The sequence below is a fragment of the Streptomyces sp. NPDC045470 genome (assembly GCF_040646595.1).
GTDB lineage: Bacteria > Actinomycetota > Actinomycetes > Streptomycetales > Streptomycetaceae > Streptomyces.
On the sequence record NZ_JBEZAN010000001.1, the window covers coordinates 1,286,727 to 1,398,779 of the forward strand.

The 112,053-nt window shown below is 72.4% G+C and carries 106 protein-coding genes, 2 tRNA genes and 2 riboswitches (1 of these 110 cut by a window edge); of the genes, 34 read left to right on the forward strand and 74 right to left on the reverse strand.

Annotated features, from left to right (window positions below; all coding sequences use genetic code 11):
* Together AB0A97_RS05470 and AB0A97_RS05475 are read left to right on the forward strand one after the other, a co-directional pair.
* Positions 1-641, forward strand: the end of a protein-coding gene (locus AB0A97_RS05470) for a cellulose synthase catalytic subunit (RefSeq protein WP_361144689.1). It extends 1,318 nt beyond the left edge of the window; only the last 641 of its 1,959 coding nucleotides appear in the window; its start codon lies off the left edge, out of view; it ends in the stop codon at positions 639-641.
* Positions 638-2,611 carry a kelch motif-containing protein gene (locus AB0A97_RS05475; protein WP_361144691.1) on the forward strand — a complete coding sequence of 658 codons (1,974 nt, stop codon included), beginning with the start codon at positions 638-640 and terminating at the stop codon, positions 2,609-2,611. The genes AB0A97_RS05470 and AB0A97_RS05475 overlap by 4 nt, the downstream gene beginning before the upstream one ends.
* A 66-nt stretch (positions 2,612-2,677) precedes the next feature.
* Here AB0A97_RS05475 and AB0A97_RS05480 read toward each other — a convergent pair whose 3' ends face one another.
* The 10 genes from AB0A97_RS05480 to AB0A97_RS05525 form a co-directional block, all read right to left on the reverse strand.
* Positions 2,678-3,748: a glycoside hydrolase family 6 protein gene (locus tag AB0A97_RS05480; protein ID WP_361144692.1), complete on the reverse strand. Its 1,071-nt coding sequence runs from the start codon at positions 3,746-3,748 to the stop codon at positions 2,678-2,680.
* A gap of 131 nt (positions 3,749-3,879) precedes the next feature.
* Positions 3,880-4,599 carry a class F sortase gene (locus AB0A97_RS05485; protein WP_361144695.1) on the reverse strand — a complete coding sequence of 240 codons (720 nt, stop codon included), beginning with the start codon at positions 4,597-4,599 and terminating at the stop codon, positions 3,880-3,882.
* Entirely contained in the window at positions 4,583-5,302 is a 720-nt protein-coding gene (locus AB0A97_RS05490) for a hypothetical protein (protein WP_361144697.1), read from the reverse strand. The genes AB0A97_RS05485 and AB0A97_RS05490 overlap by 17 nt, the downstream gene beginning before the upstream one ends.
* Before the next feature lie 159 nt (positions 5,303-5,461).
* A complete protein-coding gene (locus AB0A97_RS05495) occupies positions 5,462-6,241 on the reverse strand; it encodes an HAD-IIA family hydrolase (RefSeq protein WP_361144700.1) in 780 nt (259 codons plus the stop codon).
* A 199-nt stretch (positions 6,242-6,440) separates the two neighbouring features.
* Positions 6,441-7,499, reverse strand: a complete 1,059-nt coding sequence (locus tag AB0A97_RS05500) for a 2-aminoethylphosphonate ABC transporter substrate-binding protein (RefSeq protein ID WP_361144702.1) — start codon at positions 7,497-7,499, stop codon at positions 6,441-6,443.
* Positions 7,500-7,595: 96 nt separating this feature from the next.
* Positions 7,596-8,393 carry an ABC transporter permease subunit gene (locus AB0A97_RS05505; protein ID WP_361144704.1) on the reverse strand — a complete coding sequence of 266 codons (798 nt, stop codon included), beginning with the start codon at positions 8,391-8,393 and terminating at the stop codon, positions 7,596-7,598.
* On the reverse strand, positions 8,380-9,342 hold the full coding sequence (locus tag AB0A97_RS05510) for a 2-aminoethylphosphonate ABC transporter permease subunit (protein ID WP_361144707.1): 963 nt from the start codon (positions 9,340-9,342) through the stop codon (positions 8,380-8,382). The genes AB0A97_RS05505 and AB0A97_RS05510 overlap by 14 nt, the downstream gene beginning before the upstream one ends.
* The gene (locus AB0A97_RS05515; protein ID WP_361144710.1) at positions 9,335-10,489 is read right to left on the reverse strand and encodes an ABC transporter ATP-binding protein; all 1,155 of its coding nucleotides are present in this window, start codon (positions 10,487-10,489) and stop codon (positions 9,335-9,337) included. The genes AB0A97_RS05510 and AB0A97_RS05515 overlap by 8 nt, the downstream gene beginning before the upstream one ends.
* Positions 10,486-11,316 (reverse strand): phosphonatase-like hydrolase, encoded by an 831-nt coding sequence (locus AB0A97_RS05520; protein ID WP_361144712.1) that lies wholly within the window; start codon positions 11,314-11,316, stop codon positions 10,486-10,488. The genes AB0A97_RS05515 and AB0A97_RS05520 overlap by 4 nt, the downstream gene beginning before the upstream one ends.
* Positions 11,310-12,431: a TIGR03364 family FAD-dependent oxidoreductase gene (locus tag AB0A97_RS05525; RefSeq protein ID WP_361144715.1), complete on the reverse strand. Its 1,122-nt coding sequence runs from the start codon at positions 12,429-12,431 to the stop codon at positions 11,310-11,312. Before AB0A97_RS05525 ends, AB0A97_RS05520 begins: the two co-directional genes overlap by 7 nt.
* A gap of 514 nt (positions 12,432-12,945) precedes the next feature.
* Between AB0A97_RS05525 and AB0A97_RS05530 the strand changes: the two genes are divergently transcribed.
* Positions 12,946-14,478 (forward strand): DUF2079 domain-containing protein, encoded by a 1,533-nt coding sequence (locus tag AB0A97_RS05530; protein ID WP_361144717.1) that lies wholly within the window; start codon positions 12,946-12,948, stop codon positions 14,476-14,478.
* A 36-nt stretch (positions 14,479-14,514) separates the two neighbouring features.
* On the opposite strand, the gene AB0A97_RS05535 is transcribed toward AB0A97_RS05530, so the two are convergent.
* From AB0A97_RS05535 to AB0A97_RS05545, 3 genes are all read right to left on the reverse strand, one after another.
* A complete protein-coding gene (locus AB0A97_RS05535) occupies positions 14,515-15,273 on the reverse strand; it encodes a GntR family transcriptional regulator (protein ID WP_361144720.1) in 759 nt (252 codons plus the stop codon).
* A gap of 57 nt (positions 15,274-15,330) precedes the next feature.
* Complete coding sequence (locus tag AB0A97_RS05540; protein WP_361144723.1) at positions 15,331-15,744, reverse strand: hypothetical protein; 414 nt, start codon at positions 15,742-15,744, stop codon at positions 15,331-15,333.
* A 148-nt stretch (positions 15,745-15,892) separates the two neighbouring features.
* A complete protein-coding gene (locus AB0A97_RS05545) occupies positions 15,893-17,050 on the reverse strand; it encodes an ROK family transcriptional regulator (RefSeq protein ID WP_361145321.1) in 1,158 nt (385 codons plus the stop codon).
* 143 nt (positions 17,051-17,193) lie between these two features.
* Here AB0A97_RS05545 and AB0A97_RS05550 point away from each other — a divergent pair, with 143 nt between their 5' ends.
* Positions 17,194-18,291: a Gfo/Idh/MocA family oxidoreductase gene (locus tag AB0A97_RS05550; RefSeq protein WP_361144726.1), complete on the forward strand. Its 1,098-nt coding sequence runs from the start codon at positions 17,194-17,196 to the stop codon at positions 18,289-18,291.
* Complete coding sequence (locus tag AB0A97_RS05555) at positions 18,288-18,833, forward strand: heme-degrading domain-containing protein (RefSeq protein ID WP_361144728.1); 546 nt, start codon at positions 18,288-18,290, stop codon at positions 18,831-18,833. Before AB0A97_RS05550 ends, AB0A97_RS05555 begins: the two co-directional genes overlap by 4 nt.
* Before the next feature lie 8 nt (positions 18,834-18,841).
* On the opposite strand, the gene AB0A97_RS05560 is transcribed toward AB0A97_RS05555, so the two are convergent.
* The 5 genes from AB0A97_RS05560 to AB0A97_RS05580 form a co-directional block, all read right to left on the reverse strand.
* Positions 18,842-20,701: a choice-of-anchor A family protein gene (locus AB0A97_RS05560; RefSeq protein ID WP_361144730.1), complete on the reverse strand. Its 1,860-nt coding sequence runs from the start codon at positions 20,699-20,701 to the stop codon at positions 18,842-18,844.
* A 130-nt stretch (positions 20,702-20,831) separates the two neighbouring features.
* Positions 20,832-21,689 carry a fumarylacetoacetate hydrolase family protein gene (locus AB0A97_RS05565; protein WP_361144733.1) on the reverse strand — a complete coding sequence of 286 codons (858 nt, stop codon included), beginning with the start codon at positions 21,687-21,689 and terminating at the stop codon, positions 20,832-20,834.
* Between the two features lie 168 nt (positions 21,690-21,857).
* Positions 21,858-22,658 carry a membrane protein insertase YidC gene (locus AB0A97_RS05570; RefSeq protein WP_361144736.1) on the reverse strand — a complete coding sequence of 267 codons (801 nt, stop codon included), beginning with the start codon at positions 22,656-22,658 and terminating at the stop codon, positions 21,858-21,860.
* 99 nt (positions 22,659-22,757) lie between these two features.
* Positions 22,758-23,063, reverse strand: coding sequence for a DUF6412 domain-containing protein (locus AB0A97_RS05575; RefSeq protein ID WP_361144739.1), 306 nt, complete (start codon positions 23,061-23,063; stop codon positions 22,758-22,760).
* A gap of 179 nt (positions 23,064-23,242) precedes the next feature.
* Positions 23,243-24,301, reverse strand: a complete 1,059-nt coding sequence (locus AB0A97_RS05580) for a helix-turn-helix domain-containing protein (protein WP_361144742.1) — start codon at positions 24,299-24,301, stop codon at positions 23,243-23,245.
* 604 nt (positions 24,302-24,905) lie between these two features.
* Between AB0A97_RS05580 and AB0A97_RS05585 the strand changes: the two genes are divergently transcribed.
* The 3 genes from AB0A97_RS05585 (at position 24,906) to AB0A97_RS05595 (ending at position 28,710) form a co-directional block, all read left to right on the forward strand.
* A complete protein-coding gene (locus AB0A97_RS05585) occupies positions 24,906-25,616 on the forward strand; it encodes a hypothetical protein (RefSeq protein ID WP_361144745.1) in 711 nt (236 codons plus the stop codon).
* Between the two features lie 130 nt (positions 25,617-25,746).
* Positions 25,747-27,498, forward strand: coding sequence for an NADH-ubiquinone oxidoreductase-F iron-sulfur binding region domain-containing protein (locus AB0A97_RS05590; protein ID WP_361144747.1), 1,752 nt, complete (start codon positions 25,747-25,749; stop codon positions 27,496-27,498).
* 162 nt (positions 27,499-27,660) lie between these two features.
* Positions 27,661-28,710, forward strand: a complete 1,050-nt coding sequence (locus AB0A97_RS05595) for an SCO0930 family lipoprotein (RefSeq protein WP_361144750.1) — start codon at positions 27,661-27,663, stop codon at positions 28,708-28,710.
* Here the strand turns inward: AB0A97_RS05595 and AB0A97_RS05600 are convergent.
* The 5 genes from AB0A97_RS05600 to AB0A97_RS05620 all read right to left on the reverse strand — a co-directional run bounded on the left by AB0A97_RS05600 (position 28,688) and on the right by AB0A97_RS05620 (position 33,566).
* Entirely contained in the window at positions 28,688-30,247 is a 1,560-nt protein-coding gene (locus tag AB0A97_RS05600) for a sodium:solute symporter family protein (protein ID WP_361144752.1), read from the reverse strand. The two genes, AB0A97_RS05595 and AB0A97_RS05600, sit on opposite strands and share 23 nt — an antisense overlap.
* A complete protein-coding gene (locus AB0A97_RS05605) occupies positions 30,244-30,489 on the reverse strand; it encodes a DUF3311 domain-containing protein (protein WP_361144755.1) in 246 nt (81 codons plus the stop codon). The genes AB0A97_RS05600 and AB0A97_RS05605 overlap by 4 nt, the downstream gene beginning before the upstream one ends.
* A gap of 11 nt (positions 30,490-30,500) precedes the next feature.
* Positions 30,501-31,316 (reverse strand): class E sortase, encoded by an 816-nt coding sequence (locus tag AB0A97_RS05610; RefSeq protein ID WP_361144758.1) that lies wholly within the window; start codon positions 31,314-31,316, stop codon positions 30,501-30,503.
* A 95-nt stretch (positions 31,317-31,411) separates the two neighbouring features.
* On the reverse strand, positions 31,412-32,092 hold the full coding sequence (locus AB0A97_RS05615; protein WP_361144761.1) for a hypothetical protein: 681 nt from the start codon (positions 32,090-32,092) through the stop codon (positions 31,412-31,414).
* Between the two features lie 70 nt (positions 32,093-32,162).
* Positions 32,163-33,566 carry a DUF445 domain-containing protein gene (locus AB0A97_RS05620; protein ID WP_361145324.1) on the reverse strand — a complete coding sequence of 468 codons (1,404 nt, stop codon included), beginning with the start codon at positions 33,564-33,566 and terminating at the stop codon, positions 32,163-32,165.
* Between the two features lie 249 nt (positions 33,567-33,815).
* Between AB0A97_RS05620 and AB0A97_RS05625 the strand changes: the two genes are divergently transcribed.
* Entirely contained in the window at positions 33,816-35,114 is a 1,299-nt protein-coding gene (locus tag AB0A97_RS05625; protein ID WP_361144764.1) for an SGNH/GDSL hydrolase family protein, read from the forward strand.
* Positions 35,115-35,171: 57 nt separating this feature from the next.
* Here the strand turns inward: AB0A97_RS05625 and AB0A97_RS05630 are convergent, their stop codons facing one another.
* The 4 genes from AB0A97_RS05630 to AB0A97_RS05645 all read right to left on the reverse strand — a co-directional run bounded on the left by AB0A97_RS05630 (position 35,172) and on the right by AB0A97_RS05645 (position 38,677).
* On the reverse strand, positions 35,172-35,885 hold the full coding sequence (locus AB0A97_RS05630) for a DUF1707 domain-containing protein (RefSeq protein WP_361144766.1): 714 nt from the start codon (positions 35,883-35,885) through the stop codon (positions 35,172-35,174).
* 17 nt (positions 35,886-35,902) lie between these two features.
* Entirely contained in the window at positions 35,903-37,039 is a 1,137-nt protein-coding gene (locus AB0A97_RS05635) for an ATP-binding cassette domain-containing protein (RefSeq protein ID WP_361144768.1), read from the reverse strand.
* Between the two features lie 8 nt (positions 37,040-37,047).
* Complete coding sequence (locus tag AB0A97_RS05640) at positions 37,048-37,812, reverse strand: ABC transporter permease (protein ID WP_361145327.1); 765 nt, start codon at positions 37,810-37,812, stop codon at positions 37,048-37,050.
* 67 nt (positions 37,813-37,879) lie between these two features.
* Positions 37,880-38,677 (reverse strand): ABC-2 family transporter protein, encoded by a 798-nt coding sequence (locus tag AB0A97_RS05645; protein WP_361144770.1) that lies wholly within the window; start codon positions 38,675-38,677, stop codon positions 37,880-37,882.
* Between the two features lie 297 nt (positions 38,678-38,974).
* On the opposite strand from AB0A97_RS05645, the gene AB0A97_RS05650 reads away from it, so the two are divergent.
* The gene (locus tag AB0A97_RS05650; RefSeq protein WP_361144773.1) at positions 38,975-41,398 is read left to right on the forward strand and encodes a transglycosylase domain-containing protein; all 2,424 of its coding nucleotides are present in this window, start codon (positions 38,975-38,977) and stop codon (positions 41,396-41,398) included.
* Positions 41,399-41,486: 88 nt separating this feature from the next.
* Here AB0A97_RS05650 and AB0A97_RS05655 read toward each other — a convergent pair whose 3' ends face one another.
* The 3 genes from AB0A97_RS05655 to AB0A97_RS05665 form a co-directional block, all read right to left on the reverse strand.
* Positions 41,487-41,807: a multidrug efflux SMR transporter gene (locus tag AB0A97_RS05655; RefSeq protein WP_073761238.1), complete on the reverse strand. Its 321-nt coding sequence runs from the start codon at positions 41,805-41,807 to the stop codon at positions 41,487-41,489.
* 34 nt (positions 41,808-41,841) lie between these two features.
* Positions 41,842-41,914, reverse strand: a riboswitch (guanidine-III (ykkC-III) riboswitch).
* Positions 41,915-41,979: 65 nt separating this feature from the next.
* Positions 41,980-42,282: a co-chaperone GroES gene (locus AB0A97_RS05660; RefSeq protein WP_174856576.1), complete on the reverse strand. Its 303-nt coding sequence runs from the start codon at positions 42,280-42,282 to the stop codon at positions 41,980-41,982.
* A gap of 89 nt (positions 42,283-42,371) precedes the next feature.
* Positions 42,372-42,692, reverse strand: a complete 321-nt coding sequence (locus AB0A97_RS05665; protein ID WP_125046746.1) for a DUF3618 domain-containing protein — start codon at positions 42,690-42,692, stop codon at positions 42,372-42,374.
* Positions 42,693-42,885: 193 nt separating this feature from the next.
* Here AB0A97_RS05665 and bcp point away from each other — a divergent pair, with 193 nt between their 5' ends.
* Positions 42,886-43,353: a thioredoxin-dependent thiol peroxidase gene (gene bcp / locus AB0A97_RS05670; protein WP_206502561.1), complete on the forward strand. Its 468-nt coding sequence runs from the start codon at positions 42,886-42,888 to the stop codon at positions 43,351-43,353.
* Between the two features lie 124 nt (positions 43,354-43,477).
* On the opposite strand, the gene AB0A97_RS05675 is transcribed toward bcp, so the two are convergent.
* Both AB0A97_RS05675 and AB0A97_RS05680 read right to left on the reverse strand, forming a co-directional pair.
* The gene (locus tag AB0A97_RS05675; protein ID WP_361144778.1) at positions 43,478-44,848 is read right to left on the reverse strand and encodes a HAMP domain-containing sensor histidine kinase; all 1,371 of its coding nucleotides are present in this window, start codon (positions 44,846-44,848) and stop codon (positions 43,478-43,480) included.
* Positions 44,848-45,354, reverse strand: a complete 507-nt coding sequence (locus tag AB0A97_RS05680) for a hypothetical protein (RefSeq protein WP_125046740.1) — start codon at positions 45,352-45,354, stop codon at positions 44,848-44,850. Before AB0A97_RS05680 ends, AB0A97_RS05675 begins: the two co-directional genes overlap by 1 nt.
* A gap of 517 nt (positions 45,355-45,871) precedes the next feature.
* Here AB0A97_RS05680 and AB0A97_RS05685 point away from each other — a divergent pair.
* The 4 genes from AB0A97_RS05685 to AB0A97_RS05700 all read left to right on the forward strand — a co-directional run bounded on the left by AB0A97_RS05685 (position 45,872) and on the right by AB0A97_RS05700 (position 49,169).
* Entirely contained in the window at positions 45,872-47,410 is a 1,539-nt protein-coding gene (locus AB0A97_RS05685) for an MFS transporter (RefSeq protein ID WP_361144781.1), read from the forward strand.
* A 168-nt stretch (positions 47,411-47,578) separates the two neighbouring features.
* Positions 47,579-48,217: an HNH endonuclease gene (locus AB0A97_RS05690; protein ID WP_361144784.1), complete on the forward strand. Its 639-nt coding sequence runs from the start codon at positions 47,579-47,581 to the stop codon at positions 48,215-48,217.
* Complete coding sequence (locus AB0A97_RS05695) at positions 48,214-49,086, forward strand: HNH endonuclease signature motif containing protein (RefSeq protein ID WP_361144787.1); 873 nt, start codon at positions 48,214-48,216, stop codon at positions 49,084-49,086. The genes AB0A97_RS05690 and AB0A97_RS05695 overlap by 4 nt, the downstream gene beginning before the upstream one ends.
* Positions 49,087-49,093: 7 nt before the next feature.
* Positions 49,094-49,169 (forward strand) — tRNA-Leu (locus AB0A97_RS05700).
* A 96-nt stretch (positions 49,170-49,265) separates the two neighbouring features.
* Here the strand turns inward: AB0A97_RS05700 and rdgB are convergent.
* The 5 genes from rdgB to AB0A97_RS05725 form a co-directional block, all read right to left on the reverse strand.
* A complete protein-coding gene (gene rdgB / locus AB0A97_RS05705; protein ID WP_030023741.1) occupies positions 49,266-49,868 on the reverse strand; it encodes an RdgB/HAM1 family non-canonical purine NTP pyrophosphatase in 603 nt (200 codons plus the stop codon).
* Between the two features lie 35 nt (positions 49,869-49,903).
* The gene (locus AB0A97_RS05710; RefSeq protein ID WP_361144791.1) at positions 49,904-50,329 is read right to left on the reverse strand and encodes a hypothetical protein; all 426 of its coding nucleotides are present in this window, start codon (positions 50,327-50,329) and stop codon (positions 49,904-49,906) included.
* Positions 50,330-50,541: 212 nt separating this feature from the next.
* Entirely contained in the window at positions 50,542-50,706 is a 165-nt protein-coding gene (locus AB0A97_RS05715) for an SCO1431 family membrane protein (RefSeq protein WP_361144794.1), read from the reverse strand.
* A 154-nt stretch (positions 50,707-50,860) separates the two neighbouring features.
* The gene (gene rph, locus AB0A97_RS05720) at positions 50,861-51,592 is read right to left on the reverse strand and encodes a ribonuclease PH (RefSeq protein ID WP_030023744.1); all 732 of its coding nucleotides are present in this window, start codon (positions 51,590-51,592) and stop codon (positions 50,861-50,863) included.
* Positions 51,593-51,792: 200 nt separating this feature from the next.
* On the reverse strand, positions 51,793-52,026 hold the full coding sequence (locus AB0A97_RS05725) for a PTS glucose/sucrose transporter subunit IIB (protein ID WP_003986022.1): 234 nt from the start codon (positions 52,024-52,026) through the stop codon (positions 51,793-51,795).
* A gap of 243 nt (positions 52,027-52,269) precedes the next feature.
* Here AB0A97_RS05725 and AB0A97_RS05730 point away from each other — a divergent pair, with 243 nt between their 5' ends.
* Complete coding sequence (locus tag AB0A97_RS05730; protein WP_361144798.1) at positions 52,270-53,580, forward strand: PTS transporter subunit EIIC; 1,311 nt, start codon at positions 52,270-52,272, stop codon at positions 53,578-53,580.
* Between the two features lie 375 nt (positions 53,581-53,955).
* Positions 53,956-55,221 (forward strand): PTS transporter subunit EIIC, encoded by a 1,266-nt coding sequence (locus AB0A97_RS05735; protein ID WP_361144801.1) that lies wholly within the window; start codon positions 53,956-53,958, stop codon positions 55,219-55,221.
* A 96-nt stretch (positions 55,222-55,317) separates the two neighbouring features.
* Here the strand turns inward: AB0A97_RS05735 and AB0A97_RS05740 are convergent, their stop codons facing one another.
* Entirely contained in the window at positions 55,318-56,070 is a 753-nt protein-coding gene (locus tag AB0A97_RS05740) for an MBL fold metallo-hydrolase (protein ID WP_361144804.1), read from the reverse strand.
* 362 nt (positions 56,071-56,432) lie between these two features.
* Between AB0A97_RS05740 and AB0A97_RS05745 the strand changes: the two genes are divergently transcribed.
* Positions 56,433-56,942 (forward strand): type II toxin-antitoxin system PemK/MazF family toxin, encoded by a 510-nt coding sequence (locus AB0A97_RS05745; RefSeq protein WP_361144807.1) that lies wholly within the window; start codon positions 56,433-56,435, stop codon positions 56,940-56,942.
* Between the two features lie 157 nt (positions 56,943-57,099).
* On the opposite strand, the gene AB0A97_RS05750 is transcribed toward AB0A97_RS05745, so the two are convergent.
* From AB0A97_RS05750 to clpS, 11 genes are all read right to left on the reverse strand, one after another.
* Positions 57,100-58,050, reverse strand: a complete 951-nt coding sequence (locus tag AB0A97_RS05750) for a cysteine synthase (protein ID WP_361144810.1) — start codon at positions 58,048-58,050, stop codon at positions 57,100-57,102.
* Entirely contained in the window at positions 58,050-58,355 is a 306-nt protein-coding gene (locus AB0A97_RS05755; protein ID WP_361144812.1) for a MoaD/ThiS family protein, read from the reverse strand. The genes AB0A97_RS05750 and AB0A97_RS05755 overlap by 1 nt, the downstream gene beginning before the upstream one ends.
* A gap of 159 nt (positions 58,356-58,514) precedes the next feature.
* Positions 58,515-58,628 carry a putative leader peptide gene (locus tag AB0A97_RS05760; RefSeq protein ID WP_361144815.1) on the reverse strand — a complete coding sequence of 38 codons (114 nt, stop codon included), beginning with the start codon at positions 58,626-58,628 and terminating at the stop codon, positions 58,515-58,517.
* A 100-nt stretch (positions 58,629-58,728) separates the two neighbouring features.
* Positions 58,729-59,541 (reverse strand): hypothetical protein, encoded by an 813-nt coding sequence (locus AB0A97_RS05765; RefSeq protein WP_361144817.1) that lies wholly within the window; start codon positions 59,539-59,541, stop codon positions 58,729-58,731.
* Positions 59,538-60,407 carry an ABC transporter ATP-binding protein gene (locus AB0A97_RS05770; RefSeq protein WP_361144820.1) on the reverse strand — a complete coding sequence of 290 codons (870 nt, stop codon included), beginning with the start codon at positions 60,405-60,407 and terminating at the stop codon, positions 59,538-59,540. The genes AB0A97_RS05765 and AB0A97_RS05770 overlap by 4 nt, the downstream gene beginning before the upstream one ends.
* Positions 60,404-61,453, reverse strand: coding sequence for an iron ABC transporter permease (locus AB0A97_RS05775; protein WP_361144822.1), 1,050 nt, complete (start codon positions 61,451-61,453; stop codon positions 60,404-60,406). Before AB0A97_RS05775 ends, AB0A97_RS05770 begins: the two co-directional genes overlap by 4 nt.
* Positions 61,450-62,463, reverse strand: coding sequence for an ABC transporter substrate-binding protein (locus AB0A97_RS05780; protein ID WP_361144824.1), 1,014 nt, complete (start codon positions 62,461-62,463; stop codon positions 61,450-61,452). The genes AB0A97_RS05775 and AB0A97_RS05780 overlap by 4 nt, the downstream gene beginning before the upstream one ends.
* A 55-nt stretch (positions 62,464-62,518) precedes the next feature.
* A riboswitch (cobalamin riboswitch) is annotated at positions 62,519-62,590 on the reverse strand.
* A gap of 68 nt (positions 62,591-62,658) precedes the next feature.
* Positions 62,659-63,081 (reverse strand): M67 family metallopeptidase, encoded by a 423-nt coding sequence (locus AB0A97_RS05785; protein ID WP_361144827.1) that lies wholly within the window; start codon positions 63,079-63,081, stop codon positions 62,659-62,661.
* A 92-nt stretch (positions 63,082-63,173) separates the two neighbouring features.
* On the reverse strand, positions 63,174-64,646 hold the full coding sequence (locus tag AB0A97_RS05790; RefSeq protein ID WP_361144830.1) for an amino acid permease: 1,473 nt from the start codon (positions 64,644-64,646) through the stop codon (positions 63,174-63,176).
* Positions 64,647-65,031: 385 nt separating this feature from the next.
* On the reverse strand, positions 65,032-65,661 hold the full coding sequence (locus tag AB0A97_RS05795) for a DUF2017 domain-containing protein (protein ID WP_361144833.1): 630 nt from the start codon (positions 65,659-65,661) through the stop codon (positions 65,032-65,034).
* Positions 65,661-66,020 (reverse strand): ATP-dependent Clp protease adapter ClpS, encoded by a 360-nt coding sequence (gene clpS / locus AB0A97_RS05800; protein ID WP_361144836.1) that lies wholly within the window; start codon positions 66,018-66,020, stop codon positions 65,661-65,663. Before clpS ends, AB0A97_RS05795 begins: the two co-directional genes overlap by 1 nt.
* An 81-nt stretch (positions 66,021-66,101) precedes the next feature.
* On the opposite strand from clpS, the gene AB0A97_RS05805 reads away from it, so the two are divergent.
* Together AB0A97_RS05805 and AB0A97_RS05810 are read left to right on the forward strand one after the other, a co-directional pair.
* Positions 66,102-67,430 (forward strand): nicotinate phosphoribosyltransferase, encoded by a 1,329-nt coding sequence (locus AB0A97_RS05805; RefSeq protein WP_125056078.1) that lies wholly within the window; start codon positions 66,102-66,104, stop codon positions 67,428-67,430.
* Between the two features lie 146 nt (positions 67,431-67,576).
* Entirely contained in the window at positions 67,577-68,173 is a 597-nt protein-coding gene (locus AB0A97_RS05810; protein ID WP_361144839.1) for an isochorismatase family protein, read from the forward strand.
* 393 nt (positions 68,174-68,566) lie between these two features.
* Here AB0A97_RS05810 and AB0A97_RS05815 read toward each other — a convergent pair whose 3' ends face one another.
* Positions 68,567-68,872 carry a hypothetical protein gene (locus AB0A97_RS05815; RefSeq protein WP_361144842.1) on the reverse strand — a complete coding sequence of 102 codons (306 nt, stop codon included), beginning with the start codon at positions 68,870-68,872 and terminating at the stop codon, positions 68,567-68,569.
* Between the two features lie 116 nt (positions 68,873-68,988).
* Positions 68,989-71,388 carry an immune inhibitor A domain-containing protein gene (locus AB0A97_RS05820; RefSeq protein WP_361144845.1) on the reverse strand — a complete coding sequence of 800 codons (2,400 nt, stop codon included), beginning with the start codon at positions 71,386-71,388 and terminating at the stop codon, positions 68,989-68,991.
* 399 nt (positions 71,389-71,787) lie between these two features.
* On the opposite strand from AB0A97_RS05820, the gene AB0A97_RS05825 reads away from it, so the two are divergent.
* Positions 71,788-72,129 carry a hypothetical protein gene (locus AB0A97_RS05825; RefSeq protein ID WP_361144848.1) on the forward strand — a complete coding sequence of 114 codons (342 nt, stop codon included), beginning with the start codon at positions 71,788-71,790 and terminating at the stop codon, positions 72,127-72,129.
* A gap of 132 nt (positions 72,130-72,261) precedes the next feature.
* Here the strand turns inward: AB0A97_RS05825 and AB0A97_RS05830 are convergent, their stop codons facing one another.
* Positions 72,262-73,062, reverse strand: a complete 801-nt coding sequence (locus tag AB0A97_RS05830; RefSeq protein ID WP_361144851.1) for an RDD family protein — start codon at positions 73,060-73,062, stop codon at positions 72,262-72,264.
* Between the two features lie 99 nt (positions 73,063-73,161).
* Positions 73,162-74,766, reverse strand: a complete 1,605-nt coding sequence (locus tag AB0A97_RS05835; protein ID WP_361144854.1) for an RDD family protein — start codon at positions 74,764-74,766, stop codon at positions 73,162-73,164.
* Between the two features lie 249 nt (positions 74,767-75,015).
* On the opposite strand from AB0A97_RS05835, the gene AB0A97_RS05840 reads away from it, so the two are divergent.
* A complete protein-coding gene (locus AB0A97_RS05840) occupies positions 75,016-75,492 on the forward strand; it encodes an SsgA family sporulation/cell division regulator (protein WP_361144856.1) in 477 nt (158 codons plus the stop codon).
* 93 nt (positions 75,493-75,585) lie between these two features.
* Here the strand turns inward: AB0A97_RS05840 and AB0A97_RS05845 are convergent, their stop codons facing one another.
* From AB0A97_RS05845 to hppD, 5 genes are all read right to left on the reverse strand, one after another.
* A complete protein-coding gene (locus tag AB0A97_RS05845; RefSeq protein WP_361144859.1) occupies positions 75,586-75,999 on the reverse strand; it encodes a VOC family protein in 414 nt (137 codons plus the stop codon).
* Positions 76,000-76,181: 182 nt separating this feature from the next.
* Positions 76,182-77,645: an NAD(P)/FAD-dependent oxidoreductase gene (locus AB0A97_RS05850; RefSeq protein WP_361144862.1), complete on the reverse strand. Its 1,464-nt coding sequence runs from the start codon at positions 77,643-77,645 to the stop codon at positions 76,182-76,184.
* Between the two features lie 110 nt (positions 77,646-77,755).
* Positions 77,756-78,049, reverse strand: coding sequence for a ribosomal protein L7/L12 (locus AB0A97_RS05855; RefSeq protein ID WP_361144865.1), 294 nt, complete (start codon positions 78,047-78,049; stop codon positions 77,756-77,758).
* A 99-nt stretch (positions 78,050-78,148) separates the two neighbouring features.
* The gene (locus tag AB0A97_RS05860) at positions 78,149-79,513 is read right to left on the reverse strand and encodes an FAD-linked oxidase C-terminal domain-containing protein (protein ID WP_361144867.1); all 1,365 of its coding nucleotides are present in this window, start codon (positions 79,511-79,513) and stop codon (positions 78,149-78,151) included.
* A gap of 210 nt (positions 79,514-79,723) precedes the next feature.
* Positions 79,724-80,869, reverse strand: a complete 1,146-nt coding sequence (gene hppD, locus AB0A97_RS05865) for a 4-hydroxyphenylpyruvate dioxygenase (protein ID WP_361144870.1) — start codon at positions 80,867-80,869, stop codon at positions 79,724-79,726.
* A gap of 129 nt (positions 80,870-80,998) precedes the next feature.
* On the opposite strand from hppD, the gene AB0A97_RS05870 reads away from it, so the two are divergent.
* From AB0A97_RS05870 to AB0A97_RS05890, 5 genes are read left to right on the forward strand one after another with little or no spacing between them, the layout of a single operon-like run.
* Complete coding sequence (locus AB0A97_RS05870) at positions 80,999-81,466, forward strand: Lrp/AsnC family transcriptional regulator (protein ID WP_073761201.1); 468 nt, start codon at positions 80,999-81,001, stop codon at positions 81,464-81,466.
* A gap of 15 nt (positions 81,467-81,481) precedes the next feature.
* Positions 81,482-82,129 carry an ABC transporter permease gene (locus AB0A97_RS05875; protein WP_361144873.1) on the forward strand — a complete coding sequence of 216 codons (648 nt, stop codon included), beginning with the start codon at positions 81,482-81,484 and terminating at the stop codon, positions 82,127-82,129.
* Entirely contained in the window at positions 82,122-83,375 is a 1,254-nt protein-coding gene (locus AB0A97_RS05880) for a betaine/proline/choline family ABC transporter ATP-binding protein (protein ID WP_361144875.1), read from the forward strand. Before AB0A97_RS05875 ends, AB0A97_RS05880 begins: the two co-directional genes overlap by 8 nt.
* Positions 83,372-84,280: an ABC transporter permease gene (locus AB0A97_RS05885; RefSeq protein WP_361144878.1), complete on the forward strand. Its 909-nt coding sequence runs from the start codon at positions 83,372-83,374 to the stop codon at positions 84,278-84,280. The genes AB0A97_RS05880 and AB0A97_RS05885 overlap by 4 nt, the downstream gene beginning before the upstream one ends.
* On the forward strand, positions 84,277-85,278 hold the full coding sequence (locus AB0A97_RS05890; RefSeq protein ID WP_361144880.1) for a glycine betaine ABC transporter substrate-binding protein: 1,002 nt from the start codon (positions 84,277-84,279) through the stop codon (positions 85,276-85,278). The genes AB0A97_RS05885 and AB0A97_RS05890 overlap by 4 nt, the downstream gene beginning before the upstream one ends.
* 88 nt (positions 85,279-85,366) lie before the next feature.
* Here AB0A97_RS05890 and AB0A97_RS05895 read toward each other — a convergent pair whose 3' ends face one another.
* The 4 genes from AB0A97_RS05895 to AB0A97_RS05910 form a co-directional block, all read right to left on the reverse strand.
* Complete coding sequence (locus tag AB0A97_RS05895; protein WP_361144883.1) at positions 85,367-86,146, reverse strand: S16 family serine protease; 780 nt, start codon at positions 86,144-86,146, stop codon at positions 85,367-85,369.
* Positions 86,147-86,228: 82 nt separating this feature from the next.
* On the reverse strand, positions 86,229-86,870 hold the full coding sequence (locus tag AB0A97_RS05900; protein WP_361144886.1) for a helix-turn-helix domain-containing protein: 642 nt from the start codon (positions 86,868-86,870) through the stop codon (positions 86,229-86,231).
* 359 nt (positions 86,871-87,229) lie between these two features.
* Positions 87,230-89,029, reverse strand: coding sequence for a DEAD/DEAH box helicase (locus tag AB0A97_RS05905; protein ID WP_361144889.1), 1,800 nt, complete (start codon positions 89,027-89,029; stop codon positions 87,230-87,232).
* Between the two features lie 42 nt (positions 89,030-89,071).
* A complete protein-coding gene (locus tag AB0A97_RS05910; RefSeq protein ID WP_361145329.1) occupies positions 89,072-90,550 on the reverse strand; it encodes an MFS transporter in 1,479 nt (492 codons plus the stop codon).
* A gap of 189 nt (positions 90,551-90,739) precedes the next feature.
* On the opposite strand from AB0A97_RS05910, the gene AB0A97_RS05915 reads away from it, so the two are divergent.
* Together AB0A97_RS05915 and AB0A97_RS05920 are read left to right on the forward strand one after the other, a co-directional pair.
* Positions 90,740-91,603 (forward strand): alpha/beta hydrolase, encoded by an 864-nt coding sequence (locus AB0A97_RS05915; RefSeq protein WP_361144892.1) that lies wholly within the window; start codon positions 90,740-90,742, stop codon positions 91,601-91,603.
* 136 nt (positions 91,604-91,739) lie between these two features.
* A tRNA-Cys gene (locus tag AB0A97_RS05920) sits at positions 91,740-91,811 on the forward strand.
* Between the two features lie 10 nt (positions 91,812-91,821).
* On the opposite strand, the gene AB0A97_RS05925 is transcribed toward AB0A97_RS05920, so the two are convergent.
* Entirely contained in the window at positions 91,822-92,406 is a 585-nt protein-coding gene (locus AB0A97_RS05925) for a TetR/AcrR family transcriptional regulator (RefSeq protein WP_361144895.1), read from the reverse strand.
* A 220-nt stretch (positions 92,407-92,626) separates the two neighbouring features.
* Here AB0A97_RS05925 and AB0A97_RS05930 point away from each other — a divergent pair, with 220 nt between their 5' ends.
* On the forward strand, positions 92,627-93,565 hold the full coding sequence (locus AB0A97_RS05930; protein ID WP_361144898.1) for an alpha/beta hydrolase: 939 nt from the start codon (positions 92,627-92,629) through the stop codon (positions 93,563-93,565).
* Between the two features lie 50 nt (positions 93,566-93,615).
* Here the strand turns inward: AB0A97_RS05930 and AB0A97_RS05935 are convergent, their stop codons facing one another.
* From AB0A97_RS05935 to AB0A97_RS05965, 7 genes are all read right to left on the reverse strand, one after another.
* Positions 93,616-95,946: a xanthine dehydrogenase family protein molybdopterin-binding subunit gene (locus AB0A97_RS05935; protein ID WP_361144901.1), complete on the reverse strand. Its 2,331-nt coding sequence runs from the start codon at positions 95,944-95,946 to the stop codon at positions 93,616-93,618.
* Positions 95,943-98,372, reverse strand: coding sequence for a (2Fe-2S)-binding protein (locus AB0A97_RS05940; RefSeq protein ID WP_361144903.1), 2,430 nt, complete (start codon positions 98,370-98,372; stop codon positions 95,943-95,945). The genes AB0A97_RS05935 and AB0A97_RS05940 overlap by 4 nt, the downstream gene beginning before the upstream one ends.
* Positions 98,369-99,265 carry an FAD binding domain-containing protein gene (locus AB0A97_RS05945; protein ID WP_361144905.1) on the reverse strand — a complete coding sequence of 299 codons (897 nt, stop codon included), beginning with the start codon at positions 99,263-99,265 and terminating at the stop codon, positions 98,369-98,371. The genes AB0A97_RS05940 and AB0A97_RS05945 overlap by 4 nt, the downstream gene beginning before the upstream one ends.
* A gap of 457 nt (positions 99,266-99,722) precedes the next feature.
* Positions 99,723-101,411, reverse strand: coding sequence for a beta-N-acetylhexosaminidase (locus AB0A97_RS05950; protein ID WP_361144908.1), 1,689 nt, complete (start codon positions 101,409-101,411; stop codon positions 99,723-99,725).
* Positions 101,412-101,505: 94 nt separating this feature from the next.
* Entirely contained in the window at positions 101,506-102,372 is an 867-nt protein-coding gene (locus AB0A97_RS05955; RefSeq protein ID WP_361144911.1) for a carbohydrate ABC transporter permease, read from the reverse strand.
* On the reverse strand, positions 102,369-103,262 hold the full coding sequence (locus AB0A97_RS05960; protein WP_361145332.1) for a sugar ABC transporter permease: 894 nt from the start codon (positions 103,260-103,262) through the stop codon (positions 102,369-102,371). Before AB0A97_RS05960 ends, AB0A97_RS05955 begins: the two co-directional genes overlap by 4 nt.
* 62 nt (positions 103,263-103,324) lie before the next feature.
* Complete coding sequence (locus AB0A97_RS05965; protein ID WP_361144914.1) at positions 103,325-104,623, reverse strand: extracellular solute-binding protein; 1,299 nt, start codon at positions 104,621-104,623, stop codon at positions 103,325-103,327.
* Positions 104,624-104,921: 298 nt separating this feature from the next.
* Here AB0A97_RS05965 and AB0A97_RS05970 point away from each other — a divergent pair, with 298 nt between their 5' ends.
* Positions 104,922-105,350 (forward strand): SSI family serine proteinase inhibitor, encoded by a 429-nt coding sequence (locus tag AB0A97_RS05970; protein WP_361144917.1) that lies wholly within the window; start codon positions 104,922-104,924, stop codon positions 105,348-105,350.
* A 161-nt stretch (positions 105,351-105,511) separates the two neighbouring features.
* On the opposite strand, the gene AB0A97_RS05975 is transcribed toward AB0A97_RS05970, so the two are convergent.
* Together AB0A97_RS05975 and AB0A97_RS05980 are read right to left on the reverse strand one after the other, a co-directional pair.
* On the reverse strand, positions 105,512-105,805 hold the full coding sequence (locus AB0A97_RS05975; RefSeq protein ID WP_031007434.1) for a DUF3039 domain-containing protein: 294 nt from the start codon (positions 105,803-105,805) through the stop codon (positions 105,512-105,514).
* Positions 105,792-106,973, reverse strand: coding sequence for an MFS transporter (locus AB0A97_RS05980; protein ID WP_361144920.1), 1,182 nt, complete (start codon positions 106,971-106,973; stop codon positions 105,792-105,794). The genes AB0A97_RS05975 and AB0A97_RS05980 overlap by 14 nt, the downstream gene beginning before the upstream one ends.
* Positions 106,974-107,182: 209 nt before the next feature.
* Between AB0A97_RS05980 and AB0A97_RS05985 the strand changes: the two genes are divergently transcribed.
* Complete coding sequence (locus tag AB0A97_RS05985) at positions 107,183-107,548, forward strand: hypothetical protein (RefSeq protein WP_361144923.1); 366 nt, start codon at positions 107,183-107,185, stop codon at positions 107,546-107,548.
* 165 nt (positions 107,549-107,713) lie between these two features.
* The gene (locus tag AB0A97_RS05990; protein ID WP_361144926.1) at positions 107,714-108,619 is read left to right on the forward strand and encodes a LysR family transcriptional regulator; all 906 of its coding nucleotides are present in this window, start codon (positions 107,714-107,716) and stop codon (positions 108,617-108,619) included.
* A 147-nt stretch (positions 108,620-108,766) separates the two neighbouring features.
* Here AB0A97_RS05990 and AB0A97_RS05995 read toward each other — a convergent pair whose 3' ends face one another.
* The gene (locus AB0A97_RS05995; RefSeq protein ID WP_361144929.1) at positions 108,767-109,357 is read right to left on the reverse strand and encodes a YqgE/AlgH family protein; all 591 of its coding nucleotides are present in this window, start codon (positions 109,355-109,357) and stop codon (positions 108,767-108,769) included.
* 298 nt (positions 109,358-109,655) lie between these two features.
* Between AB0A97_RS05995 and murA the strand changes: the two genes are divergently transcribed.
* Positions 109,656-111,002 carry a UDP-N-acetylglucosamine 1-carboxyvinyltransferase gene (gene murA / locus AB0A97_RS06000; protein WP_360136259.1) on the forward strand — a complete coding sequence of 449 codons (1,347 nt, stop codon included), beginning with the start codon at positions 109,656-109,658 and terminating at the stop codon, positions 111,000-111,002.
* A 593-nt stretch (positions 111,003-111,595) separates the two neighbouring features.
* Here the strand turns inward: murA and AB0A97_RS06005 are convergent.
* A complete protein-coding gene (locus tag AB0A97_RS06005; protein WP_004571953.1) occupies positions 111,596-111,877 on the reverse strand; it encodes an HU family DNA-binding protein in 282 nt (93 codons plus the stop codon).
* Positions 111,878-112,053 lie beyond the last annotated feature (176 nt).

Here is a 112,053-nt window from a genome sequence, read left to right on the forward strand (position 1 = left end):
CAGCGCTCAGTTGCGCGCTGTTCCTGGGCCTGGGCGCCTCGGGCGTGCAGATCGACCCGGCGGTGTGGATGATGCTGTACGGCAACGCCTCGGCGCTCCAGATCGGGCTGTACGTGTGGAACCGCCGGCACAACGTCTCGCCGCACGAGCCGGAGGGCTCCGGCGGCGTGGCCGGCATGGTGATGTCCGCGCTCTCCGCGCCGATCTACGCCCGCTCGCTGTTCGACGCGGCGCTGCGCCGCAAGAGCAAGTTCGTGGTGACACCGAAGGGCGACTCCGCCAGCCCGGACACCCTCTTCGGCACATTCCGGGTGCACCTGTTCTTCATCCTGGTCTTCGGGGGCTCGCTGGCCGCCTCGTTCGTCTACGGACACAGCCACCCGGCGATGATCACCTGGGCCACGCTGGCGCTGCTGATCACGGCGGCACCCGTCTTCGCCTGGCGCTGGGGCATGCGGCAAGAGCGGCGCAAGACGTCGCGGGGAGACCCGCCGGCGTCCGGTGGCGGGCCGCAGCAGGCGCCGCATCCGCAGCGCCAGCCCAGTTGGGCGGCGGCGCCCGAGCGCTCAGCTCTCGCTGAGCCGGGTGACCGGACCGCCGGCCGGACCGCGCAGATCGCTCTTGGGGGACGTCACTCATGAAATACCGTCCGAGCCGGCGCACCCGCAGAGTGGCGATCGGCGCGGCCGTGGTGCTCGCGCTGGCGGGGATGAACGGTCCGGCCCTGTTCGGGTTCGTCTCGGAGAAGTACCACGAGTACAAGATCAACCAGCCTGAGTACAAGGCGGCGAACGGCCACTGGGACGTGGTGGACGTACCGCCCGAGTACAGGATCAACACGATTCACGCCGCGCTGCTGCACACCGGCAAGGTGCTGCTGGTCGCCGGGTCGGGGAACAACGCCAAGAACTTCGCGGCCAAGTCGTTCCGTACGGTCCTGTGGGACCCGGTGAAGAACACCTTCAAGAACATTCCCACCCCGAAGGACCTCTTCTGCGCGGGTCACACCCAACTGCCGGACGGCAAGCTGCTGGTGGCCGGCGGAACCCAGCGGTACGAGAAGCTCGGCGGCGACGTGAAGAAGGCCGGCGGGCTCATGATCGTCTACAACGAGAACCCGGACGCGCCGAAGACGTTCCCCGCCGGGACGCTGTTCACCGGCAAGCAGAACGGCAAGACCTTCGCGTCCAAGGACCCGGTCGTGGTCCCGCGCGCCAAGAAGAAGACGGACCCCAGGACCGGCAAGGTCACCGTCACCCACAGCGAGGCCCGCGTCTACGTGGAGGCGCTCAAGGAGGGCCGCCAGTACTCGACCGGCGCCCAGGACAACTACCGCATCCACGGTCTGACCGGCGCCGACGCCCGCAACTTCTACGGCATCGCGCAGAAGCTGTCCTTCGACAAGAAGGACTTCCAGGGGATCAAGGACTCGTTCGAGTTCGACCCGGTGGCCGAGCGCTACGTCCCGGTCGACCCGATGAACGAGGCCCGCTGGTACCCGACCCTGACCAGCCTGGAGGACGGCAAGGTGCTGTCCACCTCCGGGCTGGACGAGATCGGCCAGGTCGTCCCGGGCAAGCAGGAGATCTACGACCCGAAGACGAAGAAGTGGACCTACCTGCCCAAGCAGCGCTTCTTCCCGACCTACCCCGCCCTCTTCCTCACCGACAAGGGGCGGCTGCTCTACACCGGGTCCAACGCCGGATACGGCCCCGACAACATCGGGCGCACCCCCGGCATCTGGGACCTGAAGACCAACAAGTTCCAGGTCATTCCCGGAATGAGCGACCCGGACGTCCTGGAGACCTCGATGTCCGTACTGCTGCCGCCCGCGCAGGACCAGCGGTACATGGTGCTGGGCGGCGGCGGGGTCGGCGAGGACCCCAAGGCCACCGACAGGACCCGGCTGGTGGACCTGCACGCCGACAAGCCGCGCTTCACGGACGGCCCGCCGCTGTACGCGAAGGCGCGCTACCCGAGCAGCGTCATCTTGCCCGACGACACGGTGCTCACCACCAACGGCTCCGGGGACTACCGGGGGCGCGGCGACAGCAACGTCCTCAGCGCCGAGCTGTACGACCCGAAGGCCAACACCTCGCGGGCGGTGGCCGATCCGCTGGTGGGGCGCAACTACCACTCCGGGGCGCTGCTGCTGCCGGACGGCCGGGTGATGACGTTCGGCTCCGACTCGCTCTTCGCCGACAAGGACAACACCAAGCCGGGCGTCTTCCAGCAGCAGATCGACATCTGGACGCCGCCGTACCTCTACCGGGACTCGCGGCCGGAGCTGACCGACACCGCGCCGAAGACGGTGGAGCTGGGCGGCCGGGCCACGTACGGAACCGAGCACGCGTCCTCGATCAAGAAGATGCGGCTGGTCCGGCCGGGTTCGTTCACGCACGTCACCAACGTCGAACAGCGGTCGATCGCACTGGACTTCAAAACGTCCAAGAACGGTGTCACGGTGACCCTGCCGAAGGACCCGACGCTGGTACCGCCCGGCTGGTACATGCTCAACGCCGTGGACGACCAGGGCACTCCGTCCAAGGCGGTCTGGGTGAAGGTGCCGACGGCGTCGGAGGCCGAGCTGAAGGGGCTGGGCCTGAACTGAGCCGGTGACGGCGGTGCGGGGTGCCGCGGTTCGCCCGGGGCGCCCCGCGCCGTCGTCCCCTCGCGGCTACTTCGTATTGCGGGCCAGCTCCAGGGCGTAGTCCGGCCACCACTCGCCGGCCTTGGGCCCGCCCTTGCACGTGCCGTCGGACTCGCCGGGCCGCTTGATCCACAGGTAGGCGTCCACGAGCGGGTCGCCCGTCCGGGTCGTCGGTGCCGCGCCGAGGGCGCGGCCGGGCGGGTTGCACCAGTTCTCCGGGTCGTCACCGCCGGGCGCGGGGCCGTTGCCGTTGCGGCTGGTGTCGATGACGAAGTGCTTGCCGCCCACCATCGAGGAGAGCTGCTTGCCGTACTTCTTGTTCTCCTCGGTGGTCTGGAAGTTGGAGATGTTGAGCGCGAAGCCGTCGGCCTGGTCGATGCCGGCCCGCTCGAGGGGCTCCACCATGCGGCCCGGGTCCTTGATCCAGTGCGGGTTGCCCGCGTCCAGGTAGACCTTGGTGTGCGGCAGCGCCTTGAGCTTGCCGACGGCCTCCGTCAGCAGGGCGTAGCGCTCCTCGTGGAACTGCTCGGGTGTGCACCGGTCCGCGATGTGCGGCAGGGCGTCCGGCTCCAGGACGACCGTGGTGGGGCGGTCCCCGATGCCCTTGAGCACGCCGTCCAGCCACGCGCGGTAGGCGTTGCCGTCCGCCGCGCCGCCCTTGGAATAGCTGCCGCAGTCGCGGTGCGGGATGTTGTAGAGGACCAGCAGCGCCTCACGGCCGGCCTTGGCCGCGGCCTCGGTGAAGCCGCGGGCCTCGCCCTGCGGGTCCTCGACGCCTATCCACTCGGCCACGGGCCGGGTGGCTATCTTGTCGATCAGCCGGGCGTCGTCGGGCTTGTCGCTTCTGGCGTACGTGGCGGCCTGCTGTGCCGCCTTGCCTTCCGGGTTGACCCAGTACGGCACCGTGGCCTTGGGCTGCTGACCGGGTCTGGCCCCGGCCTTCCCCTCCGCCTCGCCGTCTCCGTCGCCGGACGAGAAGCACCCCGAGACCAGCAGCAGCGCCCCTAACGCCGATACCGTGCCGGACACCCCGCGCCGGCGCGCGGCGCGGCGCTCACCCGGGGGCCCGCCCCCGGATCCCCGAAGATTGCCGTACATCCACTCCCCCCTCGGAGCACGGAACAAGAGCGGTCGAATCCATCCTGGCACACGCCCCTCAACCGCAGGCCGGGCTGTGGACAACCTGTTACGCCGGCCCCACGGCGCCGGAATCGGCCGGACGGGACGGCTCAACCCGCCGGTGCGGGCGTGACCTTCGTGAGATAGGCGTGCACGACGACGTTGGCGCTGTAGGCGTCCCGCTCGCTGTCGAAGGTGCCGGCGCAGGTGATCAGGCGCAGTTCCGCGCGGCCCGGCAGGTGCGCGCCGTAGACCTTGCGCGGTACGAAGTTCCGGCGGTCGTAGATCTTGACGTCCTCGACGGTGAACCGCGCGGTGCTGCCGTCCGCCCTGCGCACGTCCACCGGCTGCCCCGGCTTGAGGCTGCCGAGGCGGTGGAAGACCGCGCGGCTGCTGGTCGTGTCGACGTGCCCGGCCAGCACCGCGGCGCCCGCCGTGCCCGGCTGCGGCCCCTTCGCGTACCAGCCGACGCGTCCGGGCGTGCGGTACGGCGGTGTGCCGACGGCGCCGGTGGCGTCCAGGCCGGTCTCCGTCACACCGGCCCGTACGCCCAGTGCGCCGACCGCGACCTCGGTGGGGCGGCCGCCCGGGGAGGTGGCCAGGGGCGCGTGGGCGGCGGGCAGTTCCTGTTCGAGCGGGCGGCCGACGGCCGCGACGTCGCCGGTGGTCGGCGCCTTCGCCAGGTCTCCGCCGTCCGTCAGGTCCCGGCCCCACTGCCACAGTCCCAGCAGCAGTACCGCCCATGCCACACCGACGGTCATCCGGCCGCGGCCGGGAGTGTGCGGGGGGCGGCGGGCCGCCACCGGGTGGTCGTCAGCCCGCATCGCCATCGCCCGACCCCTTGCGCCGGCGCCGCATCCGCAGCACCTGTCCGGTGAGCGCGAGGACCGCGCCGCCTGCCAGTACCAGGCCCACCGCGTAGACACCGTCGCCCTCGTGGCGCGCGGCGGTCCGGACGGTGGCGGTGCGAACGGCGGTGGTCCGGGCGAGTGCGGAGCGCGCGGCGGCGGGGCGGGGGTACGGGTGTGGGTACGGCTGCGGGTGGGTCGCCGTCCAGCCGCCTCCTGCCCGTACCGGGGCGGAGGGGGAAGCCGGTGGTTCGGCCGTGTCTGTGTCCGCTTCCGTAGCCGTGTCCGTACCCGTATCCGGTTCCGCCCCGTCACCGTTGTCCGCGGATGCCGGGACGACCTCGAAGGAGCCCGCGGCGCGCGCGTCCTCGCCGTCGCAGTGGACGGAGACGGCGTACGTGCCGGGGTCGGCCGTCGAGCGCACCCGCGCGTCGCCCACCAGCCCGGCGGCGACCCCCGCCAGCGGCACGGCGTCGACGAAGGCGGCCGAGGTGGCCCGGCCCGACCGGCTCGCGCAGCCGGTGACCTGGAGGGCCGCCTCGGTGCCCGGCGCGAGGGCGGACGGTGTGACCGCGACGGTGCCCGCCGTGGCGCCCGGTGCCCGGGGCGCGGACGCGAGCGCGGGCCCCGGCGTCAGCACCGTCACCGCCAAGGCGGCACAGAGAGTGAATCCCGGTGTGCGCATGGTGAACCTCCGAACACTTCCGAAGGTCCGCCCGGCGGCCCGGTTCCGCATCCCGGGCGGGCCCGCGGCTGCGCCGTCCGGGTGAGCGGCCGGGCTCTGACACCGAAGGCCGGGAACGGGCGCGCCGCGGCCGGGCTCAGACGCCGGGCCGCGTCCCGGTCACACCAGGTCGACGAGGTCGGCGATGGAGTCGACGACCCGCGACGGCCGGAACGGGTGGCGCTCGATGTCGCCCTTGCCGGTCAGCCCGGTCAGTACCAGGAACGTCTCCATGCCCGCCTCCAGACCGGCCAGCACATCGGTGTCCATCCGGTCGCCGATCATCGCGGAGGTCTCGCTGTGCGCGCCGATGACGTTCAGGCCGTGCCGCATCATCAGCGGATTGGGCTTGCCGACGAAGTACGGCTCGACGCCCGTCGCCTTGGTGATCAGCGCGGCCACCGAGCCGGTCGCGGGCAGCGCGCCCTGCGCCGAGGGGCCGGTCTCGTCGGGGTTGGTGGCGATGAACCGGGCACCGTCGTTGATGAGCCGGATGGCCTTGGTGAGCGCCTCGAAGCTGTACGTGCGGGTCTCGCCGAGCACCACGTAGTCGGGCTCGTGGTCGGTGAGGACGTAGCCGATGTCGTGCAGCGCGGTGGTCAGGCCCGCCTCGCCGATGACGTACGCGGTGCCGGACGGCCGCTGCTCGTCCAGGAACTGGGCGGTGGCCAGCGCGGAGGTCCAGATGGACTCCCAGGGCACGTCCAGGCCGATCCGGTTCAGCCGGGCGTGCAGGTCGCGCGGGGTGTAGATGGAGTTGTTGGTCAGGACGAGGAAGGGCTTGCCCGATTCGCGCAGCCGCTTGATGAAGGCGTCGGCACCGGGCACCGGGATGCCCTCGTGCATCAGGACCCCGTCCATGTCGGTCAGCCATGACTCGATCGGCTTGCGCTCTGCCACTGCCGGTCTCCCGCCGTGCGTGTCTGCCAGGGGTGCCGGCCGTACCCGCGCCGTCGCGGGGCCCGTACGCGCCGCGCACCCCACCGGGTGACCTGCGTCTCGTACGTATGGCCGACGCCCCCAGCCTAAGTCAGCCGCCGCGATCTTGACCCCGCCGAGCGGCCCGCGGGCCGGACCGCCCCCGGAGCCGCGGCGGCGGTCAGCTTCCCGTGGCCGTCTTCCAGGCGGCGAGGTAGGTGGACAGGTTCTTGTCGATGTCGTTCCAGTCCGGGCGGAAGATGTCGACGCCGTCCATGATGGTGGCGAGTTCGGTGGCGTTGCGGTCGGTGGGCCGGATGTCCGTACGGGCGGCGAACCCGCCGCCGACCGCGGAGACCTGTTTCTGCACCTCGGGTGAGAGCAGGTGGTCCAGGAACTTCTTCGCCTGCGCCGCGTGCGGGGCGTTCCTGACCAGTCCGGCCGCGTACGGGAGCGCGAAGGTGGACGGCTTCGCGCCGGGGCGGGCGGCCGGGAAGAAGATGCCCTGATTCGGCATGGACTTCATGTTGGCGTAGTTCATCTGCACGTCGCCGTTGGCGACGAGGAGTTCGCCCTTGTCGGTCTTGGGGGCGAGCTGTCCGGTGGAGGAGGACGGGCCGACGTTGTTGGCCTGGAGTTTCTTGAGGAACTCCATGGCGGGGCCCTGGCCGCCGAAATCGTGCAGGGCCTGGACGAGGACAGCCGTACCGTCCCCGGCGACGCCCGGTGTGGAGTACTGGAGCTTGTTCTTGAAGCGGGCGGCCGTCAGGTCCTGCCAGGTACGGGGCGGCTGCTGGAGCTGCTGCTTGTTGTAGATGAAGCAGAAGTAGTTGTTGACGACGGCGGTCCACCTGCCGTCCGGGTCCTTGTCCGCGGCGGCGACCTGCTCGGAGCCCTTGGGGCGGTACGGCTCCAGCAGCCCCTTGCCACCCGCCTGCTGGATGAACGGCGGCAGCGTCACGACGATGTCCGCCTTGGTGTTGGCCTTCTCCCGGACCAGCCGCTGCACGGCGGCGCCGGAGCCGCTCTCGACCAGGTTGACCTTGATGCCGGTCTTCTTCTCGTAGTCCTTGAAGACCCGGTCGTAGAAACCGTCGCCCCGCTCACCGCGCAGGCCGTCGGCGCTGTAGACGGTGATCTCCCGGGCGTCGGCGCGGGACACGCCGCCGCACCCGGTCAGGGCGGCGCCGAGGACCAGGGTGCCGCAGACGGCGGCGGTCGGCTTGAGGGGGCTGCGCATGACGTGTCGTGGCTCCTTGAGGTGGCAGGTGGCAAATGGCCGGGCCGGGGTCCGAGGGGAGTCGTGCCGGGGCCCGGAGTGATCGGTCCGGGCCCGTCAGCGGTACGAGGCCTTGGTACGCACACGGGAGACGGCCGACAGGACGAGCAGCGTGGCGGCCATCAGCGCCACCGCGAGCGCGGCACCGGCGAACAGGGCGCCCCGGTCGGTGGTGGCGAAGATCCGCACCGGCAGCGGCGTCCAGTCCGGCGGGTAGATCATCATCGTGGCGCTCAGCTCGCCCATGGACAGGGCGAAGCACAGCCCGGCGGCGGCGGTCAGGGACGGCAGCAGCAGCGGCAGCTTGACGCGCCACAGGACGTAGGCCGGGCGCGCGCCGAGGCTGGCGGCGCTCTGCTCGTACGCCGGGTCCAGGCGGGCCAGCGCGGCCGTCACGGACTGGTACGCGAAGGCGGTGACCAGCACCGTGTGCGCGACGACCACGATCTGCGGGGTGCCGTTCAGGAGCAGCGGCGGCTGCGAGAAGGCGACCAGCAGCGACAGGCCCACGACGACGGACGGCACCGCGACCGGCAGGACGAACAGGCCGTCGAGGACACGGCGGGCGCGCGGCCGCAGACGCTGGGCGGCCAGCGCGGCCCAGGTGCCGGCCGTGAGCGCCAGCAGGCTCGCGGCGACGGCCGTGACCAGACTGGTGACCAGCGCCTCCAGCGAGTCGCCGCGCGCGATGTCCTGGTAGTGCGCCGTCGTCGGACCGGACGGCAGCGCCCCGCTCCAACTGCTCGCGAAGGACGCCGCGACGACCACCAGCAGCGGCAGGGCGAAGACCGGCAGGAAGAGGACGAAGAACACGGTCCAGACGGCCCGTCGGGCCCCTTTGCTATGCACGAGCACGGTGGCCGGCACCTCCCGCTGTCGGTGTACGCGCCCCGCCCGCCCGTGCGGCCACGGTCCGGTACAGGGCGTAAAGGGCGAAGGACAGCACGATGTTGACGACGGCGACGACGCACGCCCCCGTGTAGTCGCCGTCGAGAATGGCCTTGGTGTAGACGAGGACGGGCAGGGTCACCACGTCCTTGGCGCCGGTGAACAGCACGATCCCGAACTCGTTGAGCGTCAGCACGAGGACGAGCGCGCCGCCCGCCGCCAGCGAGGGCAGCGCCTCGGGCCAGATCACCTTCCGTACGACCCGGGCCGGCCGGGCGCCGAGCGACGCGGCGGCCTCCAACTGCCCGGTCTCCACCTGGGAGAAGGCCGCGAGGAGCGGGCGCATCACGAAGGGCGTGAAGTACGTGATCTCGGCGAGGAGCACGCCCCACGGGGTGTGCAGAAAGGCGAAGGGCCCGGCCGCGGCGCCGGTGGCGTCCGTCCACAGTCCGTTGGCCAGCCCGGCCGTGCCGTACACGAAGAGCAGGGCGAGGGTGATCAGGAAGGACGGGAAGGCGAGGAAGACGTCGACGAAGCGGCTCAGCGCGCGACTGCCCGGAAACGGTACGAACGCGATCACCAGCGCGAGGACGAAGCCGAGCAGCAGGCAGCCGACGGTCGCGCCGACGGCGATCAGCACGGTGTTCCCGAGCGCGTCCCGGAAAGACACCTCGGCGAAGACCTGCGCGTACGGGGCGGTGGACGGCGGGCCGCCCTCCTCGCCCACGAAGGACTGCCGTACGACCAGGGCCAGCGGGTGGAGGAAGACGAGGGCGAGGGCGGCGAGCGGAGGCAGGGCCCAGAGGACCGGTGCGGTACGCGCGGCCCAACTGCCCCGGTCCCGGCTTCCCGCGTCCGTTCCCGTACCCCGGCTTCCCGCGTCCCGCGGCAGCGAAAGGGTCTCCGTGCTACTCATCGGCGGTGCTCCCCGCCCCGGCCGGCAGCAGCACCGCGTCCTCGGCGGTGAAGTGCAGGACGACCTCGGAGCCGGGCTGCGGAGTCGCGCGCAGCTCCCGTACGTCCGCCATGACACGGTGCCCGGCCACGTCCGCGTACACCCGGTGGGTCGCGCCACGCCACTGCACCTCGGTGACCCGGCCGTGCAGCGCGTTGGGTCCCTCGCCGAGTCCGACGAGGTGCGGGCGCACACAGAGCGTGGCGGACGCGCCGGGGGCCGCGCCGTCGGCGGGGGTGACGGCCAGCCGCGTACCGGCGAAGTCCGCCGTGCCGTGCGGGCCGGCCGTCACCGGCAGCAAGTTGGCGTTGCCGACGAAGGAGGCGGTGAACTCGGTGCGCGGGCGCCGGTAGAGGTCCTGCGGGGTGCCGCAGTCGCGCAGCCGCGCCCGGTCCATGACGGCGATGCGGTCCGCCAGCGTCAGCGCCTCCACCTGGTCGTGGGTGACGTACAGGATCGACACGTCCGGCAGTTCCCGGTGCAGCCGCGCCAGTTCGGTGAGCATTCCGGAGCGCAGCCGGGCGTCGAGGGCGGACAGCGGCTCGTCCAGGAGCAGCACCCCGGGCCTGATGGCCAGCGCCCGCGCGATGGCGACGCGCTGCTGCTGCCCGCCGGACAGCTCGCGCGGATAGCGCCGCGCGTACGCGGTCATGCCGGTCATCTCCAGCGCCTCGGTCACGCGCGCGGCGGTCTCGGCACGCGAACCGGTGCGCCCGCGCCGCGCCTTGAGGCCGAAGGCGACGTTGTCCTCGACGCGCAGGTGCGGGAAGAGCGCGTACTGCTGGACGACCATGCCGATGCCGCGCCGGTGGGGCGGCAGCCCGGTCACGTCCCGGCCGCCGATCAGCACCCGCCCCGTACACGGCCGGACGAATCCGGCGACCGCCCGCAGCGCGGTGGTCTTGCCGGAGCCGGACGGGCCGAGCAGGGCCAGCACCTCGCCCGGCTCGACGCTCAGGTCGAAGTCGTCCAGGACGACGTTCCCGCCGTACGCGACGGAGACGTGGTCGAAGCGGATGCCGGAGGGGGCGGGGGCGGGCGTCGCTGCGGGGGCGGGGGCGGTGTGGCCCGCGGGGGCGGCGTCACGGGTACCGGCGGCGGCACTCATACAGAACGCTCCGGCCGCCGGCCACCGCTCCGCCGCTCCGGGCCGTCGCTCTCATCGCTCGGCTGCTCCCGGCCGTCACTCCGCCGCTCCCCGCCCCCGCTCCGCCGTTCCTGCCCGCCGTCGAGCAGGGCGGGCAGTTCGGCCACCGAGCCGAGGACGTGCGTGGCGCCCGCGCCGCTCAGCGCCTCTTCGTCATGGGCGCCGGTCAGGACCCCCGCCACGACCGACGCGCCCGCCCGGCGGCCGGAGCGCATGTCGTACGAGGTGTCACCGGCGACCGCGATCTGCTGTACGGAGTCGGCGGCGCCGGTCCGCAGCAGCGCGGCCAGCACCAGGTCCGGGTACGGCCGTCCGCGGCCGCCCGCGTCGGCGGGGCACAGGGTCAGCGTCACCAGGTCCCGCCAGCCCAGCGCGTCCAGGATGGCGTCCTGCGTGACCCGTGCGAAGCCGGTGGTCAGTACGACCGTGCGGCCCGTGTCCTGAAGGGCCTCGACGGCTTCCCGGGCGCCGGGCACGGGCGCGATCCGCCCGCCGTCGACCAGTTCCCCGTACGCCTCCTCGAAGGCGCTGTTGGCGCGCCGCGCCCGCTCCTCGTCGCCGAACAGGTGCCGGAAGACGGAGATCTTCGACTCGCCCATGGTGGCGCGGACGTATGCCAGGTGCTTCTCGTGCTCGGCGCTGCCCGGTACGACGCCGAGCCGTCCGGCCGCCGCGCTGAACGCCTGCTCGACCAGTCCGCCGTCGGCCACCGTCGTCCCCGCCATGTCGAGCACGACCAGCGAGATCCGTTCCCGCTCCGTATTGCCGACCGTCATCATCCTCACCATCCGATGTCCTTCGCGGTGTCCTCGGCCAGCGCCGGGGAACACGTCATCCCACGCCCTCCGGGCCCGGTGACCAGCCAGACGCCGTCACGCACCTGTTGCCGGTGCACGACGCGCGAGGTGTCCGTGCACTGCGCGTACACCCCGGCCCAGCGGCGGCGCACGGCGGGCAGCGGGCGCCCGAGCAGGCCCTCGACGACTCCGGTCAGGTGCTCGTACGGGTCCTCGACGACGTCGAAGCCGAACGGCGCGTCGTACTCGTGTGTGTCGCCGATGGTCAGTCCACCGTCCGCGCGCTGCACCATCAGCAGTTGCATCCGGTGCTCGGCCGCTACGGGCGCCTGCGGCCGCGCCGCCGCCCACGCGTCCAAATCGGGCCCGTCGTACGCCGGGTAGTAGCGGAAGCTGTCCGCGTCCGCGACCGAGGGGGTCAGGGTTTCGCCGAGTGGCGCGGTCTGCATCATCTGAAGCCGGACGCGGCGCACCGGCAGGTCGGGCACCAGCTCCCGCACCAGACCGCCGAGCCAGGCGCCGGTGCAGAGCACGACGGAATCCCCCTCGTGCAGGTCGCCGTGGTCATCACGTACGGCCCGTTCACCGACGACGTCGCGTACTTCGCGGCCCCCCAGATAGGTGTAACGCCCGGAAGCCATCAGCGCCTCGCGCAGCGCGCGCTGAGCGGTACGCGGTTCCACGGCGGCATCCCGCTCACACCACAACGCCCCGGCGAACTCGCCCCGCAGGACGGGGTTCACCTCCCGCACCTCGTCGGCGCCGAGCAGCTCGTACCCCCGGGAGGCGGCGTCCGCACGACGCATGGCGGCCTCCGCGACGGCGCGCTCCGCCTCGTCCCGTACGACGGTCAGCGAACCGTTCGCCCGGAACCCGAGGCCGGGAACCCGCTCCCCGATGCCCTCCCACAACTCCCGCGCCCGCAGCGCCGTCTCCAGCTCCGCCCCACCGGCCCGCCCACCGACCCAGACCAGCCCGAAATTCCGCACCGAGGCCCCACGCGCCTCGGCCTCCCGCTCGATGTGCACGACCTCATGACCGCGCCCGACCGCTTCCCAGGCGTGCATGGTCCCCAGCACCCCGGCTCCGACAACTATGACTCGCATGCCGGGAACGCTCGTGGGACCGGGTGACCCGGGGCGGGCCGGGAGACGACGCCGGGGTGAACGGGGACTCAACCTTGGCCTAGACCCGTTATCGATTCGTGACTTATCGGTGCCGGCGCCCCTCCCCCGCCGGCTTCGCTCGCACACAGCCGCACGCGCCCGGTTACGCCTGACCCGTGGCGTGTTTCTTTCCGTGAGCGAGCGCAGGAAAGGAGAATCGCGGTAGACATTACTTCCGTGGTGGCTGTTTGCTAGGTCTTGCTGATACACCCGTGCGCTGTCTGCGGCCACTACGGGCATCGGGCGCAAGCGATCGGCTTCCTTCTGCCGATCGAGGGACAAGAGCGTGCCGACGACTCATCACACAACAGCATCAGAAAGTGGCCACCGCGCCGGACTCACAGCTCCTCCGCCACCTCCGCGCTCACCTTTCGTCAGGTGGACCGAGAGAGTCCCGGAATTCCTGTCGGCCCACCACACCCTCCTATGGGCCGCACTCTGCTTCCTCATCTCCTTGACTCTGGGCCTGCAGCAGTGGAGTGCGGGGAAACTGGGCGGATTCGATCTGGGGATCTTCGATCAAGCCATCCGGAAATACTCCGGTTTCCGATTACCCGGATCGGAGCTGAAGAGCACCCACCACGGTTTCCCGCCGGACTTCTCCATACTGGGAGACCACTTCTCCCCCGTACTGGCACTCCTCGCTCCCCTCTACTGGATCTGGGACGACCCGCGCGTACTCCTTGTCGCCGAAGCGGCGCTCTTCGCCGCCGGAGTGCCCGTGGTCCGACGTATCGCGGAGAGCTGTTTCCAGAGCGCACCAGCACCCGTCGTCTCCCGAGCCGCGCATCTGGCCGGTGCGGCGTACGCGCTGGGATGGCCGCTGATGACAGCCTCCCGCCGCGGTTTCCACGAGGTCGCTTTCGCCGTTCCCTTGCTGCTGCTTCTGCTGGAGCGGGGAATGCGCCGGCGCTACGGAGCCGTCCTGGTGTACGCCGGGTTGCTGTGCTGCACCAAAGAAGACCTGGGCCTGGTGGTCGGTGTCCACGGCGCGGTACTGGCATACCGCGGCCGACGCGACAGCGTAAAAGGCCGGGCAGGTGTCGCAACGGGGGCGGCCCTGTTCGTTCTCGGCCCCGCGGCCACCATCGTGACCATCAAGTGGCTGCTTCCGATGATGGGAGGAAAGCCCGGGTTCTACTGGAGCTACCACCGACTGGGCCCCGATTTCGGCGCCGCCCTGCTGAAAACCGTGACGGAACCCTGGGTCCTGTTCGGAGTGGCCACCGCTCCGCCGGTGAAAATCGCGCTGGTCTTGTGGCTGTTCGGCACCTTGCTGTTCCTGCCGCTGGGCTCGGCGACGGCGTGGTGCGCGCTGCCTCTGGTGGCCGAGCGCGTCCTGTCCGAGACGTCGAAACACTGGACGGTGCTGTACCACTACGACGCCTTCCTCTGGCCGGTCCTGCTCACGGCCGGTGTGGAAGTGTCGGGCAGGCTCTACCGCCGGAGCCGCACGAGCAGTGTCAGAAACCGCAAGAGCAGCAGAAGCCGCAGCACGAGCCGGGCCCTACGGTGGTGGGGGCCGGGCGCCGGCCTTCTGACCCTGGTCATCGCTGTCCCCTTCGGCCTGTTCGTGATTCCCCACCCCGGTTACTGGACACCCGACCCCCACACTCGCGCCCTGCGCGAAGCTGCCGGAATGATTCCCGACGGGGCTTCCGCGGAGGTGGACAACATCATCGCTCCGCACTTGACCGCCCGTGGCCCCGTGGTCCTGGCAGACAGCGTGCCACGAGGCGCGGATTACGTGCTGCTCCAGTTCGGCGTCGTTTCGTTTCCCTTCACTTCTGTTTCCCAAGAGCAGCAGTACTCCGGCTTCCTGCTGGAGCACGGATACCGCCGGGTCTGGGAGCACGACAAAGTGCTGCTGCTGCGCCGCGAAACCGAGTTCCCGATCACCCCGGAAGTCCCTACCGCCGGGCCGGAAAGCAACCCGGCTCCGGAAGGGACAGCACCGGGGACGGGAATGAGCATCTTCCGCGGCTGAGGCGGACGAGACGGCCGGTCAGGAATCCGGTTGCGGTCAGTCGCCCAAGTGGGTCGTGAACGAGAACCGGTCGCCCCGGTAGAGGGACCGCACCCGTTCGAGCGGTACGCCCCGGGTGTCGCGGGAGAGGCGGTGGATCAGGAGCATCGGGAGGGCGCCCGGGGTGCCGATCAGCAGGGCCTCGCGTGGGGTGGCCAGTACGGTCTCCAGGCGCTCGTCCGCGGTGCCGAAGCCGATGCCCAAACGCTCGTGGAGGTAGGCGTAGAAGGAGGAGTCGGGCTCGAAGTCCGTGTCCAGGTGCGGTACGCGTGCCACGGCCACGTACGTGCTCTCCAGCCCCACCCGCTCCTCGTCCGCGAGCAGCACCCGCTCCAAGTGCCACACCTCGTCGCCCACTTGGAGGCCCAGTTCCCCGGCCAGCCTCGTCTGCGCGGGGAAGCGGTCCAGGCCGACCAGATGACGGCCCGGCCGCCGGCCCTGCTTCCGTACGCCCTCGGTGTAACTCGCCAGGGACAGCGGCTGCTCCAGCTTGGGGCCCGCCACGACCGTGCCACGGCCGAGGCGCCGCAACCGTCCCTCCAGGTGGAGTTCGCGCAGCGCCAGACGCAGGGTTTCGCGGGACACCTCGAAGCGCAGCGCCAGGTCGCGTTCGGTGGGCAGCGCCTCGCCCTCGCCCAGCTCGGCGAGGAGCGCTTCGATCCGGACCTTCGCCGCGTAGTACTTGGGGATGCGTCCGTGCTCGGGAATGCCGGAGCGGATCGGTGCGCCAGGTTCCTGGCCGTTCGGGTAGTCCACCGGCCGATCCTCGCACCCTTCTCCCAGGGGAGGGCGGCGGGTTCGGCGTCGGTGGCGTCAGCGTCGGCGGAGTCGGCGGGCCGCCGCCACGAGGAGCGCGCCGGCTGACAGGAGTACCAGGGCGGCGGCTCCGATGCGGGTCACTCCCGGTGAACCGGTGTCGGCGAGGTGGGGTGGAGGGCCGGGCTCGGGGACGGGGGCGAGGACGGGGGCAGGGGCGCGGGGTGAGTGGTCGGTCCGCGTCGCGGGTTCGGGGGCGGCCGCGTAGGCGGCGACTGCGGGGACGACAGCCGTGGGGGCGGGGACGGGGACGGGGACAGGCGTGCGGAAGACAGCCGTGGGGGCGTGGACCGGTGGCGTGGCGTGGGCCGGCGCGCCGGCGGCCGGGAGGGACGCGGACAGGAGGGTCGCGGACAGCACGGCCGTCGGGAGGGTGGCGCGCAGCAGTGCGCGGGGCGGACGCACGGGCATGACGGACGCTCCTGCTCGATCAGCTCAGGCGACGGGGACCACACCAGGCCGCTCGTATGACCGGTCGGTTCCGGACCTTGCCACGCGGGCCCGTCGCCGGGGCACCGACGCCCCGGTGCGGCGCGCCGATCGCCCGAATGCCGCGCGTTCAGCGCAGTCCGGCGCCCGCTGCGGCGCCGAACGGTGTCCCCGGCGCGCCGAAGAGCGGGGCCAGGACGAGGTGCGCAGCGCCGTCCGCGACCGCCCGCGCGCCGCCCCCGGCCACCGCCACGGGGACCGCGGCCGTACGGCCCTCGCCGCGCACGCGGGCCTGTTCGGCGAGGGCTTCGGCCACGCCGCGTACGTACGTGCCGGGACGCGCCAGCACCGTACGGCCGCCGAGCAGGACCCGGTCGATGTCGAGGAGTTCCACGAGGTTGGCCGCGGCGGTGCCCAGGATGCGCGCCGCCTCGGCGGGCTCGCCGCGCGCCGCCCTGTCGAGGCACAGTGCCTCGACGCAGCCGCGCTTGCCGCAGCCGCAGCGCGGCCCGTCCAGTTGCAGCACCTGGTGGCCGAACTCCCCCGCGCCGGTCCTGGCCCCCCGGTACAGCGCGCCACCGAGCACCAGGCCGGCGCCCAGGCCCGTACCGAGGTGGAGGTAGCCGAACGAGCCCCGGCCGTCCGGTTCGCGCTGGGCGAGGCCGAGCGCCGCGGCGTTGGTGTCCTTGTCGAGGACGACGGGGAGGCCGAGCCGTTCGGCGAGCGCGTCGCGCAGCGGGAAGCCGTCCCAGTCCGGGAAGCCGGTGACCCGGCGCAGCACTCCGGCCGTGTGGTCCAGCGGCCCCGGGCAGGCGGCGCCGACGCCCAGTACGCGGGGCGAGCGGGCCTCGTCCGGCAGCGCCGCGAGCTGCCTGGCGACCGTGTCGAGCACGGCGGGCGCGCCCGCGCCGAAATCGAGCGGGGCGGTGCGCTCCGCGACGGTGCGGCCCGCGAGGTCGGTGAGGACGGCGGTCAGCTCGTCGCGGTCCAGGTGCAGGCCGATCGCGTACCGGGCCTCGGGCACCAGGCACAGCACCGTACGCGGCTTGCCGCCGGTGGAGGCCCGCCGGCCCGCCTCGGCGGCCAGACCCTCGGCCCGCAGCCGGGCGGTGATCTTGCTGACGGCCTGCGGGGTCAGGCCGGTGTGCGCGGCGAGCTCCAGCCGGCTGACGCCCGCCGGTCCCGCCGACCTCAGCAGACCCAGCACCAGGGCGGTGTTGTGGCCGCGCAGGGCGGGCAGGCCGGCTCCGCCGCCGGGCGGCACGGAGGACGGGGTGGACGGCGGCACGGCAGGCGGAGTGGCGGACGGGGCGGCGACACCCGGTGGCGCGGGGGCCGGCGCGGCGCCACGTTCGGCGGGGTCGTTGCTGGTCACCCGTCCATTGTCCGCATTGCTTGCACTTTGGCAACAGCGTTGCTTAAGTGGACGGCATGAACGACTCCCCCGGCACACCCCTCCGCGTCGGCCTCATCGGCTACGGCCTGGCCGGCTCGGTCTTCCACGCCCCGCTGATCGCCGCCACCGACGGCCTGGTGCTGGACACCGTCTCCACCGGCAGCCCGGACCGACAGGCTCAGGCCCGCGCCGAACACCCGCAGGTCCGCACGGTCGCCACCCCCGACGAGGTGCTGGCCCGCGCCACCGAACTGGACCTCGTCGTCATCGCGTCCCCCAACAAGACGCACGTCGCGCTCACCGAGGCCGCGCTGCGCGCCGGCCTGCCGGTCGTCGTCGACAAGCCGCTCGCCGGGACCGCCGCCGAGGCCGACGGGCTGGCCGGCCTCGCGGACGAGCTCGGCCTGCTGCTCTCCGTCTTCCAGAACCGCCGCTGGGACAACGACTTCCGTACGGTGCGCAAGCTGCTCACCGAGGGCGCGCTCGGCGACGTGCAGCGCTTCGAGTCGCGCTTCGAACGCTGGCGGCCCGAGCCGAAGGGCGGCTGGCGCGAGTCCGGTGATCCCGCGGAGATCGGCGGGCTGCTGTACGACCTGGGCAGCCACGTCGTCGACCAGGCGCTCGCCCTGTTCGGGCCGGTCACCCTGGTCTACGCCGAGTCCGACGTACGCCGCCCGGGCGCGGAGGCCGACGACGACACGTTCCTCGCCCTCACCCACGCGAACGGCGTCCGCTCGCACCTGTGGGTCAGCGCGACCACCGCCCAGCTCGGCCCGCGCTTCCGGGTGCTGGGCAGCCGCGCGGGCTACGTGAAGTACGGCCTGGACCCGCAGGAAGCCGCCCTGCGCGAGGGGCGGCGGCCGGGCGGCGACCCGGACGGCTGGGGTACGGAACCGGAGTCGGCGTGGGGCCGCCTCGGCGCCGGGGAGTCCCCGCTGACCGGCGGCGGCGACCCCGTACCGACCCTGTCCGGTGACTATCCCGCGTACTACGCCGCCGTCGCGGAAGCACTGCGCACCGGGGGCGAGCCGCCGGTGAGCGCCAGGGAAGCGGCGGCCGCCCTGCGCGTCCTGGAAGCGGCGAAGACATCGGCGGCCGAGGGCCGCGCGGTCCGGATCGAGGAGTCGGCATGAGCGGCACGACGCAGGTGAACGGCACAGGCGGCAGCGGGGTGCTGAACGGCCTGGACGAGCGCGAGGCGGCCCGCCACCAGGTCCGCGAACTGGAGGAACAGGAGCGCCGCCTGGTCCTGGACCGCTTCGGCAACGAGGACGCCTGGCAGCTCGGCTGCCTGCTGGCGGACCTGGCGCGCGAGCGCGGCGCGGCCGTGACGGTGGACATCCGGCGCGGCGCGCAGCAGTTGTTCCACTGCGCGCTGCCGGGCACGTCGGCCGACAACGACGCGTGGATCGAGCGCAAGCGCCGCGTCGTCGAGCGGTACGCGGAGTCCTCGTACCTCGTCGGCGCCCGCTTCCGCGCCAAGGGCCGGACGTTCGAAGAATCGTCCCGTCTCGACCCGGACCGCTACGCCGCGCACGGCGGCGCCTTCCCCGTACGGCTACGCGGCACCGGAGTCGTCGGCACGGTCGCGGTCTCCGGCCTCCCCCAGGGCGACGACCACGCGCTGGTGGTCGACGCCCTGGGGCGCTACATCGAGCAGCAGCCGGCGGGCTGACCCGGAGGTCAGCCGCCGGAGCGGCGGCGGCGCGTGCGGATGATCAGTACGAGCACCGCACCGCTGACGACGGCGGCGGCTGCCGCCCCGATGAACAGCGGGTCCTGGAAGGTGCTGCTGCCGCTGTGCGCCAACTGGTCCCCGTCATCCGTCGGCCCCGGGCTGGGCACCGGACCTCCGGAGGAGGAGCCCGTGGGGGCCGGGGTGGGGCTCGGGGTGGGGGCGGTCGGTGACGGTGATGTGGTCGGCTCGGTGGTGGTCGGGGACGGTTCCGGGGTGGGGTCGGTGGGCTCCGGAGTCGGCTCGGTGGGCTCCGGGGTGGGTTCGGTCGGTGACGGTGGTGCGGTCGGCCCGGTCGGTTCCGGGGTCGGTTGCGGGGTCTGCTCCGTGGGTGACGGCGACGGCGGCCGGGTCGGCTCCGTGGGCGACGGCGTCGGCTCGGGCGGTGTCGGCCTCGGCTCGGTGGGCGACGGGGTCGGTTCGGTCGGAGTGGGCGTCGGGGACGGGCTCGGGTCCGTGGGTGCGGGGGACGGAGTCGGCTCCGTCGGCGACGGGCTCGGCTCCGTCGGCGTGGGGGAAGGCTCGTCGGTCGGTGACGGTGACGGCTCGTCCGTGGGCGACGGGCTCGGCTCCGTCGGGCTCGGTGACGGCTCGTCGGTCGGTGACGGCTCGTCCGTGGGTGACGGCGACGGCTCCGTGGGCGACGGGCTCGGCTCGGTCGGCGACGGACTCGGATCCGTCGGACTCGGCGACGGCTCCGTCGGTGTCGGAGAAGGGGTCGGCGTCGGACTCGGCGTCGGACTCGGGCTCGGGCTCGATGCGCGGCAGTCCGGCAGATCCCCGTTGAACGGGTAGTTGTGCAGCTCCGCGCCGGATGTCGAAGTGTGCACCAGCGAACCGACCGTGAAGAACCGGCCGTTCATGCCCGGTACCGAGACCGTCGTCGTGCTGCCCTGCTTGCCGACCAGCACGCTTCCCTGGAACTGCGCGCCACCCTTGAACTCCACCGTGTTCGCGTCCGGGAAGTTCCACAGCAGCCGCTCGCGGATGCCGGGCGGCTGGAGGTCGTGGCCGATGTAGGTGTTGACGGTGCGGGCGTCGCCGACCATGTTGACCAGTACGGTCGCGCCGGCCGGGATGTTCTGGAAGGTGATGCCCTGGGCGCCGCCGTTGCGGCCCGCCAGGTCGAAGTCGACGTTGAAGACCTGGAGGGCGGAGGTCCCGTCGCCGGTGAACACCGTCGAGTAGCCCTGGTTGACGGCGGTGCCGGTCGCGGGCCGCTGCCCGTCGCCGGTCCGGGCGTAGCACTGGCTGCTCGCCGTGAGGTCGGGCACCAGTCCGCGGTACGGGTCGGCGGCGCCCGGCCGCTGGTCCGACTGGGGGATCACGGTGCCGGTCAGCCTGCCTTCGTACGCGACGACGCCGTGGGTGCTGCCTTCCTCGGCGAGCAGCCGCTGGCCGGGGGCGATGGTGACGTCACCGCCCACGGTCAGGAAGTCGGAGCCGTTGGGCGGGGGCACCCGGGAGCCGACGCCGACGACCCCGACGTTGTAGACGCTGGAGCCACCGGTCTTGTTCATCCGGAAGCCGCCGAGGGTGACGATCTTGCCTTCGGCCTCGGCGGCCGAGCCGCCGACGCGGAAGTCCCCGCCGACGAAGATGTTGAGGTTCTCGTCCCGTCCGGCCACCGGTCCGTTGTTCGGATCGGAGTACGAGGGCGGGCACTGGCTCCCCAGACACGGGCCGAGGCCGCCGGGCAGCGGCGCCGCGAAGCCGAACGCCGCGAACAGGCCGAGGAGCACCGCGGCCACGGCTCCCAGCGCGGCGGCCCCCACCACATGGGTCCGTTTTGTCTTTTTTGCAGGCATAAGTGCACTATGTGCGTGAAGTGACCGGGCAGCGGGACCGCTCGCGCCCCCGTACGGCGAGTCCCCCTGTCCAGCCGACAGCCGGCCACCGGCCACCCGCCCCGGGCGGACCCGTGCGCCTGAGGCCCCGTCAGGCTCCCTTCAGCTCCTGCCGCTGCCGCCCCAGGCCGTCGATCTCCAGCTCCACCACGTCACCGGCGCGCAGGTACGGCTTGGGCTCCGGGCAGCCCATCGCCACGCCCGCCGGGGTGCCGGTGTTGATGACGTCGCCCGGGTACAGGGTCATGAACCGGCTGACGTAACGGACCACTTCGGCCACCGGGAAGATCTGCTCGGCGGTCGTGCCGTCCTGCCGCAGCGTTCCGTTGACCCACAGCCGTACGCCCAGCGCCTGCGGGTCGGGCACCTCGTCCGCCGTCACCAGCCACGGGCCCAGCGGGTTGAACGTCTCGCAGTTCTTGCCCTTGTCCCACTGGCCGCCGCGCTCGATCTGGAACTCCCGTTCGGAGACGTCGTGCGCGATCGTGTATCCGGCGACGGCGGCACGGGCCTCGTCGTCGGTCTCCAGGTAGCGCGCGGTACGGCCGATGACGACGGCCAGTTCGGCCTCCCAGTCCGTCTTCCCGCTGCCGCGCGGCACCAGCACCGTGTCGTCGGGCCCGACGACCGTGTCCGGCGCCTTCATGAAGACGATCGGCTCGGCCGGTACGGCGGCGCCGGTCTCGCGCGCGTGGTCGTGGTAGTTCAGCCCGATGCACACGATCTTGCCGATCCGGGCGACCGGCGGCCCGGTGCGCAGACCGGCCGGGTCCAGGCGCGGCAGCACACCGGCGGCGGCCGCCGTCCGTATCCGGGCGAGCGCCGGGCGGTCCCCGAGCAGCGCCCCGTCGATGTCCGTGACCAGCGACGACAGATCGCGCAGCACACCTTCCTCGTCGAGCAGCGCCGGGCGTTCCGCCCCCACCGGACCGACACGCAACAGCTTCATCGGTACAACTCCCGTGGTCGAAGGGTCGGTCCGGGAGGGCTCTCCCGGACCGGCCGATGGGGACGGCCATCGAGCGATTCGGACGATCGTCCAAGAACGGCGTCCGCTCCGCAAGACCCGGTTCACGTACTGGACCGTTACCCGGCGGTACGGTCCGGGGACGTACCGTTACCCGGCCGTACCGGCCCGGGCCGCGGCCTCCTCCCCCGCCGTACGGTCAGCGTGGCCGTCCCGGTCGCGGTCCCGGTGGAGCAGCGCCCGCTCGCACGCCGTCCACGCCGTGGTCGTCACGAGGTAGAGCGCGGCCGCCAGCGGCAGCACCGCGATGCTCACCAGCGTCCCGAAGGACAGCAGCGGCATCATCTTCGTCATGGCGGCGAGGCCGGGCACCGTACCGCTGCCGGCCGTACCCGCCCGGCCGGGGGCCGAGCCCGTCGCCGCGTTCCGCGCCATCGTCGTACGGGCCCGCCGGTAGTTCCAGGTGGCGACGGCGGCGGCCGGCGCGAACAGCGCCAGATAGACCAGCCCGTGCGGTCCGGTCGGGCCGCCGTCCGCGAGGGCCTGGGTCCAGTGCCCGCCGAGCGGCGCGCCCAGCAGCGTGTGCGTGAGCAGGCCGCTGCCGTCGCTGGTGAACAGGTGGTACATGACGAAGAAGACGGGCAGTTGCAGGAGCGCCGGCAGGCAGCCGGCCAGCGGCGAGGAGCCGGTCTCGGCGTAGAGCGCGGCGGTCTCCTCCTGCAGACGCCGCGGGTCCTTCGCGTACTTGCGGCGCAGTTCGGCCAGGCGCGGGGCGTGTGCGGAACGGGTCTTCTCGCCGCGGGCGGCGGCGCGGGCGAGCGGATGCAGTGCGGCGCGTACGCACAGGGTGAAGAGGATGATCGCGGCGGCGGTCGCCGAGGCGCCGAAGAGCGGTTCGATGAGGTCGGCGGCCTGGGACAGCCCGCTGCCCAGGGTGGCGAAGACGGACATGGGTGAGCCCTCCACGGGGTCTCGTCGTGCCGGAAGAGGAATTCGGCGTGACGAGCCGCGCGGGGCCGGTGCCTCCGCGGAGTGCGAGGGGAGAGGCGCCTACGCGGCCGTCGGGAGGGGACGGCCGGGCGCCCTGGGCCGCGGGCGGCCCGCGGCGTCGGGATCGCGTTGCGGCAGGAACGCCGTACGGCGTTCCCGGTCGCGGATGGCGGTACGGACCCGGCCCGGGGGCTCGGGCCGGGCGAGCGCGGCGGCCAGGAAGGCGCGGCACAGCAGCAGTACGGCGGCGGTGGTCGCGGCGGCGGCGAGCGTCGAGGTCAGCCCGCTCTGGGCGAGCGCGAACCCGGAGAGCAGGAAGAAGAGCGCGCCCATGTACAGCCGCCAGGCGTCGGCGAAGCGCCGCATGTGCTCCCCCTCCCCGGTCCGTACGGCTTACGCATACGCGCACGCATCGCACACGAATACGGCTTACGGCAGGCCACGGTCCGTCCGGCCTGCTTCCGCCCCAGCGTAGCGGCAGGACCGCCGGGCAGGGCGGCGGCCCCGGAGGGGAGCCCGGGGCCGCCGCGGTCACCGTGCGCCGGTCACAGCCCGTTGACCCGGGCTTCCCTGGCCATGCCCAGCGGTCGGATGGTGGAGGCGACAGCCCGTGCCCGGCGGCCGGCCCGCGAGCGGTAGCGCCGCACGTGGGCCATCAGGCGGCGGCTGCGCAGCGCCATCTCCAGTTCGAAACGGGTCCGCGGGTCGCGCAGCGCGGGGCCGAAGAGCTTCTCGATCTGCCGCAGGCGGTAGCGCACGGTCTGCGGGTGCACCTGGAGCACCCGGGCCGCTTCGGGTGCGCCGCCGCCCTCCAGCCAGGCGAGCAGGGTGACCTCCAGGCGTTCGCTCTGGCGTGGCGTCAGGTCGTCGAGGGGACTCAGCCAGCGTGCGGAGAGCGCTCTGGCCAGCGACTCGTCCTGGAGGAGGAGCAGTGCGGACAGGTGGTCGTCGACGAAGGCCGGGCGTGTGTCGGGGCCGCCGCGGCCGGGCGACAGGGCGAGCAGGGCGCGGGCCCAGCGCAGCGAGGAAGCGGCGTCACCCGCCGGTACGGCATGGCCGACCGCCGCCGCCCGGCCCTTGAGGGCGGCCTCCAGACGGGCGCGGGTCTGCGTCCCGGGGTCGGGGACGAGCAGGCAGGTGTCACCGTCGACGGTGCCGATGAGGGCGTCGCCGAGGGCGGCGGCCAGTTGAGGGGCTTCGGCGGGCGAGGCGAGCGCGACGGCCTGGACGAGGGCCGGTACGGGCCAGCCGGCGCAGCGGGCCACTTCGGAGAGGGCGACGTCGGAGACGTCCTTGGTCCCGGTGAGGGCGGCGAATATCTCGCGGCGGGCCGGCGCCATGGGGAGCGGGGTGACGACGAGATCCTTGGGCCGGTGGACGCGCTCCGCGTTTTCCTGGTAGCCGAGCGCCACCAGCATGGCCTGTTCCACGGCCCGGCGGGCCTCTTCTTCGGCACCCGTTTCCGCGAGCAGTGCGGCAAAGGCGGGAAATCCGCTCCGCAGCTCCTCGGTCATCTTCTCGGCGAGCGCCGGGAGTTCCTTTCTCAGCACGCGGGTCCATTCGCCACGGGGGCGTGACCAGATGCGGTTCAGGAGATCACACATCGCTACCTCGATCCTGGCGTGATGCGGAGGGGGGTACGGCCCTGCTGCCCGGAAGCACCGTGGGCGTCGAGCGCGTCGTGCGGCGGTGCCGCGTGCGGCGGAGCGGTGTCCGGTGGTGCTTCGAGCGGTGGTCGTGCTTGAGGGGGCACCATCCGGAGTTACCACGCGTAACTTCGATGCCGGTGCAGGAATTTGTCACAGCGCGATAAACCGGCGGACGCTCCGGCGGCGTTCCGTGATGCTGCTGCTCACCCCGGACCACCGCCTTTGGCGCACACCTTTCCGCGTCCCGGCGGGACACCGCGCATAAACAGGTGCGAATATCCCCGGCGGCCCGAACCGGGCCACCCCGCGCGCCGATACCGGCGACCGTCACCGGAACCGGCCGTGACCGATACCGGCCGTCACCCGGACCGGCAGCCGTCACCGACACCGGCGGCCGTCACCGACACCGGCAGCGGTCACCGATACCGGCGGCCGTCGTCGAAACCGGCGTGCGGCGTACGCATTTCGCCGCACGGCCACCGCTCCGAAGCGCTGCCCACACCCCTGCCCGCACCCCGCGCTTCTCCCCCGTACCCCAACTCCGCCCCAAGGAGGCCCGATGCCCGCGTCCCGACTGCGGACCGCCCTGCGCCCGGCACTGCCCGCCGTCGTGCTGCTCTTCCTCGCCGTGGCCACCCAGGCCGGCGCCCCTCGGCGGGTGCTCGACTTCCTGGACTTCGGCGCGGGCGTCCTCGCGCTGGTCTCGCTCACCGGCACCGTGCTGTGGGGCCTGGCCGCCACCGACCGGCTGCTGCTGCATTCCGGCCACCGGCTGATCGCGCAGGCCGTGCACCGCGGCACCGGCGTCGCGGGGCTGGGCTTCCTCGCCCTGCACATCGGGGTGAAGATCGCCCGCGGCCGGGTGGGCGGCACGGCCGCCGTGGTGCCGTTCGCCGACGGCGGGCGGCCGCTGCTCATCGGGCTCGGCGCCCTGGCCGGCTATCTCTTCCTCGCGGCGGCGGTGACGGGCGCGGTGCGCGGCGCGTTCACCTCGCGCCGCGGGTCGCGGTGGTGGCGGGTGCTGCACATGGGCGCGTACGTGGCCTGGTGCGCGGCGCTGGTGCACGGGCTGAAGTCGGGGCGCGCGGCCTCCGGTTGGGTGACCACCGGATACCTGCTGTGCGTCGCCGGGGTCGCGGTGGTGCTCGTACTGCGGCTGCGGGCGCCGCGGCGGGTCAGGATTCCGTACAACCCGACGCCGGGCGCTGATTCCGGCGGGGCCCGGGCCCCGGACCGGGCGGCGCGGCACTCCCGTGGTGGCCGTCCATGACGTACGGCTGCGGGCGAAGAATGCGCCGGTATGGCCGGTATGGCGGCGGGGTGCGGCCGGTGCGCCTACGGGGGCGGCTCTTGTGGTCCCCCGGATACCTCAACGTGTCGCAGGACGATAGGAGTTCCCCATGACGCTCTTGGTGTCGGCAGCCGCTGTTCCGCTGCCTGGCTCCGGTGGCGGCCCCGGCGGTGGGCATGTGCCCGCCGTCGACCCCGTCTCCACCGGCCCAGCCCCCGTCGGCCCCGTCCCCGCCGCGCCCGGTCCGGTCGTTCCCGGCCTGGCCGTGTTCGAGGCGCCTCGACTGCTGGCCGGGCTGGTCGAGCTGGACGGGTTGGGCGTGGTGGAAGGGCTGGACGGGGTGGACGGGCTGGCCGGAGCGGGCAGGGTGGCCGGAGCGGGCAGGGTGGAGCGCCTGGGGCGGGTGGCGCACCTTGCCCGGCACGGCAGCCCGCCCGATCTGTCCGCGAGCGAGCTGGTGGCGCTGGCCGAGGACACCGGTCTGCGCGGCCGTGGCGGCGCGGGCTTCCCCTTCGCGCGCAAGCTGCGCGCCGTCCTGGCAGGCGGCCGCCGTACGGGAGGGCGGGTCGCGGTGGTCGTCAACGGCAGTGAGGGCGAGCCCGGTTGCCTCAAGGACACGGCTCTTCTGCTGTTCGCGCCGCACCTGGTGCTGGACGGCGCGCTGCTGGCCGCGCGGGCGCTCGGCGCCGAGGAGGTCGCGGTCGGGGTGACCCGCGCGGACGTGGCCCGGTCGGTACGCCGGGCGATCGCCGAACGGGGCCCGCTGTCCACACCGGTACGTGCCGAACTGCTGCCGGAGCGTTTCGTGACGGGCGAGGGCACCGCACTCACCGACGGCCTCGGCCGGGGCCCCGGCCTGCCCTCGGGCCGCAGGGTCCGCTCCAGCGAACGCGGCCTGCACGGCCTGCCCACCCTGCTCTCCAACACCGAGACGTACGCCCAGCTCGCCGTCGCCGCGCGGCTGGGCGCCCTGGGCTACCGCGCCACGGGCGACCCGGCCGAACCCGGCACCGTCCTGCTGACCGTGGCCGGCCACCGGGTCGTGGAAGCGCCCACGGGGGTGCCGCTCGCCCGCGTCCTGGCCCGGTGCGGCCTCGGCCCCGGCCAGGGCGTCCTGATCGGCGGCTACCACGGCACCTGGCTGTCACCGTCCGCCGCCGGTACGGCCCTCCTCAGCCGCGACGACCTGGCCGCGCACGGCTCGGTGCTCGGCGCGGGGGCGGTGCTGCCGCTGCCGGAAGGGACCTGCCCGGCAGGAGAGACCGTGCGGGTCGCGCGCTGGATGGCCGCCGAATCCGCTGGACAGTGCGGGCCCTGTGTACTGGGCCTGCCCGCACTCGCCGACTCGCTCGGCCGAGCAGTCGGCGGTGGCGGACAGCGCGCGCTGGACGCCGTACGGGACCGGATGCGGGCCGTGGAACGACGCGGCGCGTGCAGTCATCCTGACGGCACCGCCCGTTTCATCGCCTCGGCGCTGGCCGCCTTCCCCGACGAGTTCGCCAGGCATGCCGACGGAGCCGGGTGCGGCCGCCCGGTGCTCGGCGCGCTGCCGGTCCCCGGCCCGGCGGCGCACGGCATCGGCAGCGCCCCGGAGACCGGTGACGGACCGCACTCCGGCGCCCAAGCCGACACGGTCACCGCCGCCCGGCCCCCCGCGCCCGAGCAGCGGCTGCTCGTCGACTGGACGCTGTGCCAGGGCCACGGCCTGTGCGCCGACCTCGTGCCCGGCATGGTCCGGCTGGGGCCCGACGGCTACCCGGAGCGGGCCACGATGCCGCTGCCCGCCCGGATGCGCCGCCGCGCGCAGCTCGCGGTACGGCGCTGCCCGGCGCTCGCCCTGCGCGTCCAAGGCGGCGAATGACCCGTACGGCCACCGAAGGGCCATCGAACGTCCCCTGTACGGAGGCCACTTGCGCCCGTTTTTCGTCCGCCGATGACAACTTCCGCCCCGCCTGAACACCCGCTTCCCCTCCCGCGTACCCCCGCAGACAACCCTCCCCGGCACCCCTCCAAGGAGACGACGATGAGCCCGCAGCCCCACCCGCACACCGGCCACCCCCGCCCCGCTGCCCACCCGCGCCCCGACACCCAGCGCCGCCACACCGCCCTGGCGGTGACGGCCGCCGCCGTCATGGCGCTCACCACCGCCTGCGGCTCCGGTGACCGCACCGACGCCGCCCCCGTGGCCAACGGCAAAGCGCAGGCGGGCAGCGGCAGTTCCACCGACTACGGCTCGGGCGGCAGCGGTTACGGTGCCGACAGCGGCGCGGGCAAGGGCCAGGCCGGCGGCGACGGCTACGGCTCGACGGGCGACAGCAACCGTCCCGCGGCCCAGGGCGAGCCCGCCCGGACCCTCGCGCTGCGCCAGTCCCCCCAGCTCGGCCCGGTCGTCACCGACAGCAAGGGCAAGGCGCTCTACCGCTTCGACAAGGACACCGCCAAGCCGCCGAACTCCGCCTGCTCCGGCGCCTGCGCGACCACCTGGCCCCCGGTGCCCGCCGACGACGTCACCGCCGCCTCCGGCATGGCAGCGAGCGCCCTCGGCTCGGTCACCCGCGCCGACGGCACCCAGCAGCTCACCATCGACGGCTGGCCCGCCTACCGCTACGCCAAGGACACCGCCCCCGGCGACACCAAGGGCCACGGCGTCGGCGGCACCTGGAACGCGTTCGCCCCCGACGGCAAGAAGGCCACCGCCGGACCGGCCGCCGACGTCTCCGTCTTCGACCAGCCCAAGCTCGGCAAGCTGCTCGTCGACAAAGAGGGCCGTACGGTCTACCGCTTCGACAAGGACAGCGCCTGGCCGATGAAGTTCGGCTGCAACGGCGCCTGCCTGGACACCTGGAAACCCGTCGGACCGGCCGACAAGAGCAAGCTCGAAGGCATCCCCGAGAAGCTGATCAGCACCGTCACGCGGCCCGACGGCACCCAGCAGCTCGCGGTCGACTGCTGGCCGGTCTACACCTTCAGCGGCGACAAGCAGCCCGGGGACGTGAACGGGCAGGGCAAGATGGGCACCTGGTTCGCCGTCTCCCCCGAGGGCAAGAAGATCACCTCGCCGGCGACGGGCTGACGCCGGCGGCGCCGCCTCCCGACGCGCCGTCCCCCGGCGCGACGGCCGCGCCCGGACCGTCCTCGGGGTCCAGGTCCGACGCCAGCACCTCGGCGTCCGGCCGGTCGTCCACGGGCCGCGGGCCCAGCCAGGTCACCGCGAGCGCCACCACCAGGTTCACCGCGAGCGCCACGATCCCCGCGTTCATGCCCCACACCGGGTCGTGTTCGGTGAAGACCAGCCCGCAGACCACCACGAGGCCCACGAGCAGACCGCTGACGGCTCCGTACAGCGTCAGCCGCCGCCACACCAGCCCCAGCAGGATCATCGGTACCAGTTGCGCCATCCCCTCGTACGAGATGAGCGAGAGGCGTACGAGGGTGTTCGGCGCGGTGTACGTCAGCAGCAGCGCCAGCGCGCCCGCCGCCACGACGACCACCTGGGACCACAGCTTCTGGCGGTTCGCCAGGCGGGGCACCGCACCCAGCACGCTCCTCCCCCACATCGTGCCGATGACCAGCATGAACACGGCCATCGGCACGATGGAGGAGAGCGCCGCGGCGACGCCGGTGACGCCCACCAGCCAGGCCGGCAGCGAGTCCACCACCAGCTTGAACAGCGCCAGGTTGGAGTCCGCGCCGGTCAGCCCCGGCACCACGAACAGCGCCGCCATCCCCAGCAGCATCGGCACGAACAGCAGCACGTTGTAGAACGGCAGCAGCACCGCGTTGCGCCGCAGCGCGTCGGCGTTGCGCGCGCCCAGATAGCCCGCGACGGTCGTCGGGAAGATGACGACGGTCAGCGAGTTCAGGAGGGAGGTGGTGATGAACCAGCCCTGGCCCAGGCCGCCCGACGCGTGTCCCGGGAAGGTCAGCCACTGCGGCTTCTCGGCGACGATCCGGTCCAGGAAGGGCCCGTACCCGTCGAAGTAGTGCAGCGGTACGTACACGGCGAGGAACGCCAGCGTCGCGATCACCAGGATGTCCTTGAGGACCGACACCCAGGCGCTGCCGCGCAACCCGCTGACCACGACGAAGAGGGTGGTCACCGCGAAGCCGATGAAGTAGGCCCGGTTCAGGCTGATCGCACCGTAGGAGATGGTCGTCACGACCACACCCATGCCGGTGATCTGGAGCTGGATGTACGGCAGCAGGCAGACGGTGGCGAGGATCGCCACGGCCGTACCGAGCCAGCGCCGCCCGTAGCGGTGCGCGACCAGGTCGGTGATGCCGACCAGGCCGTGCCGGCGGGCGTACGACCAGAGCATCGGGCCGACGACGAAGCCGAGCGCGTAGCCGCAGGACATGTAGGCGAGGACGTAGAGGACCGGGGCGCCGAAGTTGTAGCCCCAGCCCGCCGCGCCCAGGTAGCTGAAGCTGGTGTAGCTCTCGCCCGCCATCAGCACCCAGATGAAGACCGTGCCGAGGCTGCGGCCGCCCACCGACCATTCGGCGAGCCCGCCCTCGCGGCGCCCGCCGCCGCGGACCGCCAGCAGGCCCAGGGCCAGCGTCAGCACCATGAACGCCGCGAAGATGGAGGTGGCGATGGTCGCGTTCATGCCGCGCTCCCCTCTCCGGCCGGCGCGCCCGCTCGCCCGGCGGCCCGCCGCGCGGCCCGTTTCCGGTCGCCGCGCCAGGCCAGCCACACCGACAGCGGCGTCAGCAGGGTCGCGAGCAGCATCCAGAAGACGAGGAAGGGCAGTCCGAACACGGTCGGCGTCACACGGTTCACCAGCGGCAGCACACCGAGGTAGAGCACGTGAGGGACCAGGAGCCACAGCAGCGTGGGACGTTTCAGCACAGCGGAAGAGCCTATCGGGGCACCGCGCCCGTCAGTCGGCCCCACACCACCAGCCGGTACGCCGAGGAGTACTCGGGGGTGCAGGTCGTCAGCGTCAGGTAGGAGCCGGGCTCGGTGTAGCGCAGGGACGGGTGGGCGGTGCTGTACGGGACGGGGGCGACGACGGTGCCGTCGGAGGGCGTGGTGCGTGGCACGGTCCGGTCGACCGCGTACGTGTAGCGGGCGGCCGCGGTGACCACCTCCACCGTGTCGCCGGGCCGCAGCCGGTTCAGGAAGCGGAACGGTTCGCCGTGCGTGTTGCGGTGCCCGGCGAGCGCGAAGTTGCCCGTCTCACCGGGCTGCGCGGTGTGCGCGTAGTGACCGGCGTAGCCCTTGTTCAGGACGGCGGACCTGCCGGTCCCCTCGGCGACGGGGACGGTCAGGCCGAGACGCGGGATGCGCAGGACCGCGTACGCGGCGTCCCGGCGCGGGCGCGGCGGCGGGACCTGCTCCAGGGTGCCGCGGGACTCCTGCCGCATACGGTCCCCGTGCCGCTCGGGCGCGGTGGAGGCGGCCGGGCCGGGCGACGGTCCGGCGGGCGGCGTTCCGGTGGCGGGTGTTCCGGCGGACGGCGGGAACTGCGCGTCCCACTGCCGTTCCAGCCGCGCCACCTGGTCGCGCGCGCTCGCCTGCGCCTGCCGGTTCGTCCAGTACAACTGGTGCACGACCAGCAGCAGGACGAGCACGCCGAACGTCACCGCCAGCTCCGCGCCCGCCCACACCACCCGTACGGCGCGCGGCCGTCGCCGCCGCTGCCCCTGCACCACCACCGGTACCCGCTCGCGCACGCGCTGCACGGTAGGGCCTGCGGCGGGAGACTTCCATAGGCGGCGCTGCCCGAGGCGGGGCCAGGACCGGCTTCGGGGCCGGTCCCTCGGCGTCGTCAGGAGCGCTGGTCGAGGTGATCGGCCCCGTTGTCCACCCGTGCGGCAGGAGCCACCCGAACGGCCTCGATCAGGTCGCTGCCGACGAGGCGTTCGGCGAGCGCTTCCGAGCACGCCACATACGTGGAGCACAGGTCCCAGTCGCACGCGACCACCCAGCCGCGGTCCTCGGGCCACCAGTGCTCCGGCCCCGCGTACTCCTCCCCCGTGCGGGCCCGCACGGCTTCCAGGCCGGAGAGCGACGACGTCCAGACGAGGGTGTCCTCGCCGCGGAGCTCTCTGGCCAGCTCATAGCTGTAGAAGACCCGCTGGTCCGCCGCCGTGGCTGCCGAGAGGATTTCCACGAGTCCCTGACGCGTGGCCGGGTCGGGTTCCCCGTCGAAAACCTCCCACTGCTCCCCGACCGGCGGGCTGAGCACCTCCCGCCGCACGGCTCCGCCCATCAGCTCACCGTGGAAGTGCGCGCCGGAAGCCGCCGCCATCTCCCGCCACGTCCTGCGCAGTCCGGGTATTTCCTCCAGCGTCCAGGTGTGGAAGACGCGTACGTACGCCGGGTAGCCCTCGGGGACGAGTTCGGTGACGACATGCCGCCCTGCGTCGGTGCCAGGGGTCAGCCGCTCGTGCAGCCACCGCAGTGCCCGCTCCGGGTCCGGTACAGCCAGGATGTCGTCGTCCGTCACCTCCTCATTTTCCCCGTACGCCCAGGTTCCTCGCGTACGGGGTGGCTCCAGAGCCCTGTACCGAGCCGCCCTACCCCCCGAGCAACCGCGACACCGCGTAGATGCACAGGCCGGCGAGGGCGCCGACGACCGTGCCGTTGATCCGGATGAACTGGAGGTCGCGCCCGATGTGCGCCTCGATCTTCTTCGAGGTGTGGTCGGCGTCCCAGCTCGCGACGGTGTCGGTGATCAGCGACGTGATCTCGGCGCGGTACGTCGTCACGACGTAGACCGCGGCGCCCTCCAGCCAGCCGTCGACCTTGTTCTGGAGCCGCCCGTCACGGGCCAGCCGTTGGCCCAGCGACAGCAGCGCCGACCGGGTGCGCTGCCGCAGCTCGCTGTTCTCGTCCTCGGCGGCCGCCACGATCATGGTGCGTACGGAGCCCCACGCGGAGGCGATCAGATCCTGCACCTCGCCGCGCCCCAGCACCTCCGACTTCAGGCGCTCCACCCGCTCCCGGGTGTCGGTGTCGGACTGGAGGTCGCCCGCGAAGTCCTTGAGAAAACGGTCCACCGCGCCGCGCGCCGGGTGCTCGGGCATGTCCCGCATCTCGGTGACGAACCGCAGCAGCTCCTTGTAGACCCGCTCGCCGACCTTGCGGTCCACGAAGCGCGGCGTCCAGCCGGGGGCGCCGCCGGAGACCGCCGTCATCACCGAGTCGCCGTGCGAGGTCAGCCAGTCGTGCGCCCGTACGCAGACCAGGTCCACGACCCGGCGGTGCCCGCCGTCCGCGACCACCTTCTCCAGCATCTTGCCGAGGCCCGGCGCGACCTCCTGCGCGTCGGCGCGGCGGGTGATCGCCTCGCCGACCACCGCCTGCACGTCGGAGTCGCGCAGCACGGTCAGCGCGCCGCGCAGCGCGGTGGACAGCTCCGCCGTCACCCGGTCGGCGTTCTTCGGTTCGGCGAGCCAGGCGCCCAGCCGCCGGCCGATGCCGACCTTGCGCAGCCGCTGCCGTACGACGTCGCCGGACAGGAAGTTCTCGCCGACGAACTCGCCGAGGCTCACCCCGAGCTGGTCCTTCTTCGTCGGGATGATCGCGGTGTGCGGGATGGGCAGCCCCAGCGGCCGCTTGAACAGGGCGGTGACCGCGAACCAGTCGGCCAGCGCGCCGACCATGCCCGCCTCGGCCGCCGCCGCCACATACCCCGCCCAGCCGCCCGCGCCGGCCGCCTTCGCCCAGGTGGCCAGGGCGTACACCAGGGCCACCCCGAGCAGCAGACCGGTCGCGAGGGTCTTCATGCGCCGTACGCCGCGCCGCTTCTCCGCGTCCGCGGGGCTGTCCCCGGGGCTGTGCGGGAAGCCGCCGGGCGGTACCGGGCCGCGGAACCGGCCCGTGCCCGCGCGCCCGCCGTCCGGCGGTGTCCCGCCCGCTCCCGCGGCCGTATCCGCCCCGGGGACCACGTCCGTCTTCGTCCGTTCCATCCGCTCCACCCGCTCGAACCCGTCAGCACCGTACGTACAGGCATCTGCCCTGTTTCCTGCCGGCCGTGCGTTCAACTGTGTCCTACTCCTGAGGCGAACCACGAGTTCCCCCGCGCGCCGCCAGGGCGCCACCCGGGCCGCCCGGACCGCGTGGCAGCATGAATGACCCGACCGGACCACGACGCCGCCGCTGATCACACGCTGCCCTGTGCCCGCCCGGAGCACGCCGCTCCGCCTGCCGTAGGAGACGGTGCCCGCATGTCGACTCCAGTGGGCCGCCCCTTGCCCTTGCTCGCCGGTCTGGCGGCACTGCTGGCGCTCGCCGCCGCCGCGGTGCTCCTCGGCTCCGGCGGTGGCGGTACCCAGGACCCCGCGGGAGACGACCGCCCGCCCGCGGCGGAACGGTGGACCGGTACGTGGTCGGCGGCCGCCGCGGCCGCCGAACCCGGCACGTCCGACGGCTACGCGAACACCTCGCTGCGCAACGTGGTGCACACCAGCATCGGCGGCACCAGCGCCCGTATCCAGCTCTCCAACCTCTACGGCACCCGCCCGCTGTCCGTCGGGCACGCCACCCTCGCCCGCGCCCTCGCACCCGGCGGCCCGGCGGCCACGCCCGGCACCATGCGCCGGCTGACCTTCTCCGGACGGCCCGCGGTGACCGTACCGGCGGGCGGCGCCGTCACCAGCGACCCGGTCCGGCTGACCGTGCCGCCCGCCGCCGACCTGCTGGTCACCACCTACTCCCCGGCCCCCTCCGGGCCCGTCACCTACCACCCGCACGCCCGCCAGACGTCCTACCTGACACGCGGCGACCACGCCGCGGACACCGCCGGCGGCGCCTACACCGAGAAGGTCACCGCCTGGCGCTACCTGACCGGTGTGGACGTCCGCGGCCCGCACACCGACGGCGCCGTCGTGGCCGTCGGCGACTCGATCACCGACGGCAACACCTCCACCCCGGACGCCAACCACCGCTGGCCGGACTTCCTCGCCGCCCGGCTGCGCACCGAGCCCGGCGCGCCCCGCTACGGCGTCCTCAACCAGGGCATCAGCGGCAACCGCCTGCTGACCGACAGCAACCGCTGGTCGGTCAGCGGCGGGCCGAGCGTGCTGTCCCGGCTGGAGCGCGACGTGCTGTCGCGTGCGGGGGTGCGGGCCGTCGTCGTCGAGATCGGCCTCAACGACCTGTTCAAGTCACCGCGCCGCCTCGACGCGGAGGAACTGGCGGACGGGATGCGGGAGATCGTGCGCCGGGCAGCGGCCCAGGACATCCGGGTCGTCGGCAGCACGCTCACCCCGTTCGGCGGCCACCGCGGCCACCGGCCGGAGCTCGACGCCGTACGCCGGGCCCTCAACGCGAAGATCCGCGCCGGGGAGATCTACGAGCAGTACGCCGACTTCGACCAGGCGCTGCGCGACCCGCACCACCCGCTGCGGATGCGGCCCGCCTACGACTCGGGCGACCATCTGCACCCGAGCGACGCCGGCTACCGGGCCATGGCCGACGCGGTCGGCCTGCGGCAGCTCGAGGGAGCGGTGCGGGCGGCACGGTGAGGAGGCCCGGGGGCGCGGAGACCGCTGAGACAGCGGCACCGGCGCCCGCGCACGCCGTCAGCCCAGCTCCTTGCGCCGGCGCTCCGACACCTCGTTCCCGCGCGCGTCCCCCGGAAGCGCCGACTCCGCGCGCCGCTCGCGCTCCAGCCTGATCCGCTGCTTCTCCAGCTTGGAGAGCCTGCGCCGGACACCGACACCGCCCATCATCGCGAACCCGGTGATCTTCACCCGCGGCGCGCCCGGCTCCCCCGGCTCGCCGTCACCGTTGTCGAAGCCGCCCATGAAACCCCAGCCGGTCACCTGCACCTCGACGCCCGGCGGCACCACGACATCGATGCCGCCCATGAGCGCGAAGCAGCGCACCGTGACCTCGCCGGCTTCGAAGTGCGCGTCGCGCAGGTCGATCTCGCCGCCCGCCTGGAACACCCCGGCGGTGAACGTGCGCGGCGCCGTCCAGCGCCCCTTGCGCGAGAAGCCGCTCCAGAAGGCGAAGGCCCCGCGGGAGGACGGCTCGCCGCCGATCCGCTCCCGCCAGGCGGCCGCCCCGGACCCGGCGGCCCGGGTGTCCGGCACCCCGCCGTCGAACGTCTGCGGCAGGTCGGCGACCAGCGGCCGCAGCGCACCGACCGTACGCGCCTCGTACGTCGCGGTCAGCCGCTCCTCGAACTCCTCCATCGCCAGCCGCCCTTCGGCGAGGGCGTCGCGCAGGATCCCGGCGATCCGGTCACGGTCGGCGTCCGAGGCGCGCAGATCGGGGAGTTCGTCAGTCATACGGACAGATTAATGCCTCATGGCGTCGCGTTGTCCGCGTACATCCGGGAGATGACGTCCTCGATGTCCGGTTCCCGCACCGACAGGTCGACCAGCGGATACCGCTCCACCACCGCCGAGACGACCGGCGCCGCGCTCTGCGCCGCCGGGAACGCCAGCCACTGCCGCGGGCCTTCGACCTTGACCGTACGGGCGCCGGGCACCCCCTCGATCGGCGGAAGCTCCCGTTCCAGGTCCACCACCAGCGTCCGTTCGCTGCGTCCCACGGCGTGCAGCCCGTCCAGGCCGCCGTCGTACACCAGCCGCCCGTGGTCGATGACCATCACCCGGCGGCACAACTGCTCGATGTCGGTGAGGTCGTGCGTGGTCAGCAGGACGGTGGTGCCCCGTTCCGCGTTCACCTCGCGCAGGAAGCCGCGGACCTTCGCCTTGCTGATGACGTCCAGGCCGATGGTCGGCTCGTCGAGGTAGAGCACCTCCGGGTCGTGCAGCAGCGCCGCCGCGATGTCGCCACGCATCCGCTGGCCCAGCGAGAGCTGCCGCACCGGGACCGGCAACAGTGCCGCCAGGTCGAGCAGTTCGACACAGCGCTCCAGGTTCCGGCGGTAGGCACTCTCCGGAATCCGGTACATCCGCCGCACCAGCTCGTAGGAGTCCCGCAGCGGCAGGTCCCACCACAGCGTCGTCCGCTGCCCGAAGACCACCCCGACCCGGCGCGCGAGCCGGGTCCGCTCCCGCGCCGGGTCGATGCCCGCCACCCGCAGCCGCCCGCCGCTGGGCACCAGGATGCCGGTGAGCATCTTGACGGTGGTGGACTTGCCCGCGCCGTTCGGGCCGATGTAGCCGACCATCGCGCCGCGCGGCACCCGGAAGCTGATGCCGTCGACGGCCCGCACCTCCTCGCGCACCCGCCGCAGCCGCCCCGCCTTGCGCCGTACGTGGAAGACCTTCTCGACGCCGTCCAGTTCGATGAAACCGGGCTCCCCGCCGGACGGCCCGGGGTCGTGCGCCGGCCCGGCCCGCCGCTGCTGCCGCGCCGCGACGTCCCCGTCCTTCTCCGGACTGCGCGCCGCGGCCCCGGCCTCTGCCGGGCCGCGCTCCGCAGCGCCGGACTCCTCCGGGCCGCGCACCGTATCCCCCGTACCGCTCCGCATACCGTCCCTCAACTCCCCGTGCTGCGATAGTTGCGCAGGCCCGCCCGCCAGGCCAGCCAGGCCGGCCCGCACATCGCCGCCGCGACCGCGGGCCCCAGGAAGTCCACCCAGCCCGGCAGGCCCAGCGGATCGTCGCGGCCCAGCAGGCGCAGCGCGGGCAGCCAGTTGACGAAGGCGAGCGGGACGACGAAGGTGACGCCGCGCACCAGGTCCTCGGCGAAGACGGTGGGCGGGTACTGGAGCATCGTCGTGCCGCCGTACGTGAACGAGTTCTGCACCTCGGCGGCGTCCTGCGCGACGAACTGGAACGCAGCCCCGATGGTGAAGACCGCCCCGAAGATCACCGCGCCGCACAGCAGCATCACCGGTACCAGCAACACCTTGCCCGGCGTCCAGTCCACCTCCAGCCGGGTCAGCGACCAGCCCAGCACCAGCGCCGACTGCACGATCCGGCCGAGCCGGCGCAACGCGAAACGGTCCGCGGCGACCTGCGCGAACACCGGTACGGGCCGCACCAGCAGGACGTCCATCGTGCCGTCCCTGACCCGCACGCCGAGCCGGTCCATGCTGCCCAGCACCAGGTCCGCCAGGCCGAGCGCCGCGCCGGACGTGCCGTACAGGAACGCCACCTCGGGCAGCGAAAAGCCGCCGAGGGCCGTGACGTGGGAAAACATCAGCAGGATCGCGAGAAAGTCCAGCCCGGTGGCGGCGAAGTTGCCGAGCGCCGTCAGCAGGAAGGACATCCGGTAGGCGAGCGTGGAACGTATCCACATCGCCGCGATCAGGCCGTACGCCCGCAGGCCCTCGGACAGCCGCGAGCGGTGGGTCCACGTACCTTCCTCAGCCACCCTGCACCACGACCTTCCGCGTCGCCACGGACTGCACCAGCCGCCCCGCCGCCAGCAGCACCACCGCCCACCCGGCCTGGAAGGCCAGCGCCCGCGCCACCCCCGCGCCGCCGTGCACCCCGAGCAGCACGTCGGCCGGCACCTGGAGCATCGAGGACCACGGCAGCAGCCGGACGGCCTCGCCGAACCCGCCGGGGAAGACGTTCAGCGGCAGCACCATCCCGGAGAAGAACAGACACATCAGCCCGGCGACCATCGCCACGCCCGCGCCGTCCAGCAGCCAGAACGACGTCAGCGCCACCAGATAGCGCAGCGCGAAGCCGACCACCACACCCAGCGCCACCGACACCAGGAACAGCAGCCAGGTCACCGGCGAGGCGGGCAGCGCCGACGGAAAGACCAGCGTGCCCACCGCCATCGGCACCAGGCCCCGGCCGAGCAGTTGGAAGGCGGCCCGCCCGAGGTCCGCGGCCAGCCACCAGAGCTGGAGGTCGGCGGGCCGGTACAGGTCGACGGCGATGTCCCCGCTGCGGATGCGCTCCTGCAGCTCGTCCATGCCGCCGCCGATGAGCAGCCCGGTGGCCGCCAGCAGCGTCTGCCCGGTCCACACGAAGGTCAGGGCCTGCGGCAGGTCGTAGCCGCCCAGGTGGGGGCGCTCGGTCCACAGGGCGATGTAGGTGTAGGCGAGGATGAACCCGAAGACGGTGTTGGTGAAGACGCCGGAGGCGGTGGCGATACGGTAGGTGGCATAGCGCCGGAAGCTGCCCGCCGCGACGGCTGCGTACAACACGTCCGGCGCCTCCCGTTCCTGACGGCACGCCACCTTCGGGCGCGAAGCACCGGAGCCTAGTGCGGCGCGCGGGGGCCCGGCCACGCATTTATTCACCCGTTCCGGTGAGTCTTTCGACCCGTTCGGCCGGTCACGGAGCGGTCACAGGTGCGCGCCGCCCCTCGTGGGTGAAGGGCTTGATGCGAGAGTTTCGTATCGGGCGACAGTTCCTTTTCCGGCTTAGAACGCGAATCGCCCGACACGTCACCGATCCGCCGCGGTACAACCCTCGGCGGCGGCCGAGGAGTCCATACAGACATGAGCGACGATCCGCAGCAGGACGGCAAGGCCGGCCCCCGCGTACCGAAGTGGGCCGCACGCTCCGAGTTGCCCGCGGCCGCCGACGGGGACGGCCCCCAGGAGGGACCGGCCGCCGGCCGGAAGGCCGAGACCGGCAAGGGCCGCCCCCGGCGCACCGGCTGGCGGCGCGCCCTGCCCACCTGGCGGATGGTGCTGGGCGGCTTCCTGCTCGTCCTGCTGCTGGTCGCGGGCGGCCTCGTCGCCGGGTACATGCTCGTCCCCATCCCCGCCGCCAACCGGGCCGCCCAGGCGCAGAGCAACGTCTACCTGTACGCCGACGGCAGCCAGATCGCCCGCGACGGCAAGGTCAACCGCGAGAACGTCCCGCTGAGCCAGGTCCCGAAGACCACCCAGGAAGCCGTCCTGGCCGCCGAGGACCGCGACTTCTACTCCGAGTCCGCCGTCGACCCCGTCGCCATGCTGCGCGCCGCGTGGAACACCGTCACCGGCAAGGGCAAGCAGTCCGGCTCCACCATCACCCAGCAGTACGTGAAGAACTACTACCTCGGCCAGGAACAGACCATCACCCGCAAGGCCAAGGAGTTCTTCATCGCCATCAAGCTGGACCGCGAGCGCAGCAAGTCCGAGATCCTGGAGGGCTACCTCAACACCAGCTACTACGGCCGCAACGCGTACGGCATCCAGGCCGCGGCCCAGGCGTACTACAGCAAGAACTCCGACCAGCTCACCACCGCCGAGGGCGCCTACCTGGCCACCCTGCTCAACGCGCCCAGCGCGTACGACGTCGCCACCCACCCGCAGAACCGGCAGCGCGCTCTGGACCGCTGGAACTACGTCCTGGACGGCATGGTCAAGAAGAAGTGGATCAGCGCGTCCGAACGGGCCGGGCTGACCTTTCCCACGCCCGGGAAGGCCAAGCCGCCCACCGGCCTGTCCGGACAGCGCGGCTACCTGGTCGAAGCGATCAAGGACTACCTGACCAACAACAAGATCATCGATGATCAGACGCTCGCGGCGGGCGGCTACCGCATCACCACCACCCTCGACAAGAAACGCCAGGACGCCCTGGTCGAGGCCGTCGACAAGAAGCTGATGCGGCAGCTCGGCACGTCCACGGCCGACCGTTACGTACGAGCCGGCGGCGCCTCCATCGACCCCGCCACCGGCAACGTCGTCGCCATGTACGGCGGCATCGACTACGCCAAGCAGTACGTCAACAGCGCCACCCGCCGCGACTACCAGGTCGGCTCCATCTTCAAGCCGATCGTCTTCACCTCCGCCGTCGCCAACGGCGCCGTCACCCAGGACGGCAACAAGATCACCCCGAACACGGTCTACGACGGCACCAACAAGCGCGAGGCGGTCAGCAACGGCCGGCGCGTCGGCTTCGCCCCCGAGAACGAGGACGGCCGCTCCTACGGGCCGATCACCGTCTCCACCGCCACCGACAAGTCCGTCAACGCCGTGTACGCCCAGATGGGTGTCGACGTCGGCCCGGAGAAGGTCAAGGAGACCGCCATCGACCTCGGCATCCCCAAGGACACGCCGAGCCTCGGCTCCTCCCAGGGCGCCATCTCGCTCGGCACCGCCACCCCCAGCGTGCTGGACATGACGCAGGTGTACGCCACCCTCGCCAACCACGGCAAGCAGCGCGCGTACAGCCTCGTCGGCAAGGCCACCAAGGGCGGCGAGACCGTCGAACTGCCGGACCGCGGCGAGAAGACCGCGGTGCCCCGCAACGCCGCCGACACCACCACCTCGATCCTCCGCAGCGTCATCGAGAGCCCCGGCGGCACCGGCTCGGCGGCCCGCGCCGTCGGACGGCCCGCGGCCGGCAAGACCGGCACGGCGGAGCAGGACAAGGCCGCCTGGTTCGCGGGCTACACCCCCGACCTGGCCACCGTCGTCGGCGTCCTGGGCCAGGACCCGGACACCGGCGCCCAGAAGCCGCTGTACGGGGCGGCGGGACAGGCCCGGATCAACGGCGGCGGCTTCCCCGCCGAGATCTGGGCCGCGTACACCGAAGCCGCCCTGGACGGCACACCGGCCAAGGACTTCGACCTGGACCTGGAGGCGGGCGCGAGCCAGGCCCCCAGCCGGGCACCGAGCACGCCCGGCGAGCAGCCGAGCACCAGCGAGGCACCGCCGAGCGACACGCCGCCGCCCAGCGGCCCGACCGGCACCCCGCCGACCAGCGGCCCCGGGCCCACCACGGCCCCCGGGCCCAGCTTCCCCACCTTCCCGACCGAGGAGCCGACCACCGCCCCCACCGACGACTGGCCCACCGTGGAGCCCCCCGCCGGGGGCGTCGAGGGCGGCATCAACGGCGGCCGGGGCGGCAGCGGCGGCGGCATGGGAGGCGGATACGACGGGGGGTACGGCGGGGCGTACGGCGGGTGGGAGAACTTCCCGGGGGCGTGACGGAGACCCGCCCGGGGGCGGGCGGACGCGGGCCGTACGCGGCAGGCGCGGACCGTGCGTACGGCCCGCGCCCGCCTGGCCTCCGGCGTCAGTGGCCGGACGTCATCTTCAGCCCCACCACCGCCACCAGCAGCAAGCAGATGAAGAAGATCCGCGCGGCGGTGGCGGGCTCACCGAGCACCAGCATGCCGACGACCGCGGCGCCGGCCGCGCCGATGCCGACCCAGACGCCGTAGGCGGTGCCGATCGGCAGGGTCCGGGCGGCGTACGAGAGCAGCATCATGCTGGCGACGATGCCCGCGCCGGTGAAGACGCTGGGCCACAGCCGGGTGAACCCGTCCGTGAACTTCATGCCGATCGACCAGCCGACTTCGAGCAGACCGGCGACGGCGAGCAGAATCCATGCCATGACGGCACCTCCGTGGAAAGCGAGCTTCTACAGGGGTGCGTCGTCTTGTCGTGACCCGGTACGGCGCGTCTCGTCGGGATGTCCCCGAGCCTAGCAAAAGGCGCACAAAACGGGCGGTGACGCCGGTCACCGCCCGTCCTCGCCCCGGTGCGGCCGCACGGCCGCAGATCCGCTACAGGTACAGCCCCGTCGCGTCCTCGGCGCCCTCCAGGCGCTCCGCCGCCACCGCGTGCAGGTCGCGCTCGCGCATCAGGACGTACGCGACGCCGCGCACCTCGACCTCGGCCCGGTCCTCCGGGTCGTACAGCACCCGGTCACCGGGCTCCACGGTCCGCACGTTCTGTCCCACCGCGACCACCTCGGCCCAGGCCAGCCGGCGGCCGACCGCCGCGGTGGCGGGAATGACGATGCCGCCGGTGGAACGGCGCTCGCCCTCGGCGATGTCGGTACGGACCAGCACCCGGTCGTGCAGCATCCGGATGGGCAGCTTGTCGTGGGTGTCCTTGGCGTTATTCGGGCTCACGGCACGACCGTACCTGTCCGCGCGCCCGCACAACGCCCGCCTCAGGAACGGCGCCGCTTGGAGCCCACCACGAGCAGCCCGACCACGGCCACACCGATCATCGCCAGCGGCACCACCCGCTCCAGACGGGGCGCGCCGTCCTCCGCCACCAACTGGGCGCGGATGTCCGAGACCGCGCGGTTGGCGGCCACGTACGCCCGCCCCGCCGTACGGTCCACGGCCGCCGCCGTCTTCGCCTTCGCGTCCCCCATGATCGTCTTCGGGTGCAGCCGCACACCGATCTCGTCCAGCGTCACGGCAAGCTCCTGCCGCCTGCGGACGATGTCCTTCTCGATCTGCGCAGGGGTCCTGGCTTCCGACACCGCGCTGCCTCCGGTCGTCTCGATCCGTATCCGTGCGGACAGTCTGTCAGCACCACGGCCCCGCCGCCCCACAGCACCCCCTTTTCGAGCGGCTCAGTAACCTCGGGGCGTAGCACGAACAGGGGCGCGACCCGCTCGCGCACCCGCCTTCCCCGTACCCGCACCCCGCGTGCCGCCCACCCCAAGGAGAGCCATGAGCGAGCGACTGCAGCCCGGCGACACCGCCCCCGCCTTCACCCTCCCCGACGCGGACGGCAAGCAGGTCTCGCTCGCCGACCACAAGGGCCGCAAGGTCATCGTGTACTTCTACCCGGCCGCGCTGACCCCCGGCTGCACCAAGCAGGCGTGCGACTTCACCGACAACCTCGACTTCCTGGCCGGGCACGGCTACGACGTCATCGGCATCTCCCCCGACAAGCCGGAGAAGCTCGCGAAGTTCCGCGAGAAGGAGGAACTGTCGGTCACCCTGCTGGGCGACCCCGACAAGCAGGTCCTGGAAGCCTACGGCGCGTACGGCGAGAAGAAGCTGTACGGCAAGGTCGTGACCGGCGTCATCCGCTCCACGGTGATCGTGGACGAGGAGGGCAAGGTCGAGCGTGCCCTGTACAACGTGAAGGCCACCGGCCACGTCGCCAAGATCATCAAGGATCTGGGGCTGTAGGCGGCGGCCGACGGCGGCAGGCAGCGGCGGCGGCCGAGGGCTGACGGCAGGCAGTGAGGGACGGCCGGGACGGTACGTACGGCCGCCCTCGTCGTCTCTTCCGTCTCTCCCCTGACAGGGCGGCCTACGGGGCCGCCACCGCTCCCCGCTCCGCCGCCGGCACCCGCTCCGCCTCCCCCGGCCCGGCCGGCTCCGGCAGCTCCAGCACCGCCTCGGCGCCACCGCCCTCCGCCGTACCGAACACCAGCCGGCCGCCCAGCACCTCCGCCTGACCGGCCGCGATCGTCAGCCCCAGACCGTGCCCCGTACCGCGCTCCGGAGCCGCCGTACGGAACCGGCGCGGACCCTCCTCGCACAGCTCCGGCGGATACCCCGGCCCGTGGTCGCGCACGACGATCCGCACGCCCTCGACCCGTACCTCCACCGGCGGCGCGCCGTGCTTGGCCGCGTTCGCCAGCAGGTTGACCAGCACCCGCTCCACCCGGCGCCGGTCGGTCTCCACCACCCGCGCCGGACCCGCCACGACGATCTCGACACCCGTGAGGCCACGCACCCGCTCCGCCCGGCCCACGATCCCGCGCACCAGCGACGGCAGATCCACCGCGTCCAACTGCGCGGACTCCACGCCCGCGTCCAGCCGGGACACCTCCAGCAGGTCCTCGACCAGGTTGCGCATCGTCTGCGCCCGGTCCCGCACCAGCTCGACCGCCCGCTCGTGCGGCAGCAGCTCGGCCGCCGCGACCAGCCCCGCCACCGGCGTCCGCAGCTCGTGCGCCACGTCGGCGGTGAACTTGCGCTCCGCCTCCACCCGCGCCGCCAGCGACGTCGCCATGTGGTGCACCGAACGGCCCAGCTCCGCCACCTCGTCCCGGCCGGCCGCCGCCAGCGCGTCCGCGTCCGGCGGCTCACCCGCCGCGATCCGGCGCGCCGCGGCCGCGCTGTGCCGCAGCCGCCGCGACAGCCGCTGCGAGACGAACCACGACACACCGGCCATCAGCACCACCGTGCCGACACCCGCGATCACCAGGGCCCGGTCCAGCGCCTCCTGGGCCGGGTCGTTGTCCGGGAACGCCGCCGACACCGACAGCGTCCGCGGCTGCCCGCCGGAACCATCGTCACGGGAGTCACCGTCACGGGAGCCTCCGTCACCGGGCCCACTGTCCCCGGAACCACCGGCCCCGGAACCTCCGCCGACACCCGTCGCCGCCCACACCCGCGGATCCTCGCCCTGGCTCACATACGTACCGGACTTCCCCTCGAAGACCGCCGCCCGCAACGGGCTCGGCAACGTCGCGTCGTCCAGCTGCGCGCCCAGCGCCAGCGTGCCGTCCCGCTCGTAGATCTGCAGCGCCGAACTGAGCCGGTCGTCCTGGTACGAGCGCGCCGAACGCTCCCGCTCCGCGTCCGCGATGTGGTGCACCGCGAACCCCAGCACCACCACCGCCAGCGCCGTCACACACGAAATGGCCAGGGCGATCCGGCCTCGGATCCCCATCACGCGAGGTTGTACATCTCCGTCGAGTCACCGAGCGGCGTCGAGCCCTCGTACGTCACCTCCAGACCCGTGAAGGCCCGCGCGCCGTCCACCGTCTTCGCCGCGTACAGCCGGAACGTCGCCGGGAAACCGGCGTCCGTACCCGCCCCCGCGGCGGCCTTCTCCACCTGCACCACGCCCTTGCCCTCGGCCTCCGCCGTGCCGTACCGGTGCCAGGTGATACCGGTCGCCACCATCCCCGCGTCCGCACACGTCAACGTGATGACCTGCGGCTTGATCTCCGGCTCGCCGAACCCGCAGTCCCGTACGCCGGGCAGCCCGCCGGTCGCCTTCCCGGCCGACTTCACGTCCTGCACCGCCGATGTCTTCGGCGCCGCGTCCACCGCCGACGCGCGGTCGGCCGCCTGGCTGAACCACACACCGCCGGCCGCCAGCGCGGTGACCGCGGCGAAGGTCGCCAGGGCGGTACGCCCGCTGAACCGGCGGGCACCTTCGCGGTCGGTCATGAACTTCTCCTTCCGGGGCGGCGGCCCCGTGCCGGCACAGTACGGGCCACCCCGTCCGAACGCCGCACGCGCGCCGGCGAGTGCGCCCCCGCGCACGACGACCACGACGACCAGGCACACGTGCACGAGGTGTCCGCGGGGCGAACGGTTCGGAGCATAAGGGTGGTTTCGATACCCACACTCTCCCCTCCCCGCCACACGGGCTGATTGCCCGGACGCTTCGGTGACCACGCGGCTGTGTACCAGTTCTGTAACAGCGGTGGTCACAGGCCTGGCGAAAAGCAGCACGAAACCGGGAGGAACCGCTGCGCCGGACGGCGCAGACCACGTGACGTACATCGCGTTGTGGGGTCAGAGTGGTTTGAGTCGCGCTCCAGTGCGCAGGCGCACCTGTCGTACGACCACCTTTGTGATCACCGGCGACCGCCGACGGCCCACCCGGCCAGCAGGACGCCCCCGACCGCTGCGAAACCCTGCCGCGCATCGAGCGCGCTGACCGACCGAGAGGACTCGACTCGTGCCGACCGGCAGCACCGAAGCCGAACCCACGACCGACCGGGACCCTGCGGCGTTCAAACGCCACAGAAACCTGTTCCGCGCCGTCGCCCGCCGCCGGAACCCACGGTTGCGCCGCACCGACATCACGGTGACCGACGAGCGCGTCGTCAAACGCGCCGTGAAGGCCGCCGCGCTCGGCAACGCCATGGAATGGTTCGACTTCGGCATCTACAGCTACCTCGCGGTCACCATCGGAAAGGTGTTCTTCCCCGGCGGCAGCGACACGGTCAGCCTGCTGTCCTCCTTCGCCACCTTCGCCGTCGCCTTTCTCGTGAGGCCCATCGGCGGCGCGTTCTTCGGGCCGCTCGGCGACCGTGTCGGCCGCAAGAAGGTCCTCGCCCTCACCATGATCATGATGGCCGCGGGCACCCTGTGCATCGGCCTGATCCCCTCGTACGCCAGCATCGGTCTGTGGTCGCCCGTCCTGCTCATCCTCTTCCGCATGATCCAGGGCTTCTCCACCGGTGGTGAGTACGGCGGCGCCTCCACCTTCATCGCCGAGTACGCCCCCGACAAGAAGCGCGGCTTCTTCGGCAGCTTCCTGGAGATGGGCACCCTCGCCGGCTACACCGGCGCCGCCGGCCTGGTCCTGATCCTCAACACCACGCTCGGCTCCGAGACCATGCACGACTGGGGCTGGCGCATCCCCTTCCTCGTCGCCGGACCGCTCGGCCTCGTCGGCCTCTACCTGCGGATGAAGCTCGACGAGACCCCCGCCTTCCAGAAGCTGGAAGCCGCCCAGACCCACCACGGCGACGCCTCCGTCACCGAGACCGAGGCCGACTTCTCCCACCTCTCGGAGAACGCCCCCAAGAAGAAGCTCGGCGAGATCTTCTCGCAGCAGTGGCCGATGCTGATCCTGTGCATCGCGCTGGTCGGCGCGTACAACATCTGCCACTACATGCTGCTCTCCTACATGCCGACCTACCTGACCGACACCCTCCACTACGACGAGGCGCACGGTCTGCTGATCGTCATCGGCACCATGGTCGTCCTGATGTGCATCGTCAGCAGCGTCGGCAAACTCAACGACCGCTTCGGCCGCAAGCCCCTCCTGATGACCGGCATGCTCGGTTTCTTCCTCCTCTCCATCCCCGCCTTCCTGCTGGTCAAGCAGGGCAGCATGGCCGCGATCATCCCCGGCATGCTGATCCTCGGCCTCTCCCTGGTCTGCCTCCTCGGCACCATGTCCGCCGCGCTCCCCGCCCTCTTCCCCACCAGCGTCCGCTACGGCTCCCTCTCCATCGGCTACAACCTCGCCGTCTCCCTCTTCGGCGGCACGACCCCCCTGGTCATCACCGCCCTCATGGACGGCTTCGGCGGCAACGACATGATCCCCGCCTACTACGCCATGGGCGCCGCCCTGGTCGGCGCCATCGCCGTCGCCTGCATGAAGGAAACCGCCCGACAGCCCCTGGAGGGCTCCCCGCCCGCGGTCGCCACCAAGGAGGAGGCCGTGGAAATGGTCACGTCCCAGTCCCCGGACCCGCGCTTCTGACCCCTCCGCGGACACCGCCTCGCGGCCCTCGCCCTGACCGGGCGGGGGCCGCGGTCATCTCTTCGGGGTTTTGGGCTGTTCGGCGTAACCGGGTGGGGGGTGGGGGCGTTGGGCAGTTCGAGGGCGCTACACACGACCGATATGCGCCACCGGGGGAAAGCGGGGCCCATGGGCACGAAGTACACGCGCGATCTGCTCATCGAGGCCGCGCTCGCATCGACGTCGTACGAGGAAGCCGCTCGCCACTGCGGAAGCACGCCGACTCGGAGCGTCCGGTGTTACCTCAGCCGCAAGATGGCCGAAGAGCGCATCGACACCTCCCACTTCACCTCCAAGACCGTCCGCCACACCGCAGCAGCACTCCGCGAAGCGGTGTCCCTGTCCCACAGCACCGCCGAGGTCGTACGCCGTCTCGGCATCCCCCCGGTGGGCGGCAACCAGGCCCATATCGCCCGTCGCATCGCCGAACTGCATCTGGACACGTCCCACTTCACGGCCACGCACCCCAGGCGGCCGCCACGCCCGTTCACCGACCGGCTGGTCCTCGGGGCGCCGTCCGAGGGACGGCTGCCCGGCGACCGGCTGCGCAGAGCCTTGCTGCTGCGGGGCGTAAGGGAGCGGTGCGCGATGTGCGGCACGGGCCCGGAATGGAACGGCAAACCCTTGCGCCTGGAGGTCGATCACCGCAACGGCGACTGGTGGGACAACCGCCCGGCCAACCTGCGTCTGCTCTGCCCCAACTGCCACGCCGTCACGGACACCTACCGCGGCCGCAAACGGCGCGAGCCGAGCCGGCAGCGGCCGTGACAGCCCGTCGGCGGTACACCCGCGATCTGCTCGCCCGTACGGCCGCGGCGTCCACCGGCCCGGTGGACATGCTCCACCGCCTGGGCACGCCGCCGGGCAGCGCCACCCGTCGCTACCTGTGCCGTCGCCTGGCGCACTACGGCATCGACACCACGCACTTCGTCCGGGAGGAGCTGCCCCGGCGGCCTTCACAGACGTATGGCAGGGAACGCCTGGAGGAAGCTGCCGCACAGGCGCGAAGCATCCGCGACATCCTGGAGTACCTGGGCGTCGAGCCGTACGACAGCGCCTACAGCCACATCCGCAAGAAGCTGACCCGTTTCGGTGTCAGCACGGCACACTTCACCGGACGCGGCGCTCACGGGGAACTGCTGCCGCGCGACGACCTCATCGCTGCCGTGGCCGGTTCGAAGAGCCGGGCGGCGACGCTCCGGATGCTCGGCCGCCCCGTGAACAGCGCCTCCAGGCGACTCCTGGACCGGAGCATCACGGCCTACGGCCTGTCGACCGCGCACTTCACCGGACAGGGCCACGGACGCGGCCACCCCTCCCCGGCTCGCAGACCTGCCGACGACATCCTCCGGCGCCGTCCGGCGGGCTCCCGCCGGACGAAGACGTCCTTGCTGCGCCGTGCTCTGGACGACAAGGCAGTTCCGCGGCACTGCGGCGTCTGCGGTCTCGGCGACACCTGGCAGGGCAGACGGCTGGTCCTGGAGATCGACCACATCAACGGGGACCGGCTCGACGACCGCCTCGGCAATCTGCGGTATTTGTGCCCTTCGTGCCACAGCCAGACCTGCACGTTCGGACGGCGGACCGCCCGAACCGAAGATCGCCTGACGGCCGCGCGACCGGGCACAGTACAGTAGGCGCCGCGGGCCCGTACCCCAGCTGGCCAAGAGGGCGCCGGTTTAGGTCCGGTGTGTCGTGGGTTCGAGTCCCACCGGGCCCACAGCTATGCGGCAGCCGCCTCCTTCCCCGGAAAGAGGCGGCTGCCGCATGTGTGCGGTCGCAGGCGGGCTGCTGGACGTCGTGCCGCGGGCTGCCCTCAGCCCACCAACTCCCGAACCACCGGCACCAGCCCCCGGAACGCCTTGCCGCGATGGCTGATGGCGTTCTTCTCGTCGGCGGTCAGTTCGGCGCAGGTGCGGGTGTCGCCGAGGGGCTGAAGGATCGGGTCGTAGCCGAAGCCGCCGGTGCCGGCGGGGGTGTGGCGGAGGGTGCCTTCGAGGCGGCCCTCGACGACGCGTTCGGTGCCGTCGGGGAGGGCGAGGGCCGCGGCGCAGGCGAAGTGGGCGGCGCGGTGGCCGTCGGCGATGTCGGAGAGCTGGGCGAGGAGCAGGTCGAGGTTGGCCTGGTCGTCGCCGTGCCGGCCTGCCCAGCGGGCGGAGAAGATGCCGGGCGCGCCGCCGAGGACGTCGACGCAGAGGCCGGAGTCGTCGGCGACGGCCGGGTGGCCGGTGGCGCGGGCGAGGGCGTGGGCCTTGAGGAGGGCGTTCTCGGCGAAGGTGACGCCGGTTTCCTTGACGTCGGGGACGTCCGGGTAGGCGTCGGCGCCGACCAGTTCGACGTCGAGGTCGGCGGCGGCCAGGATGGCGCGGAGTTCGGTGACTTTGCCGGCGTTGCGGGTGGCGAGGATCAGGCGCTTCATGAGGCCCGATTATCCAGGTGCGGCGGCGGCTTCTCTCATCCCGTGGCGCAGCTCTTGGTGAGGGCGCCGGCCGCGTCGCCGAGTGCGGACAGGTCGGGGGTCCGGCCGTCGCGTACGGCGTCGTCGGCCTTGTCGAGGGCGTCGGTCAGGCTGCTGAGCGCCTTCTGGACGTCGGGGTCGTCCGTGGCTTTCTGGATCTTGCCGAGGTCCGCGTTGAGCCGGTCGATGGCGCGTTCGGCGTCCTGGGGGCTGTCGGCGGCGTTGCTCAGGTCCTGGTGGAGGGAGGCCAGGTCGTCGGCGAACGTCGTGGCGGTCTTGGCACAGCCGACGGCCTTCTCGACCGCTCCGCAGGCGGTGAGGAGCGGGACGGTCAGGGCGGCCGCCGCCAGCAGGACGGCGGTGGTGGCCGCCGGGCGGCGGTCCGCGGTGCGGCGGAGTGCGGTACGGCGGTGTAGAGCCATGGAACGGTCCTCCCCTGGGCGTGCCGTGCACAAGGGGCACGGGCGGTGCACCGGTCCTGATGCCGGTTCCGGTACCAGGGAGAACGCCGGTTGGCCGGCTTTGGTTGCCGGGGCCCGGGCGGATCCGGGGGCTCGGAGCGGGCCAAGGGGGCTCGGAGCGGACCAGGGGGCTCGGGGTGGGCCGGGGCGGTGCGGGGCGTGCGCCCCGCGTGTCACATGAGGCCGGTCTGGGTGAAGAGCATGGCCAGGACGATGACGAGGGTCCAGCCGACGAGGTGTTCCAGCAGGTCGGGGCCGTCCTTGGGCCCGCCGGTGCGGGTCCGGGAGGCGGTGGCGGGGGCGTCGGCTGCGGCGGCGGTGGCAGCGGAAGTGGACATGTGTTCCACGGTGCGCGGCGGGCCGCCGTTTTCCTAGAGACGCAGATCCCACGAGGGAAAGGTCACAGGGCGGGCCCGACGGAGCGGTGAGCGGCGCGCCGGCCCGCCGTCGCGGGGCCGGCGCGTCAAGAGGCTCGTACGGCGGCGGAGGCCGTCAGAGCGTGCGGGCGAGGGCCTCGCGCTGGGCGGCGTCCAGCGTCGAGCAGCCGGCGACGGCCAGGTCGAGGAGGGAGTTGAGTTCCTCGCGGGCGAAGGGTTCGGCTTCGGCGGTGCCCTGGACCTCGACGAAGCGGCCGTCGCCGGTGCAGACGACGTTCATGTCGGTCTCGGCGCGCACGTCCTCCTCGTAGCAGAGGTCGAGCAGGGGGACGCCGCCGACGATGCCGACGCTGACGGCGGAGACGGTGCCGACGAGCGGCTGGCGGCCGGCCTTGATGCTCTTCTTGGCCTGGGCCCAGGAGATCGCGTCGGCGAGGGCGACGTAGGCGCCGGTGATGGCGGCGGTGCGGGTGCCGCCGTCGGCCTGGAGGACGTCGCAGTCCAGGACGACGGTGTTCTCGCCGAGGGCCTTGAAGTCGATGACGGCGCGCAGCGAGCGGCCGATGAGGCGGGAGATCTCGTGCGTACGGCCGCCGATCTTGCCGCGGACGGATTCGCGGTCGCCGCGGGTGTTGGTGGAGCGCGGCAGCATCGAGTACTCGGCGGTGACCCAGCCTTCGCCGCTGCCCTTGCGCCAGCGCGGGACGCCTTCGGTGAGGGAGGCGGTGCAGAAGACCTTGGTGTCGCCGAAGGAGATCAGTACGGAGCCTTCGGCGTGCTTGCTCCAGCCGCGTTCCATGGTGACGGGGCGGAGCTGGTCGGGGGTGCGGCCGTCGATTCGAGACATGGCCACGACCCTATCGGCTCGGTAGAGGGGCGCGTTCCGGATCGGGTGAGGTCGGGTCCCGGCGGTGGGAGGCGGCGGGACGTACGCGTACGGGCCCGTGCGGACACGTGCCGGAACCCGCGCGCGTACACGTGCCGAAGCCCCGGTCCGTCGCCCGGTGGGGCGGGCGGCCGGGGCCCGGCGGGTGAGCGGTCAGCCGCTCACATCATGTCTTCGATCTCGGCGGCGATGGGGTCCGCGTCGGTGCCGATGACGACCTGGATGGCGGTGCCCATCTTGACGACGCCGTGCGCGCCGGCGGCCTTCAGCGCGGCCTCGTCGACGAGCGAGGGGTCGGCGACCTCGGTGCGCAGGCGGGTGATGCAGCCCTCGACCTCTTCGATGTTGTCGAGGCCGCCGAGCCCGGCGACGATCTTCTCAGCCTTGCTGGCCATGTCCACTCCTGCTTGTCTCGGCCACCGGCGGTCGGTGCCGCGCGGTGATCACACGGTAACGCACGTTCAGCCCAGTTACCCGGGCGTGTGCCCGTGCTCTGGCGAATGATGGCGACCACCCGGCAGCGCTTTTCCGGGGGCCCGAAACGCACCACTCCGAAACGCACCACAAGTGGTCTACACCATCAGTATGCGGCACGTACCGAGCCGGCCCGCTACGGACCGGCGGCCGGGAGGACGCGGATGAGCTCGAACGCGGCAGCGGCGGGAACGAAGAAACGGTCGACGGGCCTGTTCCAGGGCTTGCAGAAGATGGGGCGCAGCCTGCAGTTGCCCATCGCCGTGCTGCCGGCCGCGGGCATCCTGAACCGGCTGGGCCAGCCGGACGTCTTCGGTGCGGACGGTCTGGGCTGGGAGAACGTGGCGAAGGTGTTCGCGGGCGCGGGCGGCGCGCTGCTGGACTCCTCGCTGGGGCTGCCGCTGCTGTTCTGCGTCGGTGTGGCGATCGGGATGGCGAAGAAGGCGGACGGTTCGACGGCGCTCGCCGCGGTGGTCGGCTTTCTCGTCTATTACTCGGTGCTGCACCAGTTCCCGCAGGACTGTGCGGCGGGGGCGGCGTATGCGACGGCCGGGCAGTGGGGCGGGGTGTGTGTCGACGGGAGCGGCAAGGCCACTCCGGCGGAGTTCCAGAATCCGGGGGTCTTCGGCGGCATCGTGACGGGTTTCTTCGCCGCGTGGATCTGGCAGCGGTATCACCGAGTGAAGCTGGTGGACTGGCTGGGCTTCTTCAACGGGCGGCGGCTGGTGCCGATCGTGATGGCGTTCGTGGGGCTGCTCTTCGCCGCGCTGTGTCTGTGGGTGTGGCCGCCGATCGGTGACGCGCTGACAAGTTTCAGCAGGTGGCTGACGGATCTGGGCGCGACCGGTTCGGGCATCTTCGGTGTCGCCAACCGGGCGCTGCTGGTGATCGGGATGCATCAGTTCCTGAATACGTTCATGTGGTTCCAGTTCGGTGATTTCACCAAGCCGGACGGTACGTCGGTGCACGGTGACATCAACCGGTTCCTGGCGGGGGACCCGACGGCGGGGCAGTTCACCACGGGTTTCTTCCCGATCATGATGTTCGCGCTGCCGGCCGCGGCGCTGGCGATCACGCACTGCGCCAAGCCGCACCGCCGCAAGGAGATCGGCGGTCTGATGCTGTCGGTGGGGCTGACCTCGTTCGTCACGGGGGTGACCGAGCCGATCGAGTACTCGTTCCTGTTCGTCGCGCCGGTGCTGTACGGGATCCACGCCGTGCTGACGGGGGTGTCGATGGCGGTGAGCTGGGCGCTGGGCGTCAAGGACGGGTTCAGTTTCTCGGCCGGTCTGATCGACTACGTGATCAACTGGGGGCTGGCCACCAAACCGTGGTTGATCATTCCGATCGGTCTGTGTTTCGCGGCCGTCTATTACGCGCTGTTCCGCTTCGTGATCACCAAGTTCGACCTGCACACTCCGGGGCGTGAGCCGGAGGAGGTGGAGGAGGAGCTGACGAAGGAGAACACGAAGTAGGCGGGGTACGGCGGGGGCGCGGATGCGCGGTGCGGGCGCGCGGCCCGGGTGGTGTGCAGCGGGGCGGTGCGGGGCGAGGACCGTACGGGGGTCGCGGGGTGACGGGCAGTACCGGCGGTGCGGGCAGTACGGGCGGTATCGGGTGGTACGGGCACCGGGTCGAGGGGGCACGGTACGGAGTACGGCCCGGGCCGACCGGCCCCCGGAGCCACGGCACTTGTAGGCCGCTCGGCTTGTGATCTAAACGTTGGGGAACAACGGATTCCTTTATGTGTGGGCGACATGCTAAGAATGGTCTAAACCACTGAGTGGTGTAGACCAAGCCGGCGGGCCGTCCCCCTTTCTCCGAGTGCCCGCCCCACCAGGAGGAATCCGATGAGTTCGGCCCCCGCCAAGGCGGCTCCCGAGAAAAAGCGTGGCGCCGGCGCCATGGCCGTCGCGCAGCGCATCGGCCGCAGCCTCATGCTGCCCATCGCGACGCTGCCCGCCGCGGCGCTCATGGTCCGGCTCGGCCAGCCGGACATGCTCGGCCGGGACTCGTTCCCCGCGTTCCTGAACAAGATCGCGGAGTTCATGGCCGCCGGCGGCGGCGCGCTCCTGGACAACATGCCGCTGCTGTTCGCCGTCGGTATCGCCATCGGCTTCGCCAAGAAGGCGGACGGCTCGACCGGCCTGGCCGCCGTCGTCGGCTACCTGGTCTTCAGCAAGGTGCTGGCGACGTTCGGCGACGACAGCCTCCCGAAGATCGCCAAGGTGGTGGACGGGAAGATAGTCGAGACGGCCGCGCCCGCCGACGCCAAGGTGCTCGGCGGCGTGGTCATGGGCATCGTGGTGGCCCTGCTCTACCAGCGCTACAGCCGCAAGAAGCTGCCGGACTGGCTCGGGTTCTTCAGCGGCCGCCGTCTGGTCCCGATCCTGTCGTCCTTCGCGGGCCTGGTCATCGGCATCGTCTTCGGCTACATCTGGCCGGTCCTGGGTGCCGGTCTGCACAACTTCGGTGAGTGGCTGGTCGGCTCCGGCGCGGTCGGCGCGGGCATCTTCGGTGTCGCCAACCGCGGTCTGATCGCGGTCGGCATGCACCACCTGCTGAACTCCTTCCCCTGGTTCCAGGCCGGTGACTTCGAGGGCAAGCACGGCGACATCGCCCGCTTCCTGCAGGGCGACCCGACCGCCGGCCAGTTCATGACCGGCTTCTTCCCGATCATGATGTTCGCGCTGCCCGCCGCCTGCCTGGCGATCGTGCACTGCGCCCGCCCCGAGCGCCGCAAGGTCGTCGGCGGCATGATGTTCTCGCTCGCGCTCACCGCCTTCGTCACCGGCGTGACCGAGCCGATCGAGTTCACGTTCATGTTCATCGCGCCGGTGCTGTACGCGGTGCACGCCGTCCTGACCGGTGTGTCGATGGCGCTGACCTGGGCGCTGGGCATGAAGGACGGCTTCGGCTTCTCGGCCGGCGCGATCGACTACCTGCTGAACCTGGGCATCGCGACCAAGCCGCTGATGCTCGCGGTGGTCGGCCTGTGCTTCGCCGCCCTGTACTACGTGATCTTCCGGTTCGCGATCACCAAGTTCAATCTCAAGACGCCGGGCCGTGAGTCCGACGAGGAGATCGCCGAGATGCAGAAGCTCGAAGGCAAGTAGGCCCCCGGCCGCGCCTGCGACAGCGGAAGGCCCCCGTGACCACCTGGTCGCGGGGGCCTTCCGCGTACGGCTCGGACGGGGCCTTCCGTGTACGCCTCAGATCTCGTACACCGCGCCCGCCTTGGCGACCTCGACCGGTCCTTCGAAGACCTCCTGCGCGTCGCGCAGGTTGATGCCCGGGTCGGTCCACGGCGGGATGTGGGTCAGGACCAGCCGTCCCGCGCGGGCGCGCGCGGCGTGCGCGCCGGCTTCGCGCCCGTTGAGGTGGAGGTCGGGGATGTCCTCCTTGCCGTGCGTGAAGGACGCCTCGCACAGGAAGAAGTCGGTGTCCTCGGCGAGGCCGTCCAGGGCGTCGCAGACTCCGGTGTCCCCGGAGTACGTCAGCGTCTTGCCCTCGTGTTCGATGCGGAAGCCGAACGCTTCGACGGGGTGGCTGACCAGGTCCGTACGGATGGTGAAGGGTCCGACGGCGAACGTGCCGGGGGTCAGCGTCCGGAAGTCGAAGACCTCGCTCATGGCCTGGTCGGTCGGCAGGTCCGCGTGCGCGGCGGTCAGCCGGCGTTCGGTGCCGGCCGGGCCGTACACGGGCATCGGCGCGCACCGGCCGCCGTCGGGCCGGTAGTAGCGGACGACGAAGTATCCGCACAGGTCGATGCAGTGGTCGGCGTGCAGGTGGGACAGGAGTACGGCGTCGAGGTCGTAGAGACCGCAGTGGCGCTGCAGCTCGCCAAGGGCACCGTTGCCCATGTCGATGAGCAGCCTGAAGCCGTCGGCCTCCAAGAGGTAGCTCGAACAGGCCGATTCCGTGGAAGGGAACGACCCCGAGCAACCGACGACAGTGAGCTTCATGCGGGCGTGAACCTCCGTGGCTGGGGGCGGAGCGGCGGGTCCATGCGGGGCTTCGGCGGGGGCGTGCACAAGTCCCCGCCGGTCCTCGTCCGGCGGGCGTCGTGCCGGGTCCTGAGCGGTCATTGCGGTGCCCACGAGCGTAAGGCGCGAAAGGGCCGGTGGCTCCTCCGGCGGGGCGAGCTGTGGGCGGAATCACCAGTCCGGGTGGGTGTGTACAGGAGGGCGTTCCCTACCTGTCGTTCCCCGGTGCCGTACGCCTACACGACGCCCGTACGGCGGCTCCCTACTCCAGAGTACGGCCGTGCCGCCCGGCTGCCGGGCCGATACGGTCGGGCGGGGCCTGGAGCTTGGAGGGAACGGGTTTGGACGTCTCGGGGTGGTGGCCCGCGCTGGCCGTGGTGGCCGCGCTGGCGCTGGTGGCGGCGCTCGTCGACGGGCGGGCCCGCGCGCGGGGCGCGCGGAGGCGGCAGAGCGCTCGGTTCCGGCCAAGAGCGCGGGCCCGTGACCGTACGCGCCCCGGCGGCCGCCCCTCGCGGGTCACCGGGCCGGGCGGCGCCGGGACGCCGCGGGCGCGGGAGATCTGGTGGGCCCTGGTGCCGTACGAGGACGGGCCGGGCGCGAAGGACCGCCCGTGCCTGGTGCTGTCGGTGCGCGGCGGTACGGCGCACGTCGTGAAGATCACCAGTCGGCATCATCCGGACCGGCCGGGGATTCTCCCGCTGCCGCCCGGCGCGGTCGGGGACGGGCGGCGCCGGGCGAGCTTCCTGGAGACGGACGAACTGCGCGACGTGCCGCTACGGGACTTCCGCCGCCGGGCGGGGACGGTCGACGACGCCCTGTGGAAGCGGGTACGCCGCCTGACCGGGCGGTGAGGCGGCGGGGACGCGGCCCGTCCCGCCGTTCCCCGGGGACCTCGCCACGGGCCGCGCGGCCTTCCGGCCCCAGGGTCGCACAGCCCCTCGGAGCCGCACGGGGCCCTCAGGACTGCACGGTCCTCGGACCAGCACGGGCCCTCAGAGCCTCAAGCCCTCACGCCCAGAGCTGTCCGTGCAGCGTCTCGATCGCGGCCTCGGTGGATGCGGCCGTGTAGACGCCGGTGGAGAGGTACTTCCAGCCGCCGTCGGCGACGACGAAGGCGATGTCGGCGGTCTGCCCGGCCTTGACGGCCTTGCGGGCCACGCCGATCGCCGCGTGCAGGGCGGCCCCTGTCGAGACGCCCGCGAAGATGCCTTCCTCGGCGAGGAGTTCGCGGGTGCGGCGGACGGCGTCCTCGGAGCCGACGGAGAAGCGGGTGGTGAGCACCGACTCGTCGTACAGCTCGGGCACGAAGCCCTCGTCGAGGTTGCGCAGCCCGTAGACCACGTCGTCGTAACGCGGTTCGGCGGCGACGATCTGTACGCCGGGGACGTGCTCGCGCAGGTAGCGGCCGACGCCCATGAGGGTGCCGGTGGTGCCCAGGCCGGCCACGAAGTGGGTGATGGACGGCAGGTCGGCGAGGATCTCCGGGCCGGTGGTGGCGTAGTGCGCGCCGGCGTTGTCGGGGTTGCCGTACTGGTAGAGCATCACCCAGTCGGGGTGCTCGGCGGCCAGCTCCTTGGCGACCCGTACGGCCGTGTTGGAGCCGCCGGCGGCGGGTGAGGAGACGATCTCCGCGCCCCACATGGCGAGCAGTTCACGCCGTTCGGAGGAGGTGTTCTCCGGCATGACGCAGACGATCCGGTAGCCCTTGAGCCTGGCCGCCATCGCCAGCGAGATGCCGGTGTTGCCCGAGGTGGGCTCCAGGATGGTGCAGCCGGGGGTGAGCCGGCCGTCCTTCTCCGCCTGCTCGATCATGTGGAGCGCGGGGCGGTCCTTGACCGAGCCGGTCGGGTTGCGGTCCTCCAGCTTGGCCCAGATGCGGACGTCGGCGGAGGGCGACAGCCGCGGCAGGCGGACCAGCGGGGTGTTGCCGACCGCCGCCAGCGGGGAGTCGTACCGCATCAGCGCTGTTCCCGGGGGTCGTCGGACATGCCCGAGCCGCCGGCCACGGCCGGGAGGATGGTGACGCTGTCGCCGTCGCTCAGCTCGGTGGAGATGCCGTTCAGGAAGCGCACGTCCTCGTCGTTGAGGTAGACGTTCACGAAGCGGCGCAGTTGCTCGCCGTCGACGAGGCGCTCCCGGATGCCGTTGTGGCGGCTCTCCAGGTCGGCGAAGAGGTCGGCGAGGGTCGCTCCGCTGCCTTCGACGGCCTTCTGGCCGTCGGTGTAGGTGCGGAGGATGGTCGGGATACGGACCTCGATGGCCATGGGAGCTCCTGTGGGAGGGCGTTGACGTGCGGGCGGGCGGGTGGGCGGCGCAGGCTCGGGGCGTGCGGCGCGGAGGCGCTGGGCGTGCGGAGGCGCGCTGCCGGGGCGCGCGGCATGGTGCGCGCGGGGGCCGCCGCGCGGCCGGTGGTTCCGGCGGCGTCAGGCGGCAGCGCGGATCGGACAGATGGCGCTGGCAAGGCGGCACAGGTCGACGTGCAGCCGCGCCACAAGCAAAATGCCCGGCGTCTTCTCGCTCACGTCGTCAAAAACCATGCGGTCATCGTATCGATTCCCGGTCCGGGGACTGGAACCTCGTCTTGCGATGCGGACGCTCGGTGCACACCAGGTGGGACGCGGGCGGCGGCGGTACGGCTCAGGAGCGCGCCGCGTATGCCGCGATCCGCTCGTCCCTGCTGGTCAGGCAGCAACTGACGCAGCGTACGGCTTCGGCGCTCGTGTGGAAGAGGCAGCAGGTGCGGCGGAGGTAGACCAGGCGCGGGGAGCCGTCGCGACGTGTGACGGTGACCACATCGCCGAGGGCGGCGAGGCCGCCGGGTGCCCCGTCCAGGAAGGCGGCCCAGCGGCGGGCCAGCAGCGCCGGATCGGCGTGGGAGGCCCCGAGTGCGGTCGCGCAGCCGTGGGCCACTCCCCCGCGCAACTGCCGCAGTCCGGCCCGGGTGCGCTCCCGCAACGCGTCCGCCAGGGGCAGCAGGTGGCGTGTGAGGACGACGTGCTGAATCGTTTCGGCGCCCTCGCGCTGGGCCCGTTGGAGCGTCCCGGCGCCCGTCCCCGGCCCGTCCAGGATGCGGAACGTCCGCAGCCCGACCCCGGCGATGCCGTGCCCGGGGTCGGGCCGCAGCACGACGTTCTCCGGCCGTACGTCCAGGACGCGGCCGGTCAGCGCCCAGTGCAGGACGGCCGCCGCGGTGACCCGGCCCGCGTAGACCGCGATCAGGGTGAGGGCGGCGGCGTGGGCGGTGCGGTGGCCGCTGCCCTGGTGCTCGGTGTCCAGGAGGTGGGACAGTTCCGGGCCGTACGGGTCGAGCAGCCGGTCGGCCGCGAGCCAGCCGGGCTCGCCGTCGGGCGGGGTGCCGAGCCCGAGGCGGTAGCGGGGGCCGTGGGCGGCGAGGGCGGCGAGCGGCCCGCCCTGACCGCCGGTGGCGGCCCCCGTCTCGTACGCGCTCACCGCCGCCCCACCGCCCCCGGAGCCGCCGCCGTCCGCCCGTCCTCGGTCCCCGGCGGCAGGTACACCACCGTCGGCGCCCCGGTCACCGGATGCGTGCTGATCTCGGCGGCGACCCCGTACACGTCGGCCAGCAGGCCGGGGGTGAGGATCTCGTGCGGCGTCCCGTGGGCGACGACGCGGCCCTCGCGCAGCACGTACAGGCGGTCGCAGTAGTACGCGGCGAGGTTGAGGTCGTGCAGGGCGAGCAGGGTGCTGGTGCCGAGGGAGGTGACCAGGGAGAGGACGTCGAGCTGGTAGCGGATGTCGAGGTGGTTGGTCGGTTCGTCGAGGACGAGCAGGGACGGCTGCTGCACGAGCGCCCGCGCGACCAGGACGCGCTGTCGCTCACCGCCCGACAGCGCGGCGAAGGAACGGTGGTGCAGCGCCGCGACCCCCACCCGCTCCAGCGCCTCGTCGGTGCGCGCGGCGTCGTCCGCCGTGTCGGTCTCCCAGAAGCGCTTGTGCGGCGAACGGCCCATGGCGACGATCTCGCGCACGGTCAGTTCGAAGGTTCCGCTGCCGTCCTGCGGGACGGTGGCCACGCGCCGGGCCCGTTCCTTGGCGGAGAACCCGGCCAGGTCGCGGCCGTCCAGGGTGATCCGGCCGTGGGTGGGGGCCAGGGTGCCGTACACGCAGCGCAGCAGGGTGGTCTTGCCGCTGCCGTTGGGGCCGACCAGGCCCACCGTCTCACCGGGCCCGACGTACAGGTCGGCGCCGTCGACGAGGTGGCGGCCGTCGATGCCGTACGACAGCCCTTCGGTCCGCAGTTCGGCGGGGACGGCATCTGCGGGGGCCGGGCCGGTCGTGGTCCGGGGCCGCGCGCTCATCCGGTGACTCCTTCCGTACGGGTGGTGCGGCGCAGCAGCCACAGGAAGAACGGTCCGCCGGCCAGCGCGGTGATCACTCCGACCGGGATCTCCTGGGAGCCGGCGACGGTGCGGGCCAGCAGGTCGGCGAGGACGACGAAGACCGCGCCCGCCAGGGCGACCACCGGCAGCAGGGCGCGGTGCGAGGCGCCGACGAGCATGCGGGCGGCGTGCGGCACCATCAGGCCGACGAAGCCGATGGAGCCGCTGGCCGCGACGAGTACGCCGGTGACCAGCGACGCCAGGACGAAGACGGCGGCGCGGAAGCGGCCGGTGTCCAGGCCCAGGACGGTGGCGCCCTCCTCGCCCACGAGCAGCAGGTCCAGCGGCCGGGCGAGGGTGAGCAGCAGGGCGAGGCCGGCCAGCAGGACGAGGGCGGGCAGCCACAGGGTGTTCCAGCGGGCCTGGCCGAGGCCGCCGAGCGTCCAGAACATGATGGACCGCAGGTGTTCGGCCTGGGCCGAGGTGACCAGGACGAGGCTGGTGAGCGCGGAGAGGATGTACTGGACCGCGACGCCCGCCAGCACCAGCCGCCCGGTGGTCATGGTGCCGCCGCGCCGTGCCAGGGCGTAGACGGCGACCAGTGCGCCCAGTGATCCGGCGAAGGCGGCCAGCGGCATCGAGACGGTGGTGGCCAGGCCGCCGCCGACACCGAGGACGACGACCATGACGGCGCCGGTCGAGGCGCCCGAGGAGATGCCGAGCAGGAACGGGTCGGCGAGCGGGTTGCGGACCAGCGCCTGCAGGACGGTGCCGATGACAGCGAGCCCCGCGCCGACGACGGCGCCGAGCAGCACGCGCGGCAGCCGTACGTCGAGGACGATGGTCGGGAACGGGCCGGCCGGCGCGTCCCCGGACAGGATGCGCAGCACGTCGCCGGGCGGGATGCGGACGGAGCCGAGGACGAGTCCGGCCAGGCCGGCCGCGAGCAGGGCGGCGGCGAGGACGGCCAGGACGAGGGTGCAGCGCAGCCGGCGCGGCGGTGCGGCCGCGGTCTTGCAGCTCACCGGGGCTGCTTGAAGGCGTCCGGGTGCAGCTGCCCGGCCAGCGACCGGACGGCGTCCGGTACGCGTACGCCGAGCACCGCGCTGGACAGCGGCAGCACCGCGAACCGCTTGTTCCTGACGGCCGGTACGTCCTTGAGGGCCGGGTCTTCGAGCAGTTGCTTCTTCTTCGCCGCGACGGGGGTGCCGCCGTAGTCGTAGATCACGATGATCTCGGGCTTGCGCTCGACGATCTGTTCCCAGGACACGTCGGTGAAGGTCTTGGCCCGGTCCGCAAAGATGTTGCGGCCGCCGGCGAGGGTGATGATCTCGTTGCCGATGCCCTTGCCGCCCGCGGTGTGCACCGAGCTGTCGCCGCTGTCGAAGACGAAGACGGAGGCCGGGTCGGTGCCCTTGAGCTTGTCCTCGGTGGCGTCGATCGTGGCCTCGGCCTTCTCGACCAGGGCCTCGGCGCGGTCGCGTACGCCGAAGGTGGCGCCGACCTCGCGGATCTCCTGGGCGAGCTGCTGGACGCCGGTCCTGCCCTGCGCGCAGTACTCGATGTTCAGGCGGGTCTTGATGCCGGACTTCTCCAGGGCGGCCCGTTCGCGGCCCTCGGCCTTGTCGAAGGCGCTGGAGTAGCCGCCGTACACGAAGTCGGGGTTGGCGCCGAGGAGCGTCTCGTAGGAGGGGTACTCCTTGGCGAGCACCTTGACGCTCTGGTAGTCCTTCTCGTACTGCGGCAGCACCTTGTCGTCGAGATAGGCGGTGCCGGCCAGCCGGTCCTTGAGGCCGAGGGCGAGCATGATCTCGGTGGTGTGCTGGTTCATGGTCACCACGCGCTCGGGCGGGGCCGTGAAAGTGGTGCGTACGCCGCAGTTGTCGACGGTGTACGGAAAGCCGGCCGCCTTGGAGGCGGACTCGCCGGACGCCTTCGCGGCACCGTCGCCGCCGGTGCCGCAGGCGGCGAGCGGCAGCAGGAGCGCCGCCGGGATGAGCGCGCGCAGTGCGCCGCGGGACCTGCGTCTGGACATGGCCGTGCCTCCTCCGGGGGATCCGCGTCCCCTGGTCGGTGTGCAGGCGGCAGGTCAGTTCCTGGCTTCCGGGCCGTGCGGCCCGGTCACAGTGGCGGGACCGTCCCGGATTCGCACCGGGTTCCTGGGTCCTGCCGCCCGAGGTGATGCGGCACAGTGTGTCAGGCGCGCGGACGGCGTCCGCCGCCGCGGTGGTCAGTGGGCGTCGACGACTTCGACGTCTTCCTCCGTGACCTGGCCGTCCAGGATCCGGAACGAGCGGAACTGGAACGGTCCGGCGTCGTCGGTGTCGGCCGTGGAGACCAGGACGTAGTGCGCGCCGGGCTCGTTGGCGTACGAGATGTCCGTACGGGACGGGTACGCCTCGGTCGCGGTGTGCGAGTGGTAGATGATCACGGGTTCCTCGTCCCGGTCGTCCAGCTCGCGGTAGAGCTTGAGCAGGTCCTGGGAGTCGAACTCGTAGAAGGTGGGCGAGCGGGCGGCGTTGAGCATCGGGATGAACCGCTCGGGGCGGCCGCTGCCGGCCGGTCCCGCGACCATGCCGCATGCCTCGTCGGGGTGGTCCTTGCGGGCGTGTTCCACGATCTGGTCGTACAGGGCCTGGGTAAGGGTCAGCATGGGCCCCAGAATAAGCAGGCGGGCCGGCCCGTACCGAAGGTTGGTACGAACCGGCCCGCATGCCGGACAGCCCGCCCTGGAGCGGGCCGCCCTCAGTGCTTCCCGCCGCCCTGCGGGGCGGACGAAGCGGCCACCGGAGCGGCGGCCTTGCCGAACATGTCGGGGTTGCGGGACTTGAGCACCAGGTAGCTGACGCCCAGGACCAGCGCCCAGACCGGTGCCGCGTACAGCGAGACCCGGGCGTCCGGGTCCACGCCCATCATCACGATGACCATGCCGATGAAGGCCAGCGCGAAGATCGAGGTGTACGGGGCGCCGGGCGCCTTGAACTCGGACTGCGGCAGCTCGCCGCGGTCCGCCTTGGCCCGGAAGCGGAGCTGGGAGAGCAGGATCATGATCCAGGCCCACATGCCGGAGATCGTCGCGAAGGACACCACCAGGTCGAAGGCCTTGCCCGGCCACTGGTAGTTGATCCAGACGCCGAACAGCATCATCGCGACGGAGACGCCGGTGCCCCAGGTCGGCAGGCCGTTCTTGCTGAGGCGGGTGAACAGCTTGGGGCCCTGGCCGTTGAGCGCCAGGTCACGCAGCATCCGGCCGGTGGAGTACATGCCGGAGTTGGCCGAGGACAGTGCCGCGGTCAGCACCACGAAGTTGACGATGGCCGCGCCGGCCGGCAGGCCGATCTGCTGGAAGGCCGCGACGAACGGGCTCACACCCGGCTTGAAGACGGTCCAGCTGACGACGGACAGGATGATGATGAGCGCGCCGATGTAGAAGAGGCCGATCCGCCACGGCACGGTGTTGATGGCCTTGGGCAGGACCTTCTTGGGGTTGGTGGCCTCGCCCGCGGTGACACCGACGAGTTCGACCGCCAGGAAGGCGAACATCACGATCTGCAGGGTCATCAGCGTGCCGCCGATGCCCTTCGGGAAGAAGCCGCCGTCCGACCACAGAAGGCTGAAGGAAGCGGTGTCACCGGCGTCGGAAAAACCGATGGTGATCACGCCGAGACCGATGAGGATCATGCCGATGATCGCGGTGACCTTGACCATCGAGAACCAGAACTCCAGCTCACCGAAGAGCTTCACGGAGATCAGGTTGATACCGAACAGGGCGACCGTGAAGACCAGGGCGGACGCCCACTGGGGTATTCCCTTGTTCCAGTACTGCACATAGGTGGCGGCTGCAGTTACCTCGGTGATGCCGGTGACCACCCAGAACAGCCAGTATGTCCAGCCGGTCACGAATCCCATGAACGGGCCGAGGAATTCGCGGGCGTACTCCGAGAAGGATCCCGACACCGGGCGGTACATGAGCAGCTCGCCCAAGGCGCGCATGATGAAGAAGATGACCAGGCCCACGATGGCGTAGGCCAGGATGATGCTGGGTCCCGCTTTGGAGATCGCCTTGCCCGCTCCGAGGAACAGACCGGTTCCGATGGCGCCACCGATGGCGATCATCTGGATCTGCCGGTTTCCCAGCCCCCGCTGGTAACCCTCTTCCGAGGCAGACCCCGCGGCGTCGCTGCCGCCGGCGTTCTTTTCGACCTGCACAGAGGTCATGTGTGGTGCGCCCTTCTCCATTCCGACCCGGTCTGTCCGGATCGGGTTCCGATCCCCCCGGATGGAGTTCCTGCACGCCGACGGTCGGCCGGCCAAGCGCTCCCGGAGTGACAGGGGTGGCGTCACTCACGGCAGGTTCGTGAACATGTATCACGGCCCCTTGGACATCTACCAGTGATGTCTTGGAGCCGAGCACAAGAAAAGTAGGATAAATGCTGGAATGGGATGCTGGGTAGTCAGGGTCGGTGACGCGATCGTTATCCGGATTTGAGCGTCCGCTGAGCGGGCCCCGCGATCGGGACATCCGGGACAGACGGCGCGGGGGCGTGCGGACGGGCGCCGGGCGGCCGGAGGCCGTGCCCGGCGAGGGTCCGGAGCCCGGGGCTCAGGCCGTCAGCGTCTCGATCAGGCTCTCCTGGAGCCCGCCCAGCCACAGGTACGCCATCACCATCGGCTTGCGCGGGTCGCTGTCCGGGAGCCGCAGCAGCTCGCCGCTCTCGTCCTCGTCGGTGACCTCCAGACGGGTGCCGATGGCCAGCCGGAGGTCGTTCAGGGCGCCCAGCCACTGCCGCGACTCGTCCGGCTTCAGACGCAGCACGGCACCTTCGGAGGCGGTGGCGCCGGCCGGGTCGTCCGTGTCGCGCGCCCCGCCGACCGGCCCGAGCGCGTCCAGGGCCCGTACGACCGCGAGGGCGTCCTCGCGCTTACGGGTGCGCAGATCGTTCTCCGTGTAGCGGCGGAACTCGGCCGCGGCGGCGTGCGTGGCGTCGTCCGGCACCTCGTCCGGGCCGCCGTACGCGTCCGGGAAGAGGCGGGCCAGCGCCGGGTCGGACGGGGGCTCGCTGGGGCCCTCCGTGAACAGCGCGGCGAGCGGGTCGTCACCCTCGGCGGGCTCCTCGCCCGGACCGATCAGCTCCATGAGCTGGACGGCGAGGCTGCGCAGGATGGAGATCTCGACCTCGTCGAGGGGGGCGGCCGCGCCGCCGCCGGGCAGGGGCTCGAAGTGGCCGGCCATCAGCGGTCCTGCGTGAGGGTCGCCCACAGGCCGTACCCGTGCATCGCTTGCACGTCGCGCTCCATTTCCTCGCGGCTGCCGCTGGAGACGACCGCCCGTCCCTTGTGGTGAACATCGAGCATGAGCTGCCGGGCCTTGCCCTTCGAGTAGCCGAAGTACGTCTCGAAGACGTACGCGACATAGCTCATGAGATTGACGGGGTCGTTGTGCACCAGCGTGACCCAGGGCACGTCCGGGTCGGGCACCTCGGACGGTGCCTCGCTGGACTCGGGTCGTTCGATCTCCACGGGGGCGCCGAGCGCGCAGCGCGTCGATCGAAGGGCGATGGTGGCAGACGGGTCGGCGCTCACGGTCTCCATGCTGCCACCCGCGGTGGGGCATCGCACAAACAGCCCGGGGAAATCGTCAGAGTGACGAGTATGAGAGGTAGCATCCTTACCATGAACACAGCAGACCTGGGGCTGCCGGTGGACGTGCCGTCGACTGCGCTCTTCACCGACCAGTACGAACTCACCATGCTGCAGGCCGCACTGCGGTCCGGGACCGCCGAGCGCCGCTCGGTCTTCGAGGTCTTCACCCGGCGCCTGCCGGAAGGACGCCGCTACGGCGTCGTCGCCGGTACGGGCCGGGTCCTGGACGCGGTGGAGAACTTCCGGTTCGACGAAACGATTCTCGGCTTTCTCCGCGAGCGCGGCATCCTCGACGAACGCACGCTGGACTGGCTGGCGGACTATCGCTTCCGCGGTGACATCTGGGGCTACCCCGAGGGCGAGGTCTACTTCCCCGGCTCGCCGATCATGCGGGTGGAAGGCACCTTCGCCGAGGCGGTCCTCCTGGAGACGGTGATCCTCTCCATCCTCAACCACGACTCCGCGGTGGCCGCCGCCGCGTCCCGCATGGCCGTCGCCGCCGGCGACCGTCCGCTCATCGAGATGGGCGCCCGCCGCACCCACGAGCTGGCCGCCGTCGCCGCGTCCCGCTCGGCGTACGTGGGCGGCTTCCACTCCACGTCCGACCTCGCGGCCGGCTTCCGCTACAACATCCCGACCGTCGGCACCAGCGCCCACTCCTTCACCCTGCTGCACGACAGCGAGCGCGACGCGTTCCGGGCGCAGGTCGACGCGCTGGGCAGCGGTACGACGCTGCTCGTGGACACCTTCGACGTCACCGAGGCGGTCCGTACGGCCGTCGAGGTGGCCGGGCCCGGCCTCGGCGCCGTCCGCATCGACTCCGGCGACCTGCTGCTGCTCGCCCACCGCGTACGGCAGCAACTGGACGAGCTGGGCGCCCGCGACACGCGCATCGTCGTGACGAGCGACCTGGACGAGTACGCGATCGCCTCGCTCGCGGCGGCGCCGGTGGACGCGTACGGCGTGGGCACCCAACTGGTCACCGGCAGCGGGCACCCGACCTGCTCCATGGTCTACAAGCTGGTCGCCCGCGCCGACAGCGACGCGGCGGACGCGCCGCTGCGGCCGGTGGCCAAGAAGTCCATGGGCGGCAAGGCGTCGCTCGGCGGCCGCAAGTGGTCGGCGCGGCGGCTGGACGAGCACGGCGTCGCGGAGGCGGAGGTCGTCGGTACCGGGCCGGTACCGGCGGAGTTCGCCGAGCGGCAGCTCGCGGTGCCGCTGGTGCGCGGCGGTGAGGTGGTCGCCCGCGAGCCGCTGGACGCGGCGCGGGAGCGGCACATCGCGGCGCGGGCCGGGTTGCCGATGTCCGCGATGCAGCTCTCCCGTGGGGAGGCGGTGCTGCCCACGGAGCAGGCTTGACGGGGTGCGCCTGCGGCCCCCGGCGCCCGCTCCCCGGCCCCCGGGTGCGCACTCCCCCTCGGCTCAGCTAGTGGCTACCCTCGGTCACACCACTTCGCGCCCACTCCGCGCCCACTTCACCGCTCCCCAGCCGGAAGGCTCGCACCATGCACCGGGCATTGATCGTCGTTGACGTGCAGAACGATTTCTGCGAGGGCGGCAGCCTTGCCGTGGCGGGAGGTGCGGATGTGGCTGCCGCCATCACCGATCTGGTGGGTGAGGCCGCGGGCAGCGGCTACCGGCACATCGTGGCGACCCGCGATCACCACATCGACCCCGGTGATCACTTCTCCGTGCGGCCGAACTACGAGACCACCTGGCCTCCGCACTGTGTCGCCGGTACGGAGGGCAGCGGCTTCCACCCGAACTTCGCGCCGGCGCTCGCGTCCGGGGCGGTCGACGCGGTCTTCTCCAAGGGCGCGCACGCTGCCGCTTACAGCGGCTTCGAGGGCGTGGACGAGAACGGGCACCCGCTGGCGGAATGGCTGCGGGCGCACGGGGTGACCGAGGTGGACGTGGTCGGCCTGGCCACGGACCACTGCGTGCGGGCCACGGCGGTGGACGCGGTGGGCGAGGGCTTCCGGGTGCGGGTGCTGCTGGATCTCACGGCGGGGGTGGCACCGGGGACGACGGAACGGGCGCTGGACCAGATGCGGTCCGCCGGGGTCGAACTCACCGGCAAACCGGTGATCATCGCAGCCTGACGACGATGCACGCTGCGCGTGCGCCTGCGGCTGGTGGGGGTGCGCGACGGGTCCGGTGGGTGGGGGCCACTCCGGGGCCGCTCTCCCCGGCCTTCGGCCCGGGAGCACCTCCACGACATCCTTCAGCCCCGGCCGTCGGGCGGCTGTCCCGGGCGATCATGCTGGGCTCTTCGCGAGCCAAGCGCGCCGGGTCCGGTGCTCGCGTTGTGCGCGATGGGCCCGGTGGTGGGGGGCTCGGGGCCAATCCGGGGTCACTCTCCCCCGGCCGAAGGCTGGGGGAGAGTTGGCCCCCTGCGCGCCCCGGCCCCACCACCCAAGCAATCCGAGCCCGCGATCAGCAAAAACCCTCGCGCGCGGCGCAGAGGGCGAACCGGAACCCCGCCGCAACAGCGGCTACCGCAACAACGCCCTGATCGGATGCCAAGACTCCGTATCGTCCTCCGGCGTCTCCCGCCAGACCAGCCCGTCGGGGTGGTGCAGGACAGCGGTGACCTCATCCGGAGTGGGCGGCTCCGTGTTGCCGCGAAGGTACACCGCACGCAGGCCCAGGTTGCGCAGCCTGGTCAGGGCGCGCTGGCGGTTCACGGCGTGGACCAGGACACGGACGCGGTGTCCGTTGTCGCCCGGTCTGGGCAGGGCGAGGGCGACCACCACGCTTCCGCCGGGAAGCCTGATGAACCCTCCTCCGGATGTGGGCACGGTTTCCCCCGTGAGACTCGGCGTCAACAAGGACTCGCAAGGTGCATCTAAACGCGATCGGCCGCCGCCCGCTAGGGGGCGGCGGCCGATCGGCTTGTGACCTGCGGTTTTGTCGACTACTTGGTGGAGGGACCCACCTGGAGGGTCACCGTGGAGCCGTTCCAGGACTCGTGGAGGATCTTGATGCGGGTGTTGGTGTCAGCAACGATCACGCCGCCGGTCGGGTTCGACTCGTCGTAGTAGTCGCCCTTGCGGTCGTCGAAGACGGTCACGCCGGGCTTCGACTTGATCTTGGTGATCTTGCCGTCCTTGTGCAGCGTGAGCGCATCCGTACGGTGCCGGGTGAAGGTCGAGTCGTAGCTCTGGAAGCGGTTGCGCATCAGCTTGCCGTCCGACCACTTCTCGGCCTTCGGGTGGGCGTCGACCGGCAGGATCTGGCCGTAGCCGGGGTGCTGGCCGACGTTGTTGTCCGGCTGCGAGGTGTCCCACAGCCAGATCAGGACGCCGTTCTGGTACGGGAAGTGCTCGACCCACTGGGGACGGCTGGACGCCCAGCCGAAGTTGTACGGGCCGGTCTTCAGGGTCTTGTCGTACGAGACGTACTGGCGGTTCTCCGCGATGTAGTAGCGCGGGTAGTCCTTGGTGAAGGAGGCGCCGATGCGCGAGAAGCCCTTCGCGGCCCAGCCGTTGTCACCGGCCTCGGCGCCATCCGTGAACAGTGCCTTGCCGTCGGCGGTCACCGAGATCGCGTCCGCGGCGAAGCCCTTCTGGGCGGCGCCGCCGTCCGTCTGGTAGCGGAAGCGGAGGTCGATCTTCTTGCCGGCGTACGCGTCGAGCGGGAAGACGAGGTCCTTGTACGCGCCGGAGGTGCCGGTCAGAGCGGGCTTGTCGCCGCCGTCGCGGGTGATCGGCCTGCCGTCGGCGGTGCCTTCCAGCGGCGTGTAGTCGGCGCCGCCGTCCGTGGAGACCTCGGCGTAGGCGAAGTCGTAGTTCTGCTCGATGTCCCACCAGCCCTTGAGGGTCAGGGCGGCCTTCTTCTTGCCGGTGAGGTCCACGGAGCGGGACAGGGTGTTCTTCAGGTCGTTGCCCATGCCGCTCCACCACTGCCGGGTGCCTTCGGCGGGCTCGACGACGTCGGTGCGGACCGTCTTGGAGGGGAGTTCGACGACCAGGGCCTGCTTGTCCTTGGTGTTGTACTCGGCGACGCCCAGCTTGTGGGTGGACCTGGTGGCCGCCTTGGCCTTGGCGTAGTTGAGCCAGCCGAGCTGGAGCTTGTCCCAGGCGCTCATGTCGCCGGGGAGGTCGCCTATGGAGTCCTTGCCGCGGCCGAGCCAGGAGCCGCCGGACATCAACGACCAGGAGTCGACGGAGGATTCACCGGTGCCGGTGGTGTCGTACTCGTCGGGCAGGCCGAGGTCGTGGCCGTACTCGTGGGCGAAGACGCCGAGGCCACCGTTCTCGGGCTGCATGGTGTAGTCGCCGACCCAGATGCCGGTGCTGCCGATCTGGGTGCCGCCGGCCTTGTTGCCGGCCGGGCCGGTGCGGCCGGACTCGCTGCCGTACGCGTACCAGCGGTGCGCCCAGATGGCGTCGGTGCCCTGGGCGCCGCCGCCCGCGGACTCGTCCTCGCCGGCGTGCACGATCTGGAAGTGGTCGATGTAGCCGTCGGGCTCGTTGAAGTTGCCGTCGCCGTCGTGGTCGTAGCGGTCCCACTGGTCGTACTTGGCGAGGTCGGCCTTGATCTGGGCGTCGGTGCGGCCCTTGGCCTTCTGGTCCTCGGCCCAGCGGTTGACGCCGTCGCGTATCAGGTCCCAGGCGCTGGCGCAGTTGGTGGAGCCGCAGAAGTTCGACCCGTAACGGGCCTCGTTCCAGTCGACCTTGACCCAGTCGGAGACCTCGCCGTCGACCGAGTAGCGGCCCGAGGACTGCTTCTCGTAGTACTTGGCCAGGGACTCCTTCTTCTTGTCGTGCGAGAAGTAGAGGTCCTGGAAGTGCTGGCGGTTGTAGTCCTTCTGCCAGGCGGTGGAGTTGTCGTTGCGGCGGTCGGGCCGCGCGATGGTGTTGTGCGCGGGGCCGGGCTTGCCGCCGTACTTCTTCACCGGGGGCTTGGGGCCGTCGCCGTCCGGGTCGTACATCGTGGTGTCGTCGACCTTGTCGCCGAACTCGACCAGGATGGTGAAGATCTTGTCGGTCTTCTCGCGGGCGAGTTCGACGTATTTGCCCCGGCCGAGCTTGACGACCTGGGAGGCGCCGTGCCGGGCGGGCGTGGCGTCGCCGGAGATGACCTGCTGGAGCGCTTCCTTGCGCTGCGCCGCCTGCTGGTCGCTGAACGGGCCCTTGAGGTCGTGGTCGACGGCCTGCTTGGCGGGCGCGCCCGGGTCCTGCCGCTGGACGGCGAGCGGCGGACGGCCGTCGTCGGCCTGCGCCGGCGCGCCGGAAGACAGGGCGGCCGCCCCGATCGCGGCGGCGGCCGTGGCCAGGGCGGCCGGTTTGAACGCCCGTCTCTTGGCTCTCACTTGGCGCATTCCTCCCCTTGAAAACGGTCACTGGATGCCAGCATTTGACCGGAAGGGGGAGGAAAAAGACAGACCTTGACTTGAGCACGACAGAGAAGTACGGTTTTCGATCCTCAGGTTGCGGGTAGCGGACACTTTTGGGTACGTACGGGGGCGTGGTGCGTGTACGTACCCACACCACCCCGGCGGCTCCCCCGCGTCGTACTCCGCGCACGCCAACGGACGCACCGATCAGGCCCGTTCAAACCCGGGATGAATCCGTGCGCCCCCTATGCCTCGGAACCGTGGGTTAGGTCACGCTTACCGCCAGTTCCGCTCGGGCAGTAAGGACCGTAGAGTCGTTTGACGGCGCGCCCCTGTCGACCACACCCCTGCCGACCTCCCGAGGACGGATCCGCCATGCCTCGTCCGACTGCCGCACAGCTCGCCTACGGATCGGCCACCGTCGTCTTCTCGACCCTCGCGTTGTTACTGCTCTCGCAGACGCGGACCGGGGTCGGAATCGCGGTCATCGCCGTCGCAGCCCTCGCCCTCGGCCTGCTGGTCGCCCTCACGGCGCCACTGCCGGGGGTTTCTCATGTGAGGCGCCGCCGTACGGCCCGGCGCTCCGGCGCGCACGCCGTTCACGGCGCACGCACGCACCTGCCGTCCGCCACCCGCGCGACGGCTCTGCGGGTACCGCGCCAGCACACGCACGCCGGAGTCTCTTCGGAAGGGCGCGTCAGCGAGCACTCCCGTTAGTCACCTGTCCGTGGCTGGTGGACGCGCGTAGGCGGCCGGGCACCGCTCGGAAGAGGGGTGCGCCGACCGCCGGTTGACGCGCCGGAGCCGCCAGGGAGGCCCTGCGGGGGCAGCCGCCCCCGGTGTCCGGTCTCAGGCCGTGGAGACCACCACCGTCTTGGCCGTCTTGTCGTGCAGGCACTGCTGGTACGGCTTGTCCCAGGTGCACCACAGGACGTTGACGAGCCAGAAGATGAAGCCGCAGCACGGCACGATCTCCGGCAGGGTGTAGACCGCCGCCCGTACCCAGCCCGCCTGCCCGGCCGGTACCGCGCCGTTCTCCAGCATCCCCACCCGGATCTTCATCGCCATCTTGCCGACGGTCTGGCCCCGGCTGGTGAGCATCAGGCCCTCGTAGACGAGGTAGACCAGCATCGTCACGAGGGAGACGGAGGCCTGGCGTCCGGTCTGGGTGCCGTCGGTCGTCCAGTAGTCGAAGCCGCCGACGATCCCGCTCATGATCAGGCCGACCGGTACGCAGACGATGAACCAGTCGATGATGCGGGCGACCAGGCGGCGGCCGCGGCCGGCCAGCGGCGGCATTCCGGCCAGCGGGTCGGCGGCGCCGTACTGGCCGCCGTACGGGTTGCCCCCGTACGGGTCACCGCCGTAGGGCGGCGGCGGCATCCCCCCGGGCGGCGGCCCGCTCCCGGGAGGCGGGGCATCGCCGCCGTACGGGTCACCGCCGGGCGGCTGTTCGCCGTGCGGGGTGGCGTTGGCGGGACGGTCGTACGGGGAACCGCCGGCGGCCGGCCGGCTGCCGTACGGAGAGCCACCGGCCGGCTCGGCACCGTACGGAGAGCCGCCCGACGGCGGTTCCTGCGGCTTCTTCAGATACGGGTCGTGCTCCGGCGGTTCGCCCGCGGAGCCGGGCCCGGGCTGGTCGGTGCTCATGGCCCGAGTCGAACCCGGGCCGCGCGCCGCCGCATCCGGCGAGGTCCGGCCGGGTGACGCGGCCGGGCGGGCGGTCTGCTTCCCGGCCCGCTTCCCGGCCTACTTCTCGGCGACGAACGTCCGGGCGATCTTGTCGTGCCAGCACTGCCGCCACGGCCGGTCGAACAGGCACCACACGGCGTTGACGACACCGACCGCCAGCACACCGAGCACGCCGTACACCAGCCACCGCTTGATCACCGAGGCCAGGGGCGGGGTGTCGTGGCTCTCGATGTCCAGCACCTTGACGCCGCACACCTTCTTGCCGAGCGTGTGGCCCCACTTGGCGGTGGGCAGCACCTCGTACAGGCCGCCGCCGATGAGCAGCACGGCGAGCACGACGGCCAGGTAGGGGCCGGTGGTGCCGTCCAGCAGGTAGACGGTGACCTCCCGTCCGGACTGCTTGGCGGCCTCCACCTTGGCGTCGATGTGGTCGGTGGCCGGGCCCCACAGCGGTACGGCGGCGGCGCCGGTGATGACGGCCAGGACCAGGGTGTCGATCAGGCGGGCGGCGAACCGGCGGCCCAGGGGGGCGGGGCGGCCCTGTTCCTGCGCGGCGGCGAGGAACGGGTCGGTGGTCGGCGGCTTCCAGGGGACGACGCCTTCGGCCGCGCCGTCCTGCTGCGGCGGGAAGCCGGCGAAGGGAGCGGGCTGGGCCTGCGGACCGGGCTGCGGCGCGGGGGCCGGTCCGGGGGTGGGGCCGGGGGCCGGTCCGGAGGCCGGGCCGGGGGCCGGACGGGAGGGGGGCTGGTGCGGCGGAGCCTGCGCCGCCGGTGACTGTTGTGGCGACTGGGGGTGCTGAGGCTGCTGCGTCGGGAACGGCTGGTGCTGCACGGGAGGCACGGCGGGCCCAGGGCCGGGCTGCGGCTGCGGCGGGGACTGCGGCTGTACGGGCCCCTGCGGCGCCTGCTGGGCCGGTGCGTGGGCGGCGGGCGTCCGCACCCCGGGGCCGGGCTGCGCGGCCGCCTGCTGCGGGCCGGGGCCCGTCGGCGGCTGCGGCGCGCCGGTGGACGGCAGCGGCTGCGGGGCCGCGGCGCCGGGCAGCGGCGACGCCGGGGCGCCGCCGGACTGCGGCGCCATCCGGATCGACATCGTGTCGCTCTTGCCGCCCTGGGGCCCGTCGGGGCGTACGGCGCGGATCGTGGTCGTGCCGCGGTCGCGGCCGGGGGCGCCGCCCTCGTCCCGTACGGCGCGGATGGTGACCGTGCCGTCGGTCCGCGGCGGCTCCTCGCCGGACGCCGGCGCAGCGGCCGCGGCCTCGTCGCGCTGCTGCGGCAGACCGGCCTGCCGCTCCTCGGGCGAACCCCAGGCGATACGGCGGTCCTGCTCGCCGCCGAAGCCGCTCTGCCGGGCGGTGTCGGCCTGCCAGGCGGAGGCGGGTGCGCCGCTGCCCGCCCCGGTCAGCCGGTCGTGTTCCTCCTCCTCGTCGAGGAAGACCGGGCCGGTCTCCTCCACGGCGGGGGTGGGGGCCGGTGCGGGCGCGGGGGCCGGGGCGCTGCCGGGCGGCGGCGCGGGGAGCGCCTCGCCCTCGGCGGGCGCGGGCCGGCTGGTGCCCGGCACCCATGCGGCACCGTTCCAGTACCGGATGTAGCCGGGGATGGACGGGTCCGGGTAGAAGCCTGGCGTGGGGCTGCCGCCGGCGGATCCTGAGGAAGGGGCGCTCATGTCCGAAGTCCCGTATCTGTTCTCGGCCTGGTGTGGTGGGTGGGGCATGTGCAGTCTGCCGCAACGCAGCGTCCACATCTATCAGACGGAGGGTCGGGGCGGGTGTCCCGGCCGGGCCGGACCACCTGGAAGAGGCCCGCGAAAAAAGTTGTGCGAAGTCGCGTAATGGTCCGGGCTCCGGAGCCTCTAACCAGGTGCGGGCCCCGTCACAGGGGGGTTCGCAGGAGGTACCGAAGAGAGGCGGACCGTATGCACACCGTGGTGGAACGAGAGCTGGAGCTGGGACTGGTCCTGTCGCCGGAGCGCAGCGTCCCCGTCCCGGCCCGGCTGACCTACCGCACGGACGACCCCTACGCCGTCCACGTCACCTTCCACATCGGCTCCGACGCCCCCGTCAACTGGACGTTCGCGCGGGAACTGCTCGTCGAGGGGGTGTTCCGGCCGTGCGGTCACGGTGATGTGCGGGTGTGGCCCACGAAGGTGGACGGGCGCAGTCTGGTCTGCATGGCGCTCAGTTCCCCGGACGGCGACGCGCTGCTGGAGGCGTCGGCCGCGGCGGTCTCGGCGTGGCTGGAGCGCACGCTGCGGGTCGTGCCGCCGGGGTCGGAGCAGGACCATCTGGGGCTGGACAAAGGGCTGAGCGCGCTGCTCGCCATGACGCCGCGGGACGACCTGTGGCTGTCCGACCCGTGGCCGTCGGACGAGTCGCCGGAGGCGGGGGCGTAGGCCGTGTCTTCCGGCGGGGGACGGCGTACGGCCCGGGCCCGGCCGGGCGGTCCGGCCCCGGGTGTACGGGGCCGGGAAGCGCGATTACCAGGGTCAGGAAGCGTCGGTACCGAGGCTTGCGCCGGTCCGGGTGCGCGGGGTGATGAATTCGATGGCGTGGCCGTCCGGGTCGTCGACATAGACCCCGCGGGCACCGTCGAGGTGTCCGATCTGCTGCGGCTTCCGGTGGTGCGGGTCCGCCCAGTACGGCAGCCCGCGCTCCTGGATGCGGCCGAAGATCTCGTCGAACTCCTCGTCCGTGACCCGGAACGCGAGGTGCTGCAGCACGATCGCTTCCGGTTCGACGACCGTGTCGGCGTAGTCGACGGTCAGGTCGTTGGCGAACGTGACGGCGGCGAAGGGGCCGGTTTCGACCGGTTCGCCGACGCCGGTCAGCTCCGCGAGGAAGCGCGCGGAGGCGAGCTTGTCGGTGGCGTGCATGATCGTGTGGTCGAGTTGGACGGGCACGGCGGCCTCCTGTGAACGTCGGATTTTCAGGGGCGTTGCAGACGTGCACTCCTGACCGTACGGCGGCCTCGCGCGTCTGAGTATCGGATTTTTGACCTACGTCGCCGGTCCGGCCGTGCCCGGACCGACGTCCTGGTCCGGGGCAGGCCCCGCCGCCCCGGCCGGGTATCGGTACCGACGCCTCAGCCTCGGTACGTCTCCAGCAGCCGCAGCCACACCTCGCTGATGGTCGGGTAGGCGGGCACCGCGTGCCACAGACGGTCCAGGGGGACCTCGCCGGCCACCGCGACGGTGGCGGAGTGCAGGAGTTCGCCGACGGCCGGGCCGACGAAGGTGACGCCGAGGAGGGTTTCGCGGTCCAGGTCGACGATCATGCGGGCGCGGCCGCGGTAGCCGTCGGCGTACAGGCCGGCGCCCGCCACCGATCCGAGGTCGAAGTCGACGACGCGGGTGCGGTGCCCGGCGCGTTCGGCCTCGGCGGCGGTCAGGCCGACGGAGGCGGCTTCGGGGTCGGTGAAGACGACCTGCGGTACGGCGGCGGTGTCGGCGGTCGCGGCGTGCGCGCCCCAGCGGCCGGTGTCCAGGGCGGTGGTGCCCCGGGCCTGTGCGGCGATGGCGGCGCCGACGATGCGGGCCTGGTACTTGCCCTGGTGGGTCAGCAGCGCGCGGTGGTTGACGTCGCCGACGGCGTACAGCCAGCCGTCCGCCACGCCCTTCACCCGGCAGGTGTCGTCGGTCTCCAGCCAGGAGCCGGGCTCCAGGCCGACCGTCTCCAGGCCGATGTCGTCGGTGCGCGGCGCGCGGCCGGTGGCGAACAGGACCTCGTCGGCGACGAGCTCTTCGCCGCCGTCCAGCACGACGGTGGCGGGTCCGTTGGGCATCTCGCGCCGTACCGCGCTCACCGAGACGCCGGTGCGTACGGTGGCGCCCGCCCCGGCCAGGGACTCGGCGACCAGTTCGCCCGCGAACGGCTCCATCTTGGGCAGCAGTCCGCCACCGCGCACCAGGAGCGTCACCCGGGAGCCCAGGGCCTGCCAGGCGGTGGCCATTTCGACACCGACGACCCCGCCGCCGACCACCACCAGGCGCGGCGGTACGGACTGCGCGCTGGTCGCCTCGCGGCTGGTCCAGGGGCGGGCGGCCGCCAGTCCGGCGAGGTCGGGGAGGACGGCGCGGCTGCCGGTGCAGACGGCGACGGCGTGCCGGGCGGTGAGGACGCGTTCTCCCCCGCCGTCGGTGGCGACCACGACGCGCCGGGGGCCGTCGAGGCGGGCCCGGCCGCGTACGAAGTCGATGCCGGCCGAGTCCAGCCACCGGACCTGGCCGTCGTCCTTCCAGTGCGAGGCGAACGCGTCGCGGTGGGCGAGCACCGCCTTGGTGTCCAGCGGCGCGGCCCCGGCCTGGAGCAGGCCGGGGACGCGGCGCGCGTCGGCGCGGGCGGTGACCGGGCGCAGCAGTGCCTTGCTGGGCATGCAGGCCCAGTACGAGCACTCGCCGCCGACCAGTTCGCTCTCCACGATCACCGCGCTCAGGCCGAGGGCGTGCGCCCGGTCGGCCACGTTCTCACCGGTCGGCCCGGCGCCCAGCACGACGACGTCGTAGGTGTCCCGGCCGGTGGCCCCTTCGGCCCCTGTGGTCGCTGGCATCGCTCATCGCTCCCTGCGTCGGCGTCGCGGCGGTCGGCTCCATCCTCGTCCCGGGTGCCCGGCCCGGCCACATGTACCGGGGCATTCGCCGGGCGGCGGAACACCGGCCCTCAGCCTTCCCGGCGCTCCACGGCCTCCTTGGCCTCGACCAGGCCGGCGCCGGTCAGTTCGCGGTAACGCTTGATCGCCTCGATCTTCTTGCCCTTGTGCAGCAGGGCGTCGACCTCGGCGATGCCCTCGGGGCCGGTCTCCTCGACGCCGAGGTGTTCCATGATCAGGTCGAGCTTGCGGTCCATGCGCCGGAGGCGGCGTTCGAGCGTCTTGTGGCGGGTGTCCATGGTGGAGGCGAGGACGACGATGACGACGGCCGCGGCGCCGATGACGGTCCAGAGGTCGGAGTTCATGGACCGAACCCTAGAAGGTGCGGCTCACCACGGCCGAACCGCGCCCGGATCACGGCCGGGCCACGAACGGACCGCGGCCGAACCGCGGGCGGGTTCCGTTCAGAAGACCTTGCCGGGGTTGAGCAGCCCGAGCGGGTCGAAGACGGCCTTGATGCCACGGTGCAGCTCCAGGCCGACCGGGCCCAGCTCGCGGGCCAGCCACTCCTTCTTCAGGACGCCGACGCCGTGCTCGCCGGTGATCGTGCCGCCCAGTTCCAGGCCGAGCGCCATGATCTCGTCGAAGGACTCGCGGGCGCGCCGGGACTCGTCGGGGTCGTGCGCGTCGAAGCAGACGGTGGGGTGGGTGTTGCCGTCGCCCGCGTGCGCGCAGACGCCGATGGTCAGGTCGTACTTCTCGGCGATGGCGGCGGTGCCGTCGAGCATCGCGGCGAGCTGCGAGCGCGGTACGCACACGTCGTCGATCATCGTGGCGGACTTGACGCGTTCCAGGGCGGTCAGGGTCAGCCGCCGCGCCTGGAGGAGGAGGTCGGACTCGGCCGGGGTGTCGGCCGGTACGACCTCGGAGGCTCCGGCGGCCTCGCACAGCGCGCCGACGGCGGCGAGGTCGGCGGCCGGTTCCGGGGTGTCGAAGGCGGCCAGGAGCAGTGCCTCGGTGCTGTCCGGCAGGCCCATCTGCGCCATCGCGTTGACGGCGCGGATGCTCGTACGGTCCATGAGTTCGAGCAGCGAGGGAGCGTGGCCGCGTGCCATGATCTCGCAGACCGCGTCGCACGCGGCGGCGGCCGAGGGGAACTCGGCGGCCAGCGCGAGCTGCTGGGGCGGTTCGGGCTTGAGGGCCAGGACGGCGCGTACGACGATGCCGAGGCTGCCCTCGGAGCCGACGATCAGGCGGGTGAGGTCGTAGCCCGCGACGCCCTTGGCGGTACGGCGGCCGGTCGTCAGCAGCCGCCCGTCGGCGAGGACGACGTCCAGGCCGAGGACGTATTCGGCGGTGACGCCGTACTTGACGCAGCACAGGCCGCCGGAGGCGGTGCCGATGTTGCCGCCGATGGAGCACTCCTCCCAGCTCGAGGGGTCGGGCGGGTAGTAGAGGCCGTGCTCGTTGACGGCGCGGGAGAGCACCGCGTTGACGACGCCGGGCTCGACGACCGCGATCCGGTCGACGGGGTTGATCTCGATGATCCGGTCCATCTTGACCAGGGAGAGCACGATGCAGCCGTCGGAGGCGTTGGCGGCGCCCGACAGGCCCGTGCGGGCGCCCTGGGGGACGACCGGGACGCGCAGTGCGGTGGCGGTGCGCATCACGTGCTGGACCTGCTCGACCGTGCGTGGCAGGACGACGACGGCGGGCGTGCCGGCCGCGCAGAAGCTCGCCATGTCGTGGGCGTAGGCGCCGGTGACGTCGGGGTCGGTGAGGATGGCTTCCGCGGGCAGGGCGTCGCGCAGGCGTGCGAGGAGGTCCATGCCGTCAGCCTCCCATCCGTGGGCCGTACACGGAAGATCGTCTCCCGCATCCGGGGAGCCCTCGGAGGCCCTCTCCCGCGCCCGGGTGGCGGTCCCGGGCGCGGGAGTGCCGCTCCCCGCGGGAAGGGCCACGGCCCCGCCGGGTCAGGTTCCCGGCGTGACTGTGGGGTGGGGGGTGGCGTCCGGAGGACACCCGGGGCGGGCCGGGTGTCAGAGGTTGCCGCGCCGTTCCTGCTCCCGCTCGATGGCCTCGAAGAGGGCCTTGAAGTTGCCCTTGCCGAAGCCCAGCGAGCCGTGCCGTTCGATCAGTTCGAAGAAGACGGTGGGGCGGTCCTGGACCGGCTTGGTGAAGATCTGCAGCAGGTAGCCGTCCTCGTCGCGGTCGACGAGGATCTTCAGCTCACGCAGCGTCTCGACCGGGACGCGGGTCTCGCCCGCCCACTCGCCGAGGGTGTCGTAGTAGGAGTCCGGGGTGTCGAGGAACTCGACGCCCGCCGCGCGCATGGCCCGTACGCTCTCGACGATGTCGTTGGTGGCCAGGGCGATGTGCTGGCAGCCGGGGCCGCCGTAGAACTCCAGGTACTCGTCGATCTGCGACTTCTTCTTGGCGATGGCCGGCTCGTTGAGCGGGAACTTCACCTTGCGAGTGCCGTCCGCGACCACCTTGGACATCAGCGCGCTGTACTCGGTGGCGATGTCCGAGCCGACGAACTCCTTCATGTTCGTGAAGCCCATGACGTTGTTGTAGAAGGCGACCCACTCGTCCATCTTGCCGAGCTCGACGTTGCCGACGCAGTGGTCGATGGCCTGGAAGCGGCGCTTGCCGGGCTCGACGATGGGGTCGGCGGCGACGTAGCCGGGCAGGTACGGGCCGTCGTAGCCGGTGCGCTCGACCAGCGTGTGCCGGGTCTTGCCGTACGTGGCGATGGAGGCTCGGACGACGATGCCGTGCTCGTCCTTGGTCTCGTACGGCTCCTCTATGCCGGTGGCGCCGTGCTCCAGGGCGTAGGCGTAGGCGGCGCGCGCGTCCGGCACCTCGATGGCGAGGTCGATGACGCCGTCGCCGTGGGCGGTGACGTGGTCGGCCAGGAAGCGGCCCCAGTCGGTCGTCGGCTTGATGACGGAGGTGAACACGAAACGGGCGCCGCCGGATTCGAGCACGTAACTGGCGGTCTCGCGGCTGCCGTTCTCCGGTCCGGAGTAGGCGACACGCTTCATGCCGAAGGCGGTGGCGTAGTAGTGCGCCGCCTGCTTGGCGTTGCCGACGGCGAAGACGACCGCGTCCATCCCCTTGACCGGGAAGGGATCGGCCTGCCGAGCACTGGTGGGGGTGGTGTGGTCCGTGGTCTGTGTCATGCCCGCAGACTCCCTCCGGGCCACAAGGTGCGCAATAGTTTGCGCGTTCACTGGGCAAGCTGTACAGCGAATCACGCGATTCACCGGACGTTTCGTACATGATGACCATCAAAATCGGAGGCAACGGCCTTGGCGATCGATCATTTGGACGGCAGACTTCTGGAACTGCTCGCCGAAGAACCGCGCATCGGCGTACTGGAGGCGTCGCGCCGGCTCGGGGTGGCGCGCGGTACGGCGCAGGCACGCCTGGACCGGCTTCAGTCGAACGGAGTGATCCGGGGATTCGGGCCCGACGTCGACCCGGCGGCGCTGGGATACCCGGTCACCGCATTCGCGACACTGGAGATCAAACAGGGTCAAGGGGCCGACGTCCGGGCGCACTTGGCGTCCGTACCGGAAGTGCTGGAGCTGCATACAACGACGGGACATGGGGACATGCTGTGCAGACTCGTTGCCCGTTCCAACGCCGACCTGCAACGGGTGATCGACCGAGTTGTGGGTTTCGATGGCATCATGCGGGCTTCCACCGCGATCGTCATGGAGAATCCGGTTCCGTTGCGCATCATCCCCCTGGTCAAACAAGCTTCGGGGGACTGACCGAGGAGAGCGCGTGTGAGCTTCTGGGAGTACGTCGGCAACCGGCACACCCAGCTGCTGACGGATACGTTTCAGCACGCCAGCGCCGTCTTCCAGTGCATGGTGCTCGCCACCGTGCTCGGCGTGCTGCTGGGCGTCGCCACCTACCGCACCGAATGGGCCGGGAACCTGGCCACCGCCACCACCGCGACGATCCTGACGGTGCCCTCGCTGGCCCTGATCGGCCTGCTGGTGCCGATCGTCGGCCTGGGCGTGGCGCCGACCGTCATCGCCCTGACGCTGTACGGGCTGCTGCCAGTGGTGCGTAACGCCGTCGTCGGGCTGCGCGGCGTCGATCCCGCGCTGATCGACGCCGCCAAGGGCATAGGGATGTCCCGTACGGCACGGCTGCTGCGGGTGGAGCTGCCGCTGGCCTGGCCGCCGATCCTGACCGGCATCCGGGTCTCCACGCAGATGCTGATGGGCATCGCGGCCATCGCCGCCTACGCCTCCGGGCCCGGCCTGGGCAACGAGATCTTCCGTGGCATCGCCTCCCTGGGCAGCGCCAACGCGCTCAACCAGGTGCTGTCCGGAACGCTCGGCATCGTCGTCCTGGCCCTGCTCTTCGACGCCGCGTACGTCCTGATCGGACGTCTGACCATTCCCAGGGGGATCCGTGCCTGAGACCACCGCATCCGGCGCCGGCATCGCGCTGGAGCACCTCACCAAGCGGTACCCGGGCAACCCCACGCCCGCGGTCGACGACGTCAGCATGGACATCAAGCCCGGCGAGACGGTGATCCTCGTCGGACCCTCGGGGTGCGGCAAGTCCACCACCCTGAAGATGATCAACCGGCTGATCGAGCCCACCTCCGGGCGGATCATGATCGGCGACGAGGACGTCACCGGCATCGACCCGGTCAAGCTGCGCCGCAAGGTCGGTTACGCCATCCAGTCGTCCGGCCTCTTCCCCCACATGACCGTCGCCCAGAACATCGCGCTCGTCCCCAGGATGACCGGCTGGCCGAAGGCGAGAGTGAGCAGCCGCGTCGAGGAGATGCTCGACCTGGTCGGCCTGGACCCGCGCGAGTTCCACGGCCGCTACCCGCGGCAGCTCTCCGGCGGGCAGCAGCAGCGCGTCGGGGTGGCGCGGGCGCTGGCCGCCGACCCGCCCGTCCTGCTCATGGACGAGCCGTTCGGCGCGGTCGACCCGATCACCCGCGACCACCTCCAGGACGAGCTGATCCGGCTCCAGCACGAACTGCGCAAGACCATCGTCTTCGTCACCCACGACTTCGACGAGGCGATCAAGCTGGGCGACCGCATCGCGGTCCTGCGCGAGCGCTCGCACATCGCCCAGTTCGACACGCCCGAGGCCATCCTCACCAACCCCGCCGACGACTTCGTCTCCGGCTTCGTGGGGGCCGGCGCGGCCCTCAAACGCCTCAACCTCACCCGCGTACGGGACGTCGGCGTCGTCGACTTCCCCACCGCGTCGATGGACGACCCGCTCCAGTCCATCTTCGACCTGCTGCGCTCCGGCGCCACCAACGAGATCCTGCTGCTGGACCGGCACCGGCGCCCCTACAAGTGGCTGCGCCGCGGCGACCTGATGCGCGCCAAGGGCTCGCTGGCCCGCGCGGGCACCCTCGTGCACGACACGGTCACCCGCGACGCGACCCTGCGCGACGCGCTGGAGGCGGTCCTCACCGACAACGCGGGCCGGGTCGCGGTGACCGGACGGCGCGGCCAGTACATCGGCGTCGTCGACATGGAGACGCTGATGAACAACGTCCACCAACTGCTGGAAGAGGACCGGCTGGACGCCGTCGAGCACCGGCACGAGCTGGAGGAGCAGCGCGCGCGGCAGACCCGGCTGGCCCAGGAGGGCGTGGATCCGGCGGGTGGCGCGCACGGGGTCAAGGCGTGAGCCCCCGGGACAGGCGCCGGCCGCCGAAGGGCGAACGGCCGCCGGGCGAGCACGAGGTACGCGGCGTGACCTTCCGCGACGAGGCGGCGGCCGGGGAGCGCGGGCCGGTGCTGGCGGCCGAACCGGCACCCGCCGCACCCGCCGCGTCCGCCACCCGGCCGCCACGCCGGATCACCTGGAAGAAGGCGGCCGCGCTGCCCGCCGTACTGGCGGCGGTGCTGCTCGCCACCTGGCTGTGGTTCCGCGGCGTCCGGCTGGACTCGATCGCGCACCAGGCGGTGGACGACGGCAAGGTGTGGCTGGCGCTGCGCCAGCACCTCCAGCTGACCGCCGTGTCGACCTTCTTCGTCCTGATCATCGCCATCCCCCTGGGCATCGCGCTGACCCGCGCCAGGCTGCGCCGGGCCGCGCCGTTCGCGGTGGCGGCGGCCAACCTCGGGCAGGCGGTGCCCGCCCTGGGCCTGCTGGTGCTGCTGGTCATCCGGCTCGGCATCGGCCCGGAAGCGGCCGTCATCGGCATGGTCGTCTACGCCGTACTGCCGGTACTGGCCAACACCGTCGCGGGCCTGAAGGCCATCGACCCGACGCTGACCGAGGCCGCCCGCGGTATCGGCATGTCGGCGGCCGGGGTGCTGGGGAAGGTCGAACTGCCGCTGGCCGTACCGCTGATCCTGGCGGGCGTACGCAACGCGCTCGTCCTGAACGTCGGCACCGCCACCCTGGCCACCTTCGGCGGTGGCGGCGGGCTCGGCGACCTGATCTCGGCGGGCATCATCACCCAGCGGATGCCGGTGCTGGTGCTCGGTTCCGTCCTGACGGTGGTGCTGGCGCTGCTGGTCGACTGGCTGGCGTCGCTCGTGGAACTGCTGCTGCGCCCGCGCGGGCTGGAGGTGGGGGAATCATGACCGCAGGACCGCGCCGGCTGCGCAGGACCGCACCGGCCGCCGCTGCCTGCCTGCTGCTGGGCGCGGCCGCACTGAGCGGCTGCGGGCTGGTCAGCGGCAGCCCGATGAGCGACGCCGTGCGGCCCGGCACGATCGGCCGGGGGCAGCCGCTCAAGGGCGCCGAACTGACCGTGACGTCCAAGGAGTTCACCGAGAACATCATCCTGGGCCAGCTCATGGGCCTGGCCTTCAAGGCGGCCGGCGCCACGGTCGTCGACAAGACCAACATCCAGGGCTCGATCGGCGCCCGGGAGGCGGTCAAGTCCGGTACGGCGGACGGGATGTACGAGTACACCGGCACCGGCTGGATCACCTACCTCGGCCACGAACGTCCCATAGTGGACCCGCGGAAGCAGTGGGAGGCGGTACGCGACGGCGACCGCGCCAACGGTCTGGAGTGGCTGCCGCAGTCGAAGCTCAACAACACCTACGCGCTGGCGCTCAACGCCGAGCAGTACAAGCGGCTGGGCGTCGAGACCCTGTCGGACGTCGCCGAGCTGTCCCGCAAGGACCCGAGCGCGGTCACCCTGTGCGCGGAGGCCGAGTTCTCGGCCCGTAACGACGGCCTGCCGGGCATGGCCAAGGCGTACGGCATGCGGATCCCGCCCGGCAACATCAAGAAGATGACCAGCGGCGTCGTCTACACGCAGGTGGCGGAGGGCCGCGCCTGCACCTTCGGCGAGGTCTACACGACCGACGGCCGGATCAAGGCGATGGGCCTGAAGACCGTCAAGGACGACCGGCACTTCTTCCCGAACTACAACGCGGCGCCCGAGATGAACGCGGCGACGATGAAGAAGTACCCGCAGATCGCCGACCTCCTCGCACCGGTCACCGCCGCGCTGGACAACGCCGTCGCGCAGAGCCTGAACGCGAAGGTGGACGTGGACGGGCAGGACCCGCACGAGGTCGCCAAGGAGTGGATGATCGAGAAGGGGTTCATCAAGGACGGCGGCTGAGGCGCGCGGGGAGCGGGGCGCGGCCGCTGCCGACACCCTCAGCCGCCGCCGACGCCCTCAGACGCTGCCGCCCGCTCTCAGCAGCCGGTCAGCAGCTGGGGACCTTGCCGCCGGACTTCAGCGCCTTGAGCGCGTCCACGGTCCCGGACAGCGTGCTGACCGGGACCAGCCGCAGTCCCTCCGGCAGCTCGGCCTGCGCGTCCCGGCACTCCGACTTCGGTACGAGGAAGACCGTGGCGCCGTCCCGGCCCGCGGCCTGCGTCTTCAGCGCGACCCCGCCGACCGCTCCGACCTCGCCGTCCGCGGTGATCGTGCCGGTGCCCGCGATCTTCTGCCCGCCGGTCAGGTCGCCGCCCGCGCCGTCCCCGGCCAGCTTGTCGATGATGCCCAGCGAGAACAGCAGACCGGCGCTGGGCCCGCCGATCGTGCCCAGGTCCAGCTTGACCTGGACGTCCTTGTCGCTCTTGTGCAGGTAGTTCAGGGCGGCGCGGGTGGCGACGTCCTGGGAGGAGCGCATGTCCTTCAGATTGTGCTCCACGGCCTTCTCCGCCGTGTCGCCGACCGGGTAGACCGACTCGACCGGCATCACGGCCTGATCCGTACGGAACCAGCCCCTGACGATGTCCGGCAGCCGGACCGGCGCGTCCGGGCCGGTCGCCACGATCGCCGCCATCCGCAGCTGACCGGTGGTCTCGCGGGTCGGCGCCCCGCTGATCGTGATCACCTGTTTGCCCTTGTGCTTGCCGAGCACGTCCGCCGTGTCGCCGGGGAAGGCGACCGAGAACGGCAGGGGCGCGAAGGCCACCGTGGCGAGGAGCGCGATGACCAGGGCGGCGCAGATCCCGAGGGCGCGAGTGCGAGAAGACACCCCGCCACCCTAGATGACCTGGCCGCCCGGCCTCTCACCACGGGGCGGGACGGGGTACCCGCGCCCCTCGGCCCCCGGACCCTCACCGCAGCGCTTCGGACACCTCACGGGCCGCCTCCACCACCCGGGGCCCGACCCGCTCGGGCACCGTGTCGGCGAGCATCACGACGCCGACGCTGCCCTCGATGCCGCTCACCCCGAGCAGCGGGGCCGCGGCGCCGCTCGCGCCCGCCTCCAACTCGCCGTGTGTCAGGGCCAGCCCGGCGTCCTCGATGCGGCCCTGCCGGGCCTTGAGGATGGCCCGCCCGGCCGCGCCCCGGTCCAGCGGGTGCCGGAAACCGGCGCGGTAGGCGACGTGGTAGTCGGTCCAGGACGGCTCGACGACGGCCACGGCCAGCGCTTCCGTACCGTCCACTAGCGTCAGGTGGGCGGTGGCACCGATGTCCTCGGCCAGGGCGCGCAGGGCGGGCAGCGCCGCTTCGCGCACCAGCGGGTGCACCTGGCGGCCCAGGCGCAGCACGCCGAGGCCGACCCGGGCCCGGCCGCCGAGGTCACGGCGTACCAGGGCGTGCTGCTCCAGGGTGGCGAGCAGGCGGTAGACCACGGTCCGGTTGACCCCCAGCTTGGTGGACAGCTCGGTGACGGTCAGGCCGTGGTCGGTGTCGGCGAGCAATTTGAGGACGCGTAGTCCCCGGTCGAGCGTCTGGGAGGTCTCCGCGGTCACGACGCCCCCTCCTCGGGTGAGTGGCGGTCCGTCCGCGGGGTGCGCTGCCGGTCCCGGGGCAGCGCGCGCGAAGAGGCCGCCGGCCGCATGGCACCGGCTGCGCTCCGCGGCGGCGCTGCCACGGGGCGTGTGCGTGACCGGGACAGTAGCGAGCTGGTCCGGTCAGCGGAAGAGTCCGTCCAGAATCCGGTCTTCCGTGACCGCTTTATCCCTGAACATCCGCAGGTTGTGACCAGTTGGCGGCGCACCCCGGCCTTTCGGCCTGGGGTACAACACGAGCACGTCCGGACACGTACGGGTACGGCCCGCGCCCCGGAACACGTCCGGGCCGCGGGCCGCCGCCTCACGTCACACAGGGGTCACTTCATGCGCGTGGCCCACTCCCGTACCTTCTTGATCCGCTCGTTGAGCTGCCCGGCCGTGGCCTCCGCGCTCGGCGGGCCGCCGCACACCCGGCGCAGCTCGGTGTGGATCACGCCGTGCGGCTTGCCGCTCTGGTGGACGTACGCGCCGACCAGGGTGTTCAGCTGCTTGCGCAGCTCCAGCAGCTCCTTGTGCGTGACCACCGGGCGCCGCTCGGCGGGCATCTCCAGCAGGTCGGCCTCGGAGTCCGGCTTCTTCTTGCTGTGCGCTATCTGCCGGGCCTGCCGCTTCTGGAGCAGCATCTGCACCTGGTCCGGCTCCAGCAGCCCCGGGATGCCGAGGTAGTCCTGCTCCTCCTCGCTGCCCGCGTGCGCCTGCATGCCGAACTCGGCGCCGTCGTAGAGCACCCGGTCGAAGACCGCCTCGGACTCCAGCGCCTCGAAGGAGAACTGTTCGCCCGTGGCCCCGTCTTCTTCGTCCTGCTGCTGGTTGGCCTCGTCCATCTCCTTCTCGGACTCGGCGTACGGGTCCTCGTCGCCGTCCTTCTTCGGCTTGTCCAGGACGTGGTCGCGCTCGACCTCCATCTCGTTGGCGAAGCCGAGCAGCGAGGGCACCGTGGGCAGGAAGACGGACGCGGTCTCGCCGCGCTTGCGGGACCGTACGAAGCGGCCCACCGCCTGCGCGAAGAACAGCGGAGTGGAGATCGTCGTCGCGTACACGCCGACCGCGAGCCGCGGCACGTCGACGCCCTCGGACACCATCCGGACCGCGACCATCCACCGGTCCTCGGAGTGCGCGAAGTCGTCGATGCGCTGCGAGGCGCCGCTGTCGTCGGACAGCACCAGGGTGGCGCCCTCGCCGGTGATCTCACGGATCAGCTTGGCGTACGCGCGGGCCTGCTCCTGGTCGGAGGCGATCACCAGCGCGCCGGCGTCCGGTATCGCCTTGCGGACCTCGGTCAGCCGCTGATCGGCGGCCTTGAGGACCTTGGGCATCCAGTCGCCGCGCGGGTCCAGCGCGGTGCGCCAGGCCTGGGAGACGGCGTCCTTGGTCATCGGCTCGCCGAGCTTCGCCGCGATCTCGTCGCCCGCCTTGGTGCGCCAGCGCATGCTGCCGCTGTACGACAGGAAGATCACCGGGCGGACGACGCCGTCGCCGAGCGCGTTGCCGTAGCCGTACGTGTAGTCGGCGGAGCTGCGCCGGATGCCGTCGTCGCCCTCCTCGTACGTCACGAAGGGGATCGGGTTGGTGTCGGAGCGGAACGGCGTACCGGTCAGCGCGAGCCGCCGGGTGGCCGGCTCGAACGCCTCCAGGCACGCCTCGCCCCACGACTTGGAGTCGCCGGCGTGGTGGATCTCGTCGAGGATGACCAGCGTCTTGCGCTGCTCGATCCGGTTGCGGTGCAGCATCGGGCGTACGCCGACACCCGCGTACGTGATCGCGATGCCGTGGTACTCCTTGCCGAGCGGACCCGCACTGTACTCCGGGTCCAGCTTGATGCCTATCCGGGCGGCGGCCTCCGCCCACTGCTTCTTCAGGTGCTCGGTGGGGGCGACCACGGTCACCTGCTGCACGACGTGGTGGTGCAGCAGCCAGGAGGCGAGGGTGAGCGCGAAGGTGGTCTTGCCCGCGCCGGGGGTCGCGACCGCGAGGAAGTCGCGCGGCTGCGTCTGGATGTACCGGTCCATCGCGGACTGCTGCCAGGCGCGCAGCTTGTTCGCGGTACCCCAGGGGGCCCGTCCGGGGAAGGCCGGGGACAGGTGGTGGTTGTTGGTGGCGCTGGTGGTGGTAGTCACGGTCTCCGTCGGGCTGGCTCGGCGATCGGCAACCGCGTCAGCCTAACGCTCCGCGGGAGCGGACGGCGTTCCCGGGTGAGCCGCCGACACCGTCTTCGCGCCACCGGGCGGGACCGTCGCCAGGCCGCTTCCCGCGGGCTTCAGCCGTGTGGCCACCCACGATCCGGTCAGGGCGACCGCCGCCATGGCGACGAAGACCGCGGCGAAGGCGGCGGGCTGCCCGGATGCGGCGTCGGTCACGTCCGGTGTGCCGCCCGTGTCGACCGAGGCGCCGCCGAAGGCGCTGAACAGCAGGCCGCTCAGGCCGACGAACGTGATGTTGCCGAGGGCGTCGGAGACCTGGAGCGAGGCGGAATTGCTCCCCGCGTCCTCCGGCGGGGACAGCTTCAGCAGCAGCACGCTCCCGCTGGAGATGTTCAGCCCCATGCCGTACCCGGCCACCACCCACGCGACCGCCACGATCCAGACCGGCACGCCGCCGAACAGCACCAGCGGCACGATCAGGATCGCCGCCGTGATCAGCAGCAGCCCGATCCCCATGATCCGCTCCCGGTACGGCTCCAGGCGCGGCCGGCTCTGGGTGTACGAGCCCAGGGCCCAGGTGAGGCCGCCGCCGGTCAGCGAGAGCCCGGCCAGCGTGGTCGACAGGCCGCGCTCCGTGACGAGCATCAGCGGAATGAAACTCTCGGCGGCGAGCAGCGACCCGGCTGCCAGACCACGGATCAGCACGACGGAGGGCAGGCCCCGCGCGGCCCGGAACGTCCCCTTGGGCAGCAGCCGGACGATGGCCGGCACCAGCAGTACGAGCCCCACCACCGCGGGCAGCACGGCCACCCAGTCCCGCCGCTGGGCCGCGTACTGAAGGAGCCCGGCACCCGCCGCCACCGCCAGGGCCAGCAGGATGCGGCGCCGGTCCATCCCCTCGTCGTCCCTCCGCGGCGGCAGCTTGCGCAGCGCGGGCAGCATGACCGTCAGCGGCAGCAGGACGAGCACGGGTATGGACAGGAACACCCAGCGCCAGCCCAGGTGCTCGGTGACCGTCCCGGCGACGAGCGGCCCGTCGATCACCGGCAGCACCCAGGCCGCCGAGAAGGACGCGAGGACGGACGGCCGCAGCGCCTCCGGATAGGCGCGGCTCACCACCACGTACAGCGCGACGATGACCAGCCCGCCCCCGATCCCCTGCACCCCGCGCCCCACCACGAACAGCCACATCTGCTGCGCGCACCCCGCGACGACCAGCCCCGCGCCGAACGTGGCGATCCCGGTGAACAGGGGCGCGAGGGGCCCGCCCCGGTCGCACCACTCCCCCGACAGCGCCATCGCGAACAGACTCGCCGTGAAGTACGCGGAGAAGGCGAACGCGTACAGCTCGATGCCGTCCAGGGCGTGGCCGACGGCGGGCATCGCGGTGTTCACCGCGCTCGCCTCGAAGGCGATGAGCGAGACGACGGAGATGATGCCGAGGGTGAGCGCCCGGTACGTACGGCCGAGGACGCCTTCGGCGGGCGCAGCGGCCATGGGCTCGGCACGGAGGGGGACTTCGGGGGTTCTGGCGGCGTCGCGCGGGTCCACGGCAGTCATGCGGTCAGCGTAAGAGGCGTCGACCGCGTGCGCCCCTGTCGCAGGGAGGGGATCTTCTAGGCCGCCGGACCTAGGGCGTACCGGACGACGAGCGTCCCCTTCTCCCCCGTACGGCAAGCTGGGCCCATGCCCCACTTCACCAGTTACGACAACGCCGCACTGCACTACCGCGCACTCGGCCCGGAGGGCTCCGGACTCCCGCCCCTGGTGTGTCTGGCGGGCGGACCGGGCCGGGACGCCGCGTACCTGGGCGACCTGGGCGGCCTGGCGGAGCGACGGCGGCTGCTGATCCCGGACAGCCGCGGCACGGGCGCCTCCCCGACCGCCGCCGACCCGTCCCGCTACGCCTTCCCGCACCTGGCCGAAGACCTGGAGGCATTCCGCGCCCACCTCGGTCTGGAGCGCTTCGCGCTGCTCGCCCACGACGCCGGGGCGGCGACCGCGCAGGCGTACGCGGCCACGTACCCCGACCGCCCCACCCGGCTGGTCCTGATCTCCCCCGGCTCACACCTCCAGGGAGAACTCCCCGACGACGCGCCGGACATCTTCGCCTCCCGGTCGCACGAGACGTGGTGGCCCGAGGCGTCGGCTGCGGCCCGGCGTCTGGCGGAGACGTCCGACATGACGGAGGTACGCGACCTGCTGCCCCGCGCGGCCCCGCTCGCGTACGGGCGCTGGGAGGCGCCCCAGCGGGCCCACGCGGCGGCGGAGGGCGAACAGTTGAACCCGGTGCCGCGGGCCGGCTTCTGGCAGGGCGTGGACGAACCGGCCCGCCAGACACTGCTCGCGGGCCTGCGCGAGGTGACGTGCCCGGTCCTCGTCATGACCGGCGGCCGGGACGCGGTGGCGGGCGTACGGGCGGGCGAACTGGTCGCCGCATCCTTCGCCGACGGACGCACCCACCACCTGCCCGAGGCGGGCCACTACCCCTGGATCGACGAACCGGACCGGTTCCGCCGCGCGGTGGAGGAGTTCCTGCACGCGCCCTGAGGGGCGTCACCCCACCCCTGAGCCCCGCCGGCCGACCGGACTTGTGAACACCGCATTGCAACCTCGTGCCGGCCCGCCCGAAACCCTTGCCCCGCCCCCGGTCCCCCGGCCTAACCTCGGTGCGTCGCTTCACCACGGCCGTGTGCCCGAGCGGTTCAGGGGCCGGACTGCAAATCCGGTTACGCAGGTTCGAATCCTGTCACGGCCTCAGAACAGCGCTACGCGCGCAACGTCCGCGACAGCGCGTCCACGGTCACGCCCACCACGGCCAGGAGCTGCGCCGGGGTCGCCCCGGCCCTGCTCATGACGGCGAGCGACTGGTTCACAGCCGCCGCGTGCACAGCGAAGTTCTCGGCGTCCTGTTCGGCCAGCCGGCCGGTCTTCAGCGCGGTGCGCAGGCGCAGGCGCTGGGAGCCGAGCGCCTGCTCGGCGTGGGCCGCGACGCCCGGACTCAGCACGGGGATCGCCATGGCCGACTGGGTGATCAGGCAGCCATCGGGCAGTTCGGGATCGGCGATGCGGTCGAGGGTGACGTCGAAGAACGCACGGACAGCGGCAACGGGGTCCACGGCCGCACCCGACAGGGCGACGTCGTACTTCTCGCCGTAGCGCGCGGCGTAGAGATCCAGGCAGCGCAGGAAGAGCGCGTCCTTGTCGCCGAAGGAGGAGTAGAGGGAACTGCGGTTCAGGCCGGTCACCCGGGACAAATCGCCCACCGAGGTGTCGGCGTAGCCGTCGCGCCAGAACTGGATCATCGCGGCGTCGAGCGCCGTGTCCATGTCGAACTGCTTCTTGCCTGCCACGCGGCACTTCCTCGGTGATGCGTCGATGGTCCGGACCGTGTCGCGCACCATTCTATCTTGAACTGATCGGTTCAAGATGGGTAGCCTTCCAGCGTGGTCACGGCCAGGCGTGCCGGGCACTTCGCGACCGCGCGAGAAACCCACCACGCGTACGTGGTCCCGGCCGCCACCGCCAGCCACACCGCTCCAGCCGCACACCTGACACCCATGGAGGATTTCCGTGACCAGCCCGGCAACCAGCACTCCGCAGGTCTCCGACAGCAACCCCGTCCGCGACCTGCCCCTACAGCATCTGGCCAGCTTCACTCACCGCTGGGTCGACGCGGACGGCGTCCGCCTTCATGCCGTCGAAGGCGGGCGGCCGGGCGGCCCGGCCGTCGTCCTGCTCGCCGGATTCCCGCAAACCTGGTGGGCCTGGCGGAAGGTGATGCCCGGCCTCGCCCATCGGTTTCGCGTCATCGCGATCGACCTGCCGGGGCAGGGCCACTCCGAGCGTCCGGAGCGCGGCTACGACACGCACACGGTCGCCGCGCACGTCCACACCGCCGTGCAGGCTCTCGGAGTGTCGACATACACCCTGGTCGCCCACGACATCGGCGCCTGGGTCGCGTTCTCCCTCGCCCTCGGCTTCGAGAGCCACCTGCGCGGGGTCGCGCTGCTCGACGCCGGGATTCCCGGTATCACCCTCCCGGAGGCGATTCCCACCGACCCGGACCGAGCGTGGAAAACCTGGCACTTCGCGTTCCACATGGTGCCCGACCTGCCCGAGACGCTGCTCGCCGGCCGCGAACGCGAGTACGTCGGCTGGTTCCTGAAGATGAAGGCCCTGTCCCCCGACACGTTCGACGACGCCGAGATCGACCACTACGCGCAGGCCGTCGCCGTCGACGGCGGCCTGCGCGCTTCCCTCGCGTACTACCGGGACGCCGCGGAGTCGGCGCGCAAGAACCGCGAGGCGCTCGAACGGCGGCGCCTGACGGTGCCGATCCTCGGAATCTCCAGCAGCCACGGCTCCGTTCCGGACATGGCCGCCTCCATCAGCCCATGGGCCGACCGCACCACCCGGATCATCGTGCCGGACGCCGGACACTTCATCCCCGACGAGCAGCCCGAAGCCGTCGCCGGCGCGCTGGCGGACTTCCTCGCCGACCACGGCTGACACCCGCGCACCGGCAGGATTCCGGCAGCGACGGTTCCGGGTACGGGCGCCTACTGCTGCTGCGCCACCGCCGCCTGGGGCCGGATCGGGAGGCGGCCTATCGGGCGGCCCGTGGCGGCGCGTACGGCGGAGGCCACGGCGGCCGGGGAGGTGACGACCGGGACGGCGCTGGCGGGTTTGGCGCCGAAGGGGGCCACGACGTCGCGTTCCTCGACGAGTTTGACGATGCGGATGTCGGGGGCGTCGAGGGCCGTGGGCATCGCGTAGCCGGTCAGGTCGGGGTGGCGGATCCGGCCGCGGGTGGTGCGGAGGTTCTCCATCAGGGCCGCGCCGAGGCCCTGGGTGACACCGGCCTCGATACGGGCGCGGAGCTGGCGCGGGTTGAGGACCCGGCCGACGTCCTGGGCGACGGTCATCTCGACGACGCGGATGGTGCCGAGTTCGATGTCGACGTCCGCGACGCAGCGGATCGCGCAGAAGGCCAGGCCCACGAACGCGTCGCCCTGGCCGCTCTCGTCGAGGGGCTCGGTGGGGTGCGGGCGGCACTGGGCGGTGGCCCACAGTTCCTTGCCGTCGAGGGCTTCGGCGACGGTGGTGCTGAGGACACCGTCGTACGAGGTGATCTTGCCGTCGTTGATCTGGAGGAGTTCGGTGGACATGCCGAACTTGTGGGCCAGGGGCTGGAGGAGCTGGGTACGCACCATCTTGGCGGCGCGTTCGACGGCGCCGCCGGAGACCCAGGTGTGGCGGCCGTGACAGGCGCGCCCGGCGGACGGCTGGTCGGTGTCGACGCCCGCCACGTGCACCTCTTCGATGCCCAGGGTCTCCTGGACGATCTGGCGGGCCAGGGTCGAGAAGCCGGAGCCGGTCTCCACGGCCGCACACAGCACGGTGGCGACCGAGCCGCTGACCTTGACCGTGGCGGTGGACACCTCGTCGGCGCCCTCCGCGCCGAGCATGTGGACCATGCCGAGCGCGTAGCCGACGCCGCGGCGCACCGCGGACGGCTCGCCCGCGCCCTCCAGGCCACCGGGCAGCAGCCAGTCCTCCTCCGGGGTGTCCTTGGGGAGTTCGGGCAGCGGCTCGTCCTTGACGGCGCGCAGCAGTTCGGCGACCGGCGCGGGGCAGGTGACGGTCTGGCCGGTGGGCAGCAGGTCGCCGGTGGCCATGACGTTGCGCAGCCGGATCTCGGCCGGGTCCATGCCGAGCTTGGCGGCCAGCTTGTCCATCTGCCCCTCGTACGCGGCGCAGACCTGCATCGCGCCCTCGCCGCGCAGGTGCCCGGAGGGCGGGTTGTTCGTCCGGACGGCCCAGCCCTCGATGAAGGCGTGCGGGACGACGTACGGGCCGCAGGCGAACGACACGGCGGCCGCCAGCGCCTCGGCGGAGGTGTCCGCGTACGCGCCCGCGTCCATCAGGATCTGCGCCTCGACCTTGACCAGCTTGCCCTCGGCGTCCGCGTGATGGCGGTAGCGCAGCAGGGTCGGGTGGCGGTGGGCGTGCCCGAGGAAGGACTCCTCGCGGGTGGCGGCCAGCTTCACCGGGCAGCCGGTGCGCAGCGCCAGCAGCCCGAGGGACAACTGCATGCCCGGGTCCTCGCGGTCCGCGGTGGCGCCGGGCACGCCGGTGACGACGACGCGTACCCGCTCCGGCTCCAGCCCGAAGCAGGCGGCGGCCAGGTCGCGGTCGGTGTGCGGGTCGGTGGAGGCGGTGTAGATCTCCACACCGCCGTCCGGACGCGGCACCGCCAGCCCGGCCTCGGCGCCGATCGGCGCCGGGTCCTGGCGGCCGATGCGGTACAGGCCCTCGACGATGGTCTCGCCCACCACCTCGGGGTCGCCGAAGTGCAGCGGGATGTGCCGGATCAGGTTGCCGTCCGGGTGCAGCGGCTCGGCCTCGAAGGCCAGTTGCGGGTCGGTGACCGGCTCCAGCACCTCGTACTCGACCTCGATGGCGGCCGCGGCCAGCCGGGCCGTGTCGGGGTGGTCGGCGGCGACGGCGGCGATCGGCTCACCGTGGTGGCGGACCACGTCGTGCGCGAAGACCGGGCGGTCGGGGACGCCCCGGCCGTGCCCGGCGTCGCCCGGCACGTCCGCGTGGGTGACGACGGCCCGTACGCCCGGCATCTCCACGGCCTGCCGGGTGTCGACGGAGAGGATGCGGGCGCTGGGGTACGGGGAGCGCAGGATGGCGGCCCACAGCAGGCCCTCGGCCCACAGGTCGGAGGCGTACGGGAAGACGCCTTCCGTCTTGGCGGGCGCGTCCGCGGACGGGAGGGAGACGCCGAGGCCGTGCGGCGGCGGGTCGGCGGGCCCGCCGGAACGGTCGCCCGCGGCGGGGGGCGCGGTGACGGCGCCGGCGCCCTCGGATGTGCCGGTCATACGGAGCCTCCGGACTGCGGATCAGCGCCCGGGCCGTGGGGGTGCGGCCCGTGGGGGTGGTGGCCGTGGGAAGCGGGGCCCTGCGGGTCGGCGGGGCCCGCCTGGTGCGGGATACGGGGGGTGCCGGTGCCGGGCTCCTCGGGGGCGGCGGCCGCGGCCTCTTCGGCGGCCGCCGCGGCGTCGGCCCGGCCGCGTACGACCTCGTTGACCGCGTCGAGCACGCCGCGGTAGCCCGAGCACCGGCACAGGTTGCCGCAGAGGGCCTGCCGGGTCTCCAGCTCGGTGGGGGCGTGGTTGCCCTCCAGCAGGTCGTGGACGGTCATCGCCATGCCGGGGATGCAGAAGCCGCACTGCACGGCGCCGGAGTCGGCGAGGGCGCACTGCACGTCGGAGGGCGCGCCGTGCTGCGCGAGGCCCTCGACCGTACGGACCTCGCTGCCCGCGGTGGTCGCGGCGGGCACCAGGCAGGAAGCGACGAGGCGCCCGTCGACCTGGACGGAGCAGGCGCCGCACTCCCCCTGCGAGCAGCCGTCCTTGGCCCCGGCGAGGCCGAGGCGCTCGCGCAGTACGTACAGCAGCGACTCGCCGATCCAGGCGTCGGTGACGGGGCGGTCGGTGCCGTTGACGGAGAGGACGTAGGAGGTGTGGGGGTGTTCGTCGTGGGGAAAGGGGAGCGGTTCCGTCGTCGTGTCGTCGGCCGGGGTCGGGGCCGGGGTCGCGGCCACGGCTGTGTCGCCGGCCGGAGGCGGCGTGGTTCCGGGGGCGGGCGCGGCGTCCGGTGCTGCGGGCGGCTCTTCGGCCGTGGCGGCGGGCTCCGCGAGGTCCGGGGCGGTTTCGGGCTCCGGAGCGGCGGCCGGTTCCGTGGGTGCGTCGCCGGGCACGGCGGGCTCGGCGGGAGGGGCCGCCGGGGCGTCGGGGGCGGCTTGGCCGACGGGCTCGGCCGGAGCGGACTCGGCCGACGGCGTTTCGGGGTCCGTGCCGGGTGCGGTTCCGTCACCGGGTGCGGCACCGGACTCCGGCTCGGTTCCGGCCCCGGCCTCAGAGGTCGTGGCCTCGGCGGGCACGCCGTCGGTGGCTTCCTCCGGCCCGGCCGCCTCGGGGGCGGCGGGCTGGGCGTCGGCGGCCGGGGGCGCGTCCGTGGCGGCACGGGTGGCGGCTGCCGGGGCGACGCCGGCTTCGGCGGTGGCGTCCGCCGGGGCTTCGCCGGTGGCCTCCTCCGTACGAGCCTCTGCGTCCGTACGCGCTCCAGCGTCCGCAAGAGCCCCGGCGGCAGGCGTCCCGGCAGCAGGCGTCCCGCTCCCGTCCACACCCGGTTCGACGGCGTCGGCGGCGGCCGGGCCGAGGGCGATCGGCCCGGACACGACGGGGCCCGAAGCAGCCTGGCCGACGTCTTCCCCGGCCTCCGGCTCCGGCTCCGAAACCGGCTCCGGGTCCGGCTCCGCCTCCGCACCCGACTCCGCCCCGTCCCGCGGCTCGGCCGGACGCTCGTCGAGCGGTTCCGCACGCGGCGGCCACTGTGCCAGCGCGTCGGCGGGCAGGGACCAGTTGCCCGCGCCGCCCAGCGTGCCGCCCGCGCTGTCGCCGGAGGCGGGCACGTGGTGGCCGGGGTCGTAGCCCGGTGTCACCTGGTCGGCGGGGCGGAGCGGCTGCTGCCCGTACGGCAGGTGGCCGGCGCCGGTGTGCTGGTCGGTGGTGAAGTGCCACTGCCCGGTCGCCGCCGGGTCCACCGGGGTGTGGCCGTGGCCGTGCCCGTGGTCGTAGGGGCCGTACGCGGTGCCGTACCCGGAGGCCGGGTGCGTACGGTCGTCGCCCAGCAGGTACTCGCCGGACTCCTCCAGCATCTCGTCCGGGGCCGTCGGGATCGCCCACTGGCCCGTGGTGCCGCTGGACCCGTCGGTGCCCGCGGCGGGCCAGAGGGCGTGCGACGCGCCGTCCGTGCCGTCGGTGTAGTGGCCGCCCGGCGCGCCGGTGTGCGGGCCGCTGCCCGTCATCCCGTGTGCGGGCAGGTCGGTGGCCGGGGCGTCCGCGAACGGCAGCGTCCACTGTCCGGTGGCCGACGGGTCGGTCGTCGCGCCCGGGGTGGGCGGGGCGAAGGACGACGGCGGGGTGTAGCCGTGGCCGGGCGCGGCGAGCGGGTCGGCGGCGTATCCGCCGTGGTCGCCGGTGCCGGGTACGCCGCCGTGGGCGTCCGGGGTGCCGGGGCCGTGCGGGTCCGGGTAGCCCTGGTAGCCGTAACCACCCGGGTAGGGGCCGCTGGTGAAGCCGTCCGGGAGCTGGACGAAGGCGGTGGCCTCCGACTCGTACTCGTTGCCCTGGGGCAGCGGTTCCCAGCGCTGGCGGTCCTGCGGTCGCACCACACGCAGCGGCTGGGTGTCCTCGGGGCTGTTGCGCCGGTCGTTACGGTCGGGGCGGTCGGCGTCGCTCACGAGAGCGCCCTCCCAAGTGCTCGGCGGGCCAGGGCCGCCACCGTACGGCGCAGGTGCAGCGCGGCGGGCGGCAGGGTCTGCGGTTCCGTGCCGTCCTGCGGCGGTGGCGGGTCCGGGATGCAGGCGGCGGCCACGTAGTCGCCGAAGGCGGCCAGCGCCTCGGGCACCAGCTTGCGTTCGCCGTCCCAGTCGATGATGGAGGCCACCCACTGCTCGGCCTCCAGGGGCCGCAGCGGCATGGCGGCGACCGCGCCGACCGCGCAGCGCACGCCGCGCCGGGCCGGGTCGAGGACGAGGGCCACCGAGGCGGTGGCGCGGCCGGGGCCGGTGCGTCCGGTGGCCTTCAGGAAGGTCTGCGGGGCGTGCAGGAGCGGCACCCGTACGTAACCGACGAGTTCGCCGGGGCGCAGCATCTCGCGGCCGGCCAGGAGGTGGCTGACGGGGATCTCGCGGCGGGCGCCGCCGGGTCCGGCGACGACGAGGTCGGCTTCGAGGGCGGCGAGCACCGGCAGGGTGTCGCCGGTGGGCGCGGAGGTGACGATGTTGCCGCCGAGGGTGCCCGCGTTGCGTACCTGCGGGGGGCCGGCGGCGCGGGCGGCGGCGGCAAGGCCCGGGATGAGCGCGGCGAAGTCGGGGCGTCCCATCCGGGCGAGGGTCAGGCCCGCGCCGAGCAGGGCGTGGCCGTCCTGGTACTGCCAGCCGCGGATCTCGCTGATCCGGCCGAGGCCCACCAGTCCCGCGGGCCGCAGCAGCCCGGAGTTGACGGCGGCCATCAGGTCCGTACCGCCCGCGACGGGCACGGCGGCGGGCATGGCGGCGAGCGCCGCCACGGCCTCGTCGAGCGAGGCCGGCAACGTCACCGATTGCGAAGCCTGCGGTGCGTGCGTGGTCAACCCAGCTGCCCCTTCCCCGGTGTCCCGGCTGTTCCGCTCCGCCGTACGGTACGTGCTCACGGTCCGGACGTGGCAACTCTGGCACATCTTTGCAGGCCCGCGGTGCTAGGGCCCGGCTTCCGGACGCCTTGGGACGGCAGCGGGCGCGCCGCGTACGGGACATGGCCGGTGTTCGGGGCGTTCGGGATGTTCGGGGCGCGTGCCGGCGGGCGGCGGCGCCGGGCGGACGGCGGACGGTGGCCGGGCTGCGGTGGAGCAGGCGTGACGTGCGGGACGGCGTCCCGGCTCGGCCCCCGGCCGTGGCCGGAGCCGGGGGCCGAGCGGTGCGCGGGCGGACGTTCCCGCCCCCGGCTGGTGCGATGTACCGGACATACCTCACCTTGGCTGCCTTCAGTGCGTTCCGCGGGAACCACCGTCCCAGGTACCGCCGGCGCCGGCCGCCCGCATCCGCTCCGGCTCACACGTTTGGGGGCGACCCCTCGATCGGACGTCCGAGCAACCCGGGGCGCCGCTGCCACGGGAAGGGACCACCGGGCGGCCGGTAGTCGACGCCGAGCGCGTCCAGGCGGTGGTAGTGGGTGTCCATCCGGCGGGTGAAGCCGGCGTGGTCACGGTCCTCGGGGGGCGGCAGCCGCGACCAGGCGACCTCGGCGAAGGCGGCGAGCCGCGGGAAGACCTGGTAGTCCAGGCGCTGCTGGTTCTCCATCACCTCCGTCCAGACGTTGGCCTGGGTGCCGAGGACGCGGGCGGCCTCGTCCGGCGTCAGTTGCGGGGGCACCGGCTCGAAGCGGTAGACGTCCTCCAGGGTCCGTACGTAGCCGATCGGTACGGGTTCGTCGGCGCCGCCGTCCTGCCGGTGGTCCAGGTAGACCTGCTGCTCGGGGCACATGACGACGTCGTGACCGGCCTGGGCGGCGGCGATGCCGCCCGCGTAGCCGCGCCAGGACGACACCGCGGCGCCCGGCGCGAGGCCGCCCTCCAGGATCTCGTCCCAGCCGATCAGGCGGCGTCCGCGGTCGGCGAGCCAGCTGTCGAAGTGCCGGATGAACCAGCTCTGCAGCTCGTCCTCGTCGGCCAGGCCCAGTTCCTTGATGCGGGCCTGGGCGGCCGGCGACGCCCGCCACTGGTCCTTGGGGCACTCGTCGCCGCCGATGTGCACGAACCGGGAGGGGAAGAGGTCGAGGACTTCTTCCAGCACCCCTTCGTAGAAGCGGAGGGTGGTGTCGGTGGGGGCGAGGATGTTCGGGTTGACGCCCCAGGTGTCCCAGGGCTTGAGGGCGCCGGTGTCGATGACGTCGGTGTTGCCCAGTTCCGGGTACGCGGCGATGGCGGCCTGCGAGTGGCCCGGGATGTCGATCTCCGGGACGACGGAGATGTGCCGGGCGTCGGCGTAGGCCACGATCTCGCGGATGTCGTCCTGGGTGTAGTAGCCGCCGTGCGGCCGGTCGTCCCACAGGGGCGAGGCCCGGTGGCCGAGCTTGGTGCGCTCCCGCCAGGCGCCCGCCTCGGTGAGGCGCGGGTGGCGCCGGATCTCGATCCGCCAGCCCTGGTCGTCGGTGAGGTGGAAGTGCAGGACGTTGAGCTTGTGCGCGGCGAGCAGGTCGAGGTAGCGCAGCACGCCGTCCTTGGGCAGGAAGTGGCGGGCGACGTCGAGCATCATGCCGCGCCAGGCGAAGCGGGGCGCGTCCTCGACACGTACGGCCGGTACGGACCAGCGCTGTCCGGGGCGCAGGGGCGCGCGGCGGTACGCGTCCGCGCCGAGCAACTGCCGCAGGGTCTGCGCACCCCAGAAGGCACCGGCCGCGCCGCCGCCCAGGAGGGTGACGCCGCTGCTGTCGGCCGTCAGCCGGTAGCCCTCGGGGCCGAGCGCGTCGGCGGTCCCGGCGTCGACGCGGAGGCGGATGACGCCGCTGTCGGGGCCGTGCCCGGAGGTGCCGTCGCCGGTCGTACGGGGAGGGAGCGGCAGGCCGGTCGCGGCGCCGACGGTGCCGCGCAGCCAGGCCGCGGTGGCTTCCGTACCGGGGCCCGCGTCCAGTGCGGTCCCCGGGCCCAGGAGGAACGCGCCGTCCCCCGGCCGGGTGTCGCGCGGCAGGGGTATCAGGTCGGTCTCCGTACGGGCGCCGTCCGCCGTCGCTGCGTCGTCCATGTGCTGACCCTTCCGTTCTCGGGGGCGTTCTCTGGGGCTAGAGGGGTGGGGGTGTCCGGTGCGGTTCGCCAGGGGGACGGGTGCGGGCGCGTCGTCAGTCCTTCACCGCGCCGCCCAGGCCCGACACCAGCCTGCGCTGTACGAGCACGAAGAACACCAGTACGGGGATGGTCATCACGGTCGAGGCCGCCATGATCCCGCCCCAGTCGTTCTCGTCCGGTTTGAAGAACACCAGCAGCGCCATCGGGAGGGTGGAGTTCTCCGTCGCGCTGATGATGAAGGACTTGGCGAAGAGGAAGTCGTTCCAGGTGCTGATGAAGGAGAAGACGCTGGTCGCGACGAGCCCGGGGAAGACGAGCGGGAAGAGGATCTGCCACAGGAAGCGGGCGCGCGACGCGCCGTCCAGGTAGGCGGCCTCCTCCAGGGCCTCCGGCACGGCGCGGACGAAGCCGCGCAGCATCCAGATCGCGAAGGGGAGGGAGAAGGCGAGGTGCGGCAGAACCAGGGAGCCGAGGGTGTTCAGTCCGATGCCGGGTACGGCGTCGCCGACGTCCCGCATCAGGAAGAACAGCGGGATGGTCAGCGCTTCGACCGGCACCATCTGCGCGACCAGGAACATGATCAGCAGCGTCGTACGGAACCGGAAGCGGAAGCGGGTGACGGCCGTCGCCGCGAGGAAGGCGATCAGCGCGGAGACGAGGACGACGACGCCCGCCACGAAGAGGCTGTTGAGGAAGTAGCGGCCGAAGTCCTGCTGCTGGAAGACCCGCCGGAAGGCGTCCAGGGAAGGGTGGAGGGTCCAGGGCACCGGTTCGGTGGACTGGATCTCGCCCGCCGGTTTGAAGGCGGACAGCACCATCCAGTACAGGGGGAAGGCCACGGCGGCGGCGAGCAGCAGCGCGCCCGCCTCGGCGGCCAGCCGTCCTGGCCGCCGTATCCGCGGTGTGCGGACCGTACTCACAGTTCCTCCCCCTGTCGGCGCAGCAGGCGCAGGTAGACGAGCGTGACGGCCAGCAGGATCAGCAGCATCACGATGCCGATCGCCGAGCCCAGGCTGTACTGGGACGAGGCGAACGCCTTCTGGTAGGCGTACACGTTCAGTACGAGGTTCTGCCCGGCGATGCCGCCGCCGTTGGTCATGACGTAGATCTGGGTGAAGACCTTGAAGTCCCAGATGACCGACTGGATGGTGACGACGACGAGGATCGGCCGCAGCATCGGCGCCATGACCGAGCGCCAGATCCGCCACTGCGACGCGCCGTCCATGGCGGCCGCCTCCAGGACTTCGCCCGGGATGGCGCGGATGCCGGCGTAGACGGTCACCATCACGAACGGGAACGAGCACCACACGACTTCCAGCAGGACCAGCGCGAAGGCGCTGTAGCGCCCGTAGGTCCAGGAGAAGTCGCCGAGGCCCAGCACCCGGTTGACCGGCCCGAAGTCCGGGTCGAAGAGGAAGACCCAGACGGTGGAGCCGGTGATGGCGGGGGTGGCCCAGGCGCCGAGCGCGGCGAGCATCAGGGCCAGCCGCGGCACCGCCCGGATGCGGGTGAGCAGGACGGCGGTCGAGCAGCCGGCCACCAGCGTGCACAGGACGCAGGCCGCGGCGAACACCACGGTCGCCAGCAGCACCTGCCAGAACTGGCCGTCGCCGAACAGCTCGGCGTAGTTCGCCAGTCCCTTGAAGCTGGTCGGTTCGCCGCCGCTGACCTGGGCCTGGGTGTATTCGAGGAACGAGATCAGGCCGAGCTGGTAGATCGGGTAGACGAGCAGACCGCCGAGGACGACCAGGGCGGGGGCGAGGTAGAGCCACGGTGTCCAGCGGCTCCCGTGCCGGGACGGCGGCCGCAGCCGGCGGCCTCCGGTGAGCGGCGGCCGGCCGCTCCCGGGGCGTGCTTCCTTGACCGTGAGCGTCACTTCTTGAACGCCTCGTCCATCTTCTTGGCCGCGTCGCCGGAAGCCGTGGCGACGTCCTTACGGCCGCTGACGATCTCCTGGTACATCGTCGGCAGCACCAGCGAGGAGTCGATGCCGCCCCAGGCCGGGGAGGCCGGGACGAACTTGGCGCCCGCCTCCAGGGTCCGTACGAAGGGCTGCACGAACGGCTGCTTCCGCGCCGCCTCGGCCCGTACGTCGCCGTACGTCGGCAGGAAGCCCATCGCGTCGAACAGCCGCCGCTGGGTGTCCTTGCCGGCCAGCGACTTCATCAGGTCGACGGCCAGCGTGCGGTGCGAAGAGCTCTTCAGCACGCCGATGTTGTTGCCGCCCGCGAAGGCCGGGGCGATCGAGCCCTTCGTGGTGCCGGGCAGCGGTACGACCGCGTACTTGCCCTTGACCTTGCCGTCCTCCATGGCCTGGTGGCTGAAGTCGCCGCCGATCGTCATGCCCGCCTTCCCGGCGGCGAAGGCGGCGACGGTGTCGTTGCCGCCCATCTCGGCGCACTTGGCGGCCGGGCAGTTGGTGTCGCCGAAGAGGTCCGCGTACGCCTTGATGCCCGCCTGCGCCTTCGGGCTGTCCACGGCGGCGGTGTACGCGTCGCCCTTGCCGGTCGCCAGCTCGCCGCCGTGCGCCCAGAGGAAGGGCAGCGCGCCGTAGGTGTACGCGCCGCCGACGGAGATCCCGTACAGCTCGGGCCGCTTCTCGCGGATCGTGCGGGCGGTCGTGGCGACCTCGTCCAGGGTCGTGGGGACCGCGAGCCCCAGGTCCTTGAACACATCGGTGCGGTAGTACAGCGCGCGGACGCCGACGAACAGCGGCGCGCCGTAGACCTTGCCGTCCACGGTCACCGACTGCTTGGCCGTCGGGTCGGTGTCCTTGGCGTCCTTCCAGGCGCCGAACTCCTGGCTGACGTCGGCCAGTCCGCCGTCCTTCACGTATCCGGCTGTGTCGGTGTTCCCGTACTCGATGACGTCGGGGGCGCTCTTGGGGTCGTTGAAGGCGGCCTTGATGCGCTGGGCCCGGGTGTCGACCGGGATGTAGTCGACATCGACCTTCGTGCCCTTGTGGGCCGCCTCGAAGTCCGCCACCGCCTTGCGGACGACTTCTTCCTTGGGCTTGTTGTTGACCTCCTGGAAGAGCCAGACCCGCAGCGTGCCGGACTTGCTGTCTTCCTTGGCGCCGCCGCCCGAGGTGGACGGGGCACAGCCGACGGCGGTGCCGAGGGTCAGGGCAAGTGCCGCGGCACGGGCGGCTGTTCGGGCGGAGAGCTGCATTGGGTACCCCCTGAAGGATCGTTGCAGCATACGCAACGGGCGTTTCGCCATGCACAATCCTCAGGAGGCTAAGCGCGCCGACGCTCCCCCACAAGAGCCGATCAGGCAACGGCGCGGGCGACACGCCGCCACTGGCCCACATTCGTCGGCAATCCGTCCCGGTACGTCTATCTATGAATCAGATGTCCCTCCTCGGCTCCCAGAAGCGGCCCCGGGCCTCGTCCACGCGGACCGGCCCCCGGCAGCACCCCTGGAAGCAGCTCCCAGCCGCACGACACACAAAGGACCGACCGACCCCATGCGCTCAAGACCCGTACGCACCGCCCTGCTGGCCGTCGCCGCCCTGAGCCTGCTCCCCTTCGCCACGGCCCCCGCCGCCGCCACGGACGCCCAGCCGGAGACCGGCGGCCGCCAGCACATCGCCATCCACGAGGGCACCGACCCCTCCGGGCCGCTCCTCGCCGCCGCCTACCTGCGGTGCTTCCCGACCGGCGGCAGCCACCCGACGCCGGAGGCGTCCTGCCTCAAGCTGGCCCTCGCCAACGGGGACTACGCCCGCGTCCCGCGGATCCACCGCGCCTGCACGAAGATCTACCAGCCGGTCACGGTCGTCACCCACGGCACCTGGCACGGCAGGACCACCGCCTACCAGCACACCTACGCCAACCAGTGCATCGCCAACGCCGAGAGCGGCGACATCTTCAACCTCACCCCCTGGAGCGACTGACACGCCCGGCGCACCGACACCGGAGGCCCGGCCCCCGCGTGGGGACCGGGCCTCCGTGTGCGGCGCGCACCACGCGTGCGGCCCGCTCCTGGTACGGGAACGGGCCGGACACGCGCGAGGCGGGCGGGGAGCCGCGCGACAGCGCGCCGCCCCCGGACGGACTACTTCTTGCCGCCGTCCTTACCGCCCTTGTCCTTGTCGCCGCCGGCGCCCATGGACTCGTAGATCTCCTTGCACATGGGGCAGACCGGGTACTTCTTCGGGTCCCGGCCCGGCACCCACACCTTGCCGCAGAGAGCGACGACGGGGGTCCCGTCGAGCGCGCTCGCCATGATCTTGTCCTTCTGGACATAGTGGGCGTAGCGCTCGTGATCGCCGTCGCCGTGCGACGTCTGCGGCGTCGGCTCTACGAGGGTCCCCGTACCTGCCCCGCGCTCGGGCTCAACAGTGCTCATAACCGCCAAGGGTACCGACGCGCGCGGCGTGCCGGGAGCGGCGGGCCGCGCGCAGGTGGAGGGCGAGGGCGAGGGCCGCGACCCCTGCCGCCGCCCACGGCAGCGCGGAGGCCCGGACGCCCGCCGCGAGGGCCAGCCCACCGAGCGCCGAGCCGACCGCGCTGCCCAGGTAGAGGGCCGAGTTGTTCAGGGCGAGGGCCACCGTGCCCCGGTCGTCGCGCAGCGCGAGCAGCCGGTGCTGCTGCGGCACCTGAAGGGCCCAGCCCGCCGCGCCCCAGACCACCAGGGCGGCGCCCGCGCCGGGCAGCGCGGCGGAGGCCAGCAGCGGCAGCAGCGCCTGAGCTGCGGCGACGGTCACCAGCACGCCGCCCACCAGGGCCACGGCCTTCCCCGTACGGTCCACCAACGGCCCGGCCGCCAGGCTCCCGAGCACCCCGCCGATCCCCCACGCCCACAGGTACGGCGCGACCTCGTCCACTCCCCCCGCAGAGGCCAGCACCGGCGCCAGATACGTGTAGAGCCCCAGGCTCGCCACAGCGGCCAGGAACGAGACACCGACGATCGGCGCCACCTCACGGTCCGCGACAGCGGCCAGCCGCGCCCGCACCGGGACCGGCGGGTCCGCGGGCACCGCGGGCAGCAGCCCGGCCAGCCCCGCCAGGGCGACCGCCCCCAGCCCCGTGACCAGCCACATCGTCGACCGCCACCCCGCGTGCTCGGCCAGTAGCACCCCCACCGGCACACCGAGCACCGTGCCCGTACTCATGCCACCCATGACCAGCGCCAACGCCCGTCCACGCCGCTCAGCCGACACCAGCGCCGACGCGGCCGCCGTCGACAGGGCCGCGTACACCCCGGCCCCGGCCCCCGCGACGATCCGGGCCGCCAGCAGCGCACCCCACGCGGGCGCGAGCGCCGTAGCGGCGTTTCCGACCGTGAACACCGCGAGCGCGAGCAGGATCAGCAGCCGCGGCCGTGCTCCCGCCGACAGTCCCGCGACCAACGGCGCGGCCACCGCATACGCCAGCGTGAACACCGTCACCATCTGTCCCACCAGCGAAACCGTCGTACCGAGGTCGTGCGCGACCACCGGCAACAACCCCGCCGTCACATAGGCGTCGAGCCCGAGCGCGAACGCCCCCAGCGCCAACAACCAGACCTTGCGCATCGCTGCCAACTCCCCTGTTCCGCCAGCTCCTGTGCATCGACCGGAGGAACGTAGGCGGGCTCCGGGAGGTGGGGGAAATGCCCGAGCGGGGGATTGATGCCCGGGGGGAATAGGTGTGATGTGTGCGGCAGCGGATCGACGTCGAGCCGCGTCGGCGGAGCCGCGGACGGAGATCGTCTCGCCGGCACGCCGTGACGAAAGGGGTTGGTGTGCCGCAGACCGAAGGCGCGCGACTGTTCCGGGAGAGCTGGACCGCGGGAGTGCGCCGGCACTTCCCCGGAGAGCCCAAGGCCGGCTACGTCACTCCGTGGGACGCCACCCCGCAGTGGGAGCGCGCTGCCGCCGGTGCCGTCCACGCGCAGGTCCGACAGTCCGTCGAGCTCAGCGGAGGCCGCACGTGGAGGCCGTCCCGCGAACAGAAGCGCCGGTTCGTCACGGCGTGCTGGACGGCCCGGATGTTCCGGCACTTCGAGGGCCCCGAGCCCGGCTACGTGGCCGACTGGGCCGATCTGCCGACGTGGCAGCAGGAGACCGGCGCGGACATCTTTGAAGCCGTCGAGGAGGCGTTGGGCTGAGCGAAGACGCTGAACTGGTCCGTCGGCCCCCGGCCCGGGAAGCGCAGCCGCTCCTCGGGTGTTCGGGGAGGTGCCTGCGCGGAGCGACGGATGTCCGGCGGGGACGTGTGCGGACGGCCACGTGCGGATGAGCGCGGCAGCGCTTCGGTGGAGGGTGGCGGCAGCATGGACAAGACGGCGGGCGCGGAGCCGGTGGCGGGAAGGGCGCGTGGCACTGACGGGCTCGACGGGGTCGAACTGCGGCACCTGCGCGCCTTCATGGCCGTTGCCGAGGAGCGCAGTTTCACCTACGCCGCCGACCGGCTGCGCGTCGGCCAGCCCGCGCTGACCAAGTCCGTACGGGCCCTGGAGGAGACCCTCGCCAGGCGGCTGCTGGACCGCACCACCCGGCGCGTCGAGCTGACGGAGGACGGCCGGCGGCTGTACGCCGAGCTGGCGCCGCTGCTCCCCCGCCTGGCCGCCGCGCTGCGCTCCCCCGGCGGGCAGCCCGTGCTGCGGCTCGGCTTCACGTCGCTGCTGCCCGCCGCCTGTGCCGAGCTGACCGCGGAGTTCGAGGCGGCCACCGGGGCCGGGGTGCGGCTGGTGCGCCGGGACACGCCGCTGGCGGGGCTGGACACCGGCGAGTCGGACATCGTCGTACTGCGCGGGGACGACCCGCCGGAGGCGGATGTCCGTACCCGGGTACTGCTGCACGAACCGCGGGTCGCCGCGGTCGGCCGGCTCGGCGCGAACGGGGCGCTGGCGCGCCGCCGCGTGCTGGACTGGGCCGAGCTGGCGGACCACCCGCTCGTGGTGAACACCGTCACCGGCAGCACCCGCCCCGAACTGTGGCCCGCGGACCGGCGCCCGCGCCTGGCCTGCACGGCGGACAACTTCGACGAGTGGCTGGAGGCGGTGGCCGCCGGGCACGGGGTGGGGGTGGCGCCGCAGGAGGTGGCCGCGCGGCACACCCATCCGGGCATCCGCTTCGTACGCCTGAAGAACGCTCCGCCGGTGACCGTCCGTCTCGCGCTGCCCCACCGCGGCGCCCATCCACTGGCGGAACGGTTCTTCGGTATGGGTGGGGGCTGAGGCCGGGGACGGCGGGTTGAGGCCGAGGAGTGAGGCCTGAGGCCGAGGACGGCGGGGCGGGAGGCGGGTGCCCTACGGGGGCGCGCTCGCATCCCCCCAGCGGGGGTTCACCCGGGTGGGGGCGAGTGGAATCCGGGGCTCGGGGCGTCAGTTCAGGGACGGGTCGTCGGGGTACGTCGCCACCATGGCCAGTTCGTTGCGCTGGCGGCGCAGGACCGCTCGCCAGAGTTGTTCGGGATCGGGGGAGGACACGTCGCCCGGTTCGGACTCGACGACGTACCAGGCGCCCTCGGCCAGTTCGTCCTCAAGCTGGCCGGGGCCCCAGCCCGCGTAACCGGCGAAGATCCGCAGGCTGCCGAGCACCGTGGAGAGCAGTTCCGGCGGGGCTTCCAGGTCCACCAGCCCTATGGCGCCGTGGACGCGGCGCCAGCCCAGCGGGCCGTCGCCGACCAGCGCGCTCTCCGGGGTCTCGGGGCCGCCCGGCACCACGGCCACGCCGAGGGCCGAGTCCAGCGAGACCGGGCCGCCCTGGAAGACCACGCCGGGCTCGCCGGCCAGGGACGCCCACGGCTGGAGGATGTCGCCGACCCCCACGGGCGTCGGGCGGTTGAGGACCACGCCGAGGGACCCCTCCTCGTCGTGGTCGAGCAGGAGCACCACCGCGCGGTCGAAATTCGGGTCGGCGAGCGCCGGTGTGGCGACGAGCAGCCGGCCGGTGAGCGAGGACACCTCGGTCATGGGGACATGATCCCGCACTTCGGACCGCGGCGGGGAGTCAACTGCGGTACCCGGGCGAGAGCAGCGCAGGGCGTACGACGGCAGCCCCGGCGCACAGGCCGACGGCAGAGGCGGCATAGCGTGTCGTAGCCGTACACAACGTACCGAATGTCGATTACAGAACAAAGGCGGACCGTAGCGGAGGGTGTTGTGACAAAGCCATTACACGCCCCGAACCCGCTCCGGCCTACGGGCACCCCCTCCCCCGCCCTTACCATTTCCCCTTGGCCCCCTGTCCGTCTCCAGGAACGCGAGATCCATGACCGTCTCTACCGACGACGTACTGCTTGTCCACGGCGGCACCCCGCTGGAGGGCGAGATCCGGGTTCGCGGCGCGAAGAACCTCGTGCCCAAGGCCATGGTCGCCGCGCTGCTCGGCAGCAGTCCGAGCAGACTGCGCAATGTGCCCGACATCCGCGACGTACGCGTCGTACGCGGCCTGCTGCAGCTGCACGGCGTCACGGTGCGCCCCGGTGACGAGGCGGGCGAGCTCATCCTCGACCCGTCGCACGTGGAGAGCGCCAATGTCGCCGACATCGACGCGCACGCCGGCTCCTCGCGCATTCCGATCCTCTTCTGCGGCCCGCTGCTGCACCGCCTCGGCCACGCCTTCATCCCGGGCCTGGGCGGCTGCGACATCGGCGGCCGCCCGGTCGACTTCCACTTCGACGTGCTGCGCCAGTTCGGCGCGACCATCGAGAAGCGGGCGGACGGCCAGTACCTGGAGGCCCCGCAGCGGCTGCGCGGCTGCAAGATCCGCCTGCCGTACCCGTCCGTCGGCTCGACCGAGCAGGTGCTGCTGACCGCCGTCCTGGCGGAGGGTGTCACCGAGCTGTCGAACGCGGCCGTGGAGCCGGAGATCGAAGACCTGATCTGCGTCCTGCAGAAGATGGGCGCGATCATCTCCATGGACACCGACCGGACCATCCGGATCACCGGTGTGGACAAGCTGGGCGGCTACAACCACCGCGCGCTCCCGGACCGCCTGGAGGCGGCCTCCTGGGCGTCCGCGGCGCTGGCCACCGAGGGCAACATCTACGTGCGCGGCGCGCAGCAGCGCTCGATGATGACCTTCCTGAACACCTACCGCAAGGTCGGCGGCGCCTTCGAGATCGACGACGAGGGCATCCGCTTCTGGCACCCGGGCGGCTCGCTGGACGCGATCGCCCTGGAGACCGATGTGCACCCCGGCTTCCAGACCGACTGGCAGCAGCCGCTGGTGGTCGCCCTGACGCAGGCGTCGGGCCTGTCCATCGTCCACGAGACGGTGTACGAGTCCCGGCTCGGCTTCACGTCGGCGCTCAACCAGATGGGTGCGCACATCCAGCTCTACCGCGAGTGCCTGGGCGGCAGCGCCTGCCGCTTCGGGCAGCGCAACTTCCTGCACTCGGCCGTGGTGTCCGGGCCGACCAAGCTCCAGGGCGCGGACCTGGTCATCCCGGACCTGCGCGGCGGCTTCTCGTACCTGATCGCCGCGCTCGCGGCGCAGGGCACCTCGCGCGTGCACGGCATCGACCTGATCAACCGGGGCTACGAGAACTTCATGGAGAAGCTCGTGAGCCTGGGGGCGCACGTGGAGCTGCCGAACGGGGCGCTGAGCGCCTGACCGGCGCGGCGGGTGTGCGGCCCGCGCACCCGCCGCGCGGCAGAGAGCGGAAGGGGCGGTCACCCGAGAGGGCGGCCGCCCCTTCCGCTGCGCTCGGGACGCCACGCCAGGCCGAGTGCTTTTGCTTTTGCGAATGGTTTAATTCGGACCCTTGGGTCGGGTGACACTCGCGGGCCGAGCCTGCGGACATTGCGGTTGCGACGGGCGCGCGAGGGGTGACGCGACGGGGGCGGAGGCGACAGACGGCGGCGCCGGGTGGCGGCGCCGGGTGAGGACGGCGGCGGTCCCGAGCGTCTGCCGGTGTCCGGCCGCGCACATGCCCCCGACCACCCCCGCGCGCCGGCTGAGCCCACGAAGCAGCTTCTACGCCCCTGTAGAGCAACGGGAGACCTCAGGAGGCACTAGGGCCCCACCGGCCCCATTCGCGGGCCTTCTGGGCACCTCCGTGGCCACTGAACGCCGTACTCCGGATGCCGGGGGGGCGCCGGAAACCGGGCGCCTGAGGTCGCGCACGCAAAAGGGCGGCCGTCCCCCGAAGGGGACGGCCGCCCTCACGCCTTTGTCACCAGGGGGCCGGTCGGGCCCCCGGCGGCTTACTTGCCCTTGGCGGCTTCCTTGAGCTTGGAGCCCGCGGAGACCTTCACGCTGTAGCCGGCCGGGATCTGGATCGGGTCGCCGGTCTGCGGGTTGCGCGCGGTGCGAGCGGCACGGTGGGTGCGCTCGAAGGTCAGGAAGCCGGGGATGGTGACCTTCTCGTCGCCCTTGGCGACGACCTCGCCGACGGTCTCGGCGAGCGCGGCCAGAACGGCGTCGGCGTCCTTGCGGGTCACCTCGGCACGGTCGGCCAGAGCGGCCACCAGCTCACTGCGGTTCATGTTTGTACTCCCGTGTTCTTCTTGCCAATGAGGCGTGAGATCGAAGCCGATGCTGCCAGGGCCCTTGGACGGTGCCCGGACCCGGGTCTGCTGACAGACCCTCGCGCCCGGATACGCATCCTGCCCCCACCTGCGGCGGTAAAGCCAATCCGGCACCCAGGAGGGTCACACGAAAA

Excerpts from the sequence above, each read along its gene's own strand:
- AB0A97_RS05640 (WP_361145327.1), bottom strand. The coding sequence starts at position 37,812 with ATGTGGATACGTTCCACGCTCGCCTACCGGATGTCCTTCCTGCTGACG.
- AB0A97_RS05890 (WP_361144880.1), top strand. The coding sequence starts at position 84,277 with ATGACCGCAGGACCGCGCCGGCTGCGCAGGACCGCACCGGCCGCCGCT.
- AB0A97_RS05595 (WP_361144750.1), top strand. The coding sequence starts at position 27,661 with ATGAGCCCGCAGCCCCACCCGCACACCGGCCACCCCCGCCCCGCTGCC.
- AB0A97_RS05850 (WP_361144862.1), bottom strand. The coding sequence starts at position 77,645 with ATGCCAGCGACCACAGGGGCCGAAGGGGCCACCGGCCGGGACACCTAC.
- AB0A97_RS05980 (WP_361144920.1), bottom strand. The coding sequence starts at position 106,973 with ATGCGCAAGGTCTGGTTGTTGGCGCTGGGGGCGTTCGCGCTCGGGCTC.
- AB0A97_RS05550 (WP_361144726.1), top strand. The coding sequence starts at position 17,194 with ATGAACGACTCCCCCGGCACACCCCTCCGCGTCGGCCTCATCGGCTAC.
- AB0A97_RS05675 (WP_361144778.1), bottom strand. The coding sequence starts at position 44,848 with ATGGGGATCCGAGGCCGGATCGCCCTGGCCATTTCGTGTGTGACGGCG.
- AB0A97_RS05785 (WP_361144827.1), bottom strand. The coding sequence starts at position 63,081 with ATGCTGACCCTTACCCAGGCCCTGTACGACCAGATCGTGGAACACGCC.
- AB0A97_RS05790 (WP_361144830.1), bottom strand. The coding sequence starts at position 64,646 with ATGACCTCTGTGCAGGTCGAAAAGAACGCCGGCGGCAGCGACGCCGCG.
- AB0A97_RS05630 (WP_361144766.1), bottom strand. The coding sequence starts at position 35,885 with ATGACTGACGAACTCCCCGATCTGCGCGCCTCGGACGCCGACCGTGAC.
- AB0A97_RS05840 (WP_361144856.1), top strand. The coding sequence starts at position 75,016 with ATGCACACCGTGGTGGAACGAGAGCTGGAGCTGGGACTGGTCCTGTCG.
- AB0A97_RS05575 (WP_361144739.1), bottom strand. The coding sequence starts at position 23,063 with ATGCGGCGCTTCGCCGACGCCTGGCGGCTGTACATGGGCGCGCTCTTC.
- AB0A97_RS05625 (WP_361144764.1), top strand. The coding sequence starts at position 33,816 with ATGTCGACTCCAGTGGGCCGCCCCTTGCCCTTGCTCGCCGGTCTGGCG.
- AB0A97_RS05805 (WP_125056078.1), top strand. The coding sequence starts at position 66,102 with ATGAACACAGCAGACCTGGGGCTGCCGGTGGACGTGCCGTCGACTGCG.
- AB0A97_RS05510 (WP_361144707.1), bottom strand. The coding sequence starts at position 9,342 with ATGAGTAGCACGGAGACCCTTTCGCTGCCGCGGGACGCGGGAAGCCGG.
- AB0A97_RS05780 (WP_361144824.1), bottom strand. The coding sequence starts at position 62,463 with ATGTCCAGACGCAGGTCCCGCGGCGCACTGCGCGCGCTCATCCCGGCG.
- AB0A97_RS05990 (WP_361144926.1), top strand. The coding sequence starts at position 107,714 with ATGGACAAGACGGCGGGCGCGGAGCCGGTGGCGGGAAGGGCGCGTGGC.
- AB0A97_RS05560 (WP_361144730.1), bottom strand. The coding sequence starts at position 20,701 with ATGCCTGCAAAAAAGACAAAACGGACCCATGTGGTGGGGGCCGCCGCG.
- AB0A97_RS05750 (WP_361144810.1), bottom strand. The coding sequence starts at position 58,050 with ATGCGGTACGACTCCCCGCTGGCGGCGGTCGGCAACACCCCGCTGGTC.
- AB0A97_RS05715 (WP_361144794.1), bottom strand. The coding sequence starts at position 50,706 with ATGTCCACTTCCGCTGCCACCGCCGCCGCAGCCGACGCCCCCGCCACC.
- AB0A97_RS05565 (WP_361144733.1), bottom strand. The coding sequence starts at position 21,689 with ATGAAGCTGTTGCGTGTCGGTCCGGTGGGGGCGGAACGCCCGGCGCTG.
- AB0A97_RS05835 (WP_361144854.1), bottom strand. The coding sequence starts at position 74,766 with ATGAGCGCCCCTTCCTCAGGATCCGCCGGCGGCAGCCCCACGCCAGGC.
- AB0A97_RS05855 (WP_361144865.1), bottom strand. The coding sequence starts at position 78,049 with ATGAACTCCGACCTCTGGACCGTCATCGGCGCCGCGGCCGTCGTCATC.
- AB0A97_RS05655 (WP_073761238.1), bottom strand. The coding sequence starts at position 41,807 with ATGGCATGGATTCTGCTCGCCGTCGCCGGTCTGCTCGAAGTCGGCTGG.
- AB0A97_RS05915 (WP_361144892.1), top strand. The coding sequence starts at position 90,740 with ATGCCCCACTTCACCAGTTACGACAACGCCGCACTGCACTACCGCGCA.
- AB0A97_RS05600 (WP_361144752.1), bottom strand. The coding sequence starts at position 30,247 with ATGAACGCGACCATCGCCACCTCCATCTTCGCGGCGTTCATGGTGCTG.
- AB0A97_RS05540 (WP_361144723.1), bottom strand. The coding sequence starts at position 15,744 with ATGCCCGTGCGTCCGCCCCGCGCACTGCTGCGCGCCACCCTCCCGACG.
- AB0A97_RS05590 (WP_361144747.1), top strand. The coding sequence starts at position 25,747 with ATGACGCTCTTGGTGTCGGCAGCCGCTGTTCCGCTGCCTGGCTCCGGT.
- AB0A97_RS05795 (WP_361144833.1), bottom strand. The coding sequence starts at position 65,661 with ATGGCCGGCCACTTCGAGCCCCTGCCCGGCGGCGGCGCGGCCGCCCCC.
- AB0A97_RS05515 (WP_361144710.1), bottom strand. The coding sequence starts at position 10,489 with ATGAGTGCCGCCGCCGGTACCCGTGACGCCGCCCCCGCGGGCCACACC.
- AB0A97_RS05525 (WP_361144715.1), bottom strand. The coding sequence starts at position 12,431 with ATGCGAGTCATAGTTGTCGGAGCCGGGGTGCTGGGGACCATGCACGCC.
- AB0A97_RS05570 (WP_361144736.1), bottom strand. The coding sequence starts at position 22,658 with ATGTCCGTCTTCGCCACCCTGGGCAGCGGGCTGTCCCAGGCCGCCGAC.
- murA (WP_360136259.1), top strand. The coding sequence starts at position 109,656 with ATGACCGTCTCTACCGACGACGTACTGCTTGTCCACGGCGGCACCCCG.
- AB0A97_RS05710 (WP_361144791.1), bottom strand. The coding sequence starts at position 50,329 with ATGGCTCTACACCGCCGTACCGCACTCCGCCGCACCGCGGACCGCCGC.
- AB0A97_RS05860 (WP_361144867.1), bottom strand. The coding sequence starts at position 79,513 with ATGGACCTCCTCGCACGCCTGCGCGACGCCCTGCCCGCGGAAGCCATC.
- AB0A97_RS05475 (WP_361144691.1), top strand. The coding sequence starts at position 638 with ATGAAATACCGTCCGAGCCGGCGCACCCGCAGAGTGGCGATCGGCGCG.
- AB0A97_RS05935 (WP_361144901.1), bottom strand. The coding sequence starts at position 95,946 with ATGACCGGCACATCCGAGGGCGCCGGCGCCGTCACCGCGCCCCCCGCC.
- AB0A97_RS05770 (WP_361144820.1), bottom strand. The coding sequence starts at position 60,407 with ATGAGCGCGCGGCCCCGGACCACGACCGGCCCGGCCCCCGCAGATGCC.
- AB0A97_RS05485 (WP_361144695.1), bottom strand. The coding sequence starts at position 4,599 with ATGGCGATGCGGGCTGACGACCACCCGGTGGCGGCCCGCCGCCCCCCG.
- AB0A97_RS05580 (WP_361144742.1), bottom strand. The coding sequence starts at position 24,301 with ATGTGTGATCTCCTGAACCGCATCTGGTCACGCCCCCGTGGCGAATGG.
- AB0A97_RS05635 (WP_361144768.1), bottom strand. The coding sequence starts at position 37,039 with ATGCGGAGCGGTACGGGGGATACGGTGCGCGGCCCGGAGGAGTCCGGC.
- AB0A97_RS05995 (WP_361144929.1), bottom strand. The coding sequence starts at position 109,357 with ATGACCGAGGTGTCCTCGCTCACCGGCCGGCTGCTCGTCGCCACACCG.
- AB0A97_RS05730 (WP_361144798.1), top strand. The coding sequence starts at position 52,270 with ATGAGCTCGAACGCGGCAGCGGCGGGAACGAAGAAACGGTCGACGGGC.
- AB0A97_RS05830 (WP_361144851.1), bottom strand. The coding sequence starts at position 73,062 with ATGAGCACCGACCAGCCCGGGCCCGGCTCCGCGGGCGAACCGCCGGAG.
- AB0A97_RS05970 (WP_361144917.1), top strand. The coding sequence starts at position 104,922 with ATGCGCTCAAGACCCGTACGCACCGCCCTGCTGGCCGTCGCCGCCCTG.
- AB0A97_RS05555 (WP_361144728.1), top strand. The coding sequence starts at position 18,288 with ATGAGCGGCACGACGCAGGTGAACGGCACAGGCGGCAGCGGGGTGCTG.
- AB0A97_RS05520 (WP_361144712.1), bottom strand. The coding sequence starts at position 11,316 with ATGGTGAGGATGATGACGGTCGGCAATACGGAGCGGGAACGGATCTCG.
- rdgB (WP_030023741.1), bottom strand. The coding sequence starts at position 49,868 with ATGAAGCGCCTGATCCTCGCCACCCGCAACGCCGGCAAAGTCACCGAA.
- AB0A97_RS05650 (WP_361144773.1), top strand. The coding sequence starts at position 38,975 with ATGAGCGACGATCCGCAGCAGGACGGCAAGGCCGGCCCCCGCGTACCG.
- AB0A97_RS05825 (WP_361144848.1), top strand. The coding sequence starts at position 71,788 with ATGCCTCGTCCGACTGCCGCACAGCTCGCCTACGGATCGGCCACCGTC.
- AB0A97_RS05725 (WP_003986022.1), bottom strand. The coding sequence starts at position 52,026 with ATGGCCAGCAAGGCTGAGAAGATCGTCGCCGGGCTCGGCGGCCTCGAC.
- AB0A97_RS05965 (WP_361144914.1), bottom strand. The coding sequence starts at position 104,623 with ATGCAGCTCTCCGCCCGAACAGCCGCCCGTGCCGCGGCACTTGCCCTG.
- rph (WP_030023744.1), bottom strand. The coding sequence starts at position 51,592 with ATGTCTCGAATCGACGGCCGCACCCCCGACCAGCTCCGCCCCGTCACC.
- AB0A97_RS05910 (WP_361145329.1), bottom strand. The coding sequence starts at position 90,550 with ATGGCCGCTGCGCCCGCCGAAGGCGTCCTCGGCCGTACGTACCGGGCG.
- AB0A97_RS05690 (WP_361144784.1), top strand. The coding sequence starts at position 47,579 with ATGGGCACGAAGTACACGCGCGATCTGCTCATCGAGGCCGCGCTCGCA.
- AB0A97_RS05500 (WP_361144702.1), bottom strand. The coding sequence starts at position 7,499 with ATGCGCAGCCCCCTCAAGCCGACCGCCGCCGTCTGCGGCACCCTGGTC.
- bcp (WP_206502561.1), top strand. The coding sequence starts at position 42,886 with ATGAGCGAGCGACTGCAGCCCGGCGACACCGCCCCCGCCTTCACCCTC.
- AB0A97_RS05660 (WP_174856576.1), bottom strand. The coding sequence starts at position 42,282 with ATGCTGCACGACCGGGTGCTGGTCCGTACCGACATCGCCGAGGGCGAG.
- AB0A97_RS05480 (WP_361144692.1), bottom strand. The coding sequence starts at position 3,748 with ATGTACGGCAATCTTCGGGGATCCGGGGGCGGGCCCCCGGGTGAGCGC.
- AB0A97_RS05950 (WP_361144908.1), bottom strand. The coding sequence starts at position 101,411 with ATGGACGACGCAGCGACGGCGGACGGCGCCCGTACGGAGACCGACCTG.
- AB0A97_RS05490 (WP_361144697.1), bottom strand. The coding sequence starts at position 5,302 with ATGCGCACACCGGGATTCACTCTCTGTGCCGCCTTGGCGGTGACGGTG.
- clpS (WP_361144836.1), bottom strand. The coding sequence starts at position 66,020 with ATGGAGACCGTGAGCGCCGACCCGTCTGCCACCATCGCCCTTCGATCG.
- AB0A97_RS05735 (WP_361144801.1), top strand. The coding sequence starts at position 53,956 with ATGAGTTCGGCCCCCGCCAAGGCGGCTCCCGAGAAAAAGCGTGGCGCC.
- AB0A97_RS05585 (WP_361144745.1), top strand. The coding sequence starts at position 24,906 with ATGCCCGCGTCCCGACTGCGGACCGCCCTGCGCCCGGCACTGCCCGCC.
- AB0A97_RS05680 (WP_125046740.1), bottom strand. The coding sequence starts at position 45,354 with ATGACCGACCGCGAAGGTGCCCGCCGGTTCAGCGGGCGTACCGCCCTG.
- AB0A97_RS05810 (WP_361144839.1), top strand. The coding sequence starts at position 67,577 with ATGCACCGGGCATTGATCGTCGTTGACGTGCAGAACGATTTCTGCGAG.
- AB0A97_RS06005 (WP_004571953.1), bottom strand. The coding sequence starts at position 111,877 with ATGAACCGCAGTGAGCTGGTGGCCGCTCTGGCCGACCGTGCCGAGGTG.
- AB0A97_RS05975 (WP_031007434.1), bottom strand. The coding sequence starts at position 105,805 with ATGAGCACTGTTGAGCCCGAGCGCGGGGCAGGTACGGGGACCCTCGTA.
- AB0A97_RS05760 (WP_361144815.1), bottom strand. The coding sequence starts at position 58,628 with ATGGTTTTTGACGACGTGAGCGAGAAGACGCCGGGCATTTTGCTTGTG.
- hppD (WP_361144870.1), bottom strand. The coding sequence starts at position 80,869 with ATGACACAGACCACGGACCACACCACCCCCACCAGTGCTCGGCAGGCC.
- AB0A97_RS05755 (WP_361144812.1), bottom strand. The coding sequence starts at position 58,355 with ATGGCCATCGAGGTCCGTATCCCGACCATCCTCCGCACCTACACCGAC.
- AB0A97_RS05740 (WP_361144804.1), bottom strand. The coding sequence starts at position 56,070 with ATGAAGCTCACTGTCGTCGGTTGCTCGGGGTCGTTCCCTTCCACGGAA.